Raw genomic sequence first — 112,712 nt, 5'->3', positions numbered from 1 at the left:
CGGTCGCCGATCTGGCGGCCCTCGCGGCGGCGGCGACCTGGACCCACGGCCCGGAGGCCGCCTGCGCCGCGGCCCGCAGGGTCGCCGGGGCCCAGAGCGCGGCCGTGACCGCCTGCACGGTCCAGGGCGAGGTGGCCGAGGTGGTGGCCCGCCCCGCAACGGGCCCGTTCACCCCGACGATCAGCGCCCGGGCGGGACCGCCCCTGCCCGCCGCCGAGTGAGGACCGGACCGGGCCCCGTACGAGCCCCGGCAGGCCGTCCCGGGGTCTGCACTGCCGGGCGGCTCAGGAGGCTGAGGGCCGCCGCCGTACGAGCCCCGGCGGGCCTTCCCGGGGGTCTGCACTGCCGGGCGCTCAGGAGGCTGAGGGCCGGCCGCCGTACGAGCCCCGGCAGGCCTTCCCGGGGGTCTGCACTGCCGGGCGCTCAGGAGGCTGAGGGCCGGCCGCCGCACGAGCCCCCGCGGGCCTTCCCGGGGGTCTGCACCGCCGGGGGCTCAGGAGGGTGGGGCCTGCGCGAGGAGGCGGGTGAGCAGGCGGATCGCGCCGCGCTTGTGGAGGGGGTCGTTGCCGTTCCCGCACTTGGGGGACTGGATGCAGGAGGGGCAGCCCGCCTCGCATTCGCAGGCCGCGATCGCATCGCGGGTCGCCGTCAGCCAGGCGCGGGCCGTGTGGAAGGCGCGCTCCGCGAAGCCGGCGCCGCCGGGGTGGCCGTCGTAGACGAACACGGTCGGGAGGAGGGTGTCGGGATGCAGCGGGACGGAGACCCCGCCGATGTCCCAGCGGTCGCAGGTGGCGAACAGCGGCAGCAGGCCGATGGAGGCGTGCTCGGCGGCGTGCAGGGCGCCGCCGAGGATCTCCGGGTTGATCCGGGCCTCGTCGAGCTGGTCCTCGGTCACGGTCCACCACACGGCCCGGGTGCGCAGGGTGCGGGGCGGCAGGTCCAGCTTGGCCTCGCCGAGCACCTCGCCGGTGATCAGTTTGCGGCGCAGGTAGGAGACGACCTGGTTGGTCACCTCGACCGAGCCGAAGCAGAGCCGGGCCGGGCCCCAGGGGATCTCGGTCTCGGTCTCCAGGACGGAGATGGAGGTGGTGTCGCGGGCGGTGGTCGAGAAGGGCGGGCTGGACTCCTCGACCAGCGCGACCGAATCCTCCAGGTCCAGGTGCTTCACCAGATAGGTGCGGCCCTGGTGGAGGTGGACGGCCCCGTCGTGGACGGCGGTGTGGGCCGCCGACTCGTCGACCGTGCCCAGCAGGCGCCCGGTGGCCGCCTCGACGATCTGCACCGGGCGGCCGCCCCCGCCCCGGATGTCGGTCAGGTCCGAGGCCCGCTCCCGGCGGGTCCAGTGCCAGGCCGTGGCCCGCCGGCGCAGCAGTTTCGCCGCCTCCAGCTGCGGGATCAGCTCCCGGGCCGCCGGGCCGAACAGGGCGAGGTCCGCCTCCGTCAGCGGGAGCTCGGCGGCGGCCGCGCACAGGTGCGGGGCCAGGACGTACGGGTTGTCCGGGTCGAGGACCGTGGCCTCCACCGGTTGGCGGAACAGGGCCTCCGGATGGTGGACCAGATACGTGTCCAGGGGGTCGTCCCGGGCGATCAGCACGGCCAGGGCGCCCTGGCCCGAGCGTCCGGCGCGGCCCGCCTGCTGCCACAGGGAGGCCCGGGTGCCCGGATATCCGGTGATCAGGACGGCGTCCAGGCCCGAGACGTCCACGCCCAGCTCCAGGGCCGTGGTGGCGGCCAGGCCGAGCAGCTCGCCGGAGTGCAGGGCCCGCTCCAGAGCGCGGCGCTCCTCGGGCAGGTAGCCGCCCCGGTAGGCCGCGACACGCCGGGGAAGGGACCGGTCCACCTCGGCGAGCCGCTCCTGGGCGATCACCGAGATCAGCTCCGCGCCGCGCCGCGAGCGGACGAAGGCGACCGTACGGACCCCCTGGACGACCAGGTCGGTCAGCAGCTCGGCGGTCTCGGCCGTGGCGGTGCGGCGTACCGGGGCGCCCTTCTCGCCCCGCAGATCGGTCAGCGGCGGCTCCCACAGGGCGAAGACCACCTCGCCGCGCGGGGAGGCGTCGTCGGCGACCTCGATGACCGGGATGCCGGTCAGCCGGGACGCCGCGGCCGCCGGGTCGCTCGCGGTGGCGGAGGCCAGCAGGAAGACCGGATCGGCGCCGTAGCGGGCGCACAGCCGCCGCAGCCGGCGCAGCACCTGGGCCACGTGGGAGCCGAATACGCCCCGGTAGGTGTGGCACTCGTCGATGACCACGTAGCGCAGCGAGCGCAGGAAGGAGGACCAGCGGGGATGGGCGGGCAGGATCCCCCGGTGGAGCATGTCGGGGTTGGTGAGGACGTAGTTCGCGTACTGGCGCACCCATTCGCGTTCCTCGACCGGCGTGTCGCCGTCGTAGACCGCGGGCCGGACGGCGTTGCCCAGGGGCGCGGCCAGCGATCGTACGGCGCGCCGCTGGTCGGCCGCCAGAGCCTTGGTCGGGGCCAGGTAGAGGGCGGTCGCGCCCCGGCCGTTCGGCGCTTCCGCCCCGTCCGCGAGGGCGGAGAGCACCGGCGCGAGGTAGGCCAGCGACTTGCCCGAGGCGGTGCCGGTGGCGACGACCACCGACTCGCCGTCCAGGGCGTGCTCGGCCGCCGCGGCCTGGTGTTCCCACGGATGGTCGATCCCCGCGGCCTGAATTGCGGCTACGACATCCGTTCGGATGCGGTCGGGCCAGACTGCATGACGACCCGCCCGAGGGGGCAAGTGCTCCGTATGGGTGATGCGCGCAGCTCGAGAAGGCCCCCGTGAGAGGCGGTCCAGAACCGTGTCGGGGGTGGGTCGCGGGTCCTCGGGTGCCGTGGGCCGACCGGGACGGTGAGTATTGGCCATTGGAAGCGAGTGTGTCACCGGCGTGCGGGACAATGGTCCGAAGGCGTCGTGCGCGCCTGCCGGTAAGTGATTGAATGCCATCGCGGCAGCCAATCCCTCCCCTGCCTACGGGTGGGGAGGCCCCTGGGGGGCGCCGCTCGATAGCAAGGTGCTGGAGGATCCGTGGACCTGTCCCTGTCGACTCGCACTGTCGGCGACCGCACGGTCGTGGAGGTCGGTGGCGAGATTGATGTGTATACCGCGCCCAAGCTGCGCGAGCAGTTGGTCGAGTTGGTGAACGACGGCAGCTACCACCTGGTTGTCGACATGGAGCGAGTGGACTTCCTCGACTCCACCGGCCTTGGTGTGCTCGTGGGAGGTCTCAAGCGCGTCCGTGCGCACGAGGGCTCGCTGCGTCTGGTGTGCAACCAGGAGCGCATCCTGAAGATCTTCCGCATCACCGGTCTGACCAAGGTGTTCCCGATTCACACGACGGTGGAAGACGCCGTCGCCGCCACCGACTGACGGCTCACCGTCCGTGGCGCCGCAGGGCGCCGCGGAGGGAGCCGAACAGGAGCGGGGGCGCGGGCCGAAGCGGTCCGGGCCCCTGTAAGGCACGCCCGTAGTCCGAGGGGGACGCGCATGGCCATCGTTGAACTGCGCTTCAGCGCCCAGCCCGAACACGTCCGGACGGCCCGCCTGGTCGCGGCCGCCGTGGCACGGCGGGCCGGCGTGGACGAAGCCGTGCTCGACGAGGTCCGCCTCGCCGTGGGCGAGGCCTGCTCGCGCGCCGTCGGTCTGCATGTCAGCAACGGGCTCACTGCGCCCGTCCGGGTGGTCCTGACCGAGGAGGAGAAGCTGTTCTCCATCGAGGTCGGCGACGAGGTGCCCGGACCGGCCGGCGGCCCTACGGGCGCCGTTCCCGGCCTCGACGCCGCCCTGGACCCGGACACCGACACCGAGGACGAGATGGGTCTCGCGGTCATCAGCGGGCTCGTCGACGACGTCGAGGTGACGAGCGGGGAATCGGGCGGGACCATCCGGATGAGCTGGCCGGTGTCCGCCACGTCCGATCTTCCGTAGCCCGGTCCCACGGCGGTCCCGTCGCGCTGCGGTCCCGTGGCCGCAGTCGGTGCGGAGATTATTCCGATCTTAATCAAGGCCCTGCTGAGCAGGGCCTTTTTTCATACCCCCACGGCCTTTCCTAGATCAATGACCGGGCGTCAATGCCTTTGCCCCATTACCTCTTTCGGGGGGTAATGGAGTGACGCGATCTATTGCTGAGGAGCAAGAGCAGGCCAATTCCGTTTCCCGCGCACTGTTTTGATCGGGGAGAGCTCCCTACAATCCGTCCACATCTTGAGCTCATCACGTCAAGGAGGACGAATGACGGGGCTCTTCACCCCCAACGCGCCGGTCGGAAACTCCGATCTGGCAGCCGCAGTACTCACCGATGACAATCGGCTCATCGTGATGGTGATCGCTGCCGTGGCACTTGCCGCACTCGTCGTCGCGCAGATCCTGGTCCGCCAGGTCCTCGCCGCGGACGAGGGCACCGACAGCATGAAGAAAATCGCCGCAGCGGTCCAGGAAGGCGCCAACGCCTACCTCGGCCGGCAGCTGCGCACCCTCGCGATCTTCGCGGTCGTCGTGTTCTTCCTGCTCTTCCTGCTGCCCGCCGACGACTGGACCCAGCGGGCGGGACGTTCCGCCTTCTTCCTCGTGGGCGCCATCTTCTCGGCGGCCACCGGCTACATCGGCATGCGGCTGGCGGTCCGCGCCAACGTCCGCGTCGCCGCCGCGGCCCGCGAGGCCACCCCCGCCGAGGGCGAGCCCGCCAAGGACCTGACCGAGGTGTCCCACAAGGCGATGAAGATCGCCTTCCGCACCGGTGGCGTCGTCGGCATGTTCACCGTCGGCCTCGGCCTGCTCGGCGCCTCCTGCGTCGTCCTGGTCTACGCCGCCGACGCCCCCAAGGTCCTGGAGGGCTTCGGCCTCGGCGCCGCCCTGATCGCGATGTTCATGCGCGTCGGCGGCGGCATCTTCACCAAGGCCGCCGACGTCGGCGCCGACCTGGTCGGCAAGGTCGAGCAGGGCATTCCGGAGGACGATCCGCGCAATGCCGCGACCATCGCCGACAATGTGGGCGACAACGTCGGCGACTGCGCCGGGATGGCGGCCGACCTCTTCGAGTCGTACGCCGTCACCCTCGTGGCCGCGCTCATCCTCGGCAAGGTCGCCTTCGGCGACCTCGGCCTCGCGTTCCCGCTGATCGTCCCCGCGATCGGCGTCATCACGGCCATGATCGGCATCTTCGCGGTGTCCCCGCGCCGCTCCGACCGCAGCGGAATGACCGCCATCAACCGCGGCTTCTTCGTCTCCGCCGTGATCTCTCTGGTGCTGGTCGCGATCGCCGTCTTCGCGTACCTGCCGGCCACCTACAAGGAGCTCATCGGCGTCGAGGACGCCGCGATCTCCAACCACTCCGGCGACCCGCGCGTCCTGGCCCTCGTCGCCGTCGCCATCGGCATCGTGCTCGCGGCCCTGATCCAGCAGCTGACCGGCTACTTCACCGAGACCAACCGCCGTCCCGTCCGGGACATCGGCAAGTCGTCCCTGACCGGCGCGGCCACCGTCGTCCTCGCCGGCATCTCGGTCGGCCTGGAGTCCGCCGTCTACACGGCGCTGCTCATCGGCCTCGGCGTCTACGGGGCGTTCCTGCTCGGCGGTACGTCGATCATGCTGGCGCTCTTCGCGGTGGCCCTGGCCGGCACCGGCCTGCTCACCACCGTCGGCGTCATCGTCGCCATGGACACCTTCGGGCCCGTCTCCGACAACGCCCAGGGCATCGCCGAGATGTCCGGCGACGTCGAGGGCGCCGGTGCGCAGGTCCTGACCGACCTGGACGCCGTCGGCAACACCACCAAGGCCATCACCAAGGGCATCGCGATCGCCACCGCCGTGCTCGCCGCGGCCGCGCTGTTCGGCTCGTACAACGACGCCATCGCCACCGCGGTCAAGCAGGTCGGCGCCAAGGCCGGGGAGATGAACCTCAGCCTGGACATCGCCCAGCCCAACAACCTGGTCGGCCTGATCCTGGGCGCGGCGGTCGTGTTCCTGTTCTCCGGCCTCGCCATCAACGCCGTCTCCCGCTCCGCGGGCGCCGTCGTCTACGAGGTGCGCCGCCAGTTCCGCGAGCACCCCGGGATCATGGACTACACCGAGAAGCCCGAGTACGGGCGCGTGGTGGACATCTGCACCAAGGACGCGCTGCGCGAGCTCGCCACGCCCGGCCTGCTCGCCGTCCTCACCCCGATCGCCGTCGGCTTCTCGCTCGGCGTCGGCGCGCTCGGCTCGTTCCTGGCGGGCGCCATCGGCACCGGCACCCTGATGGCCGTCTTCCTCGCCAACTCCGGTGGCGCGTGGGACAACGCCAAGAAGCTCGTCGAGGACGGCCACCACGGCGGCAAGGGCAGTGAGGCCCACGCCGCGACCGTCATCGGCGACACGGTCGGCGACCCGTTCAAGGACACCGCTGGTCCCGCGATCAACCCGCTGCTCAAGGTCATGAACCTGGTGGCGCTGCTGATCGCCCCGGCGGTCGTGCAGTTCAGCTACGGCGCCGACACGAGCGCGATCGTGCGCGCGATCGTCGCCGCCATCGCCATCGCCGTCATCGTCGGCGCGGTGTACGTCTCCAAGCGCCGCGGCATCGCCGTCGGCGACGAGGGCGACGGCTCGGAGCCCGCGGAGCGGGTGGCCCAGCAGGCCGATCCCGCGGTGGTCTCCTGACCCGACGGGTGATTCGAGGGGCGACCCTCGGAGCAACCGGAGGGCCGACCGGCCCGAAGAACCGAAGATACGCCCGAACGGCGGACAGGCGGCGCGGACTGACGCGCCGTCTGTCCGCCGTTCTGCGTGCCCGGATGACGGACGTGTATCTTCCGGCCGAGACCTTCGAAGGGACCAATCCGGTGAACAAGAAGTTTGCGGCCGCGGTGTCCGGCGGTGCGGTACTGATGCTCGTGCTGTCCGGCTGCGGCGGCGATGAGACGGACAACAAGGCCGGTGCCTGGGCCAAGAAGGTCTGCGACAAGTGGCAGCCCGAGCTGAAGAAGATCGAGACCGCCAACACCGACATCAAGCGCGTGGCCACCGAGGGCAGCAAGCCCGACGAGGTGAAGACGACCGACTCGGCGGCGTTCGGGTCGATGTCCGAGTCGTACAAGGCGATGGGGACCGCCCTGCAGGGAGCGGGAGTTCCGCCGGTCAAGGACGGCCAGACGACCCAGGCCGCGGCGATCAAGGGCTTCGAGGAGACGTCCAAGGGCTATGCCGACCTGAAGACGAAGATGGACAGCCTGGACCCGCAGGACCAGACCAAGTTCGCCGCGGGCCTCAAGGAGGTGGCCGGCGGACTCGAGGCGGCCACCAAGGGCGGCAAGGACGCGCTCAACACGCTCAAGTCCGGCGGTCTGGACAAGGCGATGAACAGTCAGAAGGGCTGCCAGGTCGCGGCGCCGTCGCCGTCGGCGAAGTGAGGTAGCCGACGGCCGCCGTTGCCGGCGGACGCAGCGGTACGCAGTCCGGGGCGGCCGGGTTCGAGGAACCCGGCCGCCCTGCTCCGTGCCGGGCCGCCGGCCGCGTGGTGCAGGCAGCAGCCTGGCCACCGGCCCCGCGGGGCAGCCATCTGCGGCGCCAGCCGACACAATGGACCGGTGAGTACCACCAGCCTTCCCTCGCCCGACCGCGCCGCCGAGCTCCGCACGGCCCTGCTCGCCGCCGGTTTCACCGCCGACGGACTGCTCGACCTGCTCGGCGCCCCCGCCTACGCCGCGCTGGCCCGCAGTGAGACGGTCCCTGCCCTGCGCGCCACCCGCGGCCGCGGTGAAGGCCCGCTCGCGAGCCTGGTCCGGCTGTTCCTGCTCCAGCAGCCGGAGCCGTACGTGAACGCCGCCGAGGCGCTGCCCGTCGAAGCGGCGCTGGCCGGCGGCTGGCTGCGCCGGGAGGGCGATGTGGTGCACGCCACCGTCGACGTGCGCCCGTACGGCGGCCCCGACGGCGAGGACTGGTTCATCGTCTCCGACCTCGGCTGCGCCGTCGGCGGGGCCGGCGGGATCGGCAGCCGCGAGGAGGGTGTGGTCCTCGGCGTCGGCGGGGCCTCCACCACCCTGGCCGGGATCACCGTCCGCACCCCGGTCGCCACCGCCCTCGATCTCGGCACCGGATCCGGCATCCAGGCCCTGCACGCCGCCCAGCACGCGACCCGGGTCACCGCGACCGACGTCAACCCCCGGGCCCTGGAGTTCACCCGGCTGACCCTGGCGCTGTCCGGCGCCCAGGAGGCCGAGCTGCTCCTCGGGTCGCTGTTCGCTCCGGTCGGCGAGGCCACGTACGACCTGATCGTCTCGAATCCGCCGTTCGTGATCTCTCCCGGTGCCCGGCTGACGTACCGCGACGGCGGGATGGGCGGCGACGACCTGTGCCGGACCCTCGTCGAGGAGGCCGGGGCGCACCTCAATCCGGGCGGGTACGCGCAGTTCCTCGGCAACTGGCAGCACGTGGAGGGCGAGGACTGGCACGACCGGGTCCGCGCCTGGGTGCCGCGCGGCTGCGACGCGTGGATCGTGCAGCGCGACGTGCAGGACGTCACGCAGTACGCGGAGCTGTGGCTGCGCGACGCGGGCGACCACCGCACCGACCCCGCCGAGTACGCGCGCCGGTACGAGGACTGGCTGGACGAGTTCGAGGCCCGCAAGACCAAGGCCGTCGGCTTCGGCTGGATCACGCTGCGGCGCAGCGACGCGGCGGAGCCGTCGATCGTGGTCGAGGAGTGGCCGCACTCGGTGGAGCAGCCGCTCGGCGACGCAGTGGTGGCCCACTTCGCGCGGCAGGACTACCTGCGGGACCACGACGACGCGGCCCTGCTGGAGGCCCGCTTCGTGCTGGCGGCCGAGGTCGTCCAGGAGCAGGTCGGCGCGCCCGGCGCGGAGGACCCGGAGCACGTGGTGCTGCGGCAGAACCGCGGGATGCGGCGCGCGACCAAGGTCGACACGGTGGGGGCGGGCTTCGCCGGAGTGTGCGACGGCTCACTCACGGCGGGCCGGATCCTGGACGCGATCGCACACCTGGTTCAGGAGGATCCCGTCGTCCTGCGGGACCGGACTCCGGGATCCATCCGGATGCTGGTCGAGCAGGGATTCCTGGAGCCGGCGGACAGCTGACCGGGCCCTCCCGGCACCCCTCCCGGCGGCGCTGCCGCGGCCCCGTCGGCGGCGGCCCGGCCGTGGCCGGATCTGTGGTGTAACCCGGGGTTCGCCTGCCGTTCCCCCTCGGCTGGCAGGCTCCCGCGCACGGTGACGGGCAGCGGCCGGCCGGCGGGATCCGGAGTGTCCCTCCGGGACCCCGAGAGCGGCCCGAGGGTAAGGGGGGAACGGCATGGAGAGCGGTCCGGCGATCTTCGCGGCGACCGTGTTCCTGCTCTTCGGGGCCGCTCTGCTGGGCTGGACGGGGGCGCGCGCCCTGCGCCGCACGCCGGTGGCCGAGGGTGTGCGCCCCGTCGTCGCCGTACCGCTGGCGCTGCTCGCGTCCGGGGCGTCCCTGGCGCTCGGCGCGTGGTGCCTCTCGCGGCTCTGATCACGGGCCTGGCGACAGGCCGATCACCGGCGGATCGCCGATGCGCCGACCGGCCCGGATCCTCGTCGGAAACAGGACGTCAGACAGGGTGCGGGGGCGGGGCCAGACGGCCCCCTGGCCACTCGGCCCGGTGATCGCGACGGGTCCGGCGCGGTATCCGGGCGGCAGAAATGGCACTTGTCGGGTTACCGTTCGAGTGGCCGTTGCGGGCTTCTGCCGTTTGACACGGGGGCGGGTTGTACCGTCACACTCCGCAGCGTCGCCGTACCGCGACCGAGTGCCGACCGGAGAGAAGAGCCAAGTTGTCCCCGACTAGCGAGACCGCAAAGGGCGGCCGCCGACTCGTCATCGTCGAGTCCCCTGCCAAGGCGAAGACGATCAAGGGCTACCTCGGCCCGGGATACGTCGTCGAGGCGAGCGTCGGGCACATTCGCGACCTCCCGAACGGGGCCGCCGAGGTCCCCGACAAGTACACGGGCGAGGTCCGCCGCCTCGGCGTGGACGTCGAGCACGACTTCCAGCCCATCTACGTCGTGAATGCGGACAAGAAGGCGCAGGTCCGCAAGCTCAAGGAACTGCTCGCCGAGTCCGACGAACTCTTCCTCGCCACCGATGAGGACCGCGAGGGCGAAGCCATCGCGTGGCACCTGCAGGAAGTCCTCAAGCCCAAGGTCCCCGTCCACCGGATGGTCTTCCACGAGATCACCAAGGACGCGATCCGCGACGCCGTGGCCAACCCGCGCGAGCTGAACCAGCGCATGGTCGACGCCCAGGAGACCCGCCGCATCCTCGACCGCCTCTACGGCTACGAGGTCTCGCCGGTCCTGTGGAAGAAGGTCATGCCGCGGCTGTCGGCCGGCCGCGTGCAGTCCGTCGCCACCCGCCTCGTCGTCGAGCGGGAGCGCGAGCGCATCGCCTTCCGCTCCGCCGAGTACTGGGACCTGACCGGGACCTTCTCCACCGGCCGCGCCGGTGACGCGTCCGACCCGTCGACCCTGGTCGCCCGCCTGAACACGGTGGACGGCAAGCGCGTGGCCCAGGGCCGCGACTTCGGCTCGAACGGGCAGCTCAAGAGCGAGGTCCTGCACCTCGACGAGGCGGGCGCCCGGGCGCTCGCCGCCGCGCTGGCGGACACCTCGTTCGCCGTCCGGTCGGTCGAGTCCAAGCCGTACCGCCGCTCCCCGTACGCCCCGTTCCGTACGACGACGCTCCAGCAGGAGGCCTCGCGCAAGCTCGGCTTCGGTGCGAAGGCGACGATGCAGGTGGCGCAGAAGCTGTACGAGAACGGCTTCATCACCTACATGCGTACGGACTCCACCACGCTCTCCGACACCGCGGTGTCGGCGGCGCGGGCGCAGGTCACGCAGCTCTACGGGGCCGACTACCTGCCCGAGAAGCCGCGCGTCTACGCCGGCAAGGTCAAGAACGCGCAGGAGGCGCACGAGGCGATTCGCCCTTCGGGTGATCGTTTCCGCACCCCGGCCGAGACGGGCCTGACCGGCGACCAGTTCCGCCTGTACGAGCTGATCTGGAAGCGGACCGTCGCCTCCCAGATGAAGGACGCGGTCGGCAACTCGGTCACCGTCAAGATCGGCGGCCGGGCGTCGGACGGCCGGGACGCCGAGTTCACCGCGTCCGGCAAGACGATCACCTTCCACGGGTTCATGAAGGCGTACGTCGAGGGCGCGGACGACCCGAACGCCGAGCTCGACGACCGCGAGAAGCGGCTTCCGCAGGTCGCGGAGGGCGACGCGCTGTCGGCCGAGGAGATCACGGCGGACGGCCACTCGACCAAGCCGCCGGCCCGCTACACCGAGGCGTCGCTGGTCAAGGAGCTCGAGGAGCGGGAGATCGGCCGCCCGTCGACGTACGCGTCGATCATCGGCACGATCCTGGACCGCGGGTACGTCTTCAAGAAGGGCACGGCACTCGTGCCGTCCTTCCTGTCGTTCGCCGTGGTGAACCTGCTGGAGACGCACTTCGGCCGGCTCGTCGACTACGACTTCACGGCCAAGATGGAGGACGACCTCGACCGCATCGCGCGGGGCGAGGCCCAGTCCGTGCCGTGGCTGAAGCGGTTCTACTTCGGCTCCGAGGACGCGTCGGAGGTCGTACCGGCCGACGGCGACCACCTCGGCGGCCTGAAGGAGCTGGTCACGGACCTCGGCGCGATCGACGCCCGGGAGATCTCCTCCTTCCCGGTCGGCGAGGGCATCGTGCTGCGCGTCGGCCGCTACGGGCCGTACGTGGAGCGCGGCGAGAAGGACGCGGAGGGCCACCAGCGGGCCGACGTGCCGGAGGACCTGGCGCCGGACGAGCTGACGGTCGGGTACGCGGAGGAGCTGTTCGCGAAGCCGAGCGGCGAGTTCGAGCTGGGCAAGGACCCGGTGAGCGGGAACGAGATCGTCGCGAAGGACGGCCGCTACGGGCCGTACGTGACGGAGATCCTGCCCGAGGGCACGCCGAAGACGGGCAAGAACGCGGTGAAGCCGCGGACGGCTTCGCTGTTCAAGTCGATGAGCCTGGACACGGTCACGCTGGACGACGCGCTCAAGCTGATGTCCCTGCCCCGGGTCGTGGGCGCGGACGCGGAGGGCGTGGAGATCACGGCCCAGAACGGCCGCTACGGCCCGTACCTGAAGAAGGGCACGGACTCGCGGTCGCTGGAGACCGAGGACCAGCTGTTCTCGATCACGCTGGACGAGGCCCTCGCGATCTACGCGCAGCCCAAGCAGCGCGGGCGGGCCGCGGCCAAGCCGCCGCTGAAGGAGCTGGGCACGGACCCGGTCAGCGAGAAGCCGGTCGTGGTCAAGGACGGCCGCTTCGGGCCGTACGTGACGGACGGCGAGACGAACGCGACGCTGCGGCGGGACGACGACGTCGAGACGATCACGCCGGAGCGGGGCTACGAGCTGCTCGCGGAGAAGCGGGCGAAGGGCCCGGCGAAGAAGACGGCGAAGAAGGCCCCGGCCAAGAAGGCGCCGGCGAAGAAGGCCACGGCGACGAAGACGGCTGCGGCGAAGAAGACGACGACGGCGAAGAAGGCCGTCGCGAAGAAGACCGTGGCCAAGAAGACGGCGACGAAGAAGACGGCCGCGACCGCCCCTGCGCCGTCGGACGACTAGCCTCCGGCTGCAAACGGACAGGGCCCGCGCGTACAGCGCGGGCCCTGTCCGTTCGGCGCAGCGGGCGGGCGGGCGAAGCCCGGTCCCTCCCGGCGCGGGACGAGGCGCCGTAGGCCCCCCGGCCGGGGCGGCGACAGTGGGGCCGGGGTCACACCGGATGGTTGTCCACAGGGCTCCGCACCCGCCAAGCGCAGCGGATAGGCTGGGCGGATGACGCGAGCCGAGCAGCCAACGGTCGTGACCGCCCCCGCGAACCCCACCTACGACGAAGCCCTCGCCGCGGATTCCCGCGAGCGTGCGGTGCGCGCACTGCTGCGCACCCCCAGGCTGCGCCGGCTGTGGAGCGCCCAGCTGGTGAGCGGCATCGGCGATGCCCTCGCCCTGCTGGTGCTGGTGCTGCTGGCCTTCCAGGCGGCGGTCTCCGAGGAGACCTTCGGCGGCGGCTACCAGGGCTGGGCCCTCGCCGTCGCCGCCGTCTTCGCGGTCCGGATCCTCGCCACCCTGCTCTTCGGCGCCGTACTGCTCGGACCGCTGGCCAAGCTCCTCGCCCCGAAGGAGGCCGGCGGCAAGCTGGACCGCCGCTGGACGATGGTCGGCGCCGACGGGGTCCGGCTCGGCCTGTTCGTCGTCGCCCCGCTCTGGCTCGACTGGATCCCGGCCCACGCGCTGACCGCGCTGCTGGCCACCGTTTTCGTCTCCGGCGTCGCCGAGCGGCTGTGGACCCTGGCCAAGGACAGCGCGGCTCCCGCCCTGCTGCCCTCGCCGCCGCCGGAGGGGGCGACCGTACGCCCGCTGCCGGACCACCTCGACGCGCTGCGCCGGCTGACCCTGCGGACGTCCTTCGCCGCGATGCCCGTCGCCGCCGCCGTGCTGCTCGCCGCGACCCTCGTCGGCAAGGCCCTCGGCCTCGGCGTGGACTGGTTCGCCGAGAACCAGGCCGCCCTCGGCTCGTACGTGGCCTCCGGCCTCTTCGCGGCGTCCGTCTCGCTGCTGCTCCCGCTGGTGCTGCCCGCGGCGAAGACCCCGCGCCCGCGCTCCCCGCTGGAGGGCCTGCGGGCCCCCAAGGCGGGGGACCGCCCGGAGAAGGGCCGGACGGGGGCCATTCCGCTGCTCGTGCTGGCCTGCGCCGCCGTCGCCGGAGCCGTGTCCAGCGCCGCCGCCGTGGCCGTCCTGCAGGCCTTCGACCTGGGCGGCGGCCCCGCTACCTTCGCCCTGCTCGTCCTGGCCCTGCTCGGCGGTACCGCCGCCGGCATTCGCGCCACCCAGGCCGGCAAGGTGCTGCCCGCGCTCTCCCGGCGCCGGCTGCTGGCCCTGGCCATCGCGGTGGCGGGGCTCGCGCTGCTGCTGACCGGGCTGGTCCCGGACACGGCGACCGTGCTGTTCCTGTCGCTGCTCGCCGGCACCGCCGCGGGCGTGGCCGCCAACACCGGGCACACCCTGCTGGACCAGGAAACCGAGGAGTTCCGCCGGGCCCGGGTCACCGAGCACCTGCAGGCCGTCGTACGGGTGGCCGTGGGCGTCGGCGCCGTCCTCGCCCCGGTCCTGGCCGCGGGGATCGGCCCGCACCGGCTGGCCGGCGGGGACGTCGTCTTCGCGCACGGCGGGGCCGCCTTCACCCTGATGCTGGTCGGCGCCCTGCTGCTGCCCGTCGGCGTGGTGGTGCTCGCCAAGGCCGACGACCGCAGCGGCGTACCGCTGCGCCGCGACCTGCGCGAGGCGCTGCGCGGCGGGGAGCCGGTGCAGTCCGCGTCCGACGCCGGGTTCTTCATCGCCCTGGAGGGCGGCGACGGCGCCGGCAAGTCGACCCAGGTCGAGGCGCTGGCCGACTGGATACGGGGCAAGGGCCACGAGGTCGTCGTGACCCGCGAGCCGGGGGCCACCCCGGTCGGCAAGAGGCTCCGCTCGATCCTGCTCGACGTCTCCTCGGCCGGGCTGTCGAACCGCGCCGAGGCGCTGCTGTACGCCGCAGACCGCGCGGAGCACGTGGACACCGTCGTCCGGCCCGCCCTGGAGCGCGGTGCGGTCGTCATCTCCGACCGCTACATCGACTCCTCGGTGGCCTATCAGGGCGCAGGGCGTGACCTGTCCCCGACCGAGATCGCCCGGATCTCGCGCTGGGCCACCGACGGGCTCGTCCCCAACCTGACCGTGCTGCTCGACGTGTCGCCGGAGGCGGCGCGCGAGCGGTTCACCGAGGCCCCGGACCGGCTGGAGTCGGAGCCGGCCGAATTCCACCAGCGGGTGCGGGCCGGCTTCCTGACGCTGGCCGCGGCCGACCCCGGGCGCTACCTGGTGGTCGACGCCGGCCAGGACCCGGAGTCCGTGACCACCGTCGTACGCCACCGCCTGGACCGGATGCTTCCGCTCTCGGAGGCCGAGGTCGCGGCCCAGGCCGAGGCCCGGCGCAAGGCCGAGGAGGACGCCCGGCGCAGGGCCGAGGAAGAGGCGGCGCGCAAGGCGGAGGAGGAGCGGCTCCGGGCCGAGGAGGAAGCCCGCCTGAAGGCCGAGGCCGAAGCTGCCCGGATCAAGGCCGAGGCCGAGGCCGCCCGCAGGGCGGAGGAGGAGCGGCTGCGCGCCGAGGAGGAGGCCCGCGCCCGGGCCGAGGCCGAGCGGCTGCGCGTGGAGGCCGAGGAGAAGGCCCGCGCGGCGGAGCGCGAACGGCTGCGCAAGCAGGCAGAGGAAGAGGCCCGGCTGCGTGCCGAGGCCGAGGAGCGGCGGCTGGAGAAGCAGCGGCGTGCCGAGGAGGCCCTGCTCAGGGCCGAGGAGGCGCGCCGGCTGGCGGAGGCCTCGGCGGCCGCGGCGGCTGCCCAGTCCGCGGCGGCGGCTTCGGCGGCGGCTTCGGCCCCTGCCGTGGCTTCGGCCCCTGCCGTGGCTCCGGCCCCGGCGCCTTCCCCGGCTCCGGCACCTGCGCCTGCGCCGGCCCCTGCCCCGGCCCCTGCGCCGGCTGTTCCTGCTGCGGCGCCCGCCCCCAAGGTGGCGATGACCAAGGAGCCGCTCCCGGACGACGCCGTGACGGTGGAGACCCCGCTGGTCAAGCGGGTCGTCCAGCCGGACGACGTGACCCAGACGGTCCCCGTGCCGAAGATCGACCCGGCGGCGGAGACCTCGGTGCTGCCTGCCGTCCCGGCGGCCGGCCCGGCCGACGAGACGGCGGTCCTGCCGCCCGTACGCCCGTCCCGTACGAGTCCGCCGGCCGGTCAGGCTCCGGCAGGCCAGGCCCGCTCCGCCACGCGGCCCACGGCCCGGCGACCGGAGGAGAGCCCGGCCGACCGGGTGCCGCCGGGCATCTTCCGGGATTCCGGCGACGACGTGACCCGCGAGCTCCCGCTCCTCGGCGACGACGGCGGCCCGAGCGCGCAGAGTCAGCCGAGTCGGCCGGCGCGGCCGAGCCGGCCGCGGCCCGCCTGGGCCGAGGAGACCCCGCTGGACGATCTGCCGACCCTGGCGGACGAGCTGCTGGGCCCGCGCCGGGACGACGAGGACGAAGAGGGCGGTCCGCGCCGCCGCCGCTGACGGGGATTGTCAGTGGCGCACGCCACACTGGGGGCGGGCACGAGCAGGACGAGCGGCACGGACGGCCAAGGGAAGACGGCCGGTGAAAGGCGGTGGGCGGGATGCCCGTATGGGACGACCTGGTGGGACAGGAGCGGGTGCAGTCGCAGCTGGCCGCCGCCGCCCGTGACGCCGACGCCCTGGTCACCGCCGTCGAGGCCGGGACGCCGCCGCCCGCCGCGTCCAAGATGACCCACGCCTGGCTGTTCACCGGGCCACCCGGCTCCGGGCGGTCCACCGCAGCCCGGGCCTTCGCGGCCGCCCTGCAGTGCACCAGCCCCGACCGCGCCCTCGGGGGCGAGCCGGGCTGCGGGTTCTGCGACGGCTGCCACACCACGGTGGTCGGCACGCACGCCGATGTGGAGATCGTCCGTACCGATCTGCTGTCCATCGGCGTGAAGGAGACCCGCGAGCTGGTCCGCCGGGCGCAGCTCTCCCCGGCCGTGGGCCGCTGGCAGGTCATCGTCCTCGAGGATGCCGACCGGCTGACCGAGGGCGCGGGCAACGTGCTCCTCAAGGCCGTGGAGGAGCCCGCTCCGCGGACCGTGTGGCTGCTGTGCGCGCCCTCCCTCGAGGATGTGCTGCCCACCATCCGCTCCCGCTGCCGTCACCTGACCCTCCGTACCCCGCCCGTCTCCGCCGTCGCCGACGTACTGGTCCGGCGCGACGGCATCGAGCCCGCCGTGGCCGCGGCCGCCGCGCGCGCGACCCAGGGCCACATCGGCCGGGCCCGTCGGCTCGCGCAGGATGAGGCCGCCCGGGCCCGCCGCGCCGCCGTGCTGAAGCTCCCGCTCCGCATCGACGACGTGGGCGGCTGCCTCAAGGCCGCCCAGGAGCTGGTCGACGCCGCCGCCGAGGACGCCAAGCAGGTCGCGGAGGAGGTCGACACCAAGGAGACCGAGGACCTGAGGGCCGCGCTCGGCGCCGGGGCCGGCACCGGCGGCCGGATGCCGCGCGGCACGGCCGGCGTGATGAAGGAGCTCGAGGACCGGCAGAAGCGTCGTCGCACCCGTACCCAGCGCGACACGCTCGACCTCGCGCTGACCGACCTCACCGGCTTCTACCGGGACGTGCTGGCCCTCCAGCTCGGCTCCTCGCTGGCGATCGCGAACGAGGAGATACGGCCCGACCTGGACCGGATCGCCCGCGCGTCCGGACCGGAGCGGACCCTGCGCCGGATCGAGGCGATCATCGCCTGCCGCGATGCCCTGGACCGCAACGTGGCCCCGCTCCTCGCGGTCGAGGCGATGACGATGTCCCTCCGCGCGGGCTGAGCCGCCTCGCACCGGGCGGCCTTCGCCCTCAACCGTCGTTGACCGTTTCACCCGTATGAGCGATCTGCCGAGGTCGGGCCGGGTACTGCGGGATCAGGGCGGGGCTGCGACGCGCCCCCGTGTGGTGGGCGGCCGGTCGGCGCGAGCACGCCCGGGCCGGGTCGCCCGGCAGGACGTAGGCTCCGGGGATGGACACCAGTCGCCTGCTGCGTACCACCGGAACCGTGATCGCAGCTGCCGGGCTGCTGCTCTCCGGGTGCACCTCGGACGGGTCGGGGGGACCGAGGGCCGCTGCGTCCTCCGCCGGGGGCACCGCGCCGTCGGCCGCCCCGACCGCGGTCCCGGCCGCGCTGCGCCCGTACTACGAGCAGAAGCTGAGCTGGCGCGAGTGCGGTGTCCCGGGGTTCCAGTGCGCCACGATGAAGGCCCCGCTGGACTACGCCCACCCCGAGTCCGGCCAGGACGTCGACATCGCCGTGGCCCGCCGCACGGCCACCGGTCCCGGCAAGCGGCTGGGCTCGCTCGTGGTCAACCCGGGCGGCCCCGGCGGCTCCGGCATCGGCTACCTCCAGGCGTACGCGGGCATCGGGTACCCGGCCGCCGTCCGCGCCCAGTACGACATGGTGTCCTTCGACCCGCGCGGGGTCGACCGCAGCAGCCCGGTCCAGTGCCTGACCGGGCCGGAGATGGACAAGTTCACGCAGGTGGACCAGACGCCGGACAACGCGGCGGAGCGGGCCGAGCTGGTGACCGCGTTCAAGGAGTTCGCGGCCGGCTGCCAGACCCGCTCGCAGCGGGTCCTGCCGCACGTCTCCACCGTAGAGGCCGCCCGCGACATGGACGTGCTCCGGGCGGTGCTCGGCGACGAGAAGCTGACGTACGTCGGCGCCTCGTACGGCACCCTCCTCGGGGCGACGTACGCGGAGCTCTTCCCCGGCCGGGTCGGCCGGCTCGTCCTGGACGGCGCGATCGACCCCTCCCGTCCGGCGCTCGATCTGAACCGGGACCAGACCGGGGGCTTCGAGACGGCCCTGCGCTCCTTCACCAAGGACTGCGCGAAGCAGCCCGACTGCCCGCTCGGCAAGGGCGGGCCGGAGGCGATGGCCGAGCGGCTCCAGGAGTTCTTCCGCAAGGCCGACGCCCAGCCCGTGCCCAGCGGCGATCCGGCCCGCCCGCTGGGCGAGTCCCTCGCCACCACCGGGGTGATCGCCGCGCTGTACGACGAGAGCGCGTGGCCGCAGCTGCGCGAGGCGCTGGCGGCGGCGATGAACGGCGACGGGTCCGGCCTGCTCGGCCTCGCCGACAGCTATTACGAGCGGGAGCCGGACGGCAAGTACGCGAACCTGATGTTCGCGAACGCCGCGGTGAACTGCCTCGACCAGCCCCCCGCCTTCACCGGCCCGGAGGCGGTCGACACCGCCGTGCCGTCCTTCCAGAAGGCCTCCCCGGTGTTCGGCGCGGGCCTCGCCTGGGCCTCGCTGAACTGCACGTACTGGCCGGTCAAGGCCACCGGGACGGCCCGCGCCCTGACCGCGCAGGGCGCCGCGCCGATCGTGGTGGTCGGCACCGTCCGGGACCCGGCGACCCCGTACAAGTGGGCCCAGGCGCTGGCGCAGCAGCTCGACTCGGGCGTCCTGCTCACGTACGACGGCGACGGCCACACGGCGTACGGCCGCGGCAGCGCCTGCATCGACACGGCGATCAACACGTACCTGCTGACGGGAACTCCGCCGAAGGACGGCAAGAAGTGCACCTGACGCCCGGCCTCCCGCCGATCGCCGCGAGGCCACGGGATGCTCACGCCTCAGACGGGCCGGACGCGCCCCATTGATACCGATATGCGCCATGCATCCGACCCCTCCACAACGTGGTTCAGGGCACCCCGTTTCAGCCTGTAGACTTGGCGCCGCTGCTGATGAGAGCTCCTCTTCGAGGGAACACTTGTCTGACCAGCGGTGCCGCCTTAGCTCAGTTGGCCAGAGCAACGCACTCGTAATGCGTAGGTCTCGGGTTCGAATCCCGAAGGCGGCTCTGTAGAAGCCCCAGGACTCACTCGCCGTGACCTGGGGCTTTTGCTTTGCCCCGATGCGGATGGCCGGTCGATGCCGCCGGGGGAGTGTGGCCTGGGGGTTCGGGGGCGCGGAGGGGGCCCGGTCGCCCGGGGGGCGGGGCGGGGCTAGGTTGGGAAGGCTGGACCTGGGCGACGCGTGGCAGGAGGCCGGGATGTCGACACGGTTGCGCAAAGCGGCGGTGGGGCTGGCCGCAGTGGGCCTGATGGTGGTGCCTCTGGCGGTGGGGGCGGGATACGCCCTGGATACGTCGGTGGCCTCCAGCGCCTCGGCTCCGGCCCCGGTTGCCGCCGAGGCCTCTCCTTCGTCCACGGTCGCCGCCGACGGGGAGTTTCCGCAGCTCACCCCCGCCGTGGCGCGGCAGTTGGACGACGCCGTCCGGAAGGTGATGAGCGAGGCCCGGATACCCGGGGTGATGGTGTCGCTCTCGGCCCCGGGCAAGGGCGACTACGTGCGGGCCTTCGGTGTCGCCGACAAGGCCACCGGCCGGCCGATCAGCACGGACATGAACATGCGCATCGGCAGCGTGACCAAGACCTTTACCGTGACCGCCCTGCTCCAGCTGGTCGACCAGGGCAAGGTAGGGCTGGACGACCCCATAGGCAAGTACGTGTCCGGGGTGCCCAACGGGGACCGGATCACGCTGCGCGAGCTCGCCGGGATGCGGAGCGGGCTGTTCAACTACTCCGAGGACGAAGGCTTCTTCAAGGCCCTGACGAGCAATCCCCGACGGCCCTTCACCCCGCAGGAGTTGCTCGCGTACTCCTTCAAGCACCCCGTGCTGTTCGAGCCCAATGCGAAGTTCTACTACTGCAACACCAACCTGATCCTGCTGGGGCTGGTGGTGGAGAAGCAGAGCGGGCAGAAGCTCGACGACTACATCAACCAGAAGGTCGTCCGCCCCGCCGGTCTGCGTCACACGCTCTTCCCCGTCGGCGCGGAGTTCCCGAGTCCGCATTCCCAGGGGTACACGGACCAGACCGCCACCGGGAAGGTCGAGGACGCGGCCGACTGGAACCCCTCCTGGGGCTGGGCGGCCGGCGCCATGATCTCCGACCTCGGTGACCTGAAGACCTGGGCGCGGGTCCTGGCCACGGGCACGCTGCTCAAGCCCGCCACGCAGGCCCAGCGCCTGAACGTGATCGACGCGCTGCCCGGCACCGGCTACGGCCTGGGCATCTTCAACGTCCAGGGCTGGATCGGCCACAACGGCTCGCTGCCCGGCTACCAGGCGCTGGTCGTGTACCTGCCGCAGGCGAAGGCCACGCTGACGCTGACGCTGAACACGGACATCGCCTACGAGGGTTCCGAGCCCAGCACCCTGTTCGGCGAGGCGATCACCAAGATCGTCACCCCGGACCACGTCTTCAGCCTGCCTGCGCAGCCCGTTACCGGACACTGAGTGCATGGACGATGTGAATGTGGTGGTGCGCGTTGCAGGGGACAGGGACAGGGACGGGGACCTCGACGCCGCGGGCGCGCTGTTCCGTGGGTACCTCGACTTCTACGAGGTGAAGGTCGAGGACCCGGACCGGCCCCGCGCCTTCCTCGCGGAGCGGATCCGGGCCGGTGAGTCCCTGGTGCTGCTCGCCGACGTGCCGGGGGCCGGCACGGTCGGGTTCGCGCAGGTCTACCGGACCTTCTCGTCGCTCGCCCTGCGCCCCGTGTGGATCCTGAGCGACCTGTACGTCGATCCGTCCGGCCGCCGCACCGGCGCCGGGCGGGCGCTGCTGCGCGAGGTACTGCGCCGGGCCCGGGAGGCCGGCGTGGCCGGGGTCCAGCTCGAGACCGCGTACGACAACCACGTCGCGCAGAGCCTCTACGAGGCGGAGGGTTTCGAACGCGACGCGTTCCACGTCTACTTCCACGGACTGGGGTGAAACATTCCGGCACCGCCGGCGCGTCATGGGGGTGAGACGGACGCGAGGGGGAGTGAATGCGGGAGGGGCGCAGGGACGGGTTCCGCGAGTTCGCGGCGGGCCGGTCGGGGCATCTGTACCGGTCGGCCTGTCTGCTGACCAGCGGGGACACGCACCTGGCGGAGGACCTGGTACAGGAGACCCTGGGGCGGATGTACCTGCTCTGGGGGCGGATATCCCGTATCGACAACCCGGCGGCGTACGCGCAGACCGTGCTCGTACGGGCCTTCCTGACGCACCAGCGGCGCAGATCGGCGGGGGAGCGCCCGGTCGGGGAGTTCCCCGAGCAGCGCGCGCCGGCGGCCGGCGGTGCCGATCCGGCGCTGCGGCTGACGCTGCTGGAGGCGCTGGGGCGGCTGGCGCCCAAGGACCGGGCGGTGCTCGTGCTGCGGTACTGGGAGGACCGCAGCGTGGAGGAGACCGCCGATGCGATGAACGCCAGCTCGGCGGCGGTGCGGACCCGTACCACGCGGGCGCTCGGCCGGCTCAGGGAGCAACTGGGCGGCTCGCTCACCGAGTTCGCCGGTCTCTGAACCCGCATCGTCATCTCGATCGTCTTTTGCCCTTGCTATTCGGTGGAAGGTCTGGTTCCGCATGCCCTTTGAAGATGAGCTCAGCGAAGCCCTGAGGCGTACGGGGGACGGCTTCACGCCTGACCCGCAGGCCCTCACCGCCGCCGGTGAACAGCGCGGGCGGCGGCTGGTGGCGCGCCGCCGGGCCGCCGTGTTCGGCGGATCGGTGCTGGCGCTCGCCGCGATCGGCGCGGGCAGCGCCTACACCGGCGGCCTGTTCGACGGGGCGGGCGCGTCCGGCGCGACGACCGTCGCCGCGCCGCCCCCGCTGCCGGGAAAGGGGAAGGGGAAAGGGGCCGGCAGCGGGGCGGTCCCCGCCGATCAGATGGTCGCCGTTCTCAAGAAGTTGCTGCCGGGCGGACAGCTGTCCGAGATGGAGGCGCGCGGCACGGGCGACGAGCTGGGCCCGAGCGTCTCCGGGGTCTACGACGACGGGAAGGGCAAGGCGGCCATCGGGGTCGCCCTCACGCGGACCGACCCGTCCGGCCGGAGCGCCGCGGACCTGCTGAAGTGCCCCGACAAGAACCTCGTCGAGTACGACGCCTGCGAGGTCGACACGCTGCCCGACGGCGGGCGGATCCTGGTCTACAAGGGTTACGAGTACCCCGACCGCCGAGAGCCCACGAAGCTGTGGCGGGCCACGCTGGTGACACCGGAGGGCTACCAGGTCGACGTACAGGAGTGGAACGCCCCGGCGGAGAAGGGCGCGAAGGTTTCGCGGACCGACCCGCCCCTGACCGGGCCCCAGTTGAAGGAATTCGCGATCTCGACGCTGTGGCGCCCGGCGCTGAGCGACCTGCCGGCCGCCGGGTCGGAGCCGCAGGTCCCGCTCGTGCCGCCCGCGGTGCCGGACACCGGCGCGGTACTGCAGTCCCTGCTGCCGAAGACCGGGCTCACGGTGGCCGGCAAGGGCGGCTCGGGCCAGTACGCGTACGTCGTGCTCGACGACGGCAAGGGCGCCTCGCTCGTCCAGGTCAATGCGCAGACGGGCATGGGCCAGGCGCTGGCAGCCCGCTTCGGCGCGGGCGGCGTCACCACCCTCCCCGACGGCACCAAGGTGGTGGCGGAGCAGCAGCCCGGTGAGAAGGGCGGGGCGAGCGTGGTCATGTGGACCGTCGACACGCTGCGGCCGGACGGGATGCGCGTCGTGGTATCCGCCTTCAACACGGGCAGCCAGAACAAGGCCGCCACCCGGAAGGAGCCCGTCCTGACGATGGAGCAGCTCAAGCAGATCGCCCTCGACCCGAAGTGGGTCGGCTGACCATCCCCTCCGGAGCGGATGCCTCTATTTGGCGTCCGCGTAGCACTCCACGATCGCCGTGCTGAACGGGAACCGGACCGGAGTGTCGCCGAAGGCGATCCGGCCGGCCCGGTCGCCGGCGGCGCGGATCGCCTCGGCGACGGCCTCGGCCTCCTCGGCGGGGCAGTGCACCATCACCTCGTCGTGCTGGAAGAACACCAGCTCGGCCCGCATCCCGGCGCCCGCGATGGCCTGCCGGAGGGCGGCGAGCAGCAGCAGGGCCCAGTCGGCGGCGCTGCCCTGGACGACGAAGTTGCGGGTGAACCGGCCCCGGGCCCGGGTGTTGGTGGAGGCGTAGCTCGGAGTCCAGCCGTCCTCCCTGTCCTGCGGGATCCCGGCTTCGCCGTCCTCCTCGGCGCCGGCCGGCGGCGGGCAGGTCCGGCCCAGCCAGGTCCGTACGAGGCGCCCCTCCTCGCCCGCCTTGGCGGCGTCGTCCACGTACGCCACGGCCTGCGGGAAGCGGCGGCGCAGCGCGGCCAGGTTCTTCAGGCCGTCGCCGGAGGTCTGCCCGTACACGGCGCCGAGGACGGCGAGCTTGGCCATGTCCCGGTCGCCGGAGAAGCCCTGGCGGGAGATCGCCGTGTACAGGTCCTCGGGGCGCCCGGCCACCTCCATGAAGGCGGGGTCGCGGGAGATCGCGGCCAGGACGCGGGGCTCCATCTGGTCGGCGTCGGCTACGACGAGCCGCCAGCCGGGGTCGGCGACGACGGCCCTGCGGATCACCTTCGGGATCTGCAGGGCCCCGCCGCCGTTGGTGACCCAGCGGCCGGTGAGGGTGCCGCCGGGCACGAACTCGGGGCGGAAGCGGCCGTCGTGCACCCAGTCCTGGAGCCAGGACCAGCCGTGGGCGGTGTAGATCCGGTACAGCTTCTTGTACGTGAGGAGGGGTTCCACGGCGGGGTGGTCGAGCTCCTGGATCTCCCAGCGGCGCGTGGACTTGAGCCGGATCCCGGCCTCGGCGAAGGCCCTTATGACGTCGGCGGGCAGCTCCGGTCGTACGCGGCGGCCGAAGGCGGCGGAGATCTCGTCGGCCAGCTCGGCGAGGCGCCGGGGCTCGCCGCCGCCGGCGTATCGCTCGCCGAGGAGCTCGGTGAGCAGCGCGCGGTGGACGTCGGCCCGCCAGGGGAGGCCGGAGCGGTGCATTTCGGCGGCGATCAGGAAGGCGGCGGACTCGGCGGCGATGAGCAGGCGCAGGCGGTCGGGGTGGGCGGTGGCGGCGGTGCGTCCGGCCTGGTCGTGGTAGACGGCGACGAGCGCGTCGAGGGGGAGGGGGGTGTGGGTGGGCTGCGGGTCGAAGAGGGAGTCCTGGGCGGTGGGTGCGGTTGGGCGCTGCGGGGGATCGGGGGGTACGGGGGCTCCGGTGAGCCGGGCCCAGGCGGCTGCCGCCGAGCGGGGTTCGCCGGAGCGGCCCTCGTGGGCGAGGAGGAGGAGCTCGGCGTCCTCGATGTCGTGGCAGCGCTCCACGCGGGTCCCGGAGGCGAGGAGGCGGGGGTAGACGGCGGCGGTGCTGCGCCAGATCCAGCGCGTGGCGGTGGGGGCGGAGCGGATCGCGTCCGCGGGGTTGCGGACGGCGAGGGGGCGGCTGCCGGGGGCGGGGGCGGGGCCGGGGGTGAGCGGCATGGCGTGCCAGAGGCCGTCGCCGGCTTCGGCGAGGGCCCAGTGGGGGGTGGGGTCGCTCATGGGTGCGAGTGTCCCACCGGGGTCTGACAGCCCGCCTGCCCGCCGCTCCCCGCGCCTCGGGCGGCGGCGGGGCCGGGGTCGGCGCGGTGGGGGCGTGCAAAGCTGAGGGGGTGAGAGAGATTGTCGATCGTGCCTGTGAAGCCGCCCTCTACAGCCAGGACGATGCCGGGCTGGATGCCGGGGCCTCGGTGCTCGTCGGGGACGGCGGGCAGTGGAGCGGGGTCGGGCGGGAGCTGTTGGGGCGCGGGGAGGCGTACGTACGGCAGGCCTGGGAGCGGGGGTGGCAGCCCGCCGACGTGCTCCGGCTGGTGGGGCGGGACCTCGGCGACCGGCATCTGAAGGTCACCCGCGACCTCATCGCCGCCGAGGCGCGCCGGTACGCCCGGCTGCCCGAGCGGTGGACCGACGCCGAGGTGTGGTGGGCGGATGACGCGGAGTACGGGGAACTGCTCGTGCGGCGCGAGAAGACCGACCGGTTCACCCTCGCCACCTCCGTGCTCGAGGTGTTCCGGCTGTTGATCCGGCTGCCCTCCATCGAACCGGTGGGTCCGGTTCCCGGGGACCCGGCCGCCGATGCCCTGGAGCACGCGCACATCGAGCCCCGCATGCTCGGCCGTATCCGGGCCCTGCTCGCCAAGGCCGAGGCGACCACCTTCCCGGAGGAGGCGGAGGCGCTCAGCGCCAAGGCCCAGGAGCTGATGGCCCGGCACACCGTCGACGAGGCGCTGCTCGCGGCGAGCGGCAAGCGGCCGGCCCAGGTGCCCGGGGCCTGCCGGATCGGGGTCGAGGCCCCTTATGAAGAGGCCAAGGCGGTATTGCTGGACGCCGTCGCCACCGCCAACCGGTGCCGGGCGGTGTGGAACAGCGCCTACGAGTTCTCCACCGTGGTGGGCTTCGAGAGCGACCTGGAGGCCGTCGAGCTGCTTTACACGTCCCTGCTCGTGCAGGGGACCGCCGCCATGACCCGCGCCGAGGCCGCCCAGCGCTCCGGCGGGCGTAAGCGGACCAAGACGTTCCGGCAGTCCTTCCTGCTCGCGTACGCCAGCCGGCTCGGCCAGCGCCTCGCCGAGACGGCCGAGCACACCGTGGCCGAGGCCCCGGACAACCTGCCCGCCCTGGTGGCCCGCGACGTCGCCGTCACCTCCCGGGCGGACGAGATGTTCCCCCGGACCACGACCACCAGGCTGCGCGGGGCCACCGACCACGCGGGCTGGGAGGACGGCACGGCCGCCGCCGACCGCGCGCACATGGGCGGCAAGCGCCGCCCCCTGCCCCGCTAGGACCGCCAGGACCGCCAGGAGCGACCCCCGCTGCGCCTTGATCCAATTCTTATAAGGGTCTGATTCGCCCCTGATCCACCCGAGTTCTTCCCTGACAGTGATCAGGAGAGCACCCTCCGCGTGCACGTGCATCTGCCCATGCATGCGCTTATGAACACAGCTATGATCCGGTGCAGTTGACATCTGCACTATCGGGGGCTTCCTGTGGACCACGCGTACAACGGGATGGCAGCTGCAGAACTCGACGGAGTGACCTGGCAGAAGAGCAGACACAGCAACTCGCAAGGTTCCTGTGTGGAGTTCGCCAAGCTGCCGGGTGGAGCTGTCGCCATGCGCAACTCGCGCTTTCCGGACGGGCCCGCGCTCGTCTACACGCCGGCCGAGATAGAGGCGCTGCTGCTGGGCGTCAAGGACGGCGAGTTCGACCACCTGATCGCCTGATCGACCGATCGGCACATCGCCTGATCGCCCGAGGAACGGCGCACCGATCAAGCCATGCACGTGCACTGGCCGGGACTGATCGAAATGATCAACCCCGGCCAGTCGTCGTAGGCCCGTGTGTGCCCGCGGATGACCCGCTGCCTATTCGTGCAGCATGAACAGCGCCCAGACCACCTTGCCGGTCAGCTGTCCCGCGAGCGGGTGCCAGCCCCAGCTGTCGCTGTACGAGTCCACGAGGAACAGCCCGCGCCCCGACTCCAGGTCGCAGTTCTCCTGCGTCCGCTCCGGCGCGAACGACCCGCCCGGCCGGTCCTCGCTGGGATCCCGTACCGCGCACACCAGCCGGGTGCTCCACCGCATCAGGTGCAGCCGTACCGCCGCCTCCGGCTCGCCCGCGGCGCCGGTCGCAGGCCGGGTGTCGTCCGGCAGGGCATGGCGAAGCGCGTTGGTGACGAGTTCGGAGACGACCAGGGCCACGTCGTCGAAGCGGTCGTCGAGACCCCACTGGGACAGGGTGGACCGGGTGAACGAACGGGCGCCCCGCACCGCCTCGAAGCGGGCGGGCAGAGCGCAGGAGGCGGACCCGGAGACAGCCGTGGGGTCGACCGGGGGCAGCCCCTGCCGTAACGGCTCGAGCATGGTCGATCCATTCGTCCCCATGCGAGGCACTCCCGGGATTCGCGGGCGGAGCGGCTCGCTCCGTCCAGAAAGAACTGCGGGGTGGGTCCGGCGCCGGCGCGAAGAGCACGCAGGTGCGCGGCACCATCGTTCCGAATGCAGAAGCTGGATGCAAGGGCAGATGCACGTGCACGCGCCGGACCTGTCCACTCCCGTGATGGTTCTTGCTCATTTCTTCCTACGCATACTTACGGACTTCTTTTGCGGCGGGCGGGATTCCGTTACAGAACGAGTACGGGCCGATGCGTTTTGGTGGCAGACTTCGGGCCCTGGGGTACGGGGGCCCCGGCGACGCACACCACGCGCAGACCACGCGTACACATGGCGATGGGGAGGGCAGGACTAGTGACCGCAGAAGCAAGCGGTTCTGTGGTGCGCCGCATCCTCCTGGGCTCTCAGCTCAGGCGACTCCGAGAATCCCGCGGCATCACCCGTGAGGCGGCCGGCTACTCGATCCGCGCATCCGAATCGAAGATCAGCCGCTTGGAGTTGGGAAGGGTGAGCTTCAAGGCAAGGGACGTGGAGGACCTCCTCACGCTCTACGGAGTCACGGACGGCGCGGAGCGGGAGTCCCTGCTGGGACTGGTCCGCGAGGCCAACGCGGCCGGCTGGTGGCACAGCTACGGCGACGTGCTGCCCGGGTGGTTCCAGACGTACGTCGGCCTGGAGGGCGCGGCCTCGCTCATCCGGATCTACGAAGTCCAGTTCGTCCACGGCCTGTTGCAGACCGAGGCGTACGCCCAGGCCGTCGTCAGCCGCGGAATGCCCGGCGCCACGAAGGCCGAGATCGACCGCCGCGTCGCGCTGCGCCTGGAGCGCCAGAAGGTGCTCGTCTCCGAGAGCGCCCCCGTCTTCCACGCCGTCCTCGACGAGGCCGCGCTGCGCCGCCCGTACGGCGACCGCGACGTCATGCGCGGCCAGTTGGAGCACCTCATCGAGGTCTCCCAGCGGCCCAACGTGCAGCTCCAGGTGATGCCGTTCTCCTTCGGCGGCCATGCCGGCGAAAGCGGAGCCTTCACCCTGCTGCGCTTTCCGGAGTCCGACCTCCAGGACATCGTCTATCTGGAACAGCTCACCAGTGCCCTCTACCTGGACAAAGACGAGGAAGTGGCGCAGTACGAACGGGCGATGGAGCGGCTCCAGGCCGACTGCCCCGACCCCGACCGGACCCGGGATCTTCTCCGCGGCCTGCTCCAACTGTCTTGATTCGCACGTAGTATGACGTCTGATCAGTGCATGATGACCGATCGGTCTCCGGTGCAGCGCACGGGTGCGCGCTCGCAGTAAGGGATGGCATGTCCATATTCGACGACCTGGCTCACCAGTACATCGACGGCGAATGGCTGGCCGGCACCGGTTCGTGGGACATCATCGACGTCAACCCGTACAACGGGGAGAAGCTCGCGGCCATCACGGTGGCCACCGTCGAGCAGGTGGACCGGGCCTACCTCGGCGCCGAGCGCGCCCAGAGAGAGTGGGCCGCCACCGGCCCGTACACCAGACGCGCCGTCCTGGAACGCGCCCTGCGGATCACCGAGGAGCGCGAGAAGGAGATCATCGAGGCGATGATCGACGAGCTCGGCGGGACCCGTCCCAAGGCCGAGTACGAGGTCCACCTCGCCAAGGAGTTCATCCGCGAGTCGATCCAGCTGGCCGTCCGCCCCGAGGGCCGCATCCTCGCCTCGCCGGTCGAGGGCAAGGAGAACCGGGTCCAGCGCCTACCGGTCGGCGTCGTCACCGTGATCAGCCCCTTCAACTTCCCGTTCCTGGTCACCCTGAAGTCGGTCGCCCCGGCGCTGGCGCTGGGCAACGCGGTGGTGATCAAGCCGAACCAGAACGCACCCGTGGTCGGCGGCGGGGTCATAGCCAAGATCTTCGAGGACGCGGGCCTGCCGGCCGGGCTCCTCAACGTGCTGGTCACCGACATCGCCGAGATAGGCGACGCGCTCCTCACGCACCCCGTCCCGAAGGTCATCTCCTTCGCCGGCTCCGACCGGGTCGGCCGGCACGTCGGCTCCGTCGCCGCCAGGCACTTCAAGCGGACGGTCCTGGAGCTCAGCGGGAACAGCGCCCTCGTCGTCCTCGACGACGCCGACCTCGACTACGCGGTGGACGCGGCCGTCTTCAGCCGCTTCGTCTACCAGGGCCAGGTCTGCATGGCCGCCAACCGGATCCTCGTGGACGCCTCGATCGCGGAGGAGTTCACCGAGAAGTTCACCGCCCGGGTGCGGGGCCTGAAGACCGGCGACCCCCACGAGGCGGACACCCACATCGGCCCGCTGATCAACTCCTTCCAGGCCGACGCCCTGACCGCGCTCGTGGACCAGGCCGTGGAATCCGGGGCGCAGGCCCTCGTCCGCGGATCTACGCGCGGCAACCTGGTCGAGCCGACCGTGCTGGCCGGCCTCCCCGAGGACTCCCCGCTGCTCGGCCAGGAGATCTTCGGCCCGGTGGCGCTGCTGGTGGTCTTCGACGGCGAGGACGAGGCCGTACGGCTGACCAACGCGACCCCGTACGGGCTGAGCGGCGCCGTGCACACGAGGGACGTGGAGCGCGGCGTCCGGTTCGCGCAGCGGATCGAGACCGGCATGATCCACGTCAACGACTCGACCATCGGGGACGAGCCGCTCGCCGCGTTCGGCGGGGAGAAGTCCTCGGGCCTGGGCCGGCTGAACGGCGAGGCCACGATCGAGGCGTTCACCACCCAGAAGTGGATCTCGGTCCAGCACGGCCGGACGAGTTTCCCCTTCTGACTGCGTTTCCCCTTCCGGGCTCGCTCTAGACTCGTGCGAGTCAGCGGCAGGCAGCGTTCCGGGGGAGACCTGAGTTGAGCAACATTCCGGAGACGGGGCGCACGCCCCGGGTCCAGAACCGCCTGGTCGTCATCCAGGTGGTCGTCTTCTCGCTGCTGCTCACCCTCGGCGGGCGCCTCTGGTACCTCCAGGTGCGCAACGGCCAGGAGTACACGGACGAGGCGAAGAACAACCACACCCAGCAGGTCGTCCAGCCCGCCGTGCGCGGCTCGATCCTGGACTCCCGCGGGGTCCCGCTCGCCGACAACGAGACGCGCATGGTCGTCTCCGCGAGCCGTACCGACCTCACCAGGATGAAGGACAAGGGCAAGGGCGTCCTGACCCGGCTCGCCGGCGTCCTGGGCCTCAACCCCGACGACGTGGTCAACGGCGTCCGGCTGTGCGACGCCAAGACGCCCAAGCCGTGCTGGAACGGCTCCCCGTACCAGCCGATCCCCGTCACCGACGAGGCGACCACGGACCAGGTGCTGGAGATAAGGGAGCACGCCGAGCAGTTCCCCGGCATCACCGCCGAGCCGACGGCCCTGCGCCGCTACGCGGGCCCCGACGGGGCCAACACCTCGCAGGTGCTGGGCTACCTCTCGCCGGTCACCGACGCGGAGATCACCAAGGCCAAGAAGACCGACTCCCCGTACCTGCGCTCCGACCAGGTGGGCCGTTCCGGCCTGGAGCGCACGTACGACAAGGAGCTGCGCGGCAAGGCCGGCATAACGCGCTACGAGGTGGACAACCTCGGGCGCGTCATCGGGCAGGCGCAGGGCGACAAGCCGACGCCCGGCTCCAACGTCGTCACCTCGATCGACTCGCGCGTGCAGGCGGTGGCCGAGCGCGAGCTGAACAACGCGATGATCGAGGCCCGCAAGGGCTACGACAAGAACACGCACCGGAACTACGAGGCCGACTCGGGCGCGGTCGTCGTCATGGAGGCCAAGACGGGCCGCATCGTCGCGATGGCCTCCAACCCGACCTACGACCCGAACGCCTGGGTCGGCGGCATCTCCGCCAAGGACTACGCGTCCCTCACCGACAAGGACTCCAACTACCCGCTGCTCAACCGCGCGATCCAGGGCCAGGCGGCCCCGGGCTCGATCTTCAAGGTCGTCTCCTCGACCGCCGCGGTGAACGCCGGGTACCCCTTCAACGGGCGGTACGGCTGCCCCAGCTCCTACTCGGTGGGCAGCCAGACCTTCACCAACTTCGAGTCGCAGGGCTACGGCGACATCACCATCGGCCGGGCCCTCGAGGTCTCCTGCGACACCGTCTACTACGCCCTCGCGGACAAGGAGTGGAAGAAGGACGGCGGGATCAACCCCAGGAAGGACCCGGGCGACTGGTTCCTCAAGACGGCCCACGAGTTCGGCCTGGGCAAGGCGACCGGCATCGACCTGCCGAACGAGGTGAACGGCCGGGTCCCCGACCGCCAGTGGAAGAAGGACTTCTTCGAGGCGAACAAGGCCGCCTGGTGCCGGGACGGCAAGAAGGACGGCTCGTACGCCGAGAAGATCGCGTACGAGAACTGCCGCCAGGGCAACCAGCTCCGCGAGGGCGACGCGATCAACTACTCGATCGGCCAGGGCGACACCCTCGTCACCCCGATCCAGATGGCGTCGATCTACGCGGCCATCGCCAACGGCGGCACCATGCACCAGCCGAGCGTCGGCAAGGCGATCGTCAGCGCCGACGGCACCTCGGTCAAGGAGATCGCGCCGAAGGAGCAGGGCCGGCTGCCCATGGACGCGGAGCTGCGCGACGACATCGACGGCGCGCTCGCCGCGGTGGCCACCACGGGCAGCGCGGCCTGGCGGTTCGGCGGCTGGCCGCAGAAGCAGATCCCGATGCACGCGAAGACGGGCACCGCGGAGGTCCAGGGCAAGCAGACCACCTCGTGGTTCGCCTCGTACACCGAGGACTACTCGATCGTCATGACGATCTCCCAGGGCGGTACGGGCTCGGGGGCCTCCGGGCCGGCGGTGCGCAAGATCTACGAGGCGATGTACGGGCTCGACGAGAAGGGCGGCCAGGACCTGTCCAAGGCCCTGCTCCCGAAGCCGCAGACGGCCCTGCCGGCGATCCGCCCCGACGACGCCGGAAATTGAGGCGGGTATTAGGACAGGAGCTGACCTCAATCGCCCGTATCGTCGTTCTTGTCAGCAGGAAGACCCACGGAAAAGGCGGTAGGTCATGGCTCACCTCTCCGAAGAGATCCCGGGCGACGAGCGCGGCACGCTCCTGCTCTTCGTCGAATCCCAGCGCACGGCGATCCGCGAATCGCTGGCCGGACTGACCGAGGAGCAGGCGGCGAGCCGACCCAGCGCCAGCGAGCTGTCGCTGTCCGGGCTGCTCAAGCACGTCGCCGAGGTCGAGCTGGGCTGGCTGCGGCTGGCGCAGCAGCGCCCCAACGAGATCCAGCGCGACCGGGAGAAGTGGAGCGAGGCCTTCCTCCTCGTGGGGGCCGAGACCGTCCCGTCCGTCCAGGCCTTCTGGGAGGGCGTCACGGCAGAGCTGACGGCCTTCGTCCGGGACCTGCCCAGCCTCGACGAGACCTTCCCGCTGCCGCCGGCGCCCTGGTTCCCCGAGAACGGCAAGGTCTCGATGCGCTGGATGCTGCTGCACCTGGTCGAGGAGTTCGCGCGGCACGCGGGCCACGCGGACGTCATCCGGGAGTCCATCGACGGCACCAAGGCCATGGGGTAGCCCCGGCCCCTGGCCTCCAGCCCCGGCGGCGGACTTGCACCTCACGTGGCGTGAGGACTCAGAGTGAAGGGCGTACCCAACCAGAGGAGCGGAAACGATGAGCTACTCCGTGGGACAGGTCGCCGGATTCGCCGGAGTCACGGTGCGCACCCTGCACCACTACGACGAGATCGGCCTGCTCTCCCCGAGCACCCGCAGCAGCGCGGGGCACCGGCGTTACGACGACGCCGACCTCGACCGGCTGCAGCGGATCCTGTTCTACCGGGAGCTCGGCTTCCCGCTCGAAGAGGTCGCGGTCCTGCTGGACGATCCGGAGTCGAACCCGAGGGAGCACCTGCGCCGGCAGCATGCCCTCCTGTCCGACCGGATCGCCCGGCTCCAGCAGATGGCCGAGGCCGTGGAGCACGCCATGGAGGCACAGAGAATGGGCATCAACCTCACGCCCGAGGAGAAGTTCGAGGTCTTCGGGGACTTCGACCCCGACCAGTACGCGGACGAGGCGCACCAGCGCTGGGGCGGCACGGACGCGTACAAGGAGTCCGCCCGCCGGGCGGCCACCTTCACGAAGGAAGACTGGAAGCGCTTCCAGGCCGAGGCGGACGAGATCAACCGGCGGTTCGCCGAGCTGCTGGACGCCGGTGCGTCCGCGGAATCCGACGAGGCCATGGACGTGGCCGAGGAGCACCGCGGCTGGATCGGCCGGAACTGCTACACCTGCTCGCACGAGATGCACACGTGCCTGGGTGAGATGTACGTCGCGGACGAGCGGTTCACGGCCTACTACGACGCGATCCGTCCCGGTCTGGCGGTGTTCGTACGGGACGCGATCCTCGCGAACGCCGTCCGCAAGGTGTAGACAGCCGGATGTTCCCCACACGGCCCCCTCCCGGTGACTGGAACCGGGAGGGGGTCCTGTGCGTTGATAATTGAAACCGTCGTCTTGTCCGACGCACCGCGGACGCCCGCCGCGATACCCCCGATCCAGGAGAGCCCGGAACTCGTGTACACGCTTGCGCTCGCCCCTGAGTGGCTGTCCCCGGACTATCTGATCTCGCACTACGGCCTGATCGGCATCCTGGTCATCGTCTTCGCGGAGTCCGGGCTGTTCGCCTTCCTGCCCGGCGACTCCCTGCTCTTCACGGCGGGCCTGCTGGTCGCGAACGGCGAGTACATCAAGCAGCCGCTGTGGCTGGTCTGCACCCTGATCTCGGTCGCCGCGATCGTCGGTGACCAGGTCGGGTACATGATCGGCAAGGTCTTCGGGCCGAAGCTCTTCAACCGGCCGAAGTCGAAGCTCTTCAAGCGGGAGAACCTGGACAAGGCGCACGAGTTCATGGACAAGCACGGCCCGAAGGCCATCGTGCTCGCCCGCTTCGTGCCGATCGTCCGTACGTTCGCCCCGATGGTCGCGGGCGCCGGGTCGATGAAGTACCGGACCTTCCTGACGTACAACGTCATCGGTGGCATCGCCTGGGGCGCGGGTCTCACGGTCGCGGGCTTCTGGCTCGGCCAGATCGAGTTCATCAAGACCAACGTCGAGGCGATCCTCGTCCTGATCGTCCTCCTCTCGCTCATCCCGGTGATCTTCGAGGTGCTGAAGGCCCGCAAGGAGGCCAAGGCGAACGGTGGCGCCGAGGCGGCACCGGCCGGCGGAGAGCGCCGCCGCCACGCCAAGCGGTAGACCGCGCGCCGGGAATCCGGCCGCCGTCCGTGCCGAGGGCGGGCACCCTCAGGGGTGCCCGCCCTCGGGCTTTTGCCGTTGGTCCTGCGGTCGGCTCGAACCGTCGCGGTAGCGATCAGAAGGGCCAGGGCAGGGGGATCGGCAGCGGGTTCGGGATCTTGGGCAGCGGGGGCAGGGGGATCGGGAGCTTGGGTACCGGCGGCAGGGGGATGGGGAGCTTGGGTACCGGCGGCAGGGGGATGGGGAGCTTGGGTACCGGCGGCAGGGGGATGGGGAGCTTGGGTACCGGCGGCAGGGGGATGGGCAGCTTGGGTACCGGCGGCAGGGGGATGGGCAGCTTGGGTACCGGCGGCAGGGGGATGGGCAGCTTGGGTACCGGGGGCAGCGGGATGGGGAGCTTGGGTACCGGCGGCAGCGGGATCGGCAGCTTCGGGGGTACGGGGAACGGGATGGGGAGCTTGGGTACCGGCGGCAGCGGGATGGGCAGCTTGGGTACCGGCGGCAGCGGGATCGGCAGCTTCGGAGGTACCGGCGGCACCGGGATCGGCAGCTTCGGCGGCAGCGGGATCGGGAGCGGCAGCGGAAGCTTCGGCGGGAAGGGCGGCAACGGAAGCTTCGGCGGGAGCGGCAGTTTCGGCACGCCATTGCCGTTCCCTCGCTTTTTGTGATTGTCCTTCCCCTTGTGCTTCTTGTTCTGGCCGTCCTTTCCATTTCGGCCCTGGCTGTCGTTGACAAGGCGGGTGTGACTGTCCGCCGCAGCCGTGTGGGGCGTCGCGGCGAATGCACTAGCGGGTAGCGCCGCGACTCCGGCCGCCAGGGCAGTCGTCGTCGCCAGGGTCACAAAATGCCTGGTCAGGAGTGTTTTGGGCATGGGAATCTCCTCGTGTGTCGATGCGGGTGAATTCGCGGCTCCGGCGCAGTGCCGGCCTATGCCGATGAATTTCGCGAACCGTGTCGGCCCGTGCTTCAAGTAAGCTCGGGTCGACGAACAAGGACACGTCCCGGAAATTCGGGACTTGACGCGTCGGCTTTACGCATTCAGCGCACCCTCATCGGGCGTGCATGCCCTGTCGCGCCTGTTCGAGGAGATGAAGGAGATGGGGGCCAGGGGTGTCGGATGACGCCCCGTCTCGGGGCCGCCCTGCCCCGGTCAGGACTTAGAAGCCGCGGGTCCGCTTCGCTGCGCGGCGCTTGGCGGCGCTCGCCGCCCCCGGGATCCGCATGAACAGCCGCGACGTCTCCGACCCGAGGTTGACCCCGATCGCGATGGCCAGCGCGATCGCGGCGGCGTTCACCAGCGAGCCGAGGCCCTCGTTCAGCCGGTTCTCGGCGATCAGCAGCAGCCCGTAGTACGTCGCCGAGCCCGGCAGCAGCGGGCCGATGGCCGCTGTCGTGTACGGCAGGGCCGACGCGAAGCGGTAGCGCGAGAAGAGCTGGCCGAACAGGCCGACCAGCCCGGCGGCGATGGCCGTGGAGGGCACGGGCGGGATGCCGCCCGCGTAGTGCAGGGCCCCGAAGGTCACCCAGGCGACCCCGCCGTTCAGCGTCACGATCCACACGGTGGAACGTTCCTGCTGGAGCAGGATCGCGAACGTGAACACCAGCACCATCGAGGCCGCGATCTGGATCAGCGGCCGCTGAGTGATCTGGAGGACCTCCTCCGGCTTCGGCGAGGGACCCAGCTGGAGCCCGAGGTAGAGCACGACCAGCACGCCCATGATGATGCCGATGAAGAGGTACATGACCTCCAGCAGCCGGGCGGACGCGGTGATGTAGAAGCCGGTCAGGCCGTCCTGCACGGCCGCGACCAGGGCCCGCCCGGGCAGCAGCGCGAACAGCCCGCCGGTGATCACCGCGGAAGCGCGTACGTCGGTCTCGGCCAGCTTCAGGGCCACGCCTATGGCGGCGGGCGGCATCGCGGCGACCACGAACTGGTAGAACTCCGGCAGCCCGCGCCCGGCACACAGCCAGGCCAGCCGGTCGCCGAGCATCGCCCCGATCGCGGCCGCGAAGAAGACGAGCACGCCACCGCCGACCAGGGTGGAGGCGGCCCCGGCGAGCAGCCCGGCGGCGGCCGTCAGGACCCAGGAGGGGTACGGGTGCCGGTTGCGGCGGATCTCGGCGAGGCGCCGGTAGGCCTCCTCCAGCGAGAGCTCGAACTCGTGCGCGCTGATGTCGTCCACCAGCTGGTAGACGGCGGCCAGGCGGGTGTAGTCGGTGCCGCGGCGGCGTACGGTCCGGCTCGCCGAGACCGGGTCGTCGACGAGCGAGGGCTGGTGGGTGATCGACAGCAGGGTGAAGGTGACCGTGGGCTCGCAGCGGTCCAGCCCGTACGAGCGGGCGACCGCGAACATCGCGGCCTCCACGTCCTCAGCGCCCTCGCCGCCCGCGAGCAGCAGCTCTCCGATGCGCAGGGTCAGGTCGAGTACGCGGCCCACGGCGGGCCCGGTCTCGCTGTGCTTGTGCACGGCCTCGGGGACGGGCCGTACGTCGACCGGCATGCGCAGCATGGTGCGCATGCGGTCCTGCCAGGGGGATTCCTTCATCAGGGAGACGGGGAAGCCCTGGCCGGGGGTGTAGGCGGGCGGGGACTGCCGGCCGCTGTAGGTGGCCGGGGGCGCGAACGCGGAGCCCTCGGGCTCCGGCTGCGCCATCTCGGCGCCCGCCGGGCGGACGAACTCCGAGGTGGGCTGGTCCTCCTCCGGAACCTCCGGCTCCATCCCGGGCGGGACTGCGAAGGCGCTGTGCGCTTCGTCGGACTGGGGCTTGCCGTCCTCGGCCCCATCGGCCTCCGCCACGCGTCCCTCCAGTCCGTGATCACCCGGGGTATCAGTATGCGGAACGCTTACATCCGCGGCGATACCGGCCCGCAGCGCTCCTGCAGCGGGGCCGCCCTGCGGGGGCTTGCCTCCTCAAAACGCCGGACGGGCCGGGTCGAACGCCGGACGGGCCGGAGTCCATAAGGAACCGCACCCGGAAACGCGACAGCGGGCGGTACCCCGCCAAGGGGTACCGCCCGCAGGTGTCACAGGGGCAGTGGGAGATCGTCCCGCTCACCCGTCACCGAGCGGCAAGCTCAGTGGCCGCCCTGCGCCTCGAGGCGCTTGTACGAGGCCTCGATCTCGGCCTCGGCCTCGGCGCGGCCGACCCAGTTGGCGCCCTCGACCGACTTGCCCGGCTCCAGGTCCTTGTAGACCTCGAAGAAGTGCTGGATCTCGAGGCGGTCGAACTCCGACACGTGGTGGATGTCGCGCAGGTGCTCCACGCGCGGGTCCGAGGCCGGGACGCACAGCAGCTTGGCGTCGCCGCCCGCCTCGTCCGTCATGTTGAACATGCCGATCGCGCGGCACTTGATCAGGCAGCCCGGGAAGGTGGGCTCGTCCAGGATGACCAGCGCGTCCAGCGGGTCGCCGTCCTCGCCGAGGGTGTTCTCGACGAAGCCGTAGTCGGCCGGGTAGCTGGTCGAGGTGAAGAGGCGACGGTCCAAGCGGATCCGGCCGGTCTCGTGGTCCACCTCGTACTTGTTCCGCGAACCCTTGGGGATCTCGATGGTGACGTCGAACTCCACGTCCTGCTCCTCCATGATCAGCTTCATTGCTTCGAGACTGCGTTGATTCACCTGCGTGCACGGCCGGCCCAGCTCTGTCGGGTGGGGTGCCATGCTCGCGGCAAGACGCAGTGGTTAAGTGTCCCTCACGCATATGTGTGATCGCGAAAGGGGCTGGTCCGAGGTGCCATTGGTCAAGACGTGGCAGCTCATCGCGGTGTCGGCCGTCGCCGGCCTCGCCCTGTCGGTGGCTGCGGTGGCCGCTGCCGGTCCTTGGGACTCCGGCCAGCGTAAGGCCGAGCGGGACAGGGCCGCCTCCTGGGGCCTTACGGGTGGCGCAGATCACGGTGCGGACCACGGCGGCGGGGCCGTGCCGAAGGCTGCGCCCAGTGCCCCCGGGGTGCTCTCGGGGATCGGGCCGGGCGCCGGGCTCAAGGCGGAGAGCGGGGTCGTGGCCGCGGATCCCGGGCGGATCGCCGCGGCCCTGCGGCCGCTCCTCGCCGACCCGGCGCTCGGGACGGTCCGTACCGCATCGGTCGTCGACACCGCCACCGGCCAGGTGCTCTTCGAGTCCGGGCCGCGCGAGGCCATGACCCCCGCCTCCACCACCAAGATCGCCACCGCGACGGCCGCGCTGGCCGCGCTCGGCCCCGAGCACCGGATCCGGACCACCGTGGTCCCCGGCGCCGGCCCCGGGGAGATCGTCCTGGTCGGCGGCGGCGACCCCTCGCTCACCGCCAAGAAGAAGAGCCCCGCGGGATCGGGCGGCAGCCTCGTCGCGCTCGCCGCCGACACCGCCCAGGCCCTCAAGGCCGCTGGCACCGACACCGTGCGCCTCGGCTACGACGACACCCTCTTCACCGGGCCCGCCCGCCACCCGATCGGCGACAACCCCAACATCGCCCTGGTCACGGCCCTGGCTGCGGACGAGGGCCGCCCCGACGACTCCACCTCCGGCCCCGTCGAGCGGGTCGAGGACCCCGCCATGGAGACCGCCCGCTCCTTCGCCGCCCTCCTCAAGGAACGCGGCATCAAGGTCACCGCCGACCCCGCCAAGGCCGGGGCCCCCGCCGGCGCCCAGCCGCTCGCCACCACCCTCTCCACCCCGCTCGCCGGGCTCGTCGAGCGGATGTTGACCAACAGCGACAACGACATCGCCGAGGTCCTGGCCCGCCAGACCGCCCTCGCCTCCGGGCAGCCCGCCAGCTTCGAGGGCGCCGAGAAGGCCGTCAAGGACCGCCTCACCGCCCTCGGCATCGACACCGCCGGCGCCCGCTTCGCCGACGGCAGCGGCCTCAACCGCGCCGACAAGATCAACACCGGCCTGCTGACGGGGCTCCTGGCCAAGGCCGCCGACCCGCAGCGGCCGGAGCTGCGGCCCGTGCTCACCGGACTGCCCGTCGCCGGATTCACCGGGACCCTGCGCACCCGCAACGCCGGCAGCTCCCCGGCCGCCGGCCTCGTCCGGGCCAAGACGGGCACCCTGAACGGGGTGAACTCGCTCGCCGGGACCGTCGTCGACCCCTCCGGCCGACTCCTCGCCTTCGCGTTCCTGACCGCGAACACCACCGACGCGGGGGCCGCGGAGAAGGGCCTCGACAAGCTCGCAGCGGCCGTCGCCCGCGCCTCGTAGCGATTCCGGGGGGATCCGCATCGGCGCTGGTCCACGTACCGTTGACGCATGACGAGCATCGGTGGTGCCGAGATGGTCGACTGGAATCTCGCGGTGGCGACCGCGACCCGGCTGGTCCGGCCGGGTCCCGAGGTCAGCCGTGACGAGGCCCGGGCCGTGGTGGCGGAACTGCGCAGGCATGCCAGGACCTCCGAACGCCACGTACGCGAGTTCACCCGGATGATCCCCGAGGGCGCGGCCGTCCCCGACACCCCCGTCCTCGTCGTCGACCGGGCCGGCTGGGTCAAGGCCAACGTGGCCGGTTTCCGCGAGCTCCTCGCCCCCCTCCTCGCAAAGATGCAGGACCGCCGCGCCGGCGCCCCCGGCGGCGCCGTCCTCGGCGCGGTCGGCGGCAAGGTCACCGGCGTCGAGCTGGGCATGCTGCTCAGCTTTCTGGCCTCCCGCGTGCTCGGCCAGTACGAGACCTTCGCGCCGGCCGGCCGCGATCTGCCCGGCTCGGCCGCGGGCGGCGGCCGGCTGCTGCTCGTCGCCCCGAACATCGTGCACGTCGAGCGCGAGCTGGACGTGCGCCCGCACGACTTCCGGCTGTGGGTCTGCCTGCACGAGGAGACGCACCGTACGCAGTTCACGGCCGTGCCCTGGCTCCGAGACCACCTCGAGGGCGAGATCCAGACGTTCCTCGGCGCCACCGAGGTGGACCCGGCGACCATCCTCGAGCGGCTGCGCGAGGCCGCCCAGTCCTTCGCCGGCGCCCGCCCCGACTCCGACCGGGGCGACGAGGGCCGCTCCCTGGTCGAGCTCGTCCAGACCCCCGAGCAGCGCGAGGTGCTCGGCCGGCTGACCGCCGTCATGTCCCTGCTGGAGGGCCACGCCGACTACGTCATGGACGGGGTCGGCCCCGCGGTGGTGCCCTCGGTCGCCGAGATCCGGGACAAGTTCCAGCAGCGCCGGGCCAGCGGCGCGGGGCGCCTCGACACCGCGCTGCGCAAGCTGCTGGGGCTCGACGCCAAGCTGCGCCAGTACCGCGACGGCGAGCGCTTCGTACGGGCCGTCGTCGGCCAGGTCGGCATGGACGGCTTCAACCGGGTCTGGACCTCTCCGAACACGCTGCCGACCAAGGCGGAGATCGCCAAGCCCGCGGACTGGGTCGCGCGGGTGCACCGCAAGGGCGAATAGGAGCGAAGGGGAGTGACTCAGGGGGCGTAAACATGTCTCACTGGGGGAAGCAGCGTCACCCGTCCGAGGGACCGTGAGGCGTGGAAGGGCGTGCGATGCTCAGGGAACGGCTCGGTTCTGTCACCATCGACGCACTCTGAGTGACAACCCCTCATCTCGCGGGGGCTCCCGGCGGGGGCTCCTCACGGGGGCCGGGGCACCGGGCAGCGTCGAACAGCACCGAACAGCAGCCGTTCCAGCTCCACACCCCCACGGGGGCACCTCCCGGCGTCGGCCGGGGGGAGTCTCCGAGGCATCCGAACTCCACCGAAGGGCACCGGACATGGGTCCCCATCCTGCGGTCGCGGCGATACGCCTGGCGGTCCGCCGCGTACTCCACGACGTCCTCACCGACCTCACCGACCGTCCCGCCGGCCTCTCCACGGCTCCGCCCGGGGGGACCCCCGCCCCCGCGGCCGGCTCCCCGCCGCTCGTACTCGTCGCCTGCTCCGGCGGCGCCGACTCCATGGCGCTCGCCTCCGCCCTCGCCTTCGAGGCGCCGAAGCTCGGCATCCGGGCCGGCGGCATCACCGTCGACCACGGGCTCCAGGTCGGCTCCGACCTGCGCGCCGCCGAGGTCGTCACCCGCATGACCGCACTCCGCCTCGACCCGGTGGAGTCCGTCGCCGTGCGCGTCGGCCGTGACGGCGGACCCGAGGCCGCCGCCCGCGACGCCCGCTACGGGGCCCTGGACGAGGCCGCGGACCGCCTGGGCGCCGCCGCCGTGCTGCTCGGCCACACCCGGGACGATCAAGCCGAAACCGTCCTGCTGGGGCTCGCCCGCGGCTCCGGCATCCGCTCGCTGTCCGGCATGGCCGAAGTCTCCGGCGGCCCCGGCCGCAGCCACCGCTACCGCCGCCCCTTCCTCCAGGTCGACCGGCAGACCGCCCGCAAGGCCTGCATGGTCCAGTCCCTGCCAGTCTGGGACGACCCGCACAACATCGACCCCGCCTACACCCGCTCCCGGCTCCGCCACGAGGGACTGCCCGCCCTCGAGAAGGCGCTGGGCAAGGGCGTGGTCGAGGCGCTAGCCCGCACCGCCCAGCTGTCCCGCGACGACGCCGACGCCCTCGACGCCTGGGCCGCCGACGCCGAGGCCGGCGTACGGGACGAGGACGGCCGCCTGGAGTGCGCCAAGCTCTACGCCCTGCCCCCGGCCGTCCGCCGCCGCGTGCTGCGCAGGGCCGTGGTCGCGGCCGGTTCCCCCGCAGGCTCCCTCTTCGCCCGCCACATCGAGGAAGTGGACCGGCTCATCACCGGATGGCGGGGTCAGGGCGCCATCAACCTGCCCGGCCGGGTCGAAGCCCAGCGGCAGGGTGGCAGACTTGTCATCCGGCAGGGCTGATTGGTGCTGAAACACGGCTGAGTCCTCCGGGGGAACCCCCCGGAGCCCCGGCCGACAACGAAAGTGATGCGGGTGGACGAGAAGGACATGGGCAGCGACCTCCAGTCGGTGCTCATCACCAAGGAAGAGATCGACGCGAAGCTGGCAGAGCTGGCCGCGAAGATCGACGCGGAGTACGCGGGCAAGGACCTGCTCATCGTCGGCGTCCTCAAGGGCGCGGTGATGGTGATGGCGGACCTGGCGCGTGCCTTGTCCACCCCGCTCACCATGGACTGGATGGCGGTGTCCTCGTACGGCGCCGGGACCCAGTCCTCCGGTGTGGTCCGGATCCTCAAGGACCTGGACACCGACATCAAGGACAAGCACGTCCTGATCGTCGAGGACATCATCGACTCGGGCCTGACCCTGTCCTGGCTGCTGTCGAACCTGGGCTCCCGCCAGCCGGCCTCGCTCGAGGTCGTCACGCTGCTGCGCAAGCCCGACGCCGCCAAGGTCGCGATCGACGTGAAGTGGGTCGGCTTCGACATCCCGAACGAGTTCGTCGTCGGCTACGGCCTCGACTACGCGGAGAAGTACCGCAACCTGCCGTTCGTCGGCACCCTCGCCCCGCACGTCTACGGCGGCTGACGCCGCGGGCCCCGGTCGGGGTCCGCACAGGGGAACCCTGGAACGATTCCTGCCGTTGGAGCAGGGGAATGCAGTTCTGTCAGCCGTCCCACGAGGCCGCGGGTGACAATACAGGGGTACATTCCGAAGAACAGTCTTTACTCACAGCAGCATTTACCTACGGGCAGGAGGGACGGGGCGCCTGGCGCCCCGTATGGATGGACGTGAAGCGATACTTCCGTGGGCCGGTCATGTGGATCGTGCTGGCCGTCCTCGCCGTGGTCGTGTTGATGAACGTCGTCGGCTCCGGCGGCGGCTACAAGTCGGTGGAGACCAGCGAGGTCATCAAGGCGATCAACAGTGGCCAGGTGGAGAGCGCCAAGCTCACCACCGGTGACAGCCAGATGATCAAGATCGAGCTGAAGAAGGACCAGAAGCTCGGCGACAACGACGGCACCAAGTTCCAGGCCAACTACATCGGGGACCAGGGCGTCGGGCTCGCCAAGGACCTCCAGACCAAGTACGAAGCCGGTCAGATCCCGAACGGGTACACCGTCTCGCCGGACAAGACCAGCCCGTTCCTCAGCGTGCTGCTCTCCCTGCTGCCCTTCGTCCTCATCGTCGTGGTCTTCCTGTTCCTGATGAACCAGATGCAGGGCGGCGGCTCCCGGGTGATGAACTTCGGGAAGTCCAAGGCCAAGCTCATCACCAAGGACACCCCGAAGACGACGTTCGCCGACGTCGCGGGCTCGGACGAGGCCGTCGAGGAACTCCACGAGATCAAGGAGTTCCTGCAGGAGCCGGCCAAGTTCCAGGCCGTCGGGGCGAAGATCCCCAAGGGCGTGCTGCTCTACGGCCCGCCCGGCACCGGCAAGACCCTGCTGGCGCGTGCCGTCGCCGGCGAGGCGGGCGTTCCGTTCTACTCGATCTCCGGTTCCGACTTCGTCGAGATGTTCGTCGGTGTCGGTGCCTCGCGTGTCCGCGACCTGTTCGAGCAGGCCAAGGCCAACGCCCCGGCGATCGTCTTCGTCGACGAGATCGACGCCGTCGGCCGGCACCGCGGTGCGGGCCTCGGCGGCGGCCACGACGAGCGCGAGCAGACCCTGAACCAGCTGCTCGTCGAGATGGACGGCTTCGACGTGAAGGGCGGCGTCATCCTGATCGCCGCCACGAACCGGCCGGACATCCTCGACCCGGCGCTGCTGCGCCCGGGCCGTTTCGACCGGCAGATCGCGGTCGACCGTCCCGACATGCAGGGCCGTCTGGAGATCCTCAAGGTCCACCAGAAGGGCAAGCCGGTCGCTCCGGACGTCGACCTCTCGGCCGTCGCCCGCCGCACCCCCGGCTTCACGGGTGCCGATCTGTCCAACGTCCTGAACGAGGCGGCGCTCCTGACCGCCCGCTCGGACATGAAGCTGATCGACAACCACATGCTGGACGAGGCCATCGACCGCGTCGTGGCGGGCCCGCAGAAGCGGACCCGGATCATGTCGGACCGGGAAAAGAAGATCACCGCGTACCACGAGGGCGGCCACGCCCTGGTCGCGGCGGCCTCCCCGAACTCCGACCCGGTCCACAAGATCACGATCCTGTCCCGCGGCCGGGCCCTGGGCTACACCATGGTCCTGCCCGACGAGGACAAGTACTCGACCACGCGCAACGAGATGCTCGACCAGCTGGCGTACATGCTGGGCGGGCGCGCGGCCGAGGAGCTGGTCTTCCACGACCCGACCACCGGCGCGGCGAACGACATCGAGAAGGCCACGGCGACGGCCCGCGCGATGGTGACCCAGTACGGCATGACCGAGCGCCTCGGCGCGATCAAGTTCGGCGGGGACAACACCGAGCCGTTCCTGGGCCGCGAGATGTCGCACCCGCGGGACTACTCGGAAGAGGTCGCGGCGCTGGTCGACGAAGAGGTCAAGAAGCTCATCGAGACGGCGCACAACGAGGCCTGGGAGATCCTGGTCGAGAACCGCGACGTCCTCGACAACCTGGTCCTCGCGCTCCTCGAGAAGGAGACGCTGGGCAAGGAGGAGATCGCCGAGGTCTTCTCGACGATCGTGAAGCGCCCGGCCCGACCGGCGTGGACCGGCTCTTCGCACCGCACCCCGTCGACCCGTCCGCCGGTGCTCTCTCCCAAGGAGCTCCAGCTGACGAACTCGGCGAACGGCACGTCGGCGAGCACGCCGGCCGTGTCCGTGGAGAAGGAGCCGTCCCCGGAGGACCGCGCCGAGTAGCCCTCGGCCGGACCGTCCCGGAATGGATGCCGCGCCCCCCAGGTTCTAGCCTGGGGGGCGCGGCACTTTTGCGTGCCCGCGAGCGCCAGTGCACACAGGAACGAGGAAGAGATGACCGACCCAGTGACCCTGACCGGTGACGAGGGCACGATCGGCGAGTTCGACGAGAAGCGCGCCGAGGCGGCGGTCCGCGAACTTCTGATCGCGGTCGGCGAGGACCCGGACCGCGAGGGCCTCCTCGAGACCCCGGCACGCGTGGCGCGGGCGTACAAGGAGATATTCGCCGGCCTCTACCAGAAGCCCGAAGAGGTCCTGACGACCACCTTCGACCTGGGCCACGACGAGATGGTCCTGGTCAAGGACATCGAGGTCATGAGCAACTGTGAGCACCACCTGGTGCCGTTCCACGGTGTCGCGCACGTCGGCTACATCCCGTCCATCGACGGAAAGATCACCGGCCTGTCGAAGCTGGCGCGCCTCGTGGACGTGTTCGCCCGCCGCCCGCAGGTGCAGGAGCGGCTGACCACGCAGATAGCGGACTCCCTGATGGAGATCCTGGAGCCGCGCGGCGTCATCGTCGTCGTGGAGTGCGAGCACATGTGCATGACGATGCGCGGGGTCCGCAAGCCCGGCGCGAAGACCATCACCTCGGCGGTCCGCGGCCAGCTCCGCGACCCCGCCACCCGCAACGAGGCCATGAGCCTGATCATGGCGCGCTGACGCGCTGCCCCGGCCCCGGGAAGCCCCCGGGAGGGGGATCAGGCGCGGGACGGGGCCTGGGGGGTGGTGTCGTCGTCTTCCGGGAGTTTGAGGACGTGCTCCAGGAAGAGGGCGGCGGCGATGACGGCCGCGCCCGCCAGGACCGAGAAGGCGGCGTACCAGGCCTGGTCGCGGCGGGCGGGCACCTCCAGGCCGTCGGTCAGCAGGAAGACGCCCACGCCGCCGTACATGCCCGCCACGAGGGCCGCCACGAGGGCGCTGGCCTGTCCGAAGACGACCGCGCGGGCCGCCATCAGCGGCTCCACGCCCTTGGCGCCCGGCCGCCGCTCGCGCTGGGCCTTGAGGCGGGACCGGAGCGAGAGGGCGGTGGCCAGCAGGACGACCGCGATGGCGCCGAGGACGATGGGCGCGGCCAGCGGGACGCCCGGCAGGGTCCCGTACGCGTTCCACAGCCGGGCGCCCGCCCAGGACAGCACCCCGGCGACGACGAAGATCCCCGCCAGGACCGCCGGCCTCAGTTGCTTCACGTGCCCGTTCCCCGCTTTCCGCGCCAAGTCGTCAGCCGCCGCAGTCCACAGGCTGCAGCCACAGGTTAACGACTACTCGGGGAGGCGGAGTTCCAGGTCCGGGCGCGGCGTGACGCCCGCCAGGCCGATTCCGGCCAGGAGGGACGCGACCGGGCCGTGCCCGGGGACCTGCGCCTCGGGGTCGATGTCGTTCCACGGGGCCAGGACGAAGGCCCGCTGGTGGGCCCGCGGGTGCGGGAGGGTGAGGACCGGGTCGTCCGAGACCACCTCGGCGTACGACACGATGTCGACGTCGATGGTGCGCGGGCCCCAGCGCTCGTCACGGACGCGGTCGAAGGCCTCTTCGATGGCGTGGCCGCGCTCCAGCAGGGAGGACGGGGGCAGGGTGGTCCGTACGCGGACCACCGCGTTGAGGTACGACGGCTGGGAGCCGGGCGCGACGCCCCACGGCTCGGTCTCGTAGACGGGGGAGACGGCCTTGACCCGCATGCCGGGGGTGTCCCCGAGGGCGTCGATGGCGCCCTGGAGGGTCTCCAGGCGGTTGCCGAGGTTCGCGCCGAGCGCGATCACGGCCCACTTCGGGTTGGAGAGGGTTGTGTCCGCCGCGTCCACCGTCTCGACGACGGATGCGGGCACCGGCTGGACGGTGGGGTCGCTCGGGGCGTTCAGTCCGTTGTTCACACGCGGCTCCGGGTGATCGTGATGGTCACGTCGTCGAAGGGGACGGTGATGGGGGCGTCCGGTTTGTGGACGACGACCTCCACCTGTGCCACCGCTTCGTGCTTGAGGCACTGCTGGGCGATCCGCTCGGCGAGGGTCTCGATCAGGTCGACGGGCTCTCCCTGGACCACATCGACGACCTCCTCGGCGACGACCCCGTAGTGCACGGTCTTCGCCAGGTCGTCGTCGGCCGCCGCGGGGCGGGTGTCGATGTGCAGCACCAGGTCGACGATGAACGTCTGGCCTTCCTCGCGCTCCCTGGGGAAGACGCCGTGGTGCCCGCGAGCCTTGAGGCCGCGCAGCGCGACACGATCCACGCGAATCACTCCTGCTTTCGTAGGTGCTTCCGGTCCGGGACTCCCCGGATCCATGGGCCTACGCCGAGTGCGGTCGGCGTCGTCCGTCTTCGAATTTACCTGCGAACGACCTCGGATCCCGCCGGAGGGGTCAGGCGGAGTCCTCCTCTTCGTCCTCGTCGGAGTCCGTCAGGACGGGAGAACCGTGGTGGGACCAGAGCCGCCAGCCCTCGGATGTGCGTCGGAACACATTCGTGGCGACGACCAGCTGGCCGACGAGCGGGCCGAGCTCTCCGCCGTCCTCGGCGGGCCCGCCGCTGAGGATGTTCTCGGTGCACGTCACCAGTGCGGTGTCGCCTATGACGGCGACTTTCGTGTCGGTGAGGAAGAACTGGATGTAGTCGGTGTGGGACATGATCAGGGCGTACGAGCGCAGCACCTCGCCGCGGCCCGAGAGCACCGGCCAGCCCGGGTGCACGCAGGAGATCTCGTCCTCGAGCCAGAGCGCCGACAGTGCGTCGAAGTCCCCCCGCTCCATGGCCTCGTAGAAGGCCGTGTTGGCCTCTTCGACCGCTTCGATGTCGCTGCGGCTCACCGTTCCCCTCTCCTGGCTGCTGTACGGGTCACACCGCCGGCGGGGCGGATCACAGGGCCCCTTCCACGGCGCGGGCCACCCGAACCGCGTCGGCGGTGGCCCGTACCTCGTGGACCCGTACGGCCCAGGCGCCCTGGTGGGCGGCGATGGCGGAGACGGCGGCGGTGGCGGCGTCGCGCTCGCGGGCGGGCGGCGGGGCGGCGTCGGCGGCGCCGGCCAGGACCCGGCCGAGGAAACGCTTCCGCGATGCGGCGACCAGCAGCGGGAAGCCGAGGGCGCGCAGCTCGGGGAGGTGGGCGACGAGGGCGAGGTCGTGCTCGGCCATCTTCGCGAAGCCGAGGCCGGGGTCGACGAGGAGCCGCTCGGGGGCGATCCCGCCGGCCACGACGGCGTCGATGCGGGTGCGGAGCTCGGCGGTGACCTCCGCGACGACGTCCTCGTAGACGGCGAGGCGGTTCATGCCGTCGCTGAAGCCGCGCCAGTGCATGACCACGAACGGCACCTCGGCGGCGGCCACGGCCGGGATCATGCCGGGGTCGGCGAGCCCGCCGCTGACGTCGTTGACCAGCAGCGCGCCCGCGGCGACGGCCTGGGCGGCGACGGAGGCGCGCATGGTGTCGACGGAAACGGTGACCCCCTCGGAGGCCAGGCCGCGCACGACGGGGACGACGCGGCGCAGCTCCTCCTCCTCGTCGACGCGGGAGGCGCCGGGGCGGGTGGACTCGCCGCCGACGTCCACGAGGTCGGCGCCCTGGGCGACGAGGTCGAGGCCGCGCTTGACGGCGGCGGTGGTGTCGAACCAGCGCCCGCCGTCGGAGAAGGAGTCGGGGGTGACGTTGACGACGCCCATGACCCCGCAGCGGTCCCATTCCGGCAGGCCTGCGACCCGGCCCCTGCCGACGGCCCCGCGCTTGATGTTCATGGCTCCAGGGTAGGGCCGAGGCCCTGGCCGGGCGGAATGCAGCTGCCCTGGCCGGGCGGTGCGCGGGGAAACGGACCGCTGCCCGGGCCGGGCGCGAGGGGCCCGGCCCGTCGCCCCCCGGCGCCGGCCCCGCCCCCCGGCGCCGGCCCCGACCCCGGCCCCCGGCCCCCGGCCCCCGGCCCCCGGCCCCGACCCCGGCCCCCGGCCCCCGGCCCCGACCCCGGCCCCCGGCCCCGACCCCGGCCCCCGGCCCCCGGCCCCGACCCCGGCCCCCGGCCCCCGGCGCCGGCCCCCGGCCCCGGCTACCGGGCCCTGGCCCTGCCCGGGCGGGGCCGGAAAGTGGGCCGTCGGCCCCTGGCCCGGCACCGTCGGCCCCCGGCCCGACACCCCCGGCCTGACACCGTCGGCCCCGGCCCGACACCCCCGGCCCGACACCCCCGGCCCGACACCCCCGGCCCGACACCCCCGGCCCGACACCCCCGGCCCGCCGCCGTCGGCTCCCGGCCCGGGGACGGCGAAGCCCGGTCCGCCGGAGATGCGGCGGACCGGGCTTCGGGGCCGGGGGCGAGCCCCGGCCGGGGTCAGGCGACCTGGACTTCGCGCTCCTGCTTGGCCTGGGCCGGGACCTGGGCGGTGTGGTGCGTGTGGGCGCAGGTGCGGACCGGCTTGGGACGGCGCCGGCTGGCGAACAGCCGGGGCAGGGCCACCGTCACGAAGCCCTCGGCCTGCATCACGGCGAAGCCGATGCGGGGCAGGTCGCTGCTGGTGCGGTAGACCATGAAGCGCGGCTCCCAGCGGGGGCGGAACTTCTCGTTGAACTTGTACAGCGACTCGATCTGGAACCAGCGCGACAGGAACACCAGCAGGCCGCGCCACATCCGCAGCACCGGGCCGGCGCCGATCTTCTCGCCGCGGGCGAGGGCCGCGCGGAACATCGCGAAGTTCAGCGAGACCTTCTCGATGCCCAGGGACGGCGCCTCCACCAGGGAGGCCACGATCAGCAGCTCGTTCATGCCGGGGTCGGCGGCGCGGTCGCGGCGCATGAGCTCCAGCGACATGCCGTCCTTGCCCCACGGGACGAAGTGCAGGACGGCCTTGAGGTCGCCGAACGGGCTGGTGTCGCCCTCCTCGACCCGGTGGGCGGTGGCGATGAAGCAGTCGCCGTCGCCCTCCTCGCCGACCCGGCCCAGTGCCATGGAGAAGCCGCGCTCGGTGTCGGTGCCGCGCCAGGCCTCGGCGGCGCCCCGTACGCGCTCCAGCTCCTCCTCGGTCAGCTCGCTGACGCGGCGGACCTTGGTGGTGTAGCCGTTACGCTCGATGCGCTTCACCATCTGGCGGACGTTGCGCATGGGACGGCCGGAGAGGGAGAAGTCTTTGACGTCGACGATCGCCTCGTCGCCGAGCTCCAGGGCGTCCAGCCCGGTCTCGCGGGTCCAGACCTCGCCGCCGGTCTCGCTGCAGCCCACGACGGCCGGGGTCCAGGAGTGGGCCTTGGCCTCCTCCATGAACCGCTCGATGGCGCCGGGCCAGGCCTCGACGTCGCCGATGGGGTCGCCGGAGGCGAGCATCACGCCGGAGACGACGCGGTAGGTGACGGCGGCCTTGCCGCTGGGGGAGAAGACGACGGCCTTGTCGCGGCGGAGCGCGAAGTGGCCCAGCGAGTCGCGGCCGCCGTGCTTGGCGAGCAGCTCGCGCAGCTTCGTCTCGTCGTCGGCGGTGAGCTGCGCGGCCGGGTGCTCGGGGCGGAAGGCCAGGTAGATGGTGGTGAGCGCGGTGAGCATGCCGAGGGCGCCGAGGGAGTAGCCCACGGTCCAGGACACGCGGCCGGAGTAGTCGACGGGGCCCTCGAAGCCGAAGAGGCCGTACACGACGTGGCTGATCTGCTCGTAAATACCCGGATGGCCGACGACGCGGCTCGGGTGGGAGTTGACGATGACCAGACCCAGGCCGATGGAGCCGGCGCTCATCAGCACGAAGTTGGCCAGCGCCTTCCAGCGGCTGCGCGGGTCCGGCAGCGCCTTGAACTCACTCTGGTGCCGCACGATCAGCCCGAGGAGGACCGCCGCGATGACCACGCCGATGACCGAGTGCCGGTACAAGAACTGCGCCGCGGCCCCGGCCGGGAGCAGGACGACCGCGGCCCGCCAGGCACGGCGCTTGCGGCGCTTGAGGCCGTGGGCGAGCAGGAGGAGCAGGACGCCCGCGCTGATGGCGAGGGCGGCTGCGAAGGGGCCCAGCGAACCGGGCAGCACCTCGGTGACCGCGTGGATCCGGCTGTGCCGGAACCGCGGGAACACTCCCGCCGCGACGTCCAGAAGGCCGACGATCATGACGGCCGTACCTACCAGCCCGGGCACCGACTCCGGTCGTGGCCCGCGGAAGATTCGGCGGACCTGCTTCGGAACCTGTCCCGACTTATCGCCATCTATCCTGCTAGACATCGCTTCCCGTTGCTCCGCGAGAGATCATGTGGCCGAAGGCCGCGACAGCCTCCGGAGTGTGGTGCGTCCACTAGGACGACATCGGGGTCGAGCGGGTTCACTCTTCCGCCGAGAAAAACTAGTCCTGCCATCAGAAAGTCGACTGACTGCTCATGGGTCTCACCAGTAATACGGTCCTGGCGCTGGCCATCGTCGCCGGTGTGCTGCTGTTCGCAGCCACGGTGTGGTTCTGGCCCCGGCTTTCGGGCCGCACCTGGCGTGCGCTGCTCGGCCGGATCGGCCTCCTGCTCGCGACCCAGCTGGCGCTGTTCTCGGCCGTCGGCCTGGCGGCGAACAAGTCCTTCTCCTTCTACGGCTCGTGGGCGGACCTGTTCGGCCAGCAGACATCTGTCGGCAAGGTCGTGGACCACTCGATGAGCAGCAAGGACATCAAGGTCGTCGACAAGCAGAAGCTCGACGTGCCGGGCGGCGCCCAGCCCCAGGTGGGGGGACAGATCCTGAAGGTTGCCATAACCGGGCAGAAGTCGAAAATAACGAGCCCCGGGTACGTGTGGCTGCCGCCGGAGTACTTCCAGCCGCAGCACAAGGACAAGAACTTTCCGGCCTCCATCGTGCTGACGGGCTACCCGGGCACCGCCGAGAACCTGATCAAAGGGCTGAACTACCCGATGACGGCCTTCAAGCAGGCCAAGGCGGGCAAGATGAAGCCGATGATCCTGGTGATGCTGCGCCCGACGATCGCGCCGCCGCGTGACACCGAGTGCGTGGACATACCCGGCGGACCGCAGACCGAGACGTTCTTCGGCCAGGACCTGCCGCAGGCCATCCAGGACACCTTCCGGGTCGGCAAGAAGCCGCAGAACATGGGCTTCATCGGCAACTCCACGGGCGGTTACTGCGCCCTGAAGATCGCCGCGCACTACCCGCAGACCTTCGGCGCCGCCGCGGGTCTGTCCGCGTACTACGACGCCGCGAACGACGCGACGACGGGCAACCTGTTCCAGGGCGACGACAAGCTGAAGAAGCGTGCGGACGTCCTCCAGAGCATCGAGCACAAGCAGCCGTCGGGTACGTCCTTCCTGGTCACCAGCAGCGAGCAGGGCGAGCCGAACCTCGGCGACACCAAGAAGTTCATCAAGCTGGTCAAGGGCCCGGACCGGGTCTCCTCGATCATCCTCGACAGCGGCGGCCACAACTTCAACACGTGGCGCCGCGAGATCTCGCCGATGCTGGTGTGGATGAGCAACCGCATCCAGGCCTGACGCCGGGCCCCTTGCGGCCCGACGCCGGACCTGGGCCTAGGCCTCCTGCAGTTGGGCCCGGCGCAGGGCCCGGTGGACGCCCTCCGGGGTCAGTACGCCGACCAGTGCGCCGGTGGCCGGATCCGTGACCCCGATCCGGCCGGAGTCCTCCTGCAGCAGCAGCGCGAGCGCCTCGCGCAGACTCGCCCCCAACGCCACTTCGGCGGTGGGGGCTTTCCCGTCGGCCTCCGCCAGGTCGGCCGGCCCCACCGGGGTGACCGCGAGCCGCTTCAGGCCCCGGTCCGTGCCGACGAAGGAGGCCACGTAGTCGGTGGCCGGCGCACCCAGCACCGCGGCCGGGCGGGCGAACTGCTCGATGGTGCCCGCGCCGTAGACGGCGATGCGGTCGCCGAGCCGGACCGCCTCCTCCAGGTCGTGCGTGACCAGCAGGATCGTCTTGCGCACCGTCTTCTGCAGCGCCAGGAACTCGTTCTGGAGCCGTTCGCGGACCACCGGGTCCACCGCCCCGAACGGCTCGTCCATCAGCAGCACCGGCGGATCCGCGGCGAGGGCGCGGGCGACGCCGACGCGCTGGCGCTGCCCGCCGGAGAGCTGCTCCGGGTAGCGGCTCCCGTACACGGCCGGGTCCAGGCCCACGAGTTCGAGGAGCTCGGCCGCCCGGGCACGGGCCTTCGCCCTGGGGGTGCCGATCAGCTGCGGCACGGTCGCGGTGTTCTCGAGAACCGTCTTGTGCGGGAACAGTCCGACCTGCTGGATGACGTACCCGATGTGCCGGCGCAGCTCGACCGGATCGGCGTTCGCGATGTCCTCGCCGCCGAGCAGGATCCGGCCGGAGGTCGGCTCGATGAGCCGGTTGACCATCTTCATCGTGGTGGTCTTGCCGCAGCCGGACGGGCCCACGAGGGTGACCAGCTCGCCCTCCGCCACCTCGAAGGACAGGTCCTCGACGGCCGTCGTCCCGTCGGGGTAGCGCTTGGTCACATGCTCGAATCGGATCACCCGCCCATCCTCCCCCACGGGCGCCGCGTTGTTTGTGACGGGAGTATTACCCCGCTGCGAAGGATTCCGGCCATTGTCGGTTCCGGGGGTTAGGGTCGCTTCTGACCGTGCCTATTCGCATGGGTGTACGCAGCAGCGGCAGGGGGTGAGGGCATGGCCGGGCAGAACTGCCTGGTGGCGAACGACTGGATCTGCTGGGAGTACGTCACCTCCCGCTCGCAGGAGCTCACCGACGCCACGGTCCAGCACGTGTGGATCACGGGCGTGTCGGTGCTCATCGGCCTCGTCGTCTCCCTCCCGCTGGCCCTGCTGGCCCGCCGCGGCCGGCGCTGGGCCGCGCCCGTGCTGGGCCTGACCACCCTGCTCTACACGGTCCCCTCGCTCGCCATGTTCTCCCTGCTGCTGCCGCTGTTCGGGCTGTCGGCCGCGCTGGTGGTGACCGGTCTGGTGCTGTACTCGCTGACCATCCTGGTCCGCAATGCGATGGCCGGCCTGGAAGCCGTCCCCGAGGAGGTGCGGGAGGCCGCGCGCGGGATGGGCTACGGGCCCGCGCGGCTGCTGTGGCAGGTCGAACTGCCGCTGGCGCTGCCCGCGCTGCTCGCCGGGGTGCGGATCGCCACGGTGTCCACGGTGGCGCTGACCACCGTCGGCTCCATCGTGGGCAAGGGCGGCCTCGGCAACCTCATCGCCCCGGCAGTCAACAGCTCCTTCAAGGCCCAGGTGCTCACCGCCTCCGTGCTGTGCGTGCTGCTCGCGCTGGCGGCGGACCTGCTGCTGCTCGGCGTACAGCGGCTGCTCACGCCGTGGACGCGGGCGACGCGCACGGCGCGGACCCCGCGGGCCGGGCGGACCGCGCGCCTGATGCAGACGGCGAAGGGGGCCTGAGGCGATGGGTGTGATGGGACAGGCCTGGGACTGGCTGGCGAACGGGGCCAACTGGTCCGGGGAGAACGGCGTGTGGCACCGGCTCGGCGAACACGTCTACGTCAGCGGGATCTCCCTCGCCATCGCCTGCGCGGTGGCCCTCCCGGTCGGCCTGTGGCTCGGCCACATCGGCAAGGGCGGGGCGCTCGCCGTCAACGTGTCCAACGTCGGGCGGGCCGTCCCCGTCTTCGCGGTGCTGGCCCTGTTCATGGTCTCGCCGCTGCGCAGCGCGGGCTATCTGCCCACCATCGCCGCACTCGTGCTCTTCGCCCTGCCGCCGCTGCTGACCAATGCGTACGTCGGCATGCGGGAGGTGGACCGCTCCGTGGTGGAGGCCGCCCGGGGCATGGGCATGTCCGGCGGCCAGCTCTTCTGGCGGGTGGAGCTGCCGCTCGCGCGCGAGCTGGTGATGACCGGGCTGCGCTCGGGCGCCGTCCAGGTCATCGCCACGGCCACGATCGCGGCCATGGTCGGCCAGGGCGGCCTCGGCCGGATCATCACCGCCGGCTTCAACACGTACAACACCCCGCAGGTCGTCGCGGGGGCCCTGCTGGTGGCGGCGCTCGCCCTGCTGGTCGAGGGCGTTCTCGTGGCGGCCGGCCGGCTGTTCCCGCGTCCGGCGGCGCGCTGACCCCTCAGGCCGGCCCACGGGCCCTTCCCGTCCCTGTCGTTTGTCGTTCCCACTTCCCCCTTGGAGAGCAAAGATGAGCAAGTCCACGCGCGTCCTCGGCGCCGTACTGGGGGCGGCGGCCCTGACCGCCTCGCTCACCGCGTGCGGCGGAGACAGCCTGGAGAAGAGCAAGGACGCCGGCGCAGCCGCGTCCGCGCCCTCGAACTCCGGTTCCGGCAAGGGCAAGGTCGTGATCGGTGCGGCCGGGTTCACCGAGTCCAACGTGCTGGCGGAGCTGTACGCGCAGGTCCTCAAGGACGCGGGCTACAGCACCTCGATCACCACGGTGAACAACCGCGAGCTGTACGAGCCCTCGCTGGAGAAGGGCGAGATCGACGTCGTCCCGGAGTACGCGGCCACCCTCGCGGAGTTCCTCAACGCCAAGGTGAACGGGCCGAAGGCGCCGGAGGAGAAGCCGGTCGCGTCGAGCGACGTGGCGGCGACGGTGGCGGGGCTGGAGAAGCTGGCGGGCCCCCTCGGCCTGAAGGTGCTGCCGGCGGGCTCGGCGGTCGACCAGAACGCCTTCGCGGTATCGAAGGAATTCGCCCGGAAGAACAACCTGAAGACTCTTTCCGATCTTGGCAAGTCGGGCCTGAAGGTGAAGATCGCGGCGGGCGACGAATGCGCCGTACGGCCCTTCTGCGCACCCGGGTTGAAGAAGACGTACGGAATCGACGTTTCCGGGATCGACCCGAAGGGCGTCGGCACCCCGCAGGCCAAGCAGGCGGTCAAGGACGGCGTGGACCAGCTGGCGCTCACCACGACCACCGACGCCACCCTCGACAGCTTCGGGCTGGTCCTGCTGGAGGACGACAAGCTGCTCCAGAACGCCGACAACGTCCTGCCGGTGGTCAACGCCAAGGACGCGGGATCCCCGGAGATCGCGGCCGCCCTCGACAAGCTGACCAAGGTGCTGACGACCGCCGACCTCGTCGAGCTGAACAAGCAGGTGGACGCCCAGCGCGAGAAGCCGGCGGATGCCGCCAAGGCCTATCTGAAGGCGAAGGGCCTGACGAAGTAGGCGTAGTTACGGGTTTGGTGGAGAAATGACGGGTAACTGCCCGGCCACAGATTGCCGGGCAGTTACCCCATTGGACCCCCACGCCCTGTAAATTTCAGGCCATGCCCCGTGGACGCCACCGCAATCCCGAACCCCTGCACCGGCTGCTCACGCCGACGACCGTGGCCGGAGTCTCCGTCGCCAGTGCGGCCGCGGCCTGGCTGATCGCGGAACCTTTGCCGCTACGCCTGCTCGTGGCCCTCACGGCGGCCACGGGCGTGGCCGGCGCCGTCGTCATGCGCGCCTGGGACCGCTCGGCCGGGCGCCGCGTTGCGGAACTCGCGCGCGAACGGGTCAAGGACGAGTGGAAGACCGAGGAGCGGATAGCCGAGCTCGAGTCCGACCTCGAAGAGGCCCGCGCGCTGCGCGCCAAGCTCGACGCGAAGCTGCGCGCCAAGCGGGTCGAACTCGCGGGGCTGCGCGGCGAACACGCGGCGCTGCTGCGGCGGTACGCGACCGCCGAGACCGAGCGGGCCAGCGCCCTGGAGGGCCGCCGGCTGCTCGCCATCGAGGCCTCCGCGGCCCCGGCGGCGGCGCCGAAGGAACTCCCGCCGGTCTCCGAGGAGCGCACGTCGAGCGGCGCGCCCACCAGCATCGGCTACGCCCGGGCCCATGCGGCCATGAAGGCCCTCGCAAGCAAGGCCGAGGCGGACCCGGCCCGGCCGAAGATGCTGGAGGGCGGGGGCGCCGAGCCCAGGGCGCTGGAGGCCGGGTCGCCGGACGGTGCACCGCATTCCGGTACGGGCGGCGCCGCGGGCACTGCGGCGACGGCGGTCCCGGCGCGCCGGCCGGCCGCGGCGGTGGCCCCGTACTCGGCCGCACGCCGCTCCGCGTCCCGCGTCGAGGGCGGCTTCGACTTCTTCGGCACCAAGACCGCGGCCCAGGCCCGAGCGGTGATCGAATCGGTCCAGAACGAGGACCTGGCCGACGTGGTCGGCGCGGAGGCCCTCGCGGTCCACAAGGCGGAGTCGGCCCGGACCGCCTCCGAGCCGCCGGTCAAGGAGCAGGGCTTCAAGCCGGCCACCCCCGAGCAGCGCGCGGTGGGCCAGGTCATCGACCTGACGGCGCACGACGAGACCGAGCCGATCGACGTCGTCCGACTCCGCACGGCCATCTCCTAGCGGACCTGCCGGTAACGCCACTGGTCAGCACGCCGGTCAGGCTGCGTACGAGCCCACCAGCCGGGCCAGGTGCCGCCCCGCCAGCAGGAGCGGGGTCCGGCTCTGGCCGATCTGGGCCGTCATCTCGGCGCCTTCGAGGGTGCTGACGATCGTCACGGCGAGGTCCCGGGCCTCCGGCTCGGGGAGTCCCGAGGCCAGCAGCTTCGCGGCCACCAGGTGCTGCCAGTTGGCGAAGGCCCGGGCGCAGGCCTCCTGGAGCTCGGGGAGGCGACCGACCGTCTCCAGGGCCGTCGCCGTCACCGGGCAGCCGTCGCGCCAGTCCGAGGCCGCCAGGGCGTCGGCGAGCAGGACCGCGACCGCCTCCAACGCCTGCGCCGGGTCGGTGTGCGTGGCGAGCCCCGTGCGCAGCAGCTCCGCGAACTCCTCGTCCCCGTAGTGGATGGCGGCGATCGCGAGCTCCTGCTTTCCGCCCGGGAAGAAGTGGTAGAGCGAGCCCAGGGTGGCTTCCGCCTCACGGACGAGCTGCTTGACCGGGGTGTTCTCGTACCCGCCGTGCTGCATGAGGCGAGAGGCGGTGCGGACGAGCCGCTCGCGGGTCCCGGGTGCCGTCCTCGGTGTTGCCGTCGCTGCCATGAGCCGGATCCTATCCCGAATTCTGGATAGAGCGTTCGTTCTAGTTCTGCTACGGTCGGCCTCAGCGCTGGATAGAGCGTTCGTTCTAGAGCATCGGTCAGATCATTCACCCCGGGGGAGAACTCCGTCATGCAGCAGAACAGCACCGCCGCCGTCACCGTCGTCGGCCTCGGTCCCATGGGCCGCGCCATGGCCGCCGCCTACCTCGACGCCGGATACGCCGTCACCGTCTGGAACCGCAGTACCGGCAAGGACGCCGAACTCGTGGCGCGCGGGGCCCGCCGGGCCGGGTCCGCCGCCGAGGCCGTCTCTGCGAGCCCGCTCACCGTCCTCAGCCTCATCGACACCGACGCCATGTACGCGGCCCTGGGCGACGCCGACCTGGCCGGCCGCACGCTGGCCAACCTGTCCTCCGACGTCCCGGACAAAGCCCGCAACGCCGCGCGGTGGGCCGCCGGTCGCGGCGCGGCGTACCTCACCGGAGGGGTCAACGTGCCGCCCTCCGGTGTCGGCAAACCGGAGTCCTCCGTTTTCGTCAGCGGCCCGGAGGAGGTCTACGCCGCGCACCGCGCCGCCCTCGACGTGCTGGCCGCCACCGACTACCGCGGCGCCGATCCCGGCCACGCGCAGCTCTACTACCAGCTCAACATGATCATGTTCTGGACGGCGATGACCGGCTTCCACCAGGCCGTCGCCGTCGCGCAGGCCAACGGCCTGACGGCCTCCGACATCCTTCCGTACGCCGCGGCCTCCACCGACAGCATGCGCGGCTTCCTCGGCTTCTACGCCCCGCGCATCGACGCGGGCGAGCACGGCGGCGACGTCGACCGGCTCGCCATGTGCGCCGCGAGCGTCGAGCACGTCCTGCACACCGCCGCCGACTCAGGCATGGACACCGGGATCCTCGCCGCGCACGCCGAGCTGTACCGGCGCGGGGTCGCGGCCGGCTTCGGGGCCGACAGCAGCACCCGGCTGGTCGGGCTGCTGGGGGGCAGGCCCTAGGGAGTGTCGTCAAAGTAGCGTCGGCCGCCCGGAAGGGCGGGGCTGGCGGGGTCTGGTGCGTGCGATCGCAAGGCGGAGGAGGGAAGCGACGCGCAGCGTCGTTGACCGACGACAACGCGGCGAGCGTGCGTGCCAGACCCCGCCAGCCAGACGGGACTTTGACGACACGACCTAGGGGTAGGCCAGGACCATGAGCACGGCCAGGGCCTCCAGGGCCGACTGGGCCGCGAGGGCGCCCTTCCCGAACCTGCGGGGCGCGGCCTGCACCGCGACGAAGGCGGCCACGACCCCGGCGAGCAGCGCCAGGAAGACCTCCCCGGGGAACGGCCGGCAGCCGCCCGTCATCACGCAGCGGGTGCCGACCTCCGTGGACAGCAGGAAGACCTTCGCGGCCACCAGGGCGGGCAGGAACAGAAGGGCGGCGATCCCCGCGTTCCTGCGGATGCGCCGGGAGGCGGCGTCGGCTGGCGACTCGGGGGCGAGGAGGGCGGTCTGCGGGTTCCAGGACATGCCGCCATCCTGTCCGCGCCGCCGGTACGGGGGATCCGCGCGGGTACTCAGATCGGCGGACGGCCGTACTCAGGCCGGGCCGCGCGTTCAGAACAGCGGCAGCTGCCCGGGCAGTTCCGACAGGACGAAGCCGTCCAGCGTCGGCGCCGATGCCCCGAGCACCACCCGCGCCCGGGATCCGGGGCAGGACACCAGGTCGCCGCGGTCCCGCCCGGCGGGAGGGTCGTGGCGGGCGATCCGGCCGGCGGTCACGGCGCAGTCGCGCCCGCATGCGGGGCAGGCCCGTCTGGGGGAGTGGGACATGCCCCAAGTCTGCACTCCCGCACCGACATCGCCGCCGCCGTCAGCTCCCGGACCCCGGCCCCTCGGCGGCCGCGCCCGCCTCCGCCCGGTCGGCCAGCCACTTCTCGTGGGCCGCGCACACCCGGTCCCACAGCGCCGCCCGGTCCGCCGGTGTCAGATCGTCGAGCTCCCGCTCGAAGAGCCCGCCCACCACCGCCCAGAACTCCCCGGGCGTGTCCAGGACCCGCTCGCTCGTCCCCTTCCCGGGATGGATGCGGCTCAGCACCCGTCCCCGCAGCGTGTCGACCCCGTGCGCATCGCGCCGCAGCAGAGCGAGGGTCCGTACGAAGCCGGAGTCCGGCGAGGTCGACAGCCGCACGTGCGTGGCCTCGAAATCGGCCGTCGCCGCCGGCGCCGAGAGGATGTTGACCGCCGGGCAGGGGCTCGCCTCGTTGACGTACCTCCAGCCGGGCGCGTCCCCCTCCAGCGGGCCCAGCCCGTACGTGAACTCCCCCTGCCGGTGCGTACCGGCGCGCAGCGGCAGTGGCTCGTACGGGCCGTCGCCGAGCCCGGCGTCGACGAAGTACTCCTCCCCGCCGGCCCGGACGGTAAGCGCGAGGTGGTCGCCGCTGACGTCGCGGCGCTCGCGCTCCGCCGCCCCGAGGACCCCCGCGAGGTGCCGGGTCACCTCGAAGCCGAGGGCCTCAAGGAGCAGCGCGAAGGCGCCGTTGAGGTGGAAGCAGTACCCGCCGCGCCCGGCCGCGAACCGGCGTGCGGAGAGCTCCGGGTCGATGCCGGGCGGCCGGCCGAGCTGGATGTCGAGGTTCTCGTACGGGATGCGCTCGAGGTGGGCGCGCTGGAGCGCGAAGAGCGTCTCCACGGTGGGCCCGGGCGGCCGCGGGAAGCCGAGCCGCCGCAGGTAGCCCTCGTATGTGCCAGGGGTCATCCCGGCACCCTAAGCAGAAGACTCCCGCGCCATCACGGGAGTTCCCGCGACTTGTCACTTGTCGATATCGCCCACGACGAAGAACAGCGAGCCCAGGATCGCCACCATGTCCGCGACCAGCTGGCCGGGCAGCAGCACCGACAGGGCCTGGATGTTGTTGTACGAGGCGGAGCGCAGCTTCAGCCGGTACGGGGTCTTCTCGCCCTTCGAGACGAGGTAGTAGCCGTTGATGCCGAGCGGGTTCTCGGTCCAGGCGTAGGTGGCCCCCTCGGGCGCCTTCAGCACCTTCGGGAGGCGCTGGTTGATCGGCCCGGGCGGCAGCTCGGCCATCCGGTCCAGGCAGGCGACCGCGAGGTCGAGCGCGTTGTGGGTCTGGTCCAGCAGGCACTCGAAGCGGGCCAGGCAGTCGCCCTCGGTGCGGGTGACCACCTTCAGGACGTCCTGGAGCTCGCCGTACGCCAGGTACGGCTCGTCGCGCCGCAGGTCGAAGTCGACGCCGGAGGCGCGGGCGATGGGCCCGGAGACCCCGTACGCGTGCACCGCCTCGGGGGACAGCACGCCCACCCCGCGCGTACGCCCGCGGAAGATCTCGTTGCCGTGGACGAGCTTGTCGTACACGTCCATGCGGGTGCGGACGTCGGCGATCGCCGCGCGCGCCCGGCCGAGCCAGCCGGCCGGGAGGTCCTCCTTGAGACCGCCGACGCGGTTGAACATGTAGTGCATGCGGCCGCCGGAGATCTCCTCCATGACGGCCTGGAGCTCCTCGCGCTCGCGGAACGCGTGGAAGATCGGGGTGATTCCGCCGAGTTCGAGCGGGTACGACCCGAGGAACATCAGGTGGTTGAGCACCCGGTTCAGCTCGGCGAGCAGGGTCCGCATCCACACGGCCCGCTCGGGGACCTCCATGCCGAGCATCCGCTCGACCGCCATGACCACGCCGAGCTCGTTGGAGAACGCGGACAGCCAGTCGTGGCGGTTCGCGAGCATCACGATCTGCCGGTAGTCGCGTGCCTCGAAGAGCTTCTCGGCGCCGCGGTGCATATAGCCGACGACCGGCTCGGCGCTGACGATCCGCTCGCCGTCGAGGACGAGGCGCAGGCGCAGCACGCCGTGCGTGGAAGGGTGCTGGGGTCCGATGTTGAGCACCATGTCGGTGCTCTCCGCCGCGCCGCCGATGCCGACCGTGGTCTCCGTCATGGCAGCATTCTTGCAGCCGCAGGGGGTGGCGTCGCGAGCCCGGCCCGGCCGCCGCGCCACCCCCTACGCTGAGCGCATGGAAACGGGGATCACGGGTGGGACCGGCAGGCCCGAGTGGGTGGGGCTGCCGGGCGGGCTGCTCACGCTGCGGCGGCTGCTGCTGGTGATCTGGACGGTGCCGCTCGCGGCCGGTACGGCCCTGCTGCTGGGGCTGACGGCCGGCCCGCTCTGGGCGGCCGCGGGGGCGATCTGGCTCGGGGGCCTGGCCTGGGGCTGGGTGCTGCTCGGCCGCAACTGGCGGTCCTGGCGGTACGCGGAGCGCGCCGACGACCTGCTGATCAGCCGCGGGGTGCTGTGGCGGGCGCAGACGGTGGTCCCGTACGGGCGGATGCAGCTGGTCGAGGTGACCTCGGGCCCGCTGGAGCGGCGCTTCGGGCTGGCCTCCGTACAGCTGCACACGGCGGCCGCGGCCACGGACGCCAAGATCCCGGGCCTGGTCCCGGCCGAGGCGGAGCGGCTGCGGGACCGGCTGACGGAGCTCGGCGAGGCAAGGTCGGCGGGCCTGTGACCGCCGGATCGGCGGCCGGATCGGCGGCCGGATCCGCGGCCGGATCCGCGGCGGATTCCGCGCCTGCCGTGGAGCGGCGGCTGCACGTGCTCACGCCGCTGCGCCGGGCGTGGGTGCCGATCGCCGCGACCGTCGGCGTCGTCGTCCAGCAGGGCGAGCAGGTCGAGCGGTGGGTGCGCGGGCTGCCGTCCGGCCTGCGGGCCCTGACCCTGGCCGGCCTGGTCGTGGTGTTCGGCCTGTACGGATTCCTGAGCTGGTGGTTCACCCACTACGCGGTGACCGACACCGAGCTGCGCATCCGCAGCGGGCTCTTGTTCCGGCGCACCGCGCACATCCGGCTCGACCGGATCCAGGCGGTGGACGTGACCCGGCCGCTGCTGGCCCGGGTGGCCGGGGTCGCCAAGCTGCGGCTCGACGTGATCGGCACCGAGGACAAGGACGAGCTGGCCTTCCTCGACGAGCGGGAGGCCGTGGCGCTGCGCGCCGAGCTGCTGGCCCGGGCAGCCGGCTTCGCCCCCGCGGAGGCCGTCGCGCTCGGCGAGGCCCCGCAGCGCGAGTTGCTGCGCGTCCGCCCCGCGGACCTGGCCGTGTCCCTGCTGCTCACCCTCTCGGCGTGGGCGGCGCTGGCCGCCGGGCTGATCGTCCCGGTCGCCGTGTGGTGGTTCAGCGGGAACCCCTGGGCGACGATCGCCACCCTGCTGCCCATGCTGGGCGGGCTCTGGTCGGGTACGGCCGGGCGCTTCCTCGCCGAGTTCGACTGGCGGGTCGCCGAGTCCCCGGACGGGCTGCGCCTCGACCACGGGCTGCTGGACCGGGCCCACGAGACCGTGCCGCCGGGGCGGGTGCAGACCGTACGGATCGTGGAACCGCTGCTGTGGCGGCGCCGGGACTGGGTGCGGGTGGAGCTGGCGGTGGCCGGCTCGAAGAACGAGGTCCTGGTCCCGGTGGCCTCGCGGGCCGCCGCCGAGGCGGTGGTCGCCCGGGTGTTGCCGGGTGTGGACCTCGCGGCCCTCGCCTTCGGCCGGTCCCCGAAGAGCGGATCGCGGTGGGTGGTGCCGGTGTGGTGGAAGGGCTACGCCCTGGCCGTCTCGGCGGACGTGTTCGCTGCCCGCAAGGGGCTGCTGTGCCGCCGTACGGAGATCGTCCCGCACGCCAAGGTGCAGAGCGTCCGGCTCACCCAGGGCCCGTGGGAGCGCGCCCGGGGCGTGGCCGACGTCCATGTGGACACGGGCGCGGGCGGCACCGTCACGGCCCGCCTGCGGCCGGCCGCCGAGGCCGCCGACCTGCTGGACGCCCAGGCGGCCCGCTCCCGTACCTCCCGCGCGGACGCCCGCCCGGACCGCTGGATGACCTGACCGGCGGCCCGGGGGACGGGGCGGGCTCATGGCTCAGGCGCCGCCGGCGCGGACCAGGCCCGTCTCGTACGCGAGGACCACGACCTGTACGCGGTCGCGCAGGCTCAGCTTGGTCAGGATGCGGCCCACGTGCGTCTTCACCGTGGCCTCGGAGAGGACCAGGCGGGCCGCGATCTCGCCGTTCGACAGGCCCTGGGCCACCAGCAGCATGACCTCGCGCTCGCGCTCCGTCAGCCGCTCGATCTCCTTGTTCTGCGGCTCCTGCGTGGTCGTCGGCAGCATCGGCGCGAAGCGGTCCAGCAGGCGCCGGGTCGTGGACGGGGCCACCACCGCGTCTCCACTGTGCACCGAGCGGATCGCGGCCAGCAGCTCCGCCGGCGGCACGTCCTTCAGCATGAACCCGCTCGCGCCCGCCTTGAGACCCGAGAAGGCGTACTCGTCCAGGTCGAAGGTGGTCAGGATGATCACGTCCGGGTGCTCGTCGCGCTCGCAGATCCGGCGCGTGGCCTCGACCCCGTCGAGCTTCGGCATCCGGACGTCCATCAGCACCACGTCCACCTTCGTGGCCCGCAGTACCTCCAGCGCCTCCAGGCCGTCGCCGGCCTCGGCGACGACCTCCATGTCGGGCTGGGCGGCGAGCACCATCCGGAACCCAGTGCGCAGCAGCACCTGGTCGTCGACCAGCATTACTCGGATGGACATCAGTTACCTCGACCTCGTCATCTCGTCTTGAGCGGGAGCAGTGCGCTGATCCGGAAGCCGCCACCGGGCCGCGGGCCCGCGTCCAGGGTGCCGCCGACCATGCCGATCCGCTCGCGCATGCCGATCATCCCGTGCCCGGCGCCGTCGGCGCCGCCGTCCTCGTACAGCTCGTGGGCCGCCCCCCGGCCGTCGTCCTCGACCAGCAGGCCGAGCCCGTCGTCGAAGTAGACCAGCCGGACGCTCGCCTTGGCATCCGGGCCGCCGTGCTTGCGGGTGTTCGTCAGCGCCTCCTGCACGATCCGGTACGCGGTGAGCTCGACGCCGCTGGGCAGCCTGCGCGGTGCGCCCTCGACCTCGAAGTCCACCGTGAGCCCGGCCGCCCGTACCTGTTCCACCAGGACCTCGATCTGCTCCACGTCCGGCTGGGGCACGTAGTCCTCGGACTCCTGGGGCTCCCCGGTGCGCAGGACGCCGAGCAGGCGGCGCATCTCGGCCAGAGCCTGGCGGCCGGTGCCGGAGATCGTCTGCAGGGCCTCCTTGGCCTGATCGGGGGCCACGTCCATGACGTACGCGGCGCCGTCCGCCTGGACCACCATCACCGAGACGTTGTGCGCGACGACGTCGTGCAGCTCGCGGGCGATCCGGGCGCGCTCGGCGGCGACGGCCACCTTGGCCTGGGCCTCGCGCTCCTTCTCCAGCCGTTGGTTCCGCTCGACGAGCTGGGCGTAGTACGCCCGGCGGGTGCGCAGGGAGTCGCCGAGCACCCAGGCGAGGGCGAACGGGACGATGGCGAAGAGCGTGAAGAGGAAGTCGGCGCGGGCGTCGCCCTTGTCCACCTGGAAGCGAAGGGCGTAGAGGGGGGAGGCGAGGAACCCGATGGCGAGCGCGGTACGGGACATCCGGCGCGAGATCTCGGAGGAGGCCGCGACCGTGTACAGGATGATCAGCATCGCGAGGTCGGAGTTGATCGCCTCGGTGTGGGTGACCAGCTTGTAGACGCCGGTGCCGACGGCGAGCCAGAACATCGGCTGCGTCCACTTGCGGCGCAGGGCCACGACGACGCCCATCGCGAGCACCGAGGGGACGGCGATCAGCCGGGCGGTGGTGCTGCTGAAACTGTCTTCGGCGACTTGCAGCATCCCGAGCCCGACGAGGAGGACAGCCCAGAAGCTGTCGACGCCCGTCGGGTGTCTGCGGAGGAAGTCGTAGAGGCGCTGCACGTAACCCAGAGTAGGCAAAGGAGATAGGTGCTGGAGTCAACCACAGGTGCGATCCGTGTGACGGAGGTGTACTCCCCAAGGTGGAGGCCGAGCTTAACCTGTCGGGGATGAGCACTCAGGGAGAAGTCGCGGATCTCGTTCCGGTTCCGGTTCCGGTCCGGTGGCGGACGGCGATGGAGGCCGCGCTGTACGGGCCGGACGGGTTCTACGTGCGCCCGGGCGGGCCGGGCCCGGCCGGGCACTTCCGTACCTCCGTGCACGCCTCGCCGCTGTACGCGGGGGCGGTGGCCCGCCTGCTGCAGTGGGTGGACGCCGAGCTGGGGCATCCGCAGGGGCTGGACCTGGTCGACGTCGGGGCCGGTCGGGGGGAGCTGCTGACCGGGGTGCTGGCCGCGCTCCCGGCGGAGGTCGCGGCGCGGGTGCGGCCGTACGCGGTGGAGCGGGCGGAGCGGCCGGGCGCGCTCGATCCGCGGATCCGGTGGGTGCCGGAGCCGCCGGAGGGGACGCGGGGCCTGCTGTTCGCGAACGAGTGGCTGGACAACGTACCGCTGGAGATCGCGGAGGACGGGCACTACGTACTGGTCGACCGGGAGGGTACGGAGAGCCGCGGGCCGGCCGTGGACGGCGCGGACCTGGCGTGGCTGGAGCGGTGGTGGCCGGGGCCCGGCCGGGTGGAGATCGGGCGGGCGCGGGACGAGGCGTGGGCCCGGGCCGCCCGCTCGGTGGAGCGGGGGCTGGCGGTGGCGGTGGACTACGCCCACGTTCTGCAGGCCCGGCCCCCGTACGGCACCCTGACGGGTTTCCGCGGGGGGCGGGAGGTCGCGCCGGTGCCGGACGGGAGCTGTGACGTGACGGCTCACGTGGCGCTGGACGCGTGCGCGGGGCCGGGGGCGGTGCTGGTTTCGCAGCGCGAGGCGCTGACCGCTCTCGGCGTCTCGGGGGCCCGGCCCCCGCTGGCCCTGGCCACTTCCGACCCGGCGGGTTACGTCCGGGCCCTGGCATCGGCCGGTGAGGCGGCGGAGCTCACCGGCCGCGGCGGGCTCGGCGACTTCGGCTGGCTGGTCCAGCCGGTGGGTGTCGCCCCCTGGCCGGCCTGACCGGTTCCGCCGCGCGGAGCCGTCTCCCCGCCCCGCCCCTTCCCGAAACCGGGGCTCCGCCCCGGACCCGCGGGTCCTCGAACGCCGGACGGGCCGGAATTGCCGCTGCGCGGCAAAATCCGGCCCCGCCGGCGTTCGAGGCGCGGGGTCTGGGGCCGGAGCCCCGGAAGACCTACTCGGTGGCCTCGTGGTCGTGGCCCGGGCGGAGGCCACCGCCCGTGCTGCCACCGGTGGTCGGCGCCCCGGCGACCGGCCTCGACAGCGGGGCCAGGTCGAACGCGTAGTGGCCGACCGCGTTCGCGATCACGTCCACGTTGATGTCCAGCGCCTTCTGGTCGATGTTCGTGATGTCGTCGCCCTTGCCGTGGTAGTTCACGTCGTACGCGACACCCGCCTGACCGCCGAACTTCGCCGCCTGTGCCGCCGTCTTGATCCCCTCGGCGCCGGTGTCCGTGCCACCGGACGGGATGCCCGCCTCGATGAACGGGCCGTAGTCCGAGCGGCCCGTGAAGTCCGAGCCCTCGTGCGGGATCTTCTGCGCGTCGAGGAAGTCGGTGATGCCCTTCTCCAGCTGCGCCGAGCCCTCGGGCCCCGGGCCCGAGCCGACCTTGTCCGAGTCGTCGCCGTCGTACACGAAGTACGCGGCGTTCGGCGAGGCGATCATGTCGAAGTTCAAGTACAGCTTGATCTGCTTCTTCTGCGCGTCCGTCAGACCGCCGACGTACGCCTCGGAGCCGAGCAGGCCGAACTCCTCCGCCGACCACCAGGCGAACTTGACCTTGTTCTTGATCTTGTTCTGGCTGCTCGCGAGGCGCTGCGCGACCTGCAGGATGCCGGCCGAGCCGGACCCGTTGTCGTTGATGCCGGGGCCCGCCGCGACCGAGTCGAGGTGCGCGCCGAGGAAGACGGTGTTGTTCTCGTCGCCGCCCTGCGTCTCCGCGATGACGTTGTACGTCTTGCGGTTCTCCCGGAACTCGCGGATGTCGAGGGTGACCTCGACCGGGCCGGCCGCGGCCTCGGCGGCGAGCCGCTCGCCCTCGGCCCGGGTGACGCCGCCGGTCGGTACCTTGCCCGCGTCCGGCGCGCCCAGGGTGCCGTTGAGGGAGCCCTCGGTGTTGTTGTAGATGATCGCGCCGACCGCGCCGGCCGCCGCCGCGTTGGCCTGCTTGGCCGCGAAGGTGCAGCCGCCGCGCTTGACCAGCGCGATCTTGCCCGTGAAGGCGCCCGCGGCGAAGTCGCCCGGCTCGCAGCCGTTCGTACCGTCCGAGTCCACCGGGGCGACGGCGATCTGCGCCTTCACCCCGCCCTCCGGGCCGCTCGCCGTGTACGTCATCAGCTTGATCGGGACGTCGCGCTCGCGCCCCGCGCCGTCGACCTTCAGCGTCTCGGCGATCGTCTCGACGTACACGAACTCGAACTCGTTCTTCGAGACCTTGTAGCCGGCCGCCCGCATCACGGCCTCGACGTACTGGGCGGACTGCACGTGGCCCTTGGAGCCGGCCACGCGGGTGCCCTTGTTGTAGTCGGCGATGGCCTGGAAGACCTTCAGGTGGTTGTTGGCGCCTTTGCCGGTCGAGTCCTTGACCAGCTTCCTGGCCAGTGCGTCGCCCCGTGCGGCATCGCTCTGCGGGCTGCCGGTGGCACCGGCCGGCCCGGCGAGCACCAGCGGGGAGACGAGGGCCGCGGCTGCCAGGGCGGCGGTTGCTGCGGCTATACGGCGTGAGGGCATGAAGGTCCTTCCACGACAAATGCGAGCAGACAGACGGAAGCGGTGCGCGGTACGTGGGGTGAGCGGTGGACGCACGGTATAGACCAGGTGGCCGATCTGGCCAGAGTTTTCGCTGTTTCCGGTTGATGAATTCCGCATATCGGTGACTCTGCGCCGTCGAAATCCGGCCACCGTCCGCCCTGTTGTGCCGCGGGGGAGCCGTCAGCGCAGGATGCCCTCGATGAACTCCGAGCCGATCCGGGCGACCTTGCCCAGATCCAACTGGTGCTGGACGTACCGTCCTTGGCGCCAGGTGTGCAGCAGGCCCGCCTTCTTCAGCGCCGACAGGTGCCGCGACACCTCCGGTGCCGTGATCCCGTGCACGGTCGCCAGCTCGCTCGTCGTGTACGGGGCCCGGGCCAGACTCCGGCACAGCATCATCCGCATCGGATGGGCCAGCGCCTCCATCCGCCGCTGGAGCAACTCCACCGAGCCCGGCTCGGGCAGTTCGGGGGAGCGGAGCGGGTAGTGGACCACCGGCATCCAGCCGGGCGCGTGCAGCACCAGCAGATGCGGCCAGCCGAAGTTCGTCGGCACGAAGACCAGGCCGGGGCCTATCCCCGGGTCGGTCGCGGTCGCCGAGCCGTGGACCATCTTGTCCACGGTGATGGTGGTGGCGGCCTCGTCGACGCTCAGCGCCGTCGACACCTCGTTCAGCGTCGCCGCCAGCCCCTTGCGGCGCAGCACCTCGGTCTTGTGCCGGGCATCGGCGCTCTGCTGAGGCTCTATCCGCCGCCAGGTCTCCGCGAAGAACGCCTCGTCGCAGTCCTCCAGGAGCCGCCGCAGCCACACCCGTACGGACGCGGTGTCGTCCAGCAGCCGCAGCGAGAAGTCCAGCTGGCGCGGACCGCGCGCGGCGGCCGTCTCCAGCGCCTTGGCCCGGGCCTGCGGGTTCTTCAGCGGGGAGGGCCCGCCGCCCTCGTTGTACAGCGCCAGCCAGCAGTGCTCCAGGGCGGCCATCACGAACCGCTCGTCGTCCATCCGGTCGAGTACGTCGAGCTCCTCGGCCAGGGTCGCGGCGGGCAGCCCGCTGCCGCCGGGGATGCCCGCGAAGGCCATGAAGATGTCGGAGAAGGAGCTGCGCCACATGAAATCGCCCTCCAGCAGCCGGTCCGCGAGGCAGGGCTCGAGCGCGGCCGCGGTGGCGGTGGTCCACGAAGCCAGGCCGGGGTGGTGGGCGGGCTGCGACAGGGCGTGCAGCGTCATGCAGAGCTCGGAGAGCGGAGAGGGCGCGAAGCGGATGCGCTCCGCGGGGAGCCCGGCGATGTCGATGGTGACGCTCATCGGCCCATTCTCACCTGCCGGACCCCTGTGACCTGGACTGACACGGGTCAATTGACGCGGAGCGTCAATCGTCGTGCGGGGTGGCCCCAGCAGGTCCAGGGTGGAGGCATGACAGCGATCGAGCAGTACCTCATCGATACCTACCGGGCTTCCCAGCACGGTGTCCCGATGCCCCCGCCGCCGGGCCGCGACGACGTCGCCGTCCTGCGGGCGGCCCGGACGTACGCCCAGTTCCAGGCCGTCCTCGACGGCCGGGCGGCCCGCCACCCCTGGTGGGCCGCGCTGCGCCGGCTGGCCCACGTACCCGGGCGCACGTGATGCGGACCGGTCAGCGGTCCCCGGGGTGGAAGTCGATCTCGTACGCGATCTCGGAGCGGCGGTCGGCGACCACGATGTCGGCGGTCTCCACCGCCCGGCCGTCCGTCGCGTAGTACGTCCGCTCGATCTCGGTGATCAGGTCGCCGACGCTGATGCCGAGCAGATTGGCCTGCCGCTGGTTCGCCCGCGCCGGGCGGGGGACCTCCAGCGAAGAGGCGACCAGCACGCCGATCGAGCGCATCCGCTCGATGACCCCGGCGCCCTTGAACGGGCCCGCCTCCGGCAGCACTACCGGAGTGCCGTTCGTGACCGCCATCGGCTCCCAGGACTCGCAGATCTCCACGGGCCTGCCCTCGGACAGGAACTCGTACGTGGTGAGCACGCACGGGTCGCCCGGCGGGACGGCGAGGCGCTCCGCGATCCGCTCCGGTGCCGGCGTACGGGCCGCGGAATGCGACTCCCAGGTCACGCCCGCGCCGCCGAGCCCGGCCAGCCGGCGCCGCCGGGAGCGCACTATGCGCAGCCGCTCGCGCGGCTCGCACCGGTACGTGCCCGAGCCGGCGCGGCCTTCCAGGAGCCCCTCGATGATCAGCAGCTCCAGCGCGCGCTGCGTGACGCTCTGCCCGACCGCGTACTCCTCGGCGAACCGGGACCGCGACGGCAGCTTGGCGCCGACGGGCCACTCCTCGGCGCGGATCCGCGTGCGCAGCGCGTCGGCCACCTTCAAGTACGCCGTGTCCCGGGCCATATGAGCCGTCCTGTACCTGTCGACGAGTTGGGCCCAAGCTAATTCATCAGGTCGAACCCGAGTCTTCAGAACGGCGATGAGTGAAAGGGAGCGCTGCGGCGCCGCCCGCCGGGGAACCCGGGCGGGCGGCGCGCCGCAGCCTCAGTCGAAGTTCGGCGCGTTGCGTTCGTAGACCAGGCGCAGCCCGATCAGCGTCAGCCACGGCTCGTGGTCGTCGATGACCGAGGACTCGCCGAGGACCATCGGCGCCAGGCCGCCCGTGGCGATCACGCGGACGTCGCTCGGGTCGCCGTGCGGGCCGGCCAGCTCCTTGGCCATCCGCGTGACGACCCCGTCGACCTGGCCTGCGAATCCGTAGACCACGCCCGACTGCATGGCCTCGACCGTGGACTTGCCGATCACGTTGCGCGGCCGCGCCAGCTCGATCTTGCGGAGCTGGGCGCCCCGTACGCCGAGGGCCTCCATCGAGATCTCGATGCCCGGGGAGATCACCCCGCCCACGTACTCGCCCTTCGCGGAGACCGCGTCGAACGTGGTCGCCGTACCGAAGTCGACGACGATCGCCGGGCCGCCGTAGAGCTCGACGGCGGCGACCGCGTTGATGATGCGGTCCGCGCCGACCTCCTTGGGGTTGTCCATCAGGATCGGCACGCCCGTCTTGATGCCGGGCTCGACCAGCACCGCGGGGACGTCGCCGTAGTAGCGGCGGGTCACCTCGCGGAGCTCGTGCAGCACCGACGGCACCGTCGAGCAGATCGCGATGCCGTGGATGCCGTCACCCAGCTCGCTGCCGAGCATCGGATGCATGCCCATCAGGCCCTGCATCAGGACGGCCATCTCGTCGGCCGTGCGGCGCGGGTCGGTGGAGATGCGCCAGTGCTCGACGATCTCGTCGCCGTCGAACAGGCCGAGCACGGTGTGGGTGTTGCCGACGTCGATGGTCAGCAGCATTACCGCTCCTCGCGCAGGTCCAGGCCGATGTCCAGGATCGGGGACGAGTGCGTGAGCCCGCCGACCGCGAGGTAGTCCACGCCCGTCTCCGCGTACGTACGGGCGTTGGCCATCGTCAGGCGGCCCGAAGACTCCAGCACCGCGCGGCCGTGGACCAGCGCGACGGCCTCCTCGGTCTCGATCGGCGTGAAGTTGTCGAGCAGGATCAGGTCCGCGCCCGCGTCCAGGGCCTCGCGCACCTGCTGGAGGGTGTCCACCTCGACCTCGATCGGCAGGTCGGGGAACTGCTCGCGGACGGCCTTGAACGCCTCCGAGACACCGCCCGCCGCGATCACGTGGTTGTCCTTGACCAGCGCCGCGTCCGACAGCGACATCCGGTGGTTGACGCCGCCGCCGCAGCGCACCGCGTACTTCTCCAGGGAGCGCAGGCCCGGCGTGGTCTTGCGGGTGTCGCGGACCTTCGCCTTGGTGCCCTCCAGCTCGTCGGCCCACGTGCGGGTCGCCGTCGCGATGCCCGACATCAGGCACAGCAGGTTCAGCGCGCTGCGCTCGCCGGTGAGCAGGTCCCGGGTGCGGGCCTTGACCGTCAGCAGCACCTGGCCGGGCTGCACGCGGTCGCCGTCCTCGACGTGCCGCTCGACCTCGAACTCGTCCTCGCAGACCACCGAGAGGACGGCCTCGGCGACGCGCAGGCCGGCGACCGTGCCCGCCTCGCGGGCGGTGAAGTCGGCGTGCGCGACGGCGTCCTCGGGGACGGTGGCCACCGTGGTCACGTCGACCCCGCCGTCCAGGTCCTCGGAGATCGCCATGTGGGCGATGTCCTCGACCTCGATCGGGTCCAGGCCGGCGTCGGCCAGCAGCTGGGCCAGCGCCGGGTCCAGGCCGCTCTCCTCGCCGTCGCCGCAGCCGCAGTCGTCGCCGCAGCCGCCCGCGGACTCGTCGAGGAGCGGCAGCTCCGCGTGCTCGTGCTCGTGGTCGTGCTGTTCGGGGGTGCTCACGATGACTGCTCCTGGCTCAAAGGGTGCTGTACGGACGGAAAGCCCGCGGAGTCGGTGGGGGTGACGACCAGCGCCCGCTTCTCGGCGGCGGACAGCCGGACGACGAGGTGACGGCGCCAGACGGCGTCGTCCCGGTCGGGGTGGTCCTCGCGCCAGTGGCAGCCGCGGGTCTCGTCGCGGCGCCGGGCGGCGGCGACCAGTACCCGGGCCACGCACAGCAGGTTCGTGGCCTCCCAGGTCTCGGTCCCGGGCACGGCGGTCTTGCCGTCGTTCTCCAGCGCCGTCAGCGCCGTCGCGTAGAGGTTCTCGAGGGCGGCGGCCGCCGTGCGCAGGGACTCGGCGGAGCGGAGCACGCCCGCGCCCTGCGTCATGATGCGCTGGATCTCGTACCGCGCCTCGGCGGGCTGCAGCGGGCCGGTCGCGGGAACCGGGATGCCCGGGCCGTTGCCGGCGGGCGCGCCCGCGACGATGTCGTCGGCGATGCGTTCGGCGAAGACCAGGCCCTCCAGCAGGGAGTTGGAGGCAAGCCGGTTCGCGCCGTGCACGCCGGTGCACGCCACCTCGCCGCACGCGTACAGGCCGGGGACGGTGGTACGGCCGTGCAGGTCGGTCCGTACGCCGCCGGAGGCGTAGTGCGCGGCGGGCGCGACCGGGATGGGCTCGGTCACCGGGTCGATGCCGTGCGCGCGGCAGGCGGCGAGGATGGTCGGGAAGCGCTGCTCCCACATCTGCGCGCCGAAGTGCCGGGCGTCCAGGTACATGTGCTGCGCGCCCTGCTCCTGCATGCGGCGCGTGATGCCCTTGGCGACGATGTCGCGCGGGGCCAGCTCGGCCAGCTCGTGCTGTCCGACCATGAAGCGGACGCCGTCGCCGTCGACCAGGTACGCGCCCTCGCCGCGGACCGCCTCCGACACCAGGGGCTGCTGGCCCTCGGCGTCCGGGCCCAGGAAGAGCACGGTCGGGTGGAACTGGACGAACTCCAGGTCGGAGACCTCGGCCCCGGCCCGCAGGGCGAGCGCCACCCCGTCGCCGGTGGACACCGACGGGTTGGTGGTGGCCGAGAAGACCTGGCCCATGCCGCCGGTCGCCAGGATCACGGCGGGCGCGTGGACGGCGCCGACGCCGTCGTGCTGGCCCTCGCCCATGACGTGCAGGGTGACACCGGCCGTACGGCCCTGCGCGTCCTGCAGCAGGTCCAGCACGAGGGCGTTCTCGACGGTCTCGATGCCGGCCGCATGGACGGCCTCGACCAGCGCCCGGGAGATCTCGGCGCCGGTGGCGTCGCCGCCCGCGTGCGCGATCCGGCGGCGGTGGTGGCCGCCCTCGCGAGTCAGCTCTATCTCACCGGTCTCGGCGGAGGTGTCGAAGACGGCCCCGGTGGCGATGAGGCGGCGCACGGCGTCCGGTCCCTCGGTGACGAGGAGCCGTACGGCGGCCTCGTCGCACAGCCCGGCACCCGCGACCAGCGTGTCGTCCAGGTGCTGCTCGGGGGTGTCGCCGTCGCCGAGCGCCGCGGCGATCCCGCCCTGCGCCCAGCGGGTGGAGCCGTCGTCGAGCCGGGCCTTGGTGACCACGACCGTACGGCGGCCCGCGGCGGCGCAGCGCAGTGCGGCGGTCAGGCCGGCGACGCCGGAGCCGACGACCACGACGTCGGCGTCGACGGCCCAGCCGGGGGCGGGGGCGTGCAGCCGTATGCCGGTACCGGCGGTGCCTGTGCCTGGGGTGCTCACGTGTGTGCTCCGAACTCCAATGGGATGTTGTCGATCAGCCGGGTCGTCCCCACCTTCGCGGCGACGGCCAGCACGGCCTGCCCGGTGAAGTCGGAGCCGACATCGGTGAAGTCCTGCGGATCCACCAGCGCCAGATAGTCCAGCAGCAGTGGCGGGTCGTGCCGGCCCGCCTCCTCCAGGACGTGCCGGGCGGCGGCCCGTACGGCCTCCGGCAGGCCGGTGCCGGCGGCGGACGCGGCGGACACGGCGTGCGCGTCGGCGGAGGCCCGGATCTCACCGAGCCGGGCCAGGGCGGTGGCCCGCTCGTCGCTGGCCGGGGAGGCCTCGGCGCGGGCGCGCAGCGCGGCCTGCGCGGCGAGCCGGTCCTGCCCGGCGAACAGGGCGCGCGACAGGGCCAGGGCGGTACGGCGCTCCTGCGCGGAGAGGTACCGGTTGCGGGACGACAGCGCGAGCCCGTCCTCCTCGCGGACGGTCGGTACGCCGACCACCTCGACGGGGAAGTTCAGGTCGGTGACCATCCGCCGGATCAGGGCGAGTTGCTGCGCGTCCTTCTGGCCGAAGAGGGCCAGGTCCGGCCGGGTGAGGTGGAGCAGCTTGGCGACGACGGTGAGCATGCCGTCGAAGTGGCCGGGCCGGGTGGCCCCTTCGAGGCACTCGCCCATCGGGCCGGCGCTGACGCGCACCTGGGGGTCGCCGCCGGGGTAGACCTCGTCGACGGCCGGGGCGAACACCGCGTCGGCGCCGGCCTCCCGGGCGATCTCCAGGTCGGCGTCGAGGGTGCGGGGGTAGCGGTCGAGGTCCTCGTTCGCCCCGAACTGCAGCGGGTTCACGAAAACGGTGACCACGACCTGGCCCTGGGGCCCGGCCTGTTCGCGGGCCGTGCGGATCAGGGTGGCGTGGCCCTCGTGGAGGGCGCCCATGGTCATCACGACGGCGCGGGGGCCGTCTGCGGTGCGCGGGAGCTCGTGCAGCTCCTCGGCGGTGTGCAGCAGCAGCTCGGTCACTGGTCCCCACCCTCGGGATCGGCGAGTACGCCGAGCAGGTCCTCGGCGAGTTCGGGCTTGAGGAGGCCGTGCGCGAGGGCCCGGTCGGCGGTGGTGCGGGCCATCGCCAGGTAGCCGGCGACCGAGGCCGGGGCGTGCCTGCGCAGCTCCGAGATGTGCGCGGCGACCGTGCCGGCGTCGCCGCGGGCCACCGGGCCGGTCAGGGCGGCGTCACCCGAGCGCAGGGCGTTGTCGAGGGCCGCGCCGAGGAGCGGGCCGAGCATCCGGTCGGGGTGCTCGACCCCGGCCTTGTGCAGCAGCTCCATGGCCTGGGCGACCAGCGTGACCAGGTGGTTCGCGCCGAGGGCGAGGGCCGCGTGGTAGAGCGGACGGTTCTCCTCCGCGATCCACTCGGGCTCCCCGCCCATCTCGATCACCAGCGCCTCGGCCGCGAGCCGCAGCTCCTCGGGGGCCGTGACGCCGAACGAGCAGCCGGCGAGCCGCTGGACGTCGACCTCGGTGCCGGTGAAGGTCATCGCGGGGTGCAGGGCCAGCGGGAGCGCGCCCGCGCGGCGGGCCGGGTCCAGCACGGCGGTCCCGTACCGCCCGGAGGTGTGCACGAGGAGCTGGCCGGGACGGACCGCGCCGGTCTCGGCGAGTCCGTCGACGAGCGACGGCAGCGCGTCGTCGGGCACGGTCAGCAGCACCAGGTCGGCCAGCTCCAGCACCTGCGCGGGAGGTACGAGCGGCACGTCGGGCAGCATCCGCTCGGCGCGGCGGCGGGAGGCGTCGGAGACGCCGGACACGGCGACCGGCCGGTGTCCGGCCTGCTGGAGCGCGCGGGCCAGTGCGGGGCCGACCCGGCCTGCGCCGACGACGCCGACGGTGAGCCGGGCGGGGCGCGGTTGCTGGGATGAGTTCACGCGGGGAGGGCCTTCCGTTCCAGTCCGCGGGGGGTACCGGACGATACGCCGCCATGCTAGCCCCTGGGCGTGTTGGCCGGTCGGCGATGATCAGGGGCATGACTGGTGACGACGATCTGACGAAGAGGCTGGTGGCGGCGGGACGCGGGGCCGAGCGGATGCTCTCCCGCAGCCTGCGCGAGGCGACGGTCGGTGAGCTGCTGTCCGGTCTGGCGGCGCCGGATCCCGACGAGCCGGCCGACCTGTACGGGGACGGCGTGGTGACCCGGCTCGAGCAGCGGGTCGCAGAGCTGCTCGGCACCGAGGACGCGGCGTTCTTCCCGTCGGGGACGATGGCCCAGCAGATCGCGCTGCGCTGCTGGGCGGGGCGGACCGGGAACCCGGTGGTCGCGCTGCACCCGATGAGCCATCCGGAGCTGTGGGAGGGCGGTGCGCTGTCGCTGGTCTCCGGCCTGCGGACGGTGCACCCGACGAAGGACCCGCGCCAGCCGACGGCCGAGGAGGTCGCGGACCTGCCCGAGCCCTTCGGCACGCTGATGCTGGAGCTCCCGCTGCGCGACGCGGGCTTCCTGCTCCCCACCTGGGAGGAGCTGGAGGCGCTGGTCGACGCGGCCCGCGAGCGGGACGCGGTGGTGCACTTCGACGGGGCCCGGCTGTGGGAGTCGACGGTGCACTTCGGGCGGCCGCTGCCGGAGATCGCGGGGCTCGCGGACTCGGTGTACGTGTCCTTCTACAAGTCCCTGGGCGGCCTGAGCGGCGCGGCCCTGGCGGGCTCCTCCGCGCTGATCTCGGAGGCGAAGGTCTGGCGCCACCGGTACGGGGGCCAGATCTTCCGCCAGTTCCCGCAGGCACTGTCGGCGCTGGCCGGCCTGGACCGGGAGCTCCCGCGCCTCCCGTCGTACGTGGCCCAGGCGCGCGTGGTCGCGGCGGCGCTGGGGCCCGCGCTGGAGTCGGCCGGGGTCCCCTGGTTCCGGATCAACCCGGAGATCCCGCACACGCACCAGTTCCAGGTGTGGCTGCCGTACGAGGCGGACCGCCTGACGGAGGCGGGGGTCCGCCTGGCGGAGGACACGGGCACGGTCCTCTTCCGCAGGTGGTCCCCGACGGTGGTCCCGGGCGTCTCGGCGACGGAGCTGGAGATCACCTCCCCGGGCCTCACCTGGACCCCGCAGGACGTGAACGGGGCGGTCGAGGCCTTCACGGCCCGCCTCGCCCCCTGACGGATCCGGCGCCGCCCGGCGGGTGGCCAATGCAACGACGATGTACCGAATTCCGCCGAAGTCGTCGGTGCCGGGCGTCCGCGGAGTTAACGTCCCTCCACGGGAAGCAAGGAGCCGTCCCCCGGAGGAGAGACACCATGACCGCTCACCCCGCCTGGCAGAAGTCCACGTACTGCGGCGAAGGAGACACCTGCGTCTACGTCTCGGCGGCCCCCGGCCACCTCGTCCGCGTGGCCGACCGGGCCGACCCGGCGCATCTGATTCTGGCCACGACCCAGTCCGCGTGGGCCGACTTCCTGGACGCCGTCAAAGCGGACGGGTAGGCGGTCGGCGCGCCCGGAATCGCGCCGCTCAGGGGATTTTGTCCGATTAGCGCGTATCTTCGGCCCATGCCCACGCCCTACGGATCCCGCGGCGGCATGGCGTTCAGCGCCGCCGAGCTGCACGTGCTCAGGCGAACGCTCGCCCACGCCCTCCAGTCCTCCACGGCCCCCCTGACGACCTCCGAGGTCCAGGACTGCCTGCGCCTGGCGCAGTCGGTGGACGACGCGGTCCAGGAGGCGGGTCGGCTCAGAGAGTTCCTCCTCGCCGACCTCGTCCGCTACCGCGGCGCCCTGCCCGGGAGCCTCTCCGGGTACCTGGAGCTGCTCCAGGACGCCCTGGCCGCGGGCTACGAGCCCGCACCGGACGACCTCGCGGCCCTGCGCGCCCTGCGGGCCAACCCGGTCGCGGCGGCGCTGCTGGAGCGCTGCCAGGGCGTCGCCGAGCGCTCCGTACGGCGGCGGCTCTCGATCACGCCGGCCCCCCGGACCCGGCTGCTGGCCCTGGCCGGCGGCAGGGGCGCCAGGGGCGCCGGCGAGGCCGAGGACGGCAAGGGCGGCAAGGACGGCAAGGAGGAGCCCGCCCGGCCCGCACCGGCCCCCAAGGAGCCGCCGCACCCCGAGCGGCCCGCCGAACGTCCGTCCGAGCGGCCCATCCCGACCCCCGGCGAGGTGTTCCCGCCGCGCCGCAAGCCCACCCCGCCCCCGGCGGCCGGGCTCGCCGCCGGGTAGCTACGCTGGGGGCATGGACTACGTTTCCGCGCTCGTGCCCCCCGTAGTGATGGCCGGCTTCTTCATCGCCCTCGTCGTGACGATCGTGAAGAGCCAGGGCGGCGCCAACAAGGCCAAGGAAGACGCGGCGGTCGACGCCGTGATCGCCCGCGCCGAGGCCGCCCGGCAGTCCCAGCCCGGGAAGTAGCGCCACGTCCGGCCGGGCGGCCGGACGGGCAGGGCGTACGGCTTCGAGAGCCGTACGCCCGATTTTGTTGAGCGTTGCGTTCCGAATGGCCGGGCAATTCCACACATTCCGCACTATCGTGCTGTTGTGCCTCGCCCCCTGGGAGAACTCGAAGACGCGGTCATGACGCGGGTGTGGCAGTGGAACCGCCCGGTCACTGTTCGTGAAGTCCTGGAAGACCTCCAGCAGGAACGGTCCATCGCGTACACCACCGTCATGACGGTTATGGACAATCTCCATCAGAAGGGCTGGGTCCGCCGGGAAGCCGAAGGCCGCGCCTATCGATATACCGCGGTCTCCACCCGCGCCGCCTACTCGGCCGCACTGATGAACGAAGCCTGGTCGACGAGCGACAACCCCGCGGCCGCTCTCGTGGCCTTCTTCGGCATGATGTCCGCGGAACAGCGCGACGCCCTCCGGGACGCCTTCCGCATCGTGGGGTACGACGACGGGTCGGCCGCCGAACCGGCTGCGGAGCCGGCGGCCGGGGCGACCACCGGGCCTGCGGCGGAGCCCCCCGCCGGAGCCCCCGCCGCGGCAGCCCCCGAAGTCCCTGCCGCCGAAGGGGACTCCGCCGGGCGCGGGACCGAGTCGGGGCGATAGCGTCCGGGCATGGGTGAGTTTTCCGCTGCACAGGCAAAAACAGTGACGATCCGCCGTGCCCGCACCGGCGATGTTCCCGCGCTGCGGCGCCTGCTCGACCAGTACGTGCAGCAGCGGATCCTCCTCGACAAAGCCCCGGTCGTCCTTTACGAGGACATCCAGGAGTTCTGGGTCGCGGAACGCGACTCCGACGACCAGGTGGTGGGCTGCGGCGCTCTCCACGTCATGTGGGAAGACCTCGCCGAAGTACGCACTCTTGCGGTCGACCGCGAGTTGAAGGGCGCCGGAGTCGGCCATCAGCTGCTCGGGCAGTTGTTGGACACCGCCCGCGCGCTGGGCGTCCGGAAGGTTTTCTGCCTGACCTTCGAAGTGGACTTCTTCGCGAAGCACGGCTTCGTCGAGATCGGCGAGACCCCGGTCGAGACGGATGTCTACATGGAGCTCCTGCGTTCCTATGACGAGGGCGTCGCCGAGTTCCTCGGTCTCGAACGAGTGAAGCCGAACACCTTGGGCAACAGCCGGATGCTTCTGCACCTCTGAACGATCACGGCGGCTTTTCCCGTGCTCCGCGCACCTGTGGCCTATGTCCGAATCGCGCACGTTTCCCGCCGCGTTGCGGTCTCGAACCTCTCCCCGGGGGTTTGTGTTTTCCAGAGAAAAGCGGTTTCCTTTCCGCGTACTGCTTTTCGATGAAAGGAAATCCCGGTGGCACAGAAGGTTCAGGTCCTTCTTGTCGACGACCTCGACGGTGGCGAGGCGGACGAGACCGTGACGTTCGCTCTGGATGGCAAGACCTACGAGATCGACCTCACCACCGCCAACGCGGAGAAGCTGCGCTCCGCGCTTGCCGACTACGTCAAGGGCGCCCGCCGCACCGGTGGCCGCGCTTCCGGCGGCCGCGCCAAGACGCGGACGGCCGCGACGTCCGGCAACCCGGACACCGCCGAGATCCGCGCGTGGGCCAAGGCCCAGGGCATGAGCGTCAACGACCGCGGGCGCGTCCCGCAGGAGATCCGCGAGGCCTACGAGAACCGGGCCTGACCCGTCAGGGTCTGACCCGGCCGGCCCGCGCAGGGTCCGGCCGCGGCGCTCCTCGGGGGCGTACGCCGCCACAGGCGCGCCCGGTGGCATTCCGTCGCCGCCGCGGCGACCAGGCGTACGAGATCGGGCCCGGCACCACCGTGCCGGGGACCGGCACCCTGCCCGGGGCCGGGCAGGGACGGCAGCAATGCCTCACACCCCTGCTCGGGGGGTCGCAGCCACACGGCGGCCCCCCGGGGACTTCCCTCCGGGCGTCCCGGGGGAACCGGAGCCGTGATCCGGCCCCCGGCACCCAGGGCGGTGAGATCGAGGCCGACTCCGCCCCACTCCAGCCAGTCGAGCAGACCCTCCAGCTCGTCTGCGCTCCCCGCGGCCACCAGGAACCGCATCCTGCGCCCCGTGAGCGCCACCGGACCCGTGGCGACCGGCCTGCGCAGCAGCTCCGCCCCCGCATCGGCCGGAAGCTCCAGGACGTCGAACCGGTCCCCGGTGACCAGCTGGGCGGGCGGCCCGCCCGCGACGGGCCAGCCGAGCACCTCCTCGTACCAGGACGCATACGCGTCCCAGGGTGAATCCGTGGGTGAATCCTCGGGCGCGACGCGGGGCGGCGGAACGGTGACGGCCATGCCCGGAGCAACTCCGAAGGCGCTCCGGAGTTACGCAGCGCGCCGGTCTCATTGCGGAACGTAAACATCCGGCGGGGTGGAGTCCCACATTCGGGACGCAATCGTGTTCGCCCGTAGCGGAGGGAACCGGTGCCACGGGCATGGAGTGTCGGTCCTTACGGGTAAGACATTCCTAGTGGATCGGGGCGACACGCTGTTTTGGGCAGCTTCCGTTCGCCATCGGCGTACACGTGTGACGGGTATCTGCCTGGCCTGCGGGAACATCGTCTCGCACCATCGGGTTGGAGCAGTTGTCGGCAGTTGAAGCCGGTTTTCCCCACTGACGTGGGGGTGAGCCGCGGACGGATGTCGGCAGTTGGAATGAGCTGTCCCGCCCCGCGGGACTAGCATGCGGAAGGACAGGGCGGGGACCGACCCCGAACTGCCCGACCGCTCTGAGGAGCGATAAACGATGTTCGAGAGGTTCACCGACCGCGCGCGGCGGGTTGTCGTCCTGGCTCAGGAAGAAGCCCGGATGCTCAACCACAACTACATCGGCACCGAGCACATCCTCCTGGGCTTGATCCACGAGGGTGAGGGTGTCGCCGCTAAGGCCCTGGAGAGCCTCGGGATTTCGCTCGAGGCTGTTCGCCAGCAGGTTGAGGAGATCATCGGTCAGGGGCAGCAGGCCCCGTCCGGCCACATCCCCTTCACTCCGCGGGCGAAGAAGGTCCTGGAGCTTTCGCTCCGAGAGGCCCTCCAGCTCGGCCACAACTACATCGGCACCGAGCACATCCTGCTCGGCCTCATTCGCGAGGGCGAGGGCGTCGCCGCCCAGGTCCTGGTGAAGCTGGGCGCCGATCTCAACCGAGTCCGGCAGCAGGTCATCCAGCTGCTCTCCGGCTACTCCGGCGGAGGCAAGGAGTCGGCCACGGCCGGCGGCCCGGCCGAGGGCACCCCCTCGACCTCCCTCGTCCTGGACCAGTTCGGCCGCAATCTCACGCAGGCCGCCCGCGAATCCAAGCTCGACCCGGTCATCGGGCGCGAGAAGGAGATCGAGCGGGTCATGCAGGTCCTGTCCCGCCGTACCAAGAACAACCCGGTCCTCATCGGCGAGCCCGGCGTCGGCAAGACCGCCGTCGTCGAGGGCCTGGCCCAGGCGATCGTCAAGGGCGAGGTGCCCGAGACCCTCAAGGACAAGCACCTCTACACCCTGGACCTCGGCGCCCTGGTCGCGGGCTCCCGCTACCGCGGTGACTTCGAGGAGCGCCTGAAGAAGGTGCTCAAGGAGATCCGCACCCGCGGCGACATCATCCTGTTCATCGACGAGCTCCACACCCTCGTGGGTGCGGGTGCCGCCGAGGGCGCGATCGACGCCGCCAGCATCCTCAAGCCCATGCTGGCCCGTGGTGAGCTCCAGACCATCGGTGCCACGACGCTGGACGAGTACCGCAAGCACCTCGAGAAGGACGCGGCCCTCGAGCGCCGCTTCCAGCCGATCCAGGTGGCGGAGCCTTCCCTCCCCCACACGATCGAGATCCTCAAGGGGCTGCGCGACCGCTACGAGGCCCACCACCGCGTCTCCATCACGGACGAGGCCCTCGTCCAGGCGGCGACGCTGGCGGACCGGTACATCTCGGACCGCTTCCTGCCGGACAAGGCGATCGACCTGATCGACGAGGCCGGCTCCCGGATGCGCATCCGCCGGATGACCGCGCCGCCGGACCTCCGCGAGTTCGACGAGAAGATCGCGGGCGTGCGCCGCGACAAGGAGTCGGCCATCGACTCCCAGGACTTCGAGAAGGCGGCTTCTCTCCGTGACAAGGAGAAGCAGCTGCTGGCGGCGAAGGCCAAGCGCGAGAAGGAATGGAAGGCCGGCGACATGGACGTCGTCGCCGAGGTCGACGGCGAGCTCATCGCCGAGGTCCTCGCGACCGCGACCGGCATTCCCGTCTTCAAGCTCACCGAGGAGGAGTCCTCGCGTCTGCTCCGCATGGAGGACGAGCTCCACAAGCGGGTCATCGGCCAGAAGGACGCCATCAAGGCGCTCTCCCAGGCGATCCGCCGTACCCGTGCGGGTCTGAAGGACCCGAAGCGCCCGGGTGGCTCGTTCATCTTCGCCGGTCCGTCCGGTGTCGGTAAGACCGAGCTCTCCAAGACGCTCGCCGAATTCCTCTTCGGCGACGAGGACGCGCTGATCTCCCTCGACATGTCGGAGTTCAGCGAGAAGCACACGGTTTCCCGCCTCTTCGGTTCGCCCCCCGGCTACGTGGGCTACGAAGAGGGCGGCCAGCTCACCGAGAAGGTGCGCCGCAAGCCGTTCTCCGTCGTCCTCTTCGACGAGGTCGAGAAGGCCCACCCGGATATCTTCAATTCCCTTCTCCAGATCCTGGAGGACGGTCGCCTGACCGACTCCCAGGGCCGGGTCGTGGACTTCAAGAACACGGTCATCATCATGACGACCAACCTGGGTACGCGGGACATCTCGAAGGGCTTCAACCTCGGCTTCGCCGCCGTGGGCGACGTCAAGACCGGTTACGACCGGATGAAGGCGAAGGTCAACGAAGAGCTCAAGCAGCACTTCCGGCCCGAGTTCCTGAACCGTGTCGACGACACGGTCGTCTTCCACCAGCTCTCGCAGGAAGACATCATCCAGATCGTCGACCTGATGATCGCCAAGGTCGACGAGCGCCTGAAGGACCGCGACATGGGCATCGAGCTGAGCGGCGACGCGAAGCTCCTGCTCGCCAAGCGGGGCTACGACCCGATCCTGGGCGCCCGCCCGCTGCGCCGCACCATCCAGCGCGAGATCGAGGACATCCTGTCGGAGAAGATCCTCTTCGGCGAGCTGCGTCCCGGCCACATCGTGGTCGTGGGCAAGGAGGGTGACGGCGAAGAAGCCAAGTTCACCTTCCGCGGCGAGGAGAAGTCGGCTCTGCCGGACCTCCCCCCGATCGAGGCCTCGGGCTCCGGCCCGGACCTGAGCAAGGGCGCGTAAGCACCGGCTGCACGAGGGGCGGCCCCGGAACCGAAAGGTTCCGGGGCCGCCCCTTTTCCGCTGCCTCGGAGGCCCCGCGCCGGTGACAAGCCGCACAGGGCAAAACGGACCTACTAGGACGTCTCGTAGGTGGAATGTCCATTTTGCCCCGACCTACCCCTGCCCTCGGCCCAGCAGTGACGCGGTCAACCGGCTGCGTCACACCTCCCGGGCCTACGAGCCCCGGTAGTAATCGGGACGTTTGGGGATGCGGAGGGACACGGGTTACCAAGGATGGGCAAGCCCGGCATCCGCTTCCCAGCGTGCCGGGTGACTTCATGCCCCAAGCGTCCTTGTCCCCGGCCCGGAGGTCTCCTTACATGTTCGCGAAGCGCGTCAGCACCCGTCGTACCCGTCTCGCCATCGGCGCCACCGCCCTCGGCGCGGCCCTGGCTCTCGGGGCCGGGACGACCGCCGCCTTCGCCGACACGGCCCCGCAGACCGCCCTGACCGGGACCGCCGAGCTGGTCGCCGCCCAGGCCGCCGCCCAGTCCTCCGTGGCCGCCGCGAAGACCGCCGCCTGGCAGAAGCCGGTCTCCAGCTACACGCTCTCCGCGACCTTCGGCAAGGGCGGCAGCATGTGGTCCCACAAGCACTCGGGCCAGGACTTCGCCTGCCCCGTCGGCACCCCGGTCAAGGCCGCCTCCGCGGGCGTCGTCGTCAAGGCCGGCCCGAACGGCGGCGGCGACGGTCCGGCGTACGGCAACGCCATCGTGATCAAGCACGCGAACAACACGTACTCGCAGTACGCGCACCTCTCGAAGATCCAGGTCCGGATCGGCCAGAAGGTCTCCAAGGGCACGCAGGTCGCGCTGTCCGGCAACACCGGCAACTCGAGCGGCCCGCACCTCCACTTCGAGATCCGGACCACCCCGAACTACGGCTCGGCCGTGAACCCGGTCGCGTTCCTGCGCAACGCCGGCGTCACCGTCTGACCCGTCCCACCCGTTCGTGCCGCCCGCCCCGGGCCGCAGCCCGTCAGTACAGGAGCCAGGAGCCCGTCGGCTTCGCCGCCGCGTCGACCCTGCCCGGCTTGAGGGTGTCGATCTGGGCGGGCGAGAGCACCGCGTCGTAGGTCTGCACGGTCTCCATGGCCCCGCTCCACGGCGCGGTCCACTTGTCCTCGTGGCGCGAGCGCGCCAGCTGCAGCGGGCCCTGCGCCTGGAAGACGCCGGGGACGGGGGCCTCGCCGGTCTTCTTGCCGTTGACGTAGAGGGCGATCTGCTTGCGCTCGGCGTCGTAGGTCCCGGTCAGGGTGGAGAAGGTCTTCTCCATCTTGGGGCTCTCGCCGGTCACGGTCACCGCGGTCGCCTCAGCGCCCTGGTCGCCCGTCTGGACGCGGAAGACCCAGGTCGGCTTGCCGTTCACCTGGTCCAGCCCCAGCTCGAACGAGAAGGACTTCTCGTTGCCCTGGCTGACGGCGATCTGGCGGCCCTTCGGGGCGCGGTTCCAGACGTGCGCCGAGACGGTGAAGCTCTTGGACGTGTCCACGACGCGCTTCGCGGACTCGGCGTACGAGTTCTCGTTGCCCTTCGTCCGGATCTCGAAGCGCTTCTCGATCGGGAAGACCCCGGCGTCCGGGCCCATCTTCAGCGGGGCCTTTCCGCTGCGGTCCCGGATCTGCGTCGGGTCGTCCTTGACGGTCGGGGTGTTGTCGACCGGGGTCTTGCTCTTCGACCCGCTGGGGGAGGGCGAGGCCGGGGCGGACGTGGGCGGCGTGTCGTCCTTCGCCTCGTTCTCGCCCTTGTCGTCGCCGCCCAGCAGCAGGAACGTTCCACCGCCGGCGAGCAGCGCCAGTACGGTCACCGCGGCGCCGATCATCCACAGCCGCTTCTTGCGCTTCTCGGCCGCCGAGCGGTCGGCCATGGCCTCCCAGTCCGGCTGGTCCGACTGCGGCGCGAACGGCCCGGGGAGCCCGGGGCCCGGAGCACCGGCCGCGGCCGGCCCGCCCATGTCCGGAAGCCCCTGGGCCCACTGCTGGGGCGCGGCGGCCGGGGCCGGAGCCTGCTGCTGGTACGGGCCGGGCTGAGCGCCGGGCTGAGCGCCGGGCTGAGCGCCGGGCTGAGCGCCGGGCTGAGCTCCCGGCTGAGGGCCCGCCTGCGGGTAGCCGTAGCCGCCGCCGTCCGCGGGCGCGCCCGGCGGCGGGCCGAAGCTGCCGCCGGGCGCACCCGGCGCCGGGGTGCCGGGCGGGTAGCCGTAGCCGGCCGCGGAGGCCGGCGGGACCGGCGGGAACCCGTAGCCCCCGTTCCCGGGGGCGGGCTCGGGCTGCGGGTTGCTGGGGGGATTCGTACCGTCGGTCATGCCACGGATGCTAAAACACCGGTCCGCACAGCTGTACGGCCCGGTCCCGATCCGCTCCCGATCAGCTCTGCACCGTGATGGTCGGGAAGCTTCCCGTGGCCGTCGGCGCGTGCTCCGGCAGCCACAGCACCGCCACCGCTCCGGCCGCCGCTCCCTCGAGGTCCACGCCGCCCGGGGCCGCCACGTTGCGGAACGTCAGCCGGGCACCCAGCACCCGTGCCTGCCCCTCCGCGATGGTCAGCCCGAGGCCGTGCCCCACCCCGGCGCGGTCCGTCGACCCGGTCCGGAACCGGCTCGGCCCCTCGCGCAGCAGCGCCTCCGGGAAGCCCGGCCCGTGGTCCCGGACCCGGACGACCCGCCCCTCGATGTCGACCTGGACCGGCGGCTGCCCGTACCGCGCGGCATTGGCCAGCAGGTTCCCCAGGATCCGCTCCAGCCGCCGCGGGTCGGTGCTGACGATCTCGTCCGCGACCACCCGTACCGAAGCCTCCGGCATCAGCGCGGTCACCCGCCGGCTCACGAACTCGCCCAGCGCCACGTCCTGGAGCTCCGCCCGCTCGGACGCGCTGTCCAGCCGGGCCACCTCCAGTACGTCCTCGACCAGCGCCCGCATCGCCTGCGCCCGGTCCCGCACCAGCTCGGTCGGCCGCCCCGGAGGCAGCAGTTCCGCCGCCGTGAGCAGGCCCGTCACCGGGGTCCGCAGCTCGTGCGCGATGTCCGCGGTCACCCGCCGCTCGGCTTCCAGCCGCTGCTGGAGCGCGTCCGCCATGGCGTCCACGGCCCGCGCGAGGTCGTCGGTCTCGTCGCGTACGACGCCCCCGACCGCGTCCCGCACCCGTACGTCGGGATCCCCGTGCGCCACCCGCTGCGCGGCGGCCGCGGCCTTGCGCAGCCGGCGCGAGATCTGCCCGCCGATGAGCACGCCGAGCGCGGCGCCCGCGACGACGACGGAGATCGACCCGACGACCAGGGCCCGGTCCAGGTCGCGCACCATGTTGGCGCTCTCCTTGAACTCGCTGTGCAGCGACAGCACCTGCCCGTTCCCGAGCGGGACCGCGGCCCACACCACCGGCACACCCTTGCGCGTCTCCTGGATGTACGTGCCGCGCCGCCCCGACTTCGCCTTCTCGCGCAGCGCGGCGGGCAGCTCGGCGTCGTTGACCTTGGCCCCCAAGGCCGGCTTGCGCCCGGCTTCGACGAAGCGGGCGATGACGTTCACGTTGGCCAGCTGTGCCTCGCGGGCGCTTTCCAGCATCGAGACGCGGGCAGCACTGTGCACGACCAGGCTCAGTGCCAGGGCGACGAGCGCCCCGACGGCGGTGATGGCGAGCGTGATCTTCCAGCGGATCCCCGTACGGAGGGTGAACCGCTTCATCGATGATTCCTTGCGTGGGGCGCTCGGACTTCGGGCCGAGGAGGAGCGACGTGTCGTTGTGTAGTGCCGTAGGGGGAGCTTGTCCGCTTGCCGAACGGCTCTCTAGCGTGTGAGCGGTGACGGCTTCCCCCGTGAAGCGGGCGTTCAAGTATCGCTTCTACCCGACTGATGCGCAGGCAGCGGAGCTGTCGCGCACGTTCGGGTGCGTGCGGAAGGTGTACAACCTGGCGTTGGAGGCCCGTTCGAAGGCATGGCAGCGTCGGGAGCGCGTGACCTATGTCCAGACGTCGGCCATGCTGACGGAATGGAAGAGGCGCTCGAAGTACCCGCGCTTCAAGTCGCGGAAGAAATGCCGTTCCAGTGCCGAGTACACCCGCAGTGCCTTCGCCTTCCGGGAAGGCCGGCTGAATCTGGCAAAGATGCGGGAGCCGCTCGACATCCGTTGGTCGCGTCTGCTGCCCGAGGGCAGCGAGCCGAGCACGGTGACCGTGTCCCGGGATGCGGCGGGTCGCTGGTTCGTGTCGCTGCTGTGCGAGGACACTCCGGCGCCGATGCCCGCCACGGCCCAGGCGGTGGGCATCGATGCCGGGATCACGTCGCTGGTGACGCTGTCCACCGGGGAGAAGATCACCAACCCGAGGCATGAACGCGAGGACCGGGCCCGCCTCGGGAAGGCCCAGCGCGCTCTCGCCCGCAAGGAGAAGAACTCGAAGAACCGGGCGAAGGCCCGCCACAGGGTCGCGAAGATCCATGCCAGGATCGGTGATCGCAGACGGGACTTCCTGCAGAAACTGACGACTCGGCTCGTGCGTGAGAACCAAACGCTCGTGATCGAGGACCTGGCCGTCCGCAGCATGGTCAAGAACCACAAGCTCGCCCGCGCCATCAGCGATGCCTCGTGGACCGGGCTGCGCTCCATGCTGGAGTACAAGTGCGCCTGGTACGGGCGCACGCTGATCACCGTCGACCGGTGGTTCCCCAGCACGAAACTGTGCTCCCGGTGCGGCGCCCTGGCAGCGCGCATGCCCCTGAACGTCCGCACCTGGACGTGCGGGAACTGCGGCACGACCCATGACCGGGACGAGAACGCCGCAGTCAATCTGCTGGCCGCCGGGCTGGCGGTGACAGTCTGTGGAGACGGTGTAAGACCTCAACGGGAAACTCCGGGCGGGCAGTCGTCGACGAAGCAGAAACGCCAGCGGGCGACCGCTGGAGCCCCCCGCCCTCGGGCAGGGGATCAAGTCAAGGTTTGAGCTTGTATCCGAATCCTCGGACCGTTTCGATGCGGTCCTGTCCGATCTTCGTGCGCAGCCGTTGGACGTGGACGTCCACGACGCGGGTGTCGCCGCCCCAGTCGTAGTCCCAGACCCGCTCCAGCAGCCGGTCGCGGGACAGTACGGTGCCGGGCGCGGAGGAGAACTCCAGCAGCAGCCGCATCTCGGTCGGCGTCAGCGCCACGGGCGCGCCGGCCCTGCGGACCTCCATGCCCTCCGTGTCGACCTCCAGGTCGCCGAAGGCCAGCACCCCGCGCTCCTCGGAGTCGTCCTCGCCGTTCGCCCCGGGCCGACCGTTCTGCGGGCCGCCGGCGTGGCCGAAGCGGCGCAGCACGGCGCGGATCCGGGCGACGAGGACCGAGCCGTCGAAGGGCTTGGTGACGTAGTCGTCGGCGCCCGCCTCCAGGCCCAGGACGACGTCGATGGAGTCGGCGCGCGCCGACAGCATGATCACGGGGACGGTGGACTCGTCGCGGATCCGGCGGCACAGGCTCACGCCGTCCATGCCGGGCACCATCACGTCGAGCAGCGCGATGTCCGGCTGGTCGGCCCGGAAGGACTCCAGGCCGGACAGGCCGTCGGGCATGGCGGTGACCACGAACCCGTCGCGTTCCAGCGCCAGGGTCGTGGCCTCACGGATGACGTCGTCGTCCTCCACGAACAGGACATGGGTCTCGGCCATGCGGAAGCCTCGCCTCGGTTCTTCGCTTCTTCGGTACGTCGGTTCTTCGGGTCGTCAGTTCTTCTGGGTGACCGCGGGGGCCGGCTGGGCGCCACCGTCGATGTTGCTGTAGTCGGTGTGCACCCGGTCCTGCTCGGCGAACTTCTCCCCGTTCCAGCGGTACGTGATCACGTCCTCGCCCGACGGATAGGCGAGGGCGTCGCTCTTCCCGTAGACCGGCTTGGTGACCACCAGGTCGCCCCGGTCGATCTCCGCGTAGACGGGCGGCTGCTCGTCCGAGAACACATTCTCGTACGTCCCGCCCTCCGCCCGGTACACGTAAGAGCCCCGGCCCAGCGCGTCGGCGCAGGACAGCACGTTGACGACGATGTCGTTCGCCGAGCCCCCGGTGACCTTCCCGTAGCTCACGTCGATCGGGTACTCCTTGCCCGTGCAGGGCTTGAGGTCCCGCTTGACCTCGGCACTGACCTTGGGGTCCGCCCGCAGCAGCGCGACGGGGTCGACCTTCTTGGCGGGCTTGCCGGATGCGCCCGTGGTGGCCGGGACGTGGTCCGGCGGGGTGGCCGTCGGCGAGCCGCTCTTGGCCACGGCCTCGGTGTGGGCGGGGCCGCCGTCGCGCAGGCCGGTGCCGCCGGTGGCGCAACCGACCGCGAACAGCACTGTGCCGACGAGGACGACCGTCCCCGCCGACATCAGCACCAGCGGACTTCTGCCGCTCAAGCCTTGGCCGTTCAGGCCGCGCACCGCTCACGCCCCTCGTACCGGATGGTGTGGTCACCGCGGTGGTCACCGCGCTCCAGCGCACGCATGTCCAGATCCCGGCTCTCCAACTCCTGCCGGAGCCGGGCCAGCGCGCGGTGCAGGGTGCTCTTCACAGTACCCGCCGACATTCCGAGCGCCGCGGCGGTCTCCTCGGTGCTCATCTGCTCCCAGTGTCGCAGCACGACCACGCTGCGCTGCTTGGGCGCGAGAACCTTGAGGATGTCCATCAGCAGGGCGCGGTCGGCGCGCTGGTCGGAGCCGTCCTCGACGGAGGCGTCCGGGAGCTGCTCGGTGGGGACCTCTTCCAGCTTGCGGGCGCGCCACCACTCGGTCCGGGTGTTGATCATGACGCGGCGCAGGTAGGCGTCGGCCAGGGACTTGTCGGCGATGCCGTCCCAGCGGCCGTACGTGCGCACCAGTGCGGTCTGCAGCAGGTCCTGCGCGTCCGTGGGGTCCGGGACCAGGCGTCGGGCACTGCGCAGGAGCGCGTCCTGCCGAGTGCGTACGTACTCCTCGAATCCGAGTACCTCGCCGTGCGCCATCTCAGACCGCCTCCGTCCCGTGCAACCGCTCATCCCCGTGTCCTACGGATTCGAAGGTACGGAGGGGTTGTCACGGGCCTGTGCGAGCCAGCCTTCGGTGGACGCACGGACACCCATAGGTTGTGTAACAGTGCCGTGAGCTGGGGTTTGGCCGGAACAAGCGGAATCCCCCACTCAGTTCGGCTCAGTTCGTCACGGGGTCCTGGGCCGGCTGTGTCGCGGGGCCCTGCGGCAGCCGGTACATCCCCCCGGCGAGCGGTTCGACCAGCCCGTCGGAGACCAGCCCGTCCAGCGCCCGGGCCCGCTGCACGGGCTCGTCCCACACGGTGTCCAGCACCGCCTGCGGAACCGGCCCGACCGCATCCCGCAGCACCGCGAGGAGCTTGCCGCGCACCTGCCGGTCCGTCCCCGCGTACGTCTGACCGCGCCGGGGCGGCCCCTCGTGGGCCGGCTTCCCGGCCAGCCGCCACGCGCACAGCCCGGCCACCGGGCAGCGCGTGCAGTCCGGGGACTTGGCCGTGCACACCAGGGCGCCGAGCTCCATGGAGGCCGCCGCCCAGCGGGCCGCGGTGTCCTCGTCCTCGGGCAGCAGGGCCCGGGCCAGGCGCCGCTCGGCGGCCGTGGTGGCGTTCGGCGGGTACTCGACCCCGGTCGTGGTGCGGGCGAAGACCCGGCGCACGTTGGTGTCGAGCACCGCGTGCCGCTGCCCGTACGCGAACGAGGCCACGGCGGCCGCCGTGTACTCGCCGATCCCGGGCAGCGCGAGCAGCTGCGCGTGCTCCCGCGGTACGTCGCCCCCGTGCCGCTCCGTTATCGCGACGGCCGCGCCGTGCAGGCGCAGGGCCCGGCGGGGGTAGCCGAGCCGCCCCCAGGCCCGTACGGCCTCGCCGGGGGCCTCGGCGGCCAGGTCGGCGGGGCGGGGCCACCGGGCGAGCCACTGCTCGTACACCGGCAGGACCCGGCTGACCGGGGTCTGCTGGAGCATGAACTCGCTGACCATGACCCCCCAGGGGCCGGCCTCGGGGCGGCGCCAGGGCAGGTCGCGGGCGTGCTCCTCGAACCAGGCGATGACCGGGGAGTGCAGCGCGTGGGACACGTCGGGGGACGTCTCGGGGGAAGGGCTGGTGGATGCAGTCATGGCAGACGGCATCCTGGCACGTTTCGGGGCTGCCGCGCGGGGCCCGGGCCGGTGAACCAGACAGCGGCGCGCCCCCCGCTCGCCCGCATGGCGGTGGTGATCGTACTGATCGGACCGGTGAGGGTGAGGACGAGGAGCGCGGCCAGCGACCCGCCGAGCAGCAGGCCCGCGCCCACGTCGTGCGGGTAGTGGACGCCGGTGAACACCCGGGAGAAGGCCATCAGCAGGGCCAGCGGCACGGTCAGCAGCGCGAGGCGGCGTACGGCGAGCGCCAGCGCGACGGCGGCCGCGCCCGCGAGGGCGGAGTGGTTGCTGGGGAAGGACCAGTCGCCGGGGGCCGGGCAGGCGACGAGCGGGGCGGCGGCCCCGGCGACGGCCCGGCAGGGCCGCTCCTCGCCCGCGGCGGACTTCACGGCCTCGGAGGCGACGTACGCGAAGGCGGTGGCGAGCGGCGCGAGGACGGCGAGGGCGACGGCCCGCGGGCCGTCCCGGGTGCGTGCGCGCCACCACACGGCTATGAAGAGCAGGCCGAAAAGCAGCAGGCCGTACTCCGTCCAGACCTCGAACGCCGACTGCACCCAGCCGGGTGCGGAGCGGGCGGAACCGGTGATGTCGCGGTAGAGGCCGGAGGTGTCCATGGTCACCGACCGTACTCAAATGCGATCGCACCTGACGTGGGGATCTTGGCCGGTTCTCGACGGTCGGACATCCGTCCGCAGGATGATCATCGGCAAAACAAGCCGCTTGCGCGGCATGTGGGGCGCAGATCGGGCTGTGGACTCTCGTAAAGTTCCGTCCGTGGGATCTATGCGCAATCCGGTCGGGCCGCTCCCCTCCTCCATCTACTGGCGACGGAGGGCTGTGCTGGCGTCCGTCGTCGCGCTGCTCGCGCTCCTCGCCGTATGGACCGTCAGTTCCGGTGGGGGGAAGTCGAGTACGAACGGCAAGGGCGGCGACAAGGGGCCCGACCCCGTCGCCTCGATCACCCCCGGGCCCGCGGGCACGGGGCCGGCGATCAGTCAGGCGCCGGGCGGGCGTGCGGAGTCGGGCGGCGCGGGCAAGAACGGCGAGCCGGGCGGCACTCCGGGCACGGCCGCGGGCGCGGGTTCGGGCTCCGCCGGCAGCGGCGGGGCCGGCGGCAGCGGCGGTACGGGCGGCTCCACGTCCCAGGTCCCGGCGGACTCCCCGCTTCCCACGTGCGCCCCGAGCGGGCTGCAGTGGGAGGTCAAGAGCGTGAAGAACGAGTACGAGACGAGCGAGAAGCCCCGCCTCGAACTCATCGCCCGCAATGTCTCCGGCACGACCTGCAAGGTCGATCTCGGCCCGAAGCAGGCGGTCCTGACCATCCTCCAGGCGAGCACCAGCAAGGCCGTCTGGTCCTCGTCGGACTGCCCGTCGGGCGCGGGCAACACGTTCTTCCGGGTGCCGGCGCAGGGGGAGACGAAGCAGTCGCTGGAGTGGGACAGGAAGTTCAGCGCGGCGGACCAGTGCCAGACGCCTCCGGCGGGGAGCGCGGCTCCGGACACGTACGTGGTGGAGGTCAAGTCCCCGGGCATGCCGGTCGCCCGAACCTCGTTCGTCCTCAAGCAGGACTAGGGGGGATCCGCCGGACATCCCCCAGCGGCAGCCGGCGGAAGGATCAGACGTAGCGCTCGAGGATCGAGGATTCCGCCAGGCGGGACAGCCCCTCGCGGACGCTCCGGGCCCGGGCCTCGCCCACCCCGTCCACGGTCTGCAGATCGTCCACCGACGCGGCCAGCAACTTCTGCAGGCCGCCGAAGTGTTCCACCAGCCGCTCGATGATGGCCCCCGGCAGCCGCGGAACCTTCGCCAGCAGGCGGTACCCGCGCGGGGACACCGCCGAGTCGAGCGTCTCCGGCGAGCCCGTGTACCCCAGCGCCCGCGCCACGATCCCGAGCTCCAGCAGCTCCGGATGCGTCAGCGCGTCCAGCGCCGGCAGCGCCTCCTCCACCGTGCGGGAGCGCTTCGCCGTCGGCTCCGGCACGTAGTCCCGGATGACCAGCTCCCGCTCCTGCTCGATGCCGACGGTCAGCTCGTCCAGCTGGAGCGACAGCAGTCGCCCGTCCGTGCCCAGCTCGACCACGTATTCAGCGATTTCCGTGGCAATGCGGCGAACCATTTCCAGCCGCTGCGCGACCGCCGTCACGTCGCGCACCGTGACCAGGTCCTCGATCTCCAGCGCCGACAGCGTCCCGGCGACCTCGTCGAGCCGCAGCTTGTACCGCTCCAGCGTGGCCAGCGCCTGGTTCGCCCGCGACAGGATCGCCCCGGACTCCTCCAGGACCCGGCGCTCCCCGTCCACGTACAGCGCGATCAGCCGCATCGACTGCGACACCGACACCACGGGGAAGCCGCACTGCTTCGAGACGCGGTCCGCGGTGCGGTGACGGGTGCCCGTCTCCTCCGTCGGGATCGACGCGTCCGGCACCAGCTGGACGCCCGCCCGCAGGATCTTGGTGATGTCCTTGTCCAGGATCAGCGCGCCGTCGAGCTTGCACAGCTCGCGCAGCCGGGTCGCGGTGAACTCCACGTCCAGGACGAAACCGCCCGTGCACATCGCCTCGACGGTCTTGTCCATCCCGAGGACGATGAGGCCGCCGGTGTTGCCGCGGACGATCCGTTCCAGACCGTCACGCAGGGGCTGACCAGGTGCGACCGCGCTCAGCGAGGCGCGCATCATGGCCTCCTGCTTGGAGCTCGCGCCCGACTTTCCGGATGCTGCTGCCCCGTCCTTGGCTGCCACTGCACTCCTCCGGTCGCGGGTTGCGCCGCCTGCGTACGGCCGGGCGGACCAGCACAAAGTCTACCGGCGCGCGCTGCGCGCCCGCCGTGGCTTGGCCAGGTGCGCCCCCGAGGGACCCCGTACGGGCCCCCTCACCAGGCACTCCTGCGCCAACTCCACGGCTCCTGCACGGCTTCGCCACACCTTCGCGGCCGCGTACCCCCCCGGGCCCCCGCGCCGCGGCCGCCTACTCCTTGGCCGCGGCCCGCGACCGCCCGCGCGGCAGGACCCGCAGGGCGTCGCCCATGTCCGCGACCTCGATGACCTTCATGCCGGCCGGCACCTTCCCGGGGTCGCCAGGCACCAGGGCGTGCGTGAAACCGAGCCGGTGCGCCTCCGCGAGCCGCCGCTGTACTCCGGTGACGCGCCGCACCTCGCCCGCCAGGCCGACCTCCCCGATCGCGACGAGGTTCTTCGGCAGCGGCACGTCGCTCGCGGCCGAGGCCAGCGCGAGCGCGATCGCCAGGTCGGCGGCCGGCTCCGTCAGCTTCACCCCGCCCACGGTGGCGCTGTAGATGTCGCGCTTGCCGAGCGCGGTGATCCGGCCGCGCTGCTCCAGCACCGCCAGCATCATCGAGACGCGGGAGGTCTCCAGGCCCGAGGTGGTCCGCCGCGGCGAGGGGATCTGCGAGTCCACGGTCAGCGCCTGCACCTCGGCGACCAGCGGGCGCTTGCCCTCCAGCGTCACCGTCAGGCAGGTCCCGGGGACGGCCTCCGCGCGCCGGGTCAGGAAGAGCCCGCTCGGGTCGGCGAGCCCGGTGATCCCCTCGTCGTGGAGTTCGAAGCAGCCGACCTCGTCGGTGGCCCCGTACCGGTTCTTGATGCCGCGTACGAGGCGCAGGCGTGCGTGCCGGTCGCCCTCGAAGCTGAGGACCACGTCCACGAGGTGCTCCAGCAGCCGGGGGCCGGCGATCGCCCCGTCCTTGGTGACGTGCCCGACCAGCAGGGTGGCCATCCCGCGCTCCTTGGAGGCGCGGATCAGCGCTCCGGCCACCTCGCGGACCTGGGCCATGCCGCCGGGTGCGCCGTCGATCTCGGGCGAGGCCACGGTCTGTACGGAGTCAAGGATCAGCAGCGAGGGCTGCACGGCGTCGAGGTGGCCCAGCACGGCGGACAGGTCCGTCTCGGCGGCGAGGAAGAGGTGGTCGTTCAGCGCGTTGATCCGGTCGGCCCGCAGCCGCACCTGGCTCGCCGACTCCTCGCCCGTCACGTACAGCGTGCGGTGCGCCTCGCTGGCCGCCTTCGCCGCCACGTCCAGCAGCAGCGTCGACTTCCCGACGCCGGGCTCGCCGGCCAGCAGGACGACGGCGCCGGGCACGAGCCCGCCGCCGAGGACCCGGTCCAGCTCGTCCACGCCGGTGCTGCGGGCGGTCGCCGTCCGGCCGTCGACCTGCGCGATCGGGAGCGCGGGCGCCGAGACCCGCCCCGCGGCCGTGGTCCGTACGGCGGGCGCGCCGCCCATCTCCTCCACGGTGCCCCACGCCTGGCATTCGGGGCACCGCCCGAGCCATTTCGCGGTCGTCCAGCCGCACTCGGAGCAGCGGTAGGACGGCCGGTCCTTGGCGGATGAACGAGATGTACGGGCAGCCATGCGGCCCACGGTATCCGGCCCCTGTGACAGCGCCCGCGCCAGTCCGCCGCCGCGACCGCACCCCGGCCCGCACGCCCGGCGTCAGGGCCGCTGTCAGCACGGGTTCGATCTGTTCACCCGTAAGGGCTAAAACAGCTGAAGGCTTCACGGCCGTCACCGGCGTGCGGCCTACCTTCGCCAGGGTGAACAGCAGCAACCAGGAGAGCCCCGCCCAGCGCGCCGGCGCACACCGGGCGCACGGGCGCACGCCCCCCGAGGGCCCCGAAGGCCGCGAAGGACCCGAAGGGGAACGGCAGCCGCCCCCCTTCCGGCACGAGCCGTACCTCGACGGCCTGTTCACGTACTGCCTGTCGGTCCTCTGCGACCACGACACCGCCACCGAGGTGCTCGCCGACGTCCTCGCCGTCGCCGAACGGCACCCCGGCCGATGTCCCGGCGAGGGTGACCGGCGGGCCTGGTTGTACGCCCTCGCCCGCTGGGGCTGTCTGCAGCGGCTGGCCGAGCACCGGCGGACCCGGCAGGGAGCGCATTCCGCCCGGCGCACGCTGGAGCGCACAGATGGCGAGCGTGCGCCGGAGGCGCACCGCTCTCTGGACGTGAATGCCTACCGGCGCACCGAGCTGGCCCGCCTCGCCTGGCCCGAGGCCGCCGGGACCACGCCCGCACAGCGCGAGGCCCTCGAACTCGCCGTCCGCCACCGCCTCGGCGTCCCCGAACTCGCCGCCGTCCTCGGCACGCCCCCCGCCACCGCGCGGGAGCTGCTGGCCGGCGCCGCCTGCGAGGTGGAGCGGACCCGCGCCGCCCTCGCCGTCGTCGAGACCGGCAACTGCCCCTCCGTGTCCCGGCTCACCGGCGACGGCCAGGTGCTCCTGTCCACCACCCTGCGCGCCGAGCTGGTCCGCCACGTCGACGACTGCCCGCGCTGCCGCCGCGTCGCCGAACGCGTCGACGCCGCCTCCCCCTGGCCCGGCACCGGCGGCATCCACGCGGTGCTCCCGCTGGTCCCCGCCCCGCGCACCGCAGTCCGCGCGGCCATGCTCCGCTCCGGCGGCGGCGCCCGGCGCCTGCGCAGGCCCGGCCCGCGCTTCGACCGCACCGGCTTCCCGATGGACCCCCGGGACCGTGCGGCCCGCCGCGACCGGCTGCGGGCCCGGGCCCTGACCACCACCGTCGTCGCCACCGTCGTAGCGGCCCCGGTCCTCGCGCTCTGGGCTGCGTACCGAGGCGCCCCGGAGACCGGCGAGCCCGTCGGCGCGGACTCCACCCGGATCTCCGCCAGCGAGTCCGAGATCCCCCTCCCGCACGATGACGGCCGCCCGCTGCGCGCGTACGAGAACGCCGGCAACACCGCACACACCACCGGCGAGCCCGGCTTCGCCAAGGGCAGCGCCGCTCCGGACACCCCGGACGTCTCCGTCGAGGTGATCAGCACCGGGCCGACGGCCGCCCCCGGCCGGGCCGGGAACCCCGGCCGGCTCTCCGTCGCCGCCTCCTCGCGCGGGGGCACCACCCGGCTCACCCTCACCGCGTCCGGCGGGGCCCCCGTGGACTGGCGTCTCTGGTCCGACGCCCCCTGGCTGCGCGCGAGCCGGACCGCGGGCACGCTGGCCCCCGGAGAATCGGTCACTCTGCAGATCACCGTGGACACCGGGGCCCAGCCCGTGGGCGCCTGGTCCGCCCGGGTAGGGGTGGATCCGGGCGGCACGGTGGTCTCCATCCAGGGCCGCGGCCGCCCGGCGCCCACGCCGACGGAGCCCGGGCACCCGACGCCGACCCCGACGCCCACCCCGGCGCCGACGGAAACCCCCACGCCGACGCCGACGCCCACACCGACCCCCACCCCGACGCCGAGCGCCTCAGCAGGAACGGTTTCCCCGCCCGCGGACCCGGGCGGGCCGGCACCGGGCCAGGCCGGGTAGGCCGGGTGGGGCCGGGCCCGGCCGGGCCGGGTAGGCCGGGTCGGCTAGGCCGGATCCGCGGGGTGCGGGGCCATCGGCAGCAGCGAGGACAGCCGTGCCTCGCACAGCTTCACGAGGGCCTCGTACCCCTCCTTGCCCATCAGCTCCGTCAGCTCGGCGCGGTACGACACGTACACCGGCTCGCCGGCGCCGTGCGCGGACGTCGCCGACGTGCACCACCAGTGCAGGTCGTGCCCGCCCGGACCCCAGCCGCGCCGGTCGTACTCGCCGATCGACACCTGCAGCACCCGCGTGTCGTCCGGCCGGTCGATCCAGTCGTACGTCCGGCGGATCGGCAGCTGCCAGCACACGTCGGGCTTGGTCTCCAGCGGTTCCTGGCCGCTCTTCAGCGCCAGGATGTGCAGCGAGCACCCGGCGCCGGCGGGGAACCCCGGCCGGTTCAGGAAGATGCACGCGCCGTCCCAGCGGCGGGTCTGCTTCTCCCCGTCGTCGTCGTGCTGCGTCCAACCGGTCTCGCTGCCGACGTCGTGGAACTGCCACAGCTCGGGGGTCAGCCGCGCCACGTGCTCGGCGACCCGCTTCTCGTCGTCCTCGTCCGAGAAGTGCGCGCCGAGGGTGCAGCAGCCGTCATCGGCCCGGCCGGCCTGAATGCCCTGGCAGCCGCTGCCGAAGATGCACGTCCAGCGGGAGGTCAGCCACGTCAGGTCGCAGCGGAAGACCTGCTCGGCATCGGCGGGGTCGGGAAACTCCACCCAGGCCCGCGGAAAGTCGAGCCCCTTCTCGTCGTCACGCGCGACCGAGGCTTTGGCCTGGGGCTTGGCCTTCTTCGCCTTCTTGGCCTTCTCGGCGGGCTTGGACTTGTTGGCCTTCTTCGTATTTGGCACAAACCCAAGCCTAAGCGCCCCTTACGCCACCCATACTCCAGCCGCACAGTAGCGTTTCCTCGTATGAGACTCGGTGTCCTTGATGTGGGTTCGAACACGGTCCATCTGCTGGTGGTGGACGCGCACCCCGGCGCGCGCCCGCAGCCGGCGCACTCGCACAAGGTGGAACTGCGGCTGGCGGAGCTGCTCGACGAGGCCGGAGCGGTCACCCCGGCGGGCATAGAGCGCCTCGTATCGGTGATCGGCGAGGCCGCGCAGGCCGCCGAGGACAAGGGCTGCGAGGACGTGCTGCCCTTCGCGACCAGCGCCGTACGGGAAGCCACCAACGCGGACGAGGTCCTGGCCCGGGTGAAACTCGAGACCGGCATCGACCTCCCCATCCTCAGCGGCGAGGACGAGGCACGGCTGACGTTCCTCGCCGCCCGCCGCTGGTTCGGCTGGTCCGCGGGCAAGCTGCTGGTCCTCGACATCGGCGGCGGCTCGCTGGAGATCGCCTACGGCATCGACGAGGACCCCGACGCGGCGGTCTCGCTGCCGCTGGGCGCGGGCCGCCTCACCACCGGCTGGCTCCCGGGCGACCCGCCGGACGCGGCGGACGTACGGGCGCTGCGCCGGCACGCACGGGCCCAGATCGCGCGGACGGTCGGCGAGTTCAGACGCTTCGGGGCGCCGGACCACGTGGTGGCGACGTCGAAGACCTTCCGGCAGCTGGCCCGCATCGCGGGCGCCGCGCGCTCGGCGGACGGGCTGTACGTACAGCGGGACCTGACGCGCAAGTCCCTGGAGGAGTGGGTTCCCAGGCTCGCGGCGATGACGACCGCGCAGCGGGCCGCCCTCCCGGGCGTCTCGGAGGGCCGCGCGTCCCAGCTGCTGGCGGGGGCGCTGGTCGCGGAGGGCACGATGGACCTCTTCGGCGTCGACGAACTCGAGATCTGCCCGTGGGCCCTCCGCGAGGGCGTCATCCTGCGCCGCCTGGACCACTTGCCGTCCTGAGGCGGTCCGCGGCGGCGGCGCGGGCGGGGTACGGGGCTTGCTGCACGGGGCTTGCGGCGCGGGCGGGGCCATCGCCCCCTCGCTCCACCACCCCGGTGCGGGCCCGCCAGCCCCCGAGCGGGGTCGGCGTCGGCAGTATTTCGCGCAGGCAGGCGCTGCCCGGAAGGCCGGGGAACCGGGGCGGCATGCCTGCGGGGCCCGATCAGGGACGGTCCGGGGGTTTCCCGCCAGTCCCATCGTCTCTCCGTGTCGGGACGGGCCCTCAAGGGCGCTTCGCGTCGCTTCGCGAGGGCCTTCGGCCCCCTTGACCGCCCGTCCCGCCCCGGAAAGACAAGGACTGTCGGGAAGCCCCCGAAAGGACGGTCACCTGGGCACAGGCCTTGAGCAGGGCGGCATCAGCGATCTCGCGGCTTGGTTCCGGGGGTCCGGATGCCCGGCCGGGGCCCATGAGCAGGCCCGTCCCGGGTCGGGGCCGGCCCGGCCGGAGCCGGACAGCGACCAGAACACCATCGGGGTCGGGCAGGCGGGTGCCACGCGGCAGATCGCTACGCGCTTCGGCCGGTACGGCGGCCGGCGGCCGTCCGGGCTCGTTCATGAGGAGTGCCCTCCACCGCCCGCCGGGACCGTGGCGTGTGCCCGGCAGGCCGCTGCGGGCCGGCGTGGCCGGCGTCACGGTCCTCGGCGGCTGCGCCCCGTACCCTGTCCCCGTGGCAAAACCAGTCCGGATCCCGACCGCGAAAGTCGCCCTCTCCACCGCCTCCGTGTACCCGGAGTCGACGGCGACCGCCTTCGAGATCGCCGCGCGCCTGGGGTACGACGGCGTCGAGGTGATGGTGTGGACGGATCCGGTCAGCCAGGACATCGATGCGTTGCGGCGGCTGTCGGACCATCACCAGGTGCCGATCCTGGCCGTGCACGCCCCTTGTCTCCTCATCACCCAGAGGGTGTGGTCCACCGATCCCTGGACCAAGCTCCAGCGGGCGCAGGCCGCGGCCGAGCGGCTGGGGGCCTCCACCGTCGTCGTGCACCCGCCCTTCCGGTGGCAGCGGCAGTACGCGCGGGACTTCGTCAGCGGCATCTGGCGGATGGCCGACGAGACCGACGTCCGGTTCGCCGTCGAGAACATGTACCCGTGGCGGTACCGGGACCGCGAGATGCTGGCCTATGCCCCCGAGTGGGACGTCACTAAAGACGATTATCGGCATTTCACTGTTGATCTTTCGCATACCGCGACCGCCCGAACGGACGCGGCCGCGATGATCGACCGCATGGGGGACCGCCTCGCGCACGTGCACCTCGCCGACGGCAACGGCTCGGCCAAGGACGAGCACCTCGTCCCCGGCCGCGGCACCCAGCCCTGTGCCGAGCTGCTGGAACGTCTCGCCACCACTTCCTTCGCCGGGCACGTCGTCATCGAGGTGAACACCCGCCGCGCGATGTCCTCCGCGGAGCGCGAGGCCGACCTCGCCGAGGCCCTGGCCTTCACCCGGCTCCACCTCGCGGCCAGTGCCGGTGCCGCCCCGGTTCGGACCCCCCGGCCATGACGGAACCGGTCAAGCCGCGCCGCGGGCCCGGCCGGCCCCGGCAGGACGAGGCCGACGACGGCCCCGGCACCCAGGAGCGGATCCGGCTCGCGGCCCGCGAGGTGTTCGCGGAGCGCGGGTACGACAAGACGTCCGTACGGGGCGTCGCGAAGGTCGCCGGCGTGGACCCGGCGCTGGTCCACCACTACTTCGGCAGCAAGGACGACCTCTTCGCCGCCGCCATCGAGGTCACGATGGAGCCCGCCCTCGTCGTCCCCGCGATCGTGGGGGAGGGCCCCGAGGGCATCGGCGAACGCCTGGCCCGCTACTTCCTGGGCATCTGGGAGAACCCGGTCACCCGGGCGCCCATGCTCGCCGTCGTCCGCTCCGCCCTCACCCACGAGGCCGCGGCGGCGGTGCTGCGCCGGCTGATCCTGCGCCGGGTCCTGGAACGGGTCGCGGCCGACCTCGACGTGCCCGACCCCACCTTCCGCGCCGAGCTCGCCGCCTCCCACATGATCGGCATCGCGCTCCTGCGGTACGTGGTCCAGGTCGAGCCCCTCGCGTCCGCCGACCCGGAGGCCATCGTCACCCTGGTCGCGCCCACCCTTCAGCGTTACCTGACCGAGGAATGAGCCGCCCGTATCGGCATGCGGACCACCTGTCCGCATCGCGGGCCAGGGGCGTAGCCTCGTAACCGAGCCATATCCACAGTCGTAAAGTCGCGGCCGGCGCCTCGCGCCACCGCACTCATGGGGAGTGAACCCGATGCCCGAGCTGAGGTCCCGCACCGTCACCCACGGCCGCAACATGGCGGGCGCACGCGCCCTTATGCGTGCGTCGGGCGTAGCGAGCGAGGACATCGGGAAGCCGATCATCGCGGTCGCCAACTCGTTCACCGAGTTCGTCCCCGGGCACACGCACCTGGCCCCGGTCGGCCGGATCGTCTCCGACGCGATCCGCGCCGCGGGCGCCATCCCGCGCGAGTTCAACACCATCGCGGTCGACGACGGCATCGCCATGGGCCACGGCGGCATGCTGTACTCCCTGCCCTCCCGCGACCTGATCGCGGACAGCGTGGAGTACATGGTCGAGGCGCACTGCGCCGACGCGCTCATCTGCATCTCCAACTGCGACAAGATCACGCCCGGCATGCTGATGGCCGCCATGCGCCTCAACATCCCCGTCGTGTTCGTGTCGGGCGGCCCGATGGAGGCCGGCCAGGCCATCCTCGTCGACGGCACCGTCCGCAAGCTCGACCTGATCGACGCCATGGTCGACGCCTCCAACGAGAACGTCTCCGACGAGGACGTGCTGCGGATCGAGGAAAATGCCTGTCCGACCTGCGGGTCGTGTTCGGGCATGTTCACCGCCAACTCGATGAACTGCCTCGCCGAGGCCATCGGCCTGGCCCTCCCCGGCAACGGCTCCGTCCTCGCGACGCACACCGCCCGCCGCGCCCTGTACGAGGACGCCGGCCGTACGGTCGTCGAGATCACCAAGCGGTACTACGAGCAGGACGACCACTCGGTCCTGCCGCGCTCCATCGCGACGCGCCAGGCCTTCGAGAACGCCATGGCCCTCGACATCGCCATGGGCGGCTCCACGAACACGATCCTGCACCTGCTGGCCGCCGCCCAGGAGGCGGGCCTGGACTACGACCTCACCGACATCGACGAGGTCTCGCGCCGGGTCCCGTGCCTGGCCAAGGTCGCCCCGAACGTGGCGCCGGGCGGCACGTACTACATGGAGGACATCCACCGGGCCGGCGGCATCCCCGCCATCCTCGGCGAGCTGCACCGCGGCGGGCTCCTGAACAAGGACGTCACGACGGTCCACTCCGAGAACCTGGAGGACTGGCTCGCGAAGTGGGACGCCCGCAGCGGCACCGCCTCGGACGTGGCCATGGAGCTGTGGCACGCGGCCCCCGGCTGCGTGCGCTCCGCCACCGCCTTCTCCCAGTCCGAGCGCTGGGACACCCTCGACCTCGACGCCGAGGGCGGCTGCATCCGCTCCGTCCAGCACGCGTACTCCAAGGACGGCGGGCTGGCCGTCCTGCGCGGCAACATCGCGGTCGACGGCTGCGTCGTGAAGACGGCCGGCGTCGACGAGTCGATCTGGACCTTCGAGGGCCCGGCGGTCGTCTGCGAATCGCAGGACGAGGCGGTCGACAAGATCCTCCGCAAGGAGATCAAGGCGGGCGACGTCGTCGTCATCCGGTACGAGGGCCCGCGCGGCGGCCCCGGCATGCAGGAGATGCTCTACCCGACGTCCTTCCTGAAGGGCCGCGGCCTCGGCAAGGTCTGCGCCCTGGTGACGGACGGCCGCTTCTCCGGCGGCACGTCGGGTCTGTCCATCGGCCACGCCTCCCCGGAGGCGGCCTCGGGCGGCAACATCGCCGTCGTCGAGAACGGCGACCGCATCCGGATCGACATCCCGAACCGTTCGATCGAGCTCCTGGTCGACGAGGCCACCCTGGCGGCCCGCCACGAGGCCCTCGGCGGCGTCTACGCCCCGAAGAACCGCGAGCGCAAGGTCTCCGCGGCCCTGCGCGCGTACGCGGCGATGGCCACGAGCGCCGACAAGGGCGCAGTCCGCGACGTCAGCCAGCTTTGACGCGGCCCTCGCACCGCGCCGCGGGCTTCGGGCCGTTGCGCCGGACTCCGTCCGCCGTCGCCTGAGCGGCAGCCACTCCGCCCCCCGGGTCCTCCCGGGGCGGGGCGGGGCGCCGGGGAACGGTGGAAGGGCGGGCAGGGGGCAGCCCCGCGCAGCGGCACCCCGAGGGCCCGGCCGGTGGCTCATCCGGACGGGCCCGGCCCCGGTCACCTCCGAGCGGGCCCGCCGATCAGCTCGGCGGCGTTACCCCCGGTGGGGCCCGCCGGGGAGCGGGCCCGCCGATCAGTTCGGCGGCCTTACCCCCCCGCTGGGGCCCGCCGGCCGGTCCGGGGCCGTCACCATCCGGCAGGGTTACCGGCGTCGACGGCGAACACCGACCCGTCGGGCGCCGTCGCGTACACCCGCCCGTCGGCGGAAACGGGCGCCGGCAGCGCCGCCGCGAACCCGTCCCGCCCGTCACCCATCCGCGGCTTCGTCTGCCCCACCAGCCGCCCGTTCCCCGCATCGACCGCCAACAGCCGCCCATCCGGCGCCGCCAGGTGGATCCGGCCGTCGGCCGCCACCGGCCGGGAGGCCACGGCCAGGCCGGTCTCCAGCCGCCACTGCTCCTTCTCGGCGCCCACCGCGACCAGCCCGCCGGAGACCCCCACCACGTACACGACGCCGTCCGGGCCCACCGCAGCCTCCGCGTCGAACAGCGGCGCCGACAGCCGGACCCGCCGTACGGCGTGAGTCGTCACGTCCACCCGAACCACCGCACCGGTCTTGCTCCCCGCGTCGCTGTCCAACAGGTACAGCCCGCCGTGCGCGGCCCCGACCGGCCGCAGCCGCCCCTCGGTCCGCAGCTGCCAGCGCAGCGTTCCGCCCGCCGTGTCCACCGCCGCGAGCTGCGTCGTACCGCCGCCCCCGTCGGGCGTCGCCACGTACATCACCGGCGCTCCGGATTCCCCCGGTCCGCCCCACCACACGGAGCCCACCCCGCCGAGCTGTTTCGTCCAGCGCGGGGCGCCGCTCGCCGCGTCGAGCGCGGTCACACTCCCGTTCGGCGGCACGAGCAGCACCTGCCCGCCCGCGGCCACCGCCCGCGCGCCGTCCGGCAGTTTCCGCTTCCAGCGCTCGGCGCCCGTCCCCGGATCCAGCGCCTGGAGCGTCCCGCTGCCCGGGGCGACCGCGAGGACCAGCCCGCCCGCGTGCAGCGGCGCGCCGTCCGTCGCCGTCCCGGCGGCCGGGGCCGCGGCTGCCTTCACCGACCACAGCACCGAGCCGTCCGCGGGGTCGAGCCGCGCCGCGGTCAGACCCGGCCCCGCGCAGTACAGGGCCGCCTCCCAGGAACAGGAGCCGGGACCGGTCCGGTTGCCGGCCCCCGGCGCGCCCAGCGCAACCGCCCACGGGACGAAGGGCTTCGAGGGCACGGGACCGGCCTTCGCGGCGGCGGTCTTCCCCGGCGGTCCGGCACCGGCCGCGAAGTACAGGTACCCGCCCAGGGCACCGCCCGCCACCACCAGCCCGACCGCCGCTGCCACGGCCACCCGCGCCCTGCGCCGCCCACGACCGGGAGGCCCGGACTCGACACCGAACCGCTCCCTCCGGTGCGTGGCCTCGGCGGCCGCCGCCGTCTCGACCGGCGGCCCCGGTCGCGGTCGCGTGATGAACGTCTGCGTGTCCTCGGAGGTCGGGTACGCCACGGCCCGCATCTCCGCGATCAGCTCCTCCGCGGTGGGCCGGTCCGCCGGCTCCTTCGCCAGGCACCGCGCGACGAGCGGTACGAGCTGCTCCGGCAGCCCGCTCAGGTCGGGCTCGGCGTGCACGACCTGGTACGCCACGAGGTAGTGGCTGTCGGAGTCGAACGGCCCGTGCCCCGTCGCCGCGTGGACGAGCACCGCGCCCAGGGCGAAGACGTCCGCGGCCGACCCCACCTCCCGCGGCCGCTGGAACTGCTCCGGCGCCATGTACGGCGGCGTCCCGATCAGCTTCCCGGTCTCGGTCCGCAGATCGCTGTCCGCGGGCCGTGAGATGCCGAAGTCGATGACCCGCACCCCGTCCGGGGCCATCAGCACATTGCTGGGCTTGAGGTCCCGGTGCACCACGCCCGCCCGGTGGATGTCCCGCAGGGCCTCCGCCAGCCCGGCGGCGAGCCTGGCCAGTTCGACGGGGTCCAGCACCCGCTCCCGTACGCGCTCGGCGAGCGTCGGGGCGTCGATGAACAGGGTGGCCATCCACGGCCGCTCGGCATCCGGATCGGCATCCACGACGGGCGCGGTGAAGGCTCCGCTCACCCGCCGGGCGGCGGTGACCTCCTGCCGGAACCGGGCCCGGAACTCCGGATCGACCGCATGCTCTGCATGCACGATCTTGACGGCGAGTTTCAGCCCCGAACCGGAGGTGGCCAGATGGACGACGCCCATCCCGCCGGAACCGAGCACCGATTCGAGCCGGTACTGCCCGGCGTACTCCGGAAAGCCCACGTAGTCCGCGCGCAGCGAATGCACCGCTCACCACCCCCGCCGGAGCCTAGTCGATGACCCGTACGAATCTCCAAGGGTCCTGCTACCCTGCGCGAGTTGCGCACGGCAACACCCGTGGGGGGAGATTTCGCATGTCGACAGAGAATGATTCCAGCCAAGTCCAGAGCCTCGCAGCCGACTCCGGATTCCCGACGTTTCCGGTCGCTCCGGGGTACCGCGTGAACGTCCGCAGCGGCCCGGGCACCAACTACTCGGTGATCGACGTCCTGCCCTACGGGGCGTCCGTCGCGATCCGCTGCCAGTGCGACGGCACGACCGTCTCGGGCCCGTACGGCACGTCGGACGTCTGGGACTGCGTCGGCAACGGCCGGTTCGTCTCCGACGCCTACGTGAAGACGGGCAGCGACGGCTACGTCGCCACCCGCTGCGGCTAAGCGGCCTCGGGCCGCCTGGCGGCCCCGTCTGCCACGTGAGACAACCCCGGCCGGGTCGGCGGGGCGGTGGATAATCGCTGGTGTGAGCGACGACCAGCGAGACCAGACCCCCGCCGAGCCGGCCGCGCAGGTTCCTGCGGTTCCCGCCCGCGTTGACGGGCCCGAGCCCGAGCCGATCCGGTTCTTCGGCACCACCTGGGTGAACCACGACGGCGGCTACGCGCTGCTCCGCGTCGGCCTCGCCGTCGGCTCGCTCGTCACCGCCGTGGCCGCGGCCGTCCTGCTCCGCCTCGCCTACGAGGGCCTGGAGATCGGCAACGTCGGCTCGTTCCTGAGCATCTCCGTCGTCGTCCTCTTCGCGATCGCGAGCTCCATCGCCTTCGTCAAGACCTGGGACTCCTTCAACCGCCGTCCCGCCCCGTCCTCCGACGAGGCCGCCCTCAAGGGCCTGAAGACGATCGGTTTCATCGGCTCCCTCATCGCGTACTTCCTGCGCTGCCTCGCCGAGGCCCCCGGCGAGAAGCTGCGCCGCGCCGAGTACGAGCGCGCCACCGCCGAATTCGCCCGCCGCCGCAGCACCCGTACGGGCAACCCGGCCGCGCGCCGCCCCAAGCGGAAGAAGTAGCCGGCCCCGCCCCTTCGGCCGACCCGCCCCTTCGGCCGCCCCGTCCTGTTGACGCCCCGGCACCGCCAGGAGCATTATTCATCACATGATGAATAATCGAGAGCGAGAGCCCGGCACGGCCACGGCAGAGGCCTCGTCGCAGATCTCGGCGCAGGCCACCGCCGAGGCCACGGCCACCGCCGTGCACGCCCGCGGACTCACCGTCCGCCGCGGCCCCGGCCGCGCCCCGCGCACCGTCATCGACGACATCTCCTTCGACGTCCCCCGCGGCCGCATCACCGGCCTCCTCGGGCCCTCCGGCTGCGGCAAATCCACCCTCATGCGCTCCATCGTCGGCACCCAGGCCCACGTCACCGGCACGCTCGACGTCCTCGGCCGCCCCGCCGGCCACCCCGGGCTCCGCTCCCGCATCGGCTACGTCACCCAGGCCCCCTCCGTCTACGACGACCTCACCGTCCGCCAGAACCTCGACTACTTCGCCGCAGTCCTCGACCCCGGCCGCGCCGCCGCCGGACGCCGCCGCGCCACCGTCACCCGCGCCATCGCCGACGTCGACCTCACCACCCACGCCACCGCCCTCGCCGGCGACCTCTCCGGCGGCCAGCGCAGCCGCGTCTCCCTCGCCGTCGCACTCCTCGGCGCCCCCGAGCTGCTCGTCCTCGACGAACCCACCGTCGGCCTCGACCCCGTCCTGCGCCGCGACCTGTGGAACCTCTTCCACGACATCGCCGCCACCCGCGGCGCCACGATCCTCGTCTCCTCCCACGTCATGGACGAGGCCGAGCGCTGCCACGACCTGCTCCTCATGCGCGAGGGCCGCATCCTCGCCCAGGACACCCCCGACGCACTGCGCACCCGTACGCACGCCGCCACCGTCGAGGAGGGCTTCCTCCGCCTCGTCGACGAGGCCGACACCCTCGCCGCCCAGGAGCCGACCCCGTGAACAGTGCCCGCACCTCCGCCACCGCCGCCCGCGTCCTGCGCCAGCTGCGCCACGACCCGCGCTCCATCGCGCTGATGCTCCTGGTCCCCGTACTGATGCTGACGCTGCTGCGTTTCGTGTTCGACGGCGGCGACACCGGTGGGGGGCCGCGCACGTTCGACGGCATCGGCGCGTCCCTCCTCGGGATCTTCCCCCTCATCACCATGTTCCTGGTGACCTCGATCGCGACCCTGCGCGAACGGACCTCCGGCACCCTCGAACGCCTCCTCGCCATGCCGCTGGGCAAGGGCGACCTGATCGCCGGCTACGCCCTCGCCTTCGGTGCCGTCGCCGTCGTCCAGTCCCTCCTCGCCACCGGCCTCGCCCTCTGGCTCCTCGGCCTCGACGTCGTCGGCTCCCCCTGGCTGCTCCTGCTCGTAGCCCTCCTCGACGCACTCCTCGGCACCGCGCTCGGCCTCTTCGTCTCCGCCTTCGCCGCCAGCGAGTTCCAGGCCGTCCAGTTCATGCCGGCCGTGATCTTTCCCCAGCTCCTGCTCTGCGGGCTCTTCGCCGCGCGCGACACCATGCACCCCGTGCTCGAAGGCATCTCGAACGTGCTGCCCATGTCGTACGCCGTCGACGGCATGACCCAGGTCCTCACCCACACCGACATGACCGCCGACTTCGTCCGCGACGCCGTGATCGTCGCCGCCTGCGCGCTGCTCGTCCTCGCCCTCGGCGCGGCCACCCTCCGCCGCCGTACGCCCTGACCGCACTGCGGACACCGCCTCGCCGCCGCGCGCACGGGTGCAAGGATGAGTACGGAGAGCAAGCACACGTGCAAGAAAGTTCGGCGAGGTGAATCGGGCATGACCCAGACAGTCGCAGTCCTCGGTACCGGCAAGATCGGCGAGGCCCTGCTCAGCGGAATGATCCGCGGCGGCTGGCCCGCCTCCAAGCTCCTCGTCACCGCCCGCCGCCCCGAACGGGCCGAAGAGCTCCGCGCCCGCTACGGCGTCGAGGCCGTCAGCAACGCCGAGGCCGCCAAGCGCGCCGACACCCTCATCCTCACCGTCAAGCCGCAGGACATGGGCAAGCTCCTCGAGGAGCTCGCCCCGCACGTCCCGGCCGACCGCCTGGTCATCAGCGGCGCCGCCGGCATCCCCACCGCCTTCTTCGAGGAGCGGCTCGCCTCCGGCACCCCCGTCGTCCGGGTCATGACGAACACCCCCGCCCTCGTGGACGAGGCCATGTCCGTCATCTCGGCCGGCAGCCACGCCACCGCCGAACACCTCGCCCACACCGAGGAGATCTTCGGCGGCGTCGGCAAGACCCTGCGCGTCCCCGAGTCCCAGCAGGACGCCGCCACCGCCCTCTCCGGCTCCGGACCCGCCTACTTCTACTTCCTCGTCGAGGCGATGACCGATGCCGGCATCCTCCTCGGCCTGCCCCGCGCCCAGGCCCACGACCTCATCGTCCAGGCCGCCATCGGCGCCGCCGTGATGCTCCGCGACAGCGGCGAGCACCCGGTCAAGCTCCGCGAGGCCGTCACCTCCCCGGCCGGCACCACCATCAACGCGATCGTCGAACTCGAACGGCACGGCGTACGGGCCGCCCTGATCGCAGCACTCGAAGCAGCCCGCGACCGCAGCCGCGAACTCGCCTCCGGCAACAGCTGACACAGCCGGCCCAGCCGGGACAGCCGGCAGAGAGGTACGGGCCCCCGCTCGAGCGGGGGCCCGTACCTCTGTCTCCGTCAGGGCTCCAGCAGCCCGATCGCCCGGTACGCCCGGTCCACGACCGGCCGCGCCAGCGCCCGCGCCCGCTCGGCCCCCTCCCGCAGCACCTTCTCCACCGCCGCCGGATCGGCCGCCAGCTCGGCATGCCTCTGCTGCACCGGCCGCAGCAGCTCCACCACCGCGTCGGCGACATCCCGCTTGAGCGCCCCGTACCCGCTGTACTCCTCGGCGAGCGCGGCCGGATCCCCGCCGGTGCAGGCGGCCAGCACGTCCAGCAGGTTCGCGACCCCCGGGCGCGCCGCCCGGTCGTAGACGACCCCGCCGTCCCCGCTGTCGGTCACGGCCCGCATGACCTTCTTCCGGATCACCCCGGGCTCGTCCAGCATGAACACCACGCCGGGCCCCGCCCCGCCGGACTTCCCCATCTTCGACGTCGGCTCCTGCAGGTCCATGACCCGCGCGGCCACCTCCGGCAGCGTCACCTTCGGCACCGTGAACGTGTGCCCGTACCGCTGGTTGAACCGCACCGCCAGATCCCGGGCCAGCTCCACGTGCTGCCGCTGGTCCTCACCCACCGGGACCTCCTCGGTCCCGTACGCCAGGATGTCGGCGGCCATCAGCACGGGATACGTCAGCAGCGACAGCCGCACGCCCTGCCCGGAGGTCTGCGCCTGCGCGGACTTCTCCTTGTACTGGACCATCCGGCGCATCTCCCCGTCGGTGGCGGTGCACTCCAGCAGGTACGAGAGCCGGGTGTGCTCGTCGACGTGGCTCTGCATGAACAGGGTGCATTTCTCCGGGTCCAGCCCGGAGGCGAGGAACAGCGTCGCCGCCTGCCTGCTGAGCCGGCGCACCCGCGCGGGATCGTGCTCGACGGTCAGTGCGTGGAGGTCCACTACGCAGAACAGCGCCTCGTCCGGCGCCTGGTCGGCGGCGACCCACTGCCGGACGGCCCCCAGGTAGTTCCCCAGCGTCAGATGCCCGGACGGCTTGATCCCACTGAAGATCCTCGTCATGTCCTGTCTCCCTGTTCGTGGCTGGTGTCGGGACCGCCGCGTCGGGCGACCGAGCCACTCCCGGGAGGGAGAAACAGAAACGGCCGCCGTAAGCGGCGGCCGTGAGCGCATGCGTGCTCGCGTGGAAGGTCGGCCGCCGTCAGGCGGCCCACCAGCAAAGGCTGAGCGTGAGCGCATGCGTAGTCATGGACCCCAGGCTAGCTCCCAGGGGTGCCCCCTGTCCTGCAGTTGACACGCGAGTCCGAGATCCGTAAGGTTCTTCGAGTTGTCCGACGTGAGCGCCGACTCCGGTCGGTCCCCGGACAGCCATCCCGCACTACACATTCGAACGAACGACGCACTGTGTCGTCTCGTTTTCATGCGTATTTGCGAATGAGGAATCCACGTCCAAGGACGCAGTCATGGACGCAGCCGCCGATTAGGTTCGGGGGCAAGGAATCCGCTACTGTCTCACTCGCCGCAAGGGCCCAACAGCCCAAGCGGCGGAACCCGCTGACTGGGAGTCAGGCCCGAAAGGATCTGATAGAGTCGGAATCGCCGGAAAGGGAAAACGCGAAAGCGAAGGACCTGGAAAGCAAGCGAGACTGACTCTGATAGAGTCGGAAACGCAAGAACGAAGAACGAAGCCCGGAGGAAAGCCCGAGAGGGTGAGTACAAAGGAAGCGTCCGTTCCTTGAGAACTCAACAGCGTGCCAAAAATCAACGCC

At 72.1% G+C, this 112,712-nt stretch carries 100 protein-coding genes, 1 tRNA gene and 1 pseudogene (1 of these 102 running past the window's edge); 61 read left to right on the top strand and 41 right to left on the bottom strand.

Annotation, left to right across the window (positions count from 1 at the left end; translation table 11 throughout):
* A protein-coding gene (locus ACZ5WG_RS08315) for an Rv3654c family TadE-like protein (RefSeq protein WP_468721604.1) crosses the window boundary here: on the top strand, positions 1–221 show its 3' portion. It extends 121 nt beyond the left edge of the window; 221 of the gene's 342 nt are visible here — the last part of the coding sequence; its start codon lies beyond the left edge, outside the window; its stop codon occupies positions 219–221.
* A gap of 272 nt (positions 222–493) precedes the next feature.
* Here the strand turns inward: ACZ5WG_RS08315 and ACZ5WG_RS08310 are convergent, their stop codons facing one another.
* Positions 494–2,947 carry a DEAD/DEAH box helicase gene (locus tag ACZ5WG_RS08310; protein ID WP_468721603.1) on the bottom strand — a complete coding sequence of 818 codons (2,454 nt, stop codon included), beginning with the start codon at positions 2,945–2,947 and terminating at the stop codon, positions 494–496.
* An 81-nt stretch (positions 2,948–3,028) separates the two neighbouring features.
* On the opposite strand from ACZ5WG_RS08310, the gene bldG reads away from it, so the two are divergent.
* From bldG to ACZ5WG_RS08235, 15 genes are all read left to right on the top strand, one after another.
* Positions 3,029–3,370, top strand: a complete 342-nt coding sequence (bldG, locus tag ACZ5WG_RS08305; protein ID WP_030152678.1) for an anti-sigma factor antagonist BldG — start codon at positions 3,029–3,031, stop codon at positions 3,368–3,370.
* Between the two features lie 117 nt (positions 3,371–3,487).
* Entirely contained in the window at positions 3,488–3,928 is a 441-nt protein-coding gene (locus ACZ5WG_RS08300) for an ATP-binding protein (protein WP_468721601.1), read from the top strand.
* 303 nt (positions 3,929–4,231) lie between these two features.
* Positions 4,232–6,637, top strand: coding sequence for a sodium-translocating pyrophosphatase (locus ACZ5WG_RS08295; RefSeq protein ID WP_468721599.1), 2,406 nt, complete (start codon positions 4,232–4,234; stop codon positions 6,635–6,637).
* A 134-nt stretch (positions 6,638–6,771) separates the two neighbouring features.
* A complete protein-coding gene (locus tag ACZ5WG_RS08290) occupies positions 6,772–7,386 on the top strand; it encodes a small secreted protein (protein ID WP_468721597.1) in 615 nt (204 codons plus the stop codon).
* A 177-nt stretch (positions 7,387–7,563) separates the two neighbouring features.
* Positions 7,564–9,069 carry a DUF7059 domain-containing protein gene (locus tag ACZ5WG_RS08285; RefSeq protein ID WP_468721595.1) on the top strand — a complete coding sequence of 502 codons (1,506 nt, stop codon included), beginning with the start codon at positions 7,564–7,566 and terminating at the stop codon, positions 9,067–9,069.
* A 214-nt stretch (positions 9,070–9,283) separates the two neighbouring features.
* Positions 9,284–9,481, top strand: coding sequence for a hypothetical protein (locus ACZ5WG_RS08280; RefSeq protein ID WP_468721593.1), 198 nt, complete (start codon positions 9,284–9,286; stop codon positions 9,479–9,481).
* Positions 9,482–9,783: 302 nt separating this feature from the next.
* Positions 9,784–12,606: a type I DNA topoisomerase gene (topA, locus tag ACZ5WG_RS08275; protein ID WP_468721592.1), complete on the top strand. Its 2,823-nt coding sequence runs from the start codon at positions 9,784–9,786 to the stop codon at positions 12,604–12,606.
* A gap of 210 nt (positions 12,607–12,816) precedes the next feature.
* Positions 12,817–16,119, top strand: coding sequence for a dTMP kinase (gene tmk, locus ACZ5WG_RS08270; protein ID WP_468721590.1), 3,303 nt, complete (start codon positions 12,817–12,819; stop codon positions 16,117–16,119).
* Between the two features lie 101 nt (positions 16,120–16,220).
* Entirely contained in the window at positions 16,221–17,432 is a 1,212-nt protein-coding gene (locus ACZ5WG_RS08265) for a DNA polymerase III subunit delta' (protein WP_468721589.1), read from the top strand.
* Positions 17,433–17,620: 188 nt separating this feature from the next.
* Positions 17,621–19,189, top strand: a complete 1,569-nt coding sequence (locus ACZ5WG_RS08260; protein WP_468721587.1) for an alpha/beta hydrolase — start codon at positions 17,621–17,623, stop codon at positions 19,187–19,189.
* Between the two features lie 200 nt (positions 19,190–19,389).
* Positions 19,390–19,463: transfer RNA gene (locus tag ACZ5WG_RS08255), tRNA-Thr, on the top strand.
* A gap of 192 nt (positions 19,464–19,655) precedes the next feature.
* Complete coding sequence (locus ACZ5WG_RS08250) at positions 19,656–20,903, top strand: serine hydrolase domain-containing protein (RefSeq protein ID WP_468721586.1); 1,248 nt, start codon at positions 19,656–19,658, stop codon at positions 20,901–20,903.
* A 4-nt stretch (positions 20,904–20,907) separates the two neighbouring features.
* Positions 20,908–21,381 carry a GNAT family N-acetyltransferase gene (locus ACZ5WG_RS08245; RefSeq protein ID WP_468721585.1) on the top strand — a complete coding sequence of 158 codons (474 nt, stop codon included), beginning with the start codon at positions 20,908–20,910 and terminating at the stop codon, positions 21,379–21,381.
* 56 nt (positions 21,382–21,437) lie between these two features.
* Positions 21,438–21,953 (top strand): SigE family RNA polymerase sigma factor, encoded by a 516-nt coding sequence (locus ACZ5WG_RS08240; RefSeq protein WP_468721583.1) that lies wholly within the window; start codon positions 21,438–21,440, stop codon positions 21,951–21,953.
* A gap of 61 nt (positions 21,954–22,014) precedes the next feature.
* On the top strand, positions 22,015–23,253 hold the full coding sequence (locus ACZ5WG_RS08235) for a hypothetical protein (RefSeq protein WP_468721581.1): 1,239 nt from the start codon (positions 22,015–22,017) through the stop codon (positions 23,251–23,253).
* Between the two features lie 24 nt (positions 23,254–23,277).
* Here ACZ5WG_RS08235 and ACZ5WG_RS08230 read toward each other — a convergent pair whose 3' ends face one another.
* The gene (locus ACZ5WG_RS08230) at positions 23,278–24,972 is read right to left on the bottom strand and encodes a bifunctional 3'-5' exonuclease/DNA polymerase (RefSeq protein ID WP_468721580.1); all 1,695 of its coding nucleotides are present in this window, start codon (positions 24,970–24,972) and stop codon (positions 23,278–23,280) included.
* A 110-nt stretch (positions 24,973–25,082) separates the two neighbouring features.
* Between ACZ5WG_RS08230 and ACZ5WG_RS08225 the strand changes: the two genes are divergently transcribed.
* Both ACZ5WG_RS08225 and ACZ5WG_RS08220 read left to right on the top strand, forming a co-directional pair.
* Positions 25,083–26,252 (top strand): DUF2786 domain-containing protein, encoded by a 1,170-nt coding sequence (locus tag ACZ5WG_RS08225; RefSeq protein WP_468721578.1) that lies wholly within the window; start codon positions 25,083–25,085, stop codon positions 26,250–26,252.
* A gap of 204 nt (positions 26,253–26,456) precedes the next feature.
* Positions 26,457–26,693 (top strand): DUF397 domain-containing protein, encoded by a 237-nt coding sequence (locus ACZ5WG_RS08220; protein ID WP_030868010.1) that lies wholly within the window; start codon positions 26,457–26,459, stop codon positions 26,691–26,693.
* Between the two features lie 141 nt (positions 26,694–26,834).
* On the opposite strand, the gene ACZ5WG_RS08215 is transcribed toward ACZ5WG_RS08220, so the two are convergent.
* Complete coding sequence (locus ACZ5WG_RS08215; protein ID WP_468721576.1) at positions 26,835–27,353, bottom strand: ATP-binding protein; 519 nt, start codon at positions 27,351–27,353, stop codon at positions 26,835–26,837.
* Positions 27,354–27,698: 345 nt separating this feature from the next.
* Here ACZ5WG_RS08215 and ACZ5WG_RS08210 point away from each other — a divergent pair, with 345 nt between their 5' ends.
* The 6 genes and pseudogenes from ACZ5WG_RS08210 to ACZ5WG_RS08185 form a co-directional block, all read left to right on the top strand.
* Positions 27,699–28,577: a helix-turn-helix domain-containing protein gene (locus tag ACZ5WG_RS08210; protein ID WP_468722258.1), complete on the top strand. Its 879-nt coding sequence runs from the start codon at positions 27,699–27,701 to the stop codon at positions 28,575–28,577.
* An 89-nt stretch (positions 28,578–28,666) separates the two neighbouring features.
* Positions 28,667–30,124, top strand: a complete 1,458-nt coding sequence (locus tag ACZ5WG_RS08205; RefSeq protein WP_468721574.1) for an aldehyde dehydrogenase family protein — start codon at positions 28,667–28,669, stop codon at positions 30,122–30,124.
* 74 nt (positions 30,125–30,198) lie between these two features.
* Complete coding sequence (mrdA, locus tag ACZ5WG_RS08200) at positions 30,199–32,280, top strand: penicillin-binding protein 2 (RefSeq protein ID WP_468721572.1); 2,082 nt, start codon at positions 30,199–30,201, stop codon at positions 32,278–32,280.
* Between the two features lie 85 nt (positions 32,281–32,365).
* The gene (locus ACZ5WG_RS08195; protein WP_468721571.1) at positions 32,366–32,878 is read left to right on the top strand and encodes a DinB family protein; all 513 of its coding nucleotides are present in this window, start codon (positions 32,366–32,368) and stop codon (positions 32,876–32,878) included.
* A gap of 97 nt (positions 32,879–32,975) precedes the next feature.
* The gene (locus ACZ5WG_RS08190) at positions 32,976–33,734 is read left to right on the top strand and encodes a MerR family transcriptional regulator (protein WP_468721569.1); all 759 of its coding nucleotides are present in this window, start codon (positions 32,976–32,978) and stop codon (positions 33,732–33,734) included.
* Positions 33,735–33,878: 144 nt separating this feature from the next.
* A pseudogene (locus tag ACZ5WG_RS08185) lies at positions 33,879–34,526 on the top strand (DedA family protein); the annotation flags it as partial.
* A gap of 148 nt (positions 34,527–34,674) precedes the next feature.
* On the opposite strand, the gene ACZ5WG_RS08180 reads toward ACZ5WG_RS08185, so the two are convergent.
* The 3 genes from ACZ5WG_RS08180 to ACZ5WG_RS08170 all read right to left on the bottom strand — a co-directional run bounded on the left by ACZ5WG_RS08180 (position 34,675) and on the right by ACZ5WG_RS08170 (position 38,127).
* On the bottom strand, positions 34,675–35,199 hold the full coding sequence (locus ACZ5WG_RS08180) for a hypothetical protein (protein WP_468721568.1): 525 nt from the start codon (positions 35,197–35,199) through the stop codon (positions 34,675–34,677).
* Between the two features lie 517 nt (positions 35,200–35,716).
* A complete protein-coding gene (locus ACZ5WG_RS08175) occupies positions 35,717–37,357 on the bottom strand; it encodes a threonine/serine exporter family protein (protein ID WP_468721566.1) in 1,641 nt (546 codons plus the stop codon).
* Between the two features lie 278 nt (positions 37,358–37,635).
* Entirely contained in the window at positions 37,636–38,127 is a 492-nt protein-coding gene (locus tag ACZ5WG_RS08170) for an inorganic diphosphatase (RefSeq protein ID WP_468722256.1), read from the bottom strand.
* 133 nt (positions 38,128–38,260) lie between these two features.
* On the opposite strand from ACZ5WG_RS08170, the gene dacB reads away from it, so the two are divergent.
* The 6 genes from dacB (at position 38,261) to folE (ending at position 45,865) form a co-directional block, all read left to right on the top strand.
* Entirely contained in the window at positions 38,261–39,739 is a 1,479-nt protein-coding gene (gene dacB, locus ACZ5WG_RS08165) for a D-alanyl-D-alanine carboxypeptidase/D-alanyl-D-alanine endopeptidase (RefSeq protein ID WP_468721565.1), read from the top strand.
* Positions 39,740–39,787: 48 nt separating this feature from the next.
* Entirely contained in the window at positions 39,788–40,915 is a 1,128-nt protein-coding gene (locus ACZ5WG_RS08160) for a zinc-dependent metalloprotease (RefSeq protein WP_468721564.1), read from the top strand.
* 322 nt (positions 40,916–41,237) lie between these two features.
* Positions 41,238–42,299, top strand: coding sequence for a tRNA lysidine(34) synthetase TilS (gene tilS, locus ACZ5WG_RS08155; protein ID WP_468721563.1), 1,062 nt, complete (start codon positions 41,238–41,240; stop codon positions 42,297–42,299).
* Positions 42,300–42,365: 66 nt separating this feature from the next.
* Positions 42,366–42,926 (top strand): hypoxanthine phosphoribosyltransferase, encoded by a 561-nt coding sequence (gene hpt, locus ACZ5WG_RS08150; RefSeq protein ID WP_030158549.1) that lies wholly within the window; start codon positions 42,366–42,368, stop codon positions 42,924–42,926.
* 197 nt (positions 42,927–43,123) lie between these two features.
* Positions 43,124–45,145 (top strand): ATP-dependent zinc metalloprotease FtsH, encoded by a 2,022-nt coding sequence (gene ftsH / locus ACZ5WG_RS08145; protein ID WP_468721561.1) that lies wholly within the window; start codon positions 43,124–43,126, stop codon positions 45,143–45,145.
* A gap of 111 nt (positions 45,146–45,256) precedes the next feature.
* The gene (gene folE / locus ACZ5WG_RS08140; protein ID WP_053787285.1) at positions 45,257–45,865 is read left to right on the top strand and encodes a GTP cyclohydrolase I FolE; all 609 of its coding nucleotides are present in this window, start codon (positions 45,257–45,259) and stop codon (positions 45,863–45,865) included.
* 38 nt (positions 45,866–45,903) lie between these two features.
* Here the strand turns inward: folE and ACZ5WG_RS08135 are convergent, their stop codons facing one another.
* From ACZ5WG_RS08135 to ACZ5WG_RS08110, 6 genes are all read right to left on the bottom strand, one after another.
* Complete coding sequence (locus ACZ5WG_RS08135; protein ID WP_468721560.1) at positions 45,904–46,392, bottom strand: DUF3180 domain-containing protein; 489 nt, start codon at positions 46,390–46,392, stop codon at positions 45,904–45,906.
* A 72-nt stretch (positions 46,393–46,464) separates the two neighbouring features.
* The gene (folK, locus tag ACZ5WG_RS08130; RefSeq protein ID WP_468721559.1) at positions 46,465–47,073 is read right to left on the bottom strand and encodes a 2-amino-4-hydroxy-6-hydroxymethyldihydropteridine diphosphokinase; all 609 of its coding nucleotides are present in this window, start codon (positions 47,071–47,073) and stop codon (positions 46,465–46,467) included.
* A complete protein-coding gene (gene folB / locus ACZ5WG_RS08125) occupies positions 47,070–47,429 on the bottom strand; it encodes a dihydroneopterin aldolase (RefSeq protein WP_030158540.1) in 360 nt (119 codons plus the stop codon). Before folB ends, folK begins: the two co-directional genes overlap by 4 nt.
* A 130-nt stretch (positions 47,430–47,559) precedes the next feature.
* Positions 47,560–48,003, bottom strand: a complete 444-nt coding sequence (locus tag ACZ5WG_RS08120) for a nuclear transport factor 2 family protein (protein ID WP_468721558.1) — start codon at positions 48,001–48,003, stop codon at positions 47,560–47,562.
* Positions 48,004–48,052: 49 nt separating this feature from the next.
* Complete coding sequence (folP, locus tag ACZ5WG_RS08115) at positions 48,053–48,925, bottom strand: dihydropteroate synthase (protein WP_468721557.1); 873 nt, start codon at positions 48,923–48,925, stop codon at positions 48,053–48,055.
* A gap of 581 nt (positions 48,926–49,506) precedes the next feature.
* A complete protein-coding gene (locus ACZ5WG_RS08110) occupies positions 49,507–51,366 on the bottom strand; it encodes a phosphatidylglycerol lysyltransferase domain-containing protein (RefSeq protein ID WP_468721556.1) in 1,860 nt (619 codons plus the stop codon).
* Positions 51,367–51,518: 152 nt separating this feature from the next.
* Here ACZ5WG_RS08110 and ACZ5WG_RS08105 point away from each other — a divergent pair, with 152 nt between their 5' ends.
* Positions 51,519–52,628 carry an alpha/beta hydrolase gene (locus ACZ5WG_RS08105; protein ID WP_468721554.1) on the top strand — a complete coding sequence of 370 codons (1,110 nt, stop codon included), beginning with the start codon at positions 51,519–51,521 and terminating at the stop codon, positions 52,626–52,628.
* A gap of 36 nt (positions 52,629–52,664) precedes the next feature.
* Here the strand turns inward: ACZ5WG_RS08105 and ACZ5WG_RS08100 are convergent, their stop codons facing one another.
* Positions 52,665–53,627, bottom strand: a complete 963-nt coding sequence (locus ACZ5WG_RS08100) for an ABC transporter ATP-binding protein (RefSeq protein WP_468721553.1) — start codon at positions 53,625–53,627, stop codon at positions 52,665–52,667.
* Between the two features lie 153 nt (positions 53,628–53,780).
* On the opposite strand from ACZ5WG_RS08100, the gene ACZ5WG_RS08095 reads away from it, so the two are divergent.
* The 4 genes from ACZ5WG_RS08095 to ACZ5WG_RS08080 all read left to right on the top strand — a co-directional run bounded on the left by ACZ5WG_RS08095 (position 53,781) and on the right by ACZ5WG_RS08080 (position 57,402).
* The gene (locus ACZ5WG_RS08095) at positions 53,781–54,512 is read left to right on the top strand and encodes an ABC transporter permease (protein WP_468721552.1); all 732 of its coding nucleotides are present in this window, start codon (positions 53,781–53,783) and stop codon (positions 54,510–54,512) included.
* Between the two features lie 4 nt (positions 54,513–54,516).
* The gene (locus ACZ5WG_RS08090) at positions 54,517–55,182 is read left to right on the top strand and encodes an ABC transporter permease (RefSeq protein ID WP_468721551.1); all 666 of its coding nucleotides are present in this window, start codon (positions 54,517–54,519) and stop codon (positions 55,180–55,182) included.
* A 73-nt stretch (positions 55,183–55,255) separates the two neighbouring features.
* Positions 55,256–56,242 carry an ABC transporter substrate-binding protein gene (locus tag ACZ5WG_RS08085; RefSeq protein ID WP_468721549.1) on the top strand — a complete coding sequence of 329 codons (987 nt, stop codon included), beginning with the start codon at positions 55,256–55,258 and terminating at the stop codon, positions 56,240–56,242.
* Positions 56,243–56,343: 101 nt separating this feature from the next.
* Positions 56,344–57,402, top strand: a complete 1,059-nt coding sequence (locus ACZ5WG_RS08080; protein ID WP_468721548.1) for a hypothetical protein — start codon at positions 56,344–56,346, stop codon at positions 57,400–57,402.
* A gap of 36 nt (positions 57,403–57,438) precedes the next feature.
* Here ACZ5WG_RS08080 and ACZ5WG_RS08075 read toward each other — a convergent pair whose 3' ends face one another.
* Positions 57,439–58,035: a TetR/AcrR family transcriptional regulator gene (locus ACZ5WG_RS08075; protein ID WP_468721547.1), complete on the bottom strand. Its 597-nt coding sequence runs from the start codon at positions 58,033–58,035 to the stop codon at positions 57,439–57,441.
* Positions 58,036–58,164: 129 nt separating this feature from the next.
* Here ACZ5WG_RS08075 and ACZ5WG_RS08070 point away from each other — a divergent pair, with 129 nt between their 5' ends.
* On the top strand, positions 58,165–59,037 hold the full coding sequence (locus ACZ5WG_RS08070; RefSeq protein ID WP_468721546.1) for an NAD(P)-dependent oxidoreductase: 873 nt from the start codon (positions 58,165–58,167) through the stop codon (positions 59,035–59,037).
* Between the two features lie 171 nt (positions 59,038–59,208).
* On the opposite strand, the gene ACZ5WG_RS08065 is transcribed toward ACZ5WG_RS08070, so the two are convergent.
* From ACZ5WG_RS08065 to ACZ5WG_RS08050, 4 genes are all read right to left on the bottom strand, one after another.
* Complete coding sequence (locus ACZ5WG_RS08065) at positions 59,209–59,547, bottom strand: hypothetical protein (protein WP_468721544.1); 339 nt, start codon at positions 59,545–59,547, stop codon at positions 59,209–59,211.
* A gap of 87 nt (positions 59,548–59,634) precedes the next feature.
* Positions 59,635–59,850, bottom strand: a complete 216-nt coding sequence (locus ACZ5WG_RS08060; RefSeq protein WP_468721542.1) for a hypothetical protein — start codon at positions 59,848–59,850, stop codon at positions 59,635–59,637.
* Between the two features lie 40 nt (positions 59,851–59,890).
* On the bottom strand, positions 59,891–60,775 hold the full coding sequence (locus ACZ5WG_RS08055; protein WP_468721540.1) for an arylamine N-acetyltransferase family protein: 885 nt from the start codon (positions 60,773–60,775) through the stop codon (positions 59,891–59,893).
* A gap of 54 nt (positions 60,776–60,829) precedes the next feature.
* Entirely contained in the window at positions 60,830–61,972 is a 1,143-nt protein-coding gene (locus ACZ5WG_RS08050; protein ID WP_030300712.1) for an NADH-quinone oxidoreductase subunit D, read from the bottom strand.
* A gap of 76 nt (positions 61,973–62,048) precedes the next feature.
* On the opposite strand from ACZ5WG_RS08050, the gene ACZ5WG_RS08045 reads away from it, so the two are divergent.
* Entirely contained in the window at positions 62,049–62,540 is a 492-nt protein-coding gene (locus ACZ5WG_RS08045; protein WP_468721538.1) for a PH domain-containing protein, read from the top strand.
* Entirely contained in the window at positions 62,537–63,895 is a 1,359-nt protein-coding gene (locus ACZ5WG_RS08040) for a PH domain-containing protein (RefSeq protein WP_468721536.1), read from the top strand. The genes ACZ5WG_RS08045 and ACZ5WG_RS08040 overlap by 4 nt, the downstream gene beginning before the upstream one ends.
* Before the next feature lie 33 nt (positions 63,896–63,928).
* Here the strand turns inward: ACZ5WG_RS08040 and ACZ5WG_RS08035 are convergent, their stop codons facing one another.
* Both ACZ5WG_RS08035 and ACZ5WG_RS08030 read right to left on the bottom strand, forming a co-directional pair.
* Complete coding sequence (locus ACZ5WG_RS08035; protein ID WP_399247740.1) at positions 63,929–64,597, bottom strand: response regulator transcription factor; 669 nt, start codon at positions 64,595–64,597, stop codon at positions 63,929–63,931.
* A 17-nt stretch (positions 64,598–64,614) separates the two neighbouring features.
* Positions 64,615–65,817, bottom strand: a complete 1,203-nt coding sequence (locus ACZ5WG_RS08030) for a sensor histidine kinase (RefSeq protein WP_468721534.1) — start codon at positions 65,815–65,817, stop codon at positions 64,615–64,617.
* 107 nt (positions 65,818–65,924) lie between these two features.
* On the opposite strand from ACZ5WG_RS08030, the gene ACZ5WG_RS08025 reads away from it, so the two are divergent.
* The gene (locus ACZ5WG_RS08025) at positions 65,925–66,914 is read left to right on the top strand and encodes an SAM-dependent methyltransferase (RefSeq protein WP_468721533.1); all 990 of its coding nucleotides are present in this window, start codon (positions 65,925–65,927) and stop codon (positions 66,912–66,914) included.
* A gap of 172 nt (positions 66,915–67,086) precedes the next feature.
* Here ACZ5WG_RS08025 and ACZ5WG_RS08020 read toward each other — a convergent pair whose 3' ends face one another.
* Together ACZ5WG_RS08020 and ACZ5WG_RS08015 are read right to left on the bottom strand one after the other, a co-directional pair.
* Entirely contained in the window at positions 67,087–68,643 is a 1,557-nt protein-coding gene (locus ACZ5WG_RS08020) for a M28 family metallopeptidase (protein WP_468721532.1), read from the bottom strand.
* A 201-nt stretch (positions 68,644–68,844) separates the two neighbouring features.
* Positions 68,845–69,966: a DUF5937 family protein gene (locus ACZ5WG_RS08015; RefSeq protein ID WP_468721530.1), complete on the bottom strand. Its 1,122-nt coding sequence runs from the start codon at positions 69,964–69,966 to the stop codon at positions 68,845–68,847.
* A 108-nt stretch (positions 69,967–70,074) separates the two neighbouring features.
* Here ACZ5WG_RS08015 and ACZ5WG_RS08010 point away from each other — a divergent pair, with 108 nt between their 5' ends.
* Positions 70,075–70,284 carry a hypothetical protein gene (locus tag ACZ5WG_RS08010; RefSeq protein WP_468721528.1) on the top strand — a complete coding sequence of 70 codons (210 nt, stop codon included), beginning with the start codon at positions 70,075–70,077 and terminating at the stop codon, positions 70,282–70,284.
* 10 nt (positions 70,285–70,294) lie between these two features.
* On the opposite strand, the gene ACZ5WG_RS08005 is transcribed toward ACZ5WG_RS08010, so the two are convergent.
* The 6 genes from ACZ5WG_RS08005 to ACZ5WG_RS07980 all read right to left on the bottom strand — a co-directional run bounded on the left by ACZ5WG_RS08005 (position 70,295) and on the right by ACZ5WG_RS07980 (position 76,617).
* Entirely contained in the window at positions 70,295–71,032 is a 738-nt protein-coding gene (locus ACZ5WG_RS08005; protein WP_468721527.1) for a GntR family transcriptional regulator, read from the bottom strand.
* A 141-nt stretch (positions 71,033–71,173) separates the two neighbouring features.
* Positions 71,174–71,983, bottom strand: a complete 810-nt coding sequence (locus ACZ5WG_RS08000; protein WP_229337411.1) for a type III pantothenate kinase — start codon at positions 71,981–71,983, stop codon at positions 71,174–71,176.
* A complete protein-coding gene (gene nadC / locus ACZ5WG_RS07995) occupies positions 71,983–72,981 on the bottom strand; it encodes a carboxylating nicotinate-nucleotide diphosphorylase (RefSeq protein ID WP_389412918.1) in 999 nt (332 codons plus the stop codon). Before nadC ends, ACZ5WG_RS08000 begins: the two co-directional genes overlap by 1 nt.
* Positions 72,978–74,711 carry an L-aspartate oxidase gene (locus tag ACZ5WG_RS07990; RefSeq protein WP_468721525.1) on the bottom strand — a complete coding sequence of 578 codons (1,734 nt, stop codon included), beginning with the start codon at positions 74,709–74,711 and terminating at the stop codon, positions 72,978–72,980. Before ACZ5WG_RS07990 ends, nadC begins: the two co-directional genes overlap by 4 nt.
* The gene (gene panC / locus ACZ5WG_RS07985) at positions 74,708–75,715 is read right to left on the bottom strand and encodes a pantoate--beta-alanine ligase (protein WP_468721523.1); all 1,008 of its coding nucleotides are present in this window, start codon (positions 75,713–75,715) and stop codon (positions 74,708–74,710) included. The genes ACZ5WG_RS07990 and panC overlap by 4 nt, the downstream gene beginning before the upstream one ends.
* Positions 75,712–76,617, bottom strand: coding sequence for a Rossmann-like and DUF2520 domain-containing protein (locus tag ACZ5WG_RS07980; RefSeq protein WP_468721521.1), 906 nt, complete (start codon positions 76,615–76,617; stop codon positions 75,712–75,714). Before ACZ5WG_RS07980 ends, panC begins: the two co-directional genes overlap by 4 nt.
* 98 nt (positions 76,618–76,715) lie before the next feature.
* On the opposite strand from ACZ5WG_RS07980, the gene ACZ5WG_RS07975 reads away from it, so the two are divergent.
* The 7 genes from ACZ5WG_RS07975 (at position 76,716) to ACZ5WG_RS07945 (ending at position 80,759) form a co-directional block, all read left to right on the top strand.
* A complete protein-coding gene (locus tag ACZ5WG_RS07975; RefSeq protein WP_468721520.1) occupies positions 76,716–77,837 on the top strand; it encodes a threonine aldolase family protein in 1,122 nt (373 codons plus the stop codon).
* A gap of 137 nt (positions 77,838–77,974) precedes the next feature.
* Positions 77,975–78,160, top strand: coding sequence for a DUF397 domain-containing protein (locus tag ACZ5WG_RS07970; RefSeq protein ID WP_468721519.1), 186 nt, complete (start codon positions 77,975–77,977; stop codon positions 78,158–78,160).
* 96 nt (positions 78,161–78,256) lie between these two features.
* Positions 78,257–78,889, top strand: coding sequence for a hypothetical protein (locus tag ACZ5WG_RS07965; RefSeq protein WP_468722254.1), 633 nt, complete (start codon positions 78,257–78,259; stop codon positions 78,887–78,889).
* Between the two features lie 13 nt (positions 78,890–78,902).
* Positions 78,903–79,076, top strand: coding sequence for a hypothetical protein (locus ACZ5WG_RS07960; protein ID WP_030300685.1), 174 nt, complete (start codon positions 78,903–78,905; stop codon positions 79,074–79,076).
* A 126-nt stretch (positions 79,077–79,202) separates the two neighbouring features.
* Positions 79,203–79,718, top strand: a complete 516-nt coding sequence (locus ACZ5WG_RS07955; RefSeq protein WP_468721517.1) for a BlaI/MecI/CopY family transcriptional regulator — start codon at positions 79,203–79,205, stop codon at positions 79,716–79,718.
* A 9-nt stretch (positions 79,719–79,727) separates the two neighbouring features.
* On the top strand, positions 79,728–80,258 hold the full coding sequence (locus ACZ5WG_RS07950; protein ID WP_468721515.1) for an amino-acid N-acetyltransferase: 531 nt from the start codon (positions 79,728–79,730) through the stop codon (positions 80,256–80,258).
* Between the two features lie 165 nt (positions 80,259–80,423).
* Entirely contained in the window at positions 80,424–80,759 is a 336-nt protein-coding gene (locus ACZ5WG_RS07945; RefSeq protein ID WP_266626838.1) for a histone-like nucleoid-structuring protein Lsr2, read from the top strand.
* Here ACZ5WG_RS07945 and ACZ5WG_RS07940 read toward each other — a convergent pair.
* Positions 80,741–81,385 carry an SCO3374 family protein gene (locus tag ACZ5WG_RS07940; RefSeq protein WP_468721513.1) on the bottom strand — a complete coding sequence of 215 codons (645 nt, stop codon included), beginning with the start codon at positions 81,383–81,385 and terminating at the stop codon, positions 80,741–80,743. The two genes, ACZ5WG_RS07945 and ACZ5WG_RS07940, sit on opposite strands and share 19 nt — an antisense overlap.
* Positions 81,386–81,836: 451 nt before the next feature.
* Between ACZ5WG_RS07940 and ACZ5WG_RS07935 the strand changes: the two genes are divergently transcribed.
* Positions 81,837–84,362, top strand: coding sequence for an ATP-dependent Clp protease ATP-binding subunit (locus ACZ5WG_RS07935; protein WP_468721511.1), 2,526 nt, complete (start codon positions 81,837–81,839; stop codon positions 84,360–84,362).
* Between the two features lie 359 nt (positions 84,363–84,721).
* Positions 84,722–85,336 (top strand): M23 family metallopeptidase, encoded by a 615-nt coding sequence (locus ACZ5WG_RS07930; protein ID WP_468721509.1) that lies wholly within the window; start codon positions 84,722–84,724, stop codon positions 85,334–85,336.
* Between the two features lie 43 nt (positions 85,337–85,379).
* Here the strand turns inward: ACZ5WG_RS07930 and ACZ5WG_RS07925 are convergent, their stop codons facing one another.
* Both ACZ5WG_RS07925 and cseC read right to left on the bottom strand, forming a co-directional pair.
* Positions 85,380–86,702, bottom strand: a complete 1,323-nt coding sequence (locus ACZ5WG_RS07925; protein ID WP_468721508.1) for a LamG-like jellyroll fold domain-containing protein — start codon at positions 86,700–86,702, stop codon at positions 85,380–85,382.
* A gap of 61 nt (positions 86,703–86,763) precedes the next feature.
* A complete protein-coding gene (cseC, locus tag ACZ5WG_RS07920; protein WP_468721507.1) occupies positions 86,764–88,077 on the bottom strand; it encodes a two-component system sensor histidine kinase CseC in 1,314 nt (437 codons plus the stop codon).
* 116 nt (positions 88,078–88,193) lie between these two features.
* Between cseC and ACZ5WG_RS07915 the strand changes: the two genes are divergently transcribed.
* Entirely contained in the window at positions 88,194–89,330 is a 1,137-nt protein-coding gene (locus tag ACZ5WG_RS07915; RefSeq protein WP_468721506.1) for an RNA-guided endonuclease InsQ/TnpB family protein, read from the top strand.
* Here the strand turns inward: ACZ5WG_RS07915 and cseB are convergent.
* From cseB to ACZ5WG_RS07890, 5 genes are all read right to left on the bottom strand, one after another.
* Positions 89,320–90,033: a two-component system response regulator CseB gene (gene cseB, locus ACZ5WG_RS07910; RefSeq protein WP_468721504.1), complete on the bottom strand. Its 714-nt coding sequence runs from the start codon at positions 90,031–90,033 to the stop codon at positions 89,320–89,322. The genes ACZ5WG_RS07915 and cseB overlap by 11 nt on opposite strands.
* A gap of 54 nt (positions 90,034–90,087) precedes the next feature.
* On the bottom strand, positions 90,088–90,726 hold the full coding sequence (locus ACZ5WG_RS07905; protein ID WP_468722252.1) for a hypothetical protein: 639 nt from the start codon (positions 90,724–90,726) through the stop codon (positions 90,088–90,090).
* Between the two features lie 38 nt (positions 90,727–90,764).
* Positions 90,765–91,337, bottom strand: coding sequence for a SigE family RNA polymerase sigma factor (locus tag ACZ5WG_RS07900; RefSeq protein WP_030158464.1), 573 nt, complete (start codon positions 91,335–91,337; stop codon positions 90,765–90,767).
* A 184-nt stretch (positions 91,338–91,521) separates the two neighbouring features.
* Positions 91,522–92,475 (bottom strand): HhH-GPD family protein, encoded by a 954-nt coding sequence (locus tag ACZ5WG_RS07895; RefSeq protein ID WP_468721503.1) that lies wholly within the window; start codon positions 92,473–92,475, stop codon positions 91,522–91,524.
* Positions 92,472–93,113 (bottom strand): phosphatase PAP2 family protein, encoded by a 642-nt coding sequence (locus ACZ5WG_RS07890; RefSeq protein ID WP_468721502.1) that lies wholly within the window; start codon positions 93,111–93,113, stop codon positions 92,472–92,474. Before ACZ5WG_RS07890 ends, ACZ5WG_RS07895 begins: the two co-directional genes overlap by 4 nt.
* A 223-nt stretch (positions 93,114–93,336) precedes the next feature.
* Here ACZ5WG_RS07890 and ACZ5WG_RS07885 point away from each other — a divergent pair, with 223 nt between their 5' ends.
* Positions 93,337–94,071: a hypothetical protein gene (locus tag ACZ5WG_RS07885; protein ID WP_468721501.1), complete on the top strand. Its 735-nt coding sequence runs from the start codon at positions 93,337–93,339 to the stop codon at positions 94,069–94,071.
* A 43-nt stretch (positions 94,072–94,114) separates the two neighbouring features.
* On the opposite strand, the gene disA is transcribed toward ACZ5WG_RS07885, so the two are convergent.
* Positions 94,115–95,239: a DNA integrity scanning diadenylate cyclase DisA gene (gene disA, locus ACZ5WG_RS07880; RefSeq protein WP_383505875.1), complete on the bottom strand. Its 1,125-nt coding sequence runs from the start codon at positions 95,237–95,239 to the stop codon at positions 94,115–94,117.
* A gap of 226 nt (positions 95,240–95,465) precedes the next feature.
* Entirely contained in the window at positions 95,466–96,869 is a 1,404-nt protein-coding gene (radA, locus tag ACZ5WG_RS07875; protein WP_468721500.1) for a DNA repair protein RadA, read from the bottom strand.
* A gap of 182 nt (positions 96,870–97,051) precedes the next feature.
* Here radA and ACZ5WG_RS07870 point away from each other — a divergent pair, with 182 nt between their 5' ends.
* Positions 97,052–98,788, top strand: coding sequence for a BACON domain-containing protein (locus ACZ5WG_RS07870; RefSeq protein WP_468721498.1), 1,737 nt, complete (start codon positions 97,052–97,054; stop codon positions 98,786–98,788).
* Between the two features lie 44 nt (positions 98,789–98,832).
* Here ACZ5WG_RS07870 and ACZ5WG_RS07865 read toward each other — a convergent pair whose 3' ends face one another.
* Positions 98,833–99,672: a DUF3109 family protein gene (locus ACZ5WG_RS07865; protein ID WP_468721497.1), complete on the bottom strand. Its 840-nt coding sequence runs from the start codon at positions 99,670–99,672 to the stop codon at positions 98,833–98,835.
* Between the two features lie 63 nt (positions 99,673–99,735).
* Here ACZ5WG_RS07865 and ACZ5WG_RS07860 point away from each other — a divergent pair, with 63 nt between their 5' ends.
* The 4 genes from ACZ5WG_RS07860 (at position 99,736) to ilvD (ending at position 104,804) form a co-directional block, all read left to right on the top strand.
* On the top strand, positions 99,736–100,665 hold the full coding sequence (locus ACZ5WG_RS07860; protein WP_468721495.1) for a Ppx/GppA family phosphatase: 930 nt from the start codon (positions 99,736–99,738) through the stop codon (positions 100,663–100,665).
* A 707-nt stretch (positions 100,666–101,372) separates the two neighbouring features.
* Positions 101,373–102,209 (top strand): sugar phosphate isomerase/epimerase family protein, encoded by an 837-nt coding sequence (locus ACZ5WG_RS07855; protein WP_468721493.1) that lies wholly within the window; start codon positions 101,373–101,375, stop codon positions 102,207–102,209.
* The gene (locus tag ACZ5WG_RS07850) at positions 102,206–102,823 is read left to right on the top strand and encodes a TetR/AcrR family transcriptional regulator (protein ID WP_468721492.1); all 618 of its coding nucleotides are present in this window, start codon (positions 102,206–102,208) and stop codon (positions 102,821–102,823) included. The genes ACZ5WG_RS07855 and ACZ5WG_RS07850 overlap by 4 nt, the downstream gene beginning before the upstream one ends.
* A gap of 133 nt (positions 102,824–102,956) precedes the next feature.
* Positions 102,957–104,804, top strand: a complete 1,848-nt coding sequence (ilvD, locus tag ACZ5WG_RS07845) for a dihydroxy-acid dehydratase (protein WP_468721491.1) — start codon at positions 102,957–102,959, stop codon at positions 104,802–104,804.
* Positions 104,805–105,139: 335 nt separating this feature from the next.
* Here ilvD and ACZ5WG_RS07840 read toward each other — a convergent pair whose 3' ends face one another.
* Positions 105,140–107,293 carry a protein kinase domain-containing protein gene (locus tag ACZ5WG_RS07840; RefSeq protein ID WP_468721489.1) on the bottom strand — a complete coding sequence of 718 codons (2,154 nt, stop codon included), beginning with the start codon at positions 107,291–107,293 and terminating at the stop codon, positions 105,140–105,142.
* A gap of 107 nt (positions 107,294–107,400) precedes the next feature.
* Between ACZ5WG_RS07840 and ACZ5WG_RS07835 the strand changes: the two genes are divergently transcribed.
* From ACZ5WG_RS07835 to proC, 5 genes are all read left to right on the top strand, one after another.
* Complete coding sequence (locus ACZ5WG_RS07835) at positions 107,401–107,703, top strand: SH3 domain-containing protein (RefSeq protein ID WP_468721487.1); 303 nt, start codon at positions 107,401–107,403, stop codon at positions 107,701–107,703.
* An 82-nt stretch (positions 107,704–107,785) separates the two neighbouring features.
* Positions 107,786–108,328: a hypothetical protein gene (locus ACZ5WG_RS07830; protein WP_468721486.1), complete on the top strand. Its 543-nt coding sequence runs from the start codon at positions 107,786–107,788 to the stop codon at positions 108,326–108,328.
* An 85-nt stretch (positions 108,329–108,413) separates the two neighbouring features.
* Positions 108,414–109,271, top strand: coding sequence for an ABC transporter ATP-binding protein (locus ACZ5WG_RS07825; RefSeq protein ID WP_468721484.1), 858 nt, complete (start codon positions 108,414–108,416; stop codon positions 109,269–109,271).
* Positions 109,268–110,020 (top strand): ABC transporter permease, encoded by a 753-nt coding sequence (locus ACZ5WG_RS07820; RefSeq protein WP_468721482.1) that lies wholly within the window; start codon positions 109,268–109,270, stop codon positions 110,018–110,020. Before ACZ5WG_RS07825 ends, ACZ5WG_RS07820 begins: the two co-directional genes overlap by 4 nt.
* A 99-nt stretch (positions 110,021–110,119) precedes the next feature.
* Positions 110,120–110,929 (top strand): pyrroline-5-carboxylate reductase, encoded by an 810-nt coding sequence (gene proC / locus ACZ5WG_RS07815; protein ID WP_383505835.1) that lies wholly within the window; start codon positions 110,120–110,122, stop codon positions 110,927–110,929.
* A gap of 77 nt (positions 110,930–111,006) precedes the next feature.
* Here proC and trpS read toward each other — a convergent pair whose 3' ends face one another.
* A complete protein-coding gene (gene trpS, locus ACZ5WG_RS07810; RefSeq protein ID WP_468721481.1) occupies positions 111,007–112,005 on the bottom strand; it encodes a tryptophan--tRNA ligase in 999 nt (332 codons plus the stop codon).
* Positions 112,006–112,712: the final 707 nt, after the last annotated feature.

Source organism: Streptomyces sp. NPDC032745 (assembly GCF_055579465.1).
The sequence above is the reverse complement of the archived record's forward strand: the minus strand, read 5'-3'. Positions and strand labels throughout refer to the sequence as shown.

Coding starts and splice junctions, on each gene's coding strand:
- ACZ5WG_RS08105 (WP_468721554.1), top strand. CDS start 51,519: ATGGGTCTCACCAGTAATACGGTCCTGGCGCTGGCCATCGTCGCCGGT.
- ACZ5WG_RS07825 (WP_468721484.1), top strand. CDS start 108,414: ATGATGAATAATCGAGAGCGAGAGCCCGGCACGGCCACGGCAGAGGCC.
- ACZ5WG_RS08290 (WP_468721597.1), top strand. CDS start 6,772: ATGACGGACGTGTATCTTCCGGCCGAGACCTTCGAAGGGACCAATCCG.
- ACZ5WG_RS07905 (WP_468722252.1), bottom strand. CDS start 90,726: ATGTCGGCGGGGACGGTCGTCCTCGTCGGCACAGTGCTGTTCGCGGTC.
- ACZ5WG_RS08090 (WP_468721551.1), top strand. CDS start 54,517: ATGGGTGTGATGGGACAGGCCTGGGACTGGCTGGCGAACGGGGCCAAC.
- ACZ5WG_RS07860 (WP_468721495.1), top strand. CDS start 99,736: ATGAGACTCGGTGTCCTTGATGTGGGTTCGAACACGGTCCATCTGCTG.
- ACZ5WG_RS08060 (WP_468721542.1), bottom strand. CDS start 59,850: ATGTCCCACTCCCCCAGACGGGCCTGCCCCGCATGCGGGCGCGACTGC.
- dacB (WP_468721565.1), top strand. CDS start 38,261: ATGTGTGATCGCGAAAGGGGCTGGTCCGAGGTGCCATTGGTCAAGACG.
- ACZ5WG_RS07850 (WP_468721492.1), top strand. CDS start 102,206: ATGACGGAACCGGTCAAGCCGCGCCGCGGGCCCGGCCGGCCCCGGCAG.
- folP (WP_468721557.1), bottom strand. CDS start 48,925: ATGAACATCAAGCGCGGGGCCGTCGGCAGGGGCCGGGTCGCAGGCCTG.
- ACZ5WG_RS07965 (WP_468722254.1), top strand. CDS start 78,257: ATGGCGTTCAGCGCCGCCGAGCTGCACGTGCTCAGGCGAACGCTCGCC.
- ACZ5WG_RS08280 (WP_468721593.1), top strand. CDS start 9,284: ATGGAGAGCGGTCCGGCGATCTTCGCGGCGACCGTGTTCCTGCTCTTC.
- ACZ5WG_RS07935 (WP_468721511.1), top strand. CDS start 81,837: ATGTTCGAGAGGTTCACCGACCGCGCGCGGCGGGTTGTCGTCCTGGCT.
- ACZ5WG_RS08260 (WP_468721587.1), top strand. CDS start 17,621: ATGGACACCAGTCGCCTGCTGCGTACCACCGGAACCGTGATCGCAGCT.
- ACZ5WG_RS08005 (WP_468721527.1), bottom strand. CDS start 71,032: ATGGCCCGGGACACGGCGTACTTGAAGGTGGCCGACGCGCTGCGCACG.
- ACZ5WG_RS08070 (WP_468721546.1), top strand. CDS start 58,165: ATGCAGCAGAACAGCACCGCCGCCGTCACCGTCGTCGGCCTCGGTCCC.
- ACZ5WG_RS08300 (WP_468721601.1), top strand. CDS start 3,488: ATGGCCATCGTTGAACTGCGCTTCAGCGCCCAGCCCGAACACGTCCGG.
- ACZ5WG_RS08080 (WP_468721548.1), top strand. CDS start 56,344: ATGCCCCGTGGACGCCACCGCAATCCCGAACCCCTGCACCGGCTGCTC.
- ACZ5WG_RS08310 (WP_468721603.1), bottom strand. CDS start 2,947: ATGGCATTCAATCACTTACCGGCAGGCGCGCACGACGCCTTCGGACCA.
- hpt (WP_030158549.1), top strand. CDS start 42,366: ATGCGGGTGGACGAGAAGGACATGGGCAGCGACCTCCAGTCGGTGCTC.
- ACZ5WG_RS08050 (WP_030300712.1), bottom strand. CDS start 61,972: ATGACGGAGACCACGGTCGGCATCGGCGGCGCGGCGGAGAGCACCGAC.
- ACZ5WG_RS07890 (WP_468721502.1), bottom strand. CDS start 93,113: ATGGACACCTCCGGCCTCTACCGCGACATCACCGGTTCCGCCCGCTCC.
- ACZ5WG_RS07950 (WP_468721515.1), top strand. CDS start 79,728: ATGGGTGAGTTTTCCGCTGCACAGGCAAAAACAGTGACGATCCGCCGT.
- ACZ5WG_RS07835 (WP_468721487.1), top strand. CDS start 107,401: ATGTCGACAGAGAATGATTCCAGCCAAGTCCAGAGCCTCGCAGCCGAC.
- folE (WP_053787285.1), top strand. CDS start 45,257: ATGACCGACCCAGTGACCCTGACCGGTGACGAGGGCACGATCGGCGAG.
- ACZ5WG_RS07930 (WP_468721509.1), top strand. CDS start 84,722: ATGTTCGCGAAGCGCGTCAGCACCCGTCGTACCCGTCTCGCCATCGGC.
- cseC (WP_468721507.1), bottom strand. CDS start 88,077: ATGAAGCGGTTCACCCTCCGTACGGGGATCCGCTGGAAGATCACGCTC.
- ACZ5WG_RS08045 (WP_468721538.1), top strand. CDS start 62,049: ATGGAAACGGGGATCACGGGTGGGACCGGCAGGCCCGAGTGGGTGGGG.
- ACZ5WG_RS08010 (WP_468721528.1), top strand. CDS start 70,075: ATGACAGCGATCGAGCAGTACCTCATCGATACCTACCGGGCTTCCCAG.
- tilS (WP_468721563.1), top strand. CDS start 41,238: ATGGGTCCCCATCCTGCGGTCGCGGCGATACGCCTGGCGGTCCGCCGC.
- ACZ5WG_RS08210 (WP_468722258.1), top strand. CDS start 27,699: ATGGGGAGGGCAGGACTAGTGACCGCAGAAGCAAGCGGTTCTGTGGTG.
- ACZ5WG_RS08250 (WP_468721586.1), top strand. CDS start 19,656: ATGTCGACACGGTTGCGCAAAGCGGCGGTGGGGCTGGCCGCAGTGGGC.
- ACZ5WG_RS08205 (WP_468721574.1), top strand. CDS start 28,667: ATGTCCATATTCGACGACCTGGCTCACCAGTACATCGACGGCGAATGG.
- ACZ5WG_RS08245 (WP_468721585.1), top strand. CDS start 20,908: ATGGACGATGTGAATGTGGTGGTGCGCGTTGCAGGGGACAGGGACAGG.
- ACZ5WG_RS08265 (WP_468721589.1), top strand. CDS start 16,221: ATGCCCGTATGGGACGACCTGGTGGGACAGGAGCGGGTGCAGTCGCAG.
- cseB (WP_468721504.1), bottom strand. CDS start 90,033: ATGGCCGAGACCCATGTCCTGTTCGTGGAGGACGACGACGTCATCCGT.
- ACZ5WG_RS08110 (WP_468721556.1), bottom strand. CDS start 51,366: ATGTCTAGCAGGATAGATGGCGATAAGTCGGGACAGGTTCCGAAGCAG.
- ACZ5WG_RS07895 (WP_468721503.1), bottom strand. CDS start 92,475: ATGACTGCATCCACCAGCCCTTCCCCCGAGACGTCCCCCGACGTGTCC.
- ACZ5WG_RS08075 (WP_468721547.1), bottom strand. CDS start 58,035: ATGGCAGCGACGGCAACACCGAGGACGGCACCCGGGACCCGCGAGCGG.
- ilvD (WP_468721491.1), top strand. CDS start 102,957: ATGCCCGAGCTGAGGTCCCGCACCGTCACCCACGGCCGCAACATGGCG.
- tmk (WP_468721590.1), top strand. CDS start 12,817: ATGACGCGAGCCGAGCAGCCAACGGTCGTGACCGCCCCCGCGAACCCC.
- ACZ5WG_RS08195 (WP_468721571.1), top strand. CDS start 32,366: ATGGCTCACCTCTCCGAAGAGATCCCGGGCGACGAGCGCGGCACGCTC.
- ACZ5WG_RS07940 (WP_468721513.1), bottom strand. CDS start 81,385: ATGGCCGTCACCGTTCCGCCGCCCCGCGTCGCGCCCGAGGATTCACCC.
- ACZ5WG_RS08065 (WP_468721544.1), bottom strand. CDS start 59,547: ATGTCCTGGAACCCGCAGACCGCCCTCCTCGCCCCCGAGTCGCCAGCC.
- ACZ5WG_RS08095 (WP_468721552.1), top strand. CDS start 53,781: ATGGCCGGGCAGAACTGCCTGGTGGCGAACGACTGGATCTGCTGGGAG.
- ACZ5WG_RS08085 (WP_468721549.1), top strand. CDS start 55,256: ATGAGCAAGTCCACGCGCGTCCTCGGCGCCGTACTGGGGGCGGCGGCC.
- ACZ5WG_RS08160 (WP_468721564.1), top strand. CDS start 39,788: ATGACGAGCATCGGTGGTGCCGAGATGGTCGACTGGAATCTCGCGGTG.
- ACZ5WG_RS08190 (WP_468721569.1), top strand. CDS start 32,976: ATGAGCTACTCCGTGGGACAGGTCGCCGGATTCGCCGGAGTCACGGTG.
- radA (WP_468721500.1), bottom strand. CDS start 96,869: ATGGCTGCCCGTACATCTCGTTCATCCGCCAAGGACCGGCCGTCCTAC.
- ACZ5WG_RS08020 (WP_468721532.1), bottom strand. CDS start 68,643: ATGCCCTCACGCCGTATAGCCGCAGCAACCGCCGCCCTGGCAGCCGCG.
- ACZ5WG_RS08230 (WP_468721580.1), bottom strand. CDS start 24,972: ATGAGCGACCCCACCCCCCACTGGGCCCTCGCCGAAGCCGGCGACGGC.
- ACZ5WG_RS07975 (WP_468721520.1), top strand. CDS start 76,716: ATGACTGGTGACGACGATCTGACGAAGAGGCTGGTGGCGGCGGGACGC.
- ACZ5WG_RS08000 (WP_229337411.1), bottom strand. CDS start 71,983: ATGCTGCTGACCATCGACGTCGGCAACACCCACACCGTGCTCGGCCTG.
- ACZ5WG_RS08035 (WP_399247740.1), bottom strand. CDS start 64,597: ATGTCCATCCGAGTAATGCTGGTCGACGACCAGGTGCTGCTGCGCACT.
- ACZ5WG_RS08240 (WP_468721583.1), top strand. CDS start 21,438: ATGCGGGAGGGGCGCAGGGACGGGTTCCGCGAGTTCGCGGCGGGCCGG.
- ACZ5WG_RS07970 (WP_468721519.1), top strand. CDS start 77,975: ATGACCGCTCACCCCGCCTGGCAGAAGTCCACGTACTGCGGCGAAGGA.
- trpS (WP_468721481.1), bottom strand. CDS start 112,005: ATGACGAGGATCTTCAGTGGGATCAAGCCGTCCGGGCATCTGACGCTG.
- ACZ5WG_RS07925 (WP_468721508.1), bottom strand. CDS start 86,702: ATGACCGACGGTACGAATCCCCCCAGCAACCCGCAGCCCGAGCCCGCC.
- ACZ5WG_RS08215 (WP_468721576.1), bottom strand. CDS start 27,353: ATGGGGACGAATGGATCGACCATGCTCGAGCCGTTACGGCAGGGGCTG.
- ftsH (WP_468721561.1), top strand. CDS start 43,124: ATGGACGTGAAGCGATACTTCCGTGGGCCGGTCATGTGGATCGTGCTG.
- ACZ5WG_RS08235 (WP_468721581.1), top strand. CDS start 22,015: ATGCCCTTTGAAGATGAGCTCAGCGAAGCCCTGAGGCGTACGGGGGAC.
- ACZ5WG_RS08055 (WP_468721540.1), bottom strand. CDS start 60,775: ATGACCCCTGGCACATACGAGGGCTACCTGCGGCGGCTCGGCTTCCCG.
- ACZ5WG_RS08025 (WP_468721533.1), top strand. CDS start 65,925: ATGAGCACTCAGGGAGAAGTCGCGGATCTCGTTCCGGTTCCGGTTCCG.
- ACZ5WG_RS07960 (WP_030300685.1), top strand. CDS start 78,903: ATGGACTACGTTTCCGCGCTCGTGCCCCCCGTAGTGATGGCCGGCTTC.
- ACZ5WG_RS08295 (WP_468721599.1), top strand. CDS start 4,232: ATGACGGGGCTCTTCACCCCCAACGCGCCGGTCGGAAACTCCGATCTG.
- ACZ5WG_RS07900 (WP_030158464.1), bottom strand. CDS start 91,337: ATGGCGCACGGCGAGGTACTCGGATTCGAGGAGTACGTACGCACTCGG.
- ACZ5WG_RS08015 (WP_468721530.1), bottom strand. CDS start 69,966: ATGAGCGTCACCATCGACATCGCCGGGCTCCCCGCGGAGCGCATCCGC.
- proC (WP_383505835.1), top strand. CDS start 110,120: ATGACCCAGACAGTCGCAGTCCTCGGTACCGGCAAGATCGGCGAGGCC.